Source organism: Phocaeicola paurosaccharolyticus JCM 15092 (assembly GCF_000613805.1).
Lineage (GTDB): Bacteria > Bacteroidota > Bacteroidia > Bacteroidales > Bacteroidaceae > Phocaeicola > Phocaeicola paurosaccharolyticus.
In genome coordinates this window covers 1-102,105 of record NZ_BAJR01000009.1, presented here as the reverse complement: position 1 = coordinate 102,105, position 102,105 = coordinate 1, and the positions used below count along the sequence as shown (strand labels likewise).

Here is a 102,105-nt window from a genome sequence, read left to right as displayed (position 1 = left end):
TTCTTATATTTCTGATAGAATGTTGGCTCCTGATTTATGATTACAGAATTATTAGGAAGAGAATCAACTTTTATATTTAGTTGTGACATTCTTTTTGAATCAAAACTATATTCATTTGAAATAAAATGTATTGCCTTCTTATAGCGAGTTTTATCTGTCAAGTAGTTTAAAGCTAAATCAGCTATATCTCTACCAACATTTCTATATTTTGGCATATATCCACCGACTGCCCATGAGCCGAAAGAGTTCGACGAAAGAGAAAAAGTAGGAACTGTAGGGTTTACATCACAAAACATAGATGAAGTATTCTTTAGCACATAGTTTTCAGTACGGTCAATCCTCCATGTTCCAACAAGAACGCAGTCCTCTTTTCCAAGAGGACGAATTTTTTCACTTACATCTAGGAAAGATAGTTTTCTTCCATCAATATAATACACATTCACTCCATTGTATGTATTCATAAATCTACGCAATGAAGATTGCATAACTACTCCTCCAAATGAGTTATCAGAAAGAAAATATATATTTTTTGTTTCGGGATAGAGATCCTTTATAAGACACAGATTTTTTCTTATTCTATAATCATAGACAAAACCTCCAATTATATTAAAGTCATGGAAATCGTCAATAACATCCTTATTTTCAGGATTCCACTCCTTTGTATCAAAAGGTATTGAATCGGGAAGCATGACAGTCTTTGAGCTTACCATACCGCATATTACAGGTATATTCTTTACAAATGAACTCTCTTGAGAAAGAAAAGCCGCCCAAGACTCTTGTCCTAACAGAATAATAATTGATGGAGTTTTCTCTTTGTATTTCGAGAGTATATCTCTCATCCTGTTTTTCCAAAGATGCAGCTCTGACAAGTTTTGGACGTTCATACTCTCCACTAATACAGATAGTTTTCCATCTCTTTTCTTGTATTCATCAACAAACGTTGATATATTTTCTGCAGTCGAACGGGTATCAGGGTTATATGAAGTTATAATTAAAATAGACCCGTAGTCTACCTCAGTAGCATTTATTTTGTGTGAACAGAAAAACAAAGAAATTAATAGTATAATTTCATATTTTATTAGAAGAGAAAATCTATTCATTTATTTAAAATGTTATTCATTTTTTATTACAAATATAATATTTTATATTATTTAGCCAACTTATTAATGCCTTTTTTGTTTACTATAATAAAGAAATAGATATATCATGTCATACATAGATTATTATAAAGTCTTGGGAGTTGAGAAGAATGCTACTCAAGATGATATTAAAAAAGCATACAGAAAGTTAGCTAGAAAGTATCATCCGGACCTTAATCCAAACGATTCTTCTGCAAAGGATAAGTTCCAAAGCATCAATGAAGCTAATGAGGTATTAAGTAATCCGGAGAAAAGGAAAAAGTATGATGAATATGGAGAGAACTGGAAACATGCTGAAGAATTTGAGAAACAGAAACAAAAGCATAGTGAAGGAGGATTCCATTCTGGAGAAGATGGCTCATATTGGTATTCTTCAAATGACACTCACGAATTTAATGGAGATAGTTTCGGTGGTGAAGGAGGTTTTTCCGACTTCTTCGAGAGTCTATTTGGGCAGAAATCAAATACAAAAGGGGGAAGAGGCAGAGAGTTTAGAGGTCAAGATTATAATGCAGAACTAAATCTATCACTTATTGAGGCCTCAAAGACTCATAAGCAGATCATAAATATCAACGGAAAAAATGTGAGAATAACGGTGCCTGCAGGAATAGCTAACGGACAGACAATAAAGTTGAAGGGATTTGGTGCTCCAGGATTCAATGGAGGGCCTAGTGGTGACCTCTACATAAAATTTGTTATTGCTGATGACAATATATTCAAGAGAATGGGGAATGATATTTATGTAAAGGCAACAATAGATTTATATACTGCTGTTTTGGGTGGAGAAACAACGATAGATACAATGAGTGGGAAAGTAAAACTAAAAGTTAAGTCAGGAACTCAAAACGAATCTAAGGTAAGACTTAAAGGAAAAGGATTCCCTATATATAAACAAGACAATCAATTTGGAGATCTAATAGTCACCTATAATGTTCTTATCCCCGAAAATCTTACTGATAAACAGAAAGATCTATTTAAACAGATTAAAGAGAGCAGATAAATCGCAAACAATACTTGATCGTTTTATTGATTTGAAAAAAATGTATAGTATGGATACAGAATTAATTATCATAAAAGATTATTGTGATAGATGCCATGTTGACCCACAATTTATCTTTGAGTTAGAAAATGACGGTTTGATAACCGTGCATGAAGTAAATGAAGAGAGATACATATCGTCAGATCAACTCTCGGAACTTGAATGTTACCTACATCTTTATTATGATTTGGAGATTAATATCAATGGTATTGATGCAATACGTCACATGCTCAATCGAATTGAATCTATGCAGAAAGAGATATTATTTTTGAAAAACCAGCTCTCTTTTTTTAGCAGATAGCATATTATAGATAATAATCTTCCATTTTTAAGTATAAATAAATCTTTTATTCCTTAAGGAACGGAATTATATTATAGTTTTTATGTAATTTTGCGCCGTATTTACAATATTTAAAATGGATGTATATAATTTAATTGCCGAGACTCTACATCTGCAAGCTCATCAGGTAAAGAACACAATAGCTTTACTTAACGAAGGAGCGACAATACCATTTATCAGCAGATATAGAAAAGAAAGAACTGGTAATCTTGATGAGACTCTTATTGAAGAGATTAAAAATCAGAATGATAAATTCATCCAATTAGATAAAAGAAAAGAGGCAATCACAGCCTCTCTTGTCAGCCAAGGCAAATTCACTGATGAAATGAAGCAGAAAATAGCATCTTGCCCATCTTTGAATGAGTTGGAAGACATATATCTGCCTTTTCGTCCTAAAAGAACCACTAAAGCTGAAATAGCCAAGAAAAAAGGCTTATCCCCTCTCGCTGCAACTATTCTTCTTCAAAGAGATAACAAAATAGAACTTACTGCCAGCAAATTCATTAATAAAGAGGTTGAGAGTATTGATGAAGCACTTAAAGGTGCTAGAGATATCATTGCAGAGGTTATTAATGAAGATGATAAAATCAGAGCAAAAGTAAGAACAATATTTGCTAGAAAGGCAACAATCACTTCAAAAGTGATAAAGGGCAAAGAAGAGGAGGCCATTAAATACAAAGATTATTTTGACTGCTCGCAACAATTGGGAAAATGTTCTTCACACAGATTACTTGCCATGCGCAGAGGTGAGAGTGAAGGTTTCCTCAGAGTTTCTATATCATGTGATGAAGAGGAGGCTTTGAATACAATAGAGAGAATGTACATACATACTAAAAATGAGTGTGCACGTCAGTTGGAGCTTTCAATAAAAGATTCATATAAAAGATTACTTAAGCCGTCCATCGAAAATGAGTTTGCTATATCAAGCAAACAGAATGCCGATATAGAGGCCATAAAAATATTTTCAAAGAATCTTCAACAACTTCTCCTTTCTCCACCACTGGGACAGAAAATCGTAATGGGTATAGACCCAGGATACAGAACTGGTTGCAAAGTAGTCTGTCTAAACAGAGAAGGCGATTTTATAGTTAATACGACAATATATCCACACCCTCCACAAGATAGTATAGATGAGGCTAAACAAATAATATTATCTCTATGCCAAAAGTATAAAATAGAGATAATAGTCATAGGTAATGGTACAGCGGGAAGAGAAACAGAGCAATTTGTAAGATCTATTGGTCTTCCTATAGAGATAGAAATTTATAATATATCCGAAGACGGTGCTTCAGTCTATTCTGCATCAAAAAGTGCTAGAGAAGAGTTTCCAGACTTTGATGTTACCGTGCGTGGTGCAATAAGTATAGCAAGAAGAGCGCAAGATCCTCTTGCTGAACTTGTAAAAATTGACCCAAAATCGATTGGTGTAGGACAATATCAACATGATGTGGATCAGAATTTACTAAAAGAGTCACTTGACCAGACAGTTGAAAACTGTGTAAACAAGATCGGAGTAAATCTAAATACTGCAAGCAAGCACCTGCTGATGTATGTTTCAGGACTCGGAGAGACACTGGCTAAAAACATAGTTGATTACCGCTCTGAGAACGGACCATTTAAATATAGAAAGGAACTTCTTAAAGTTGCAAGAATGGGTAACAAAACATTTGAGCAATGTGCCGGTTTCCTTAGAATAACCGATTCTACAAATCCTCTCGATTGCACCGGCATACACCCTGAATCTTATGATGTTGTTGAGAAAATTGCAAAGGACATAAAATGTGACATTAAAGATATAATCAATAATAAAGAGATAATTTCAAAAATAGATATTAACAGATATGTATCCGACAAAGTTGGTATTCCAACCCTGAAAGATATTATAGATGAACTTGAGAAACCAGGTAGAGACCCTAGAATCCAGAAAATGACTATAAACATTGAGAATAGCATTTCTGATATTCAACAATTATATACCGGTATGGAACTAAACGGAATAGTTACTAACATAACAGACTTTGGCTGTTTTGTGGATATCGGTATAAAAGAAAAAGGGTTGGTTCATATATCACAGATAACAGACAAATTCATTAAAGACCCTCATAGCATCGTATCAATAAATCAAAGAGTAAGCGTTAAGGTTATGGATGTGGATATACAACGTAAACGAATACAGCTTACCATGAAAGGGGTAAATCAAAAATAATTATGAGAGAGAAAATATATTGGTTCGTTTTTTTTAAGAAGAGTGTACTTGTAAAGCACAATGAAAAAGGAGGAGAAATACCATTTGATGATAAAACTCCTATTGGCAATGAAGAGAATTTACACATTCTTGATATAGCCACATACTATGGTAAACAGTGCAAAGCATATTTTATAGATGAAGAGGATGTTAAAGAGTTGCCAGATGGATGTGAGTTTATTGACTTGCGTGCATCTTATGATATACTTCCACTTCAGGAGTATAAACTTGCTGGAAGAGCATGGCAGATTCTTTTTTGGGATGTTAACACCAGATTCTGTCCTCATTGCGGTGTAAAGACAATACAGATTTCGAATATTGGAAAGAAATGCCTTGAATGTAATCAGGAATTCTATCCTAATATATCACCGGCTATTATTGTAAGAATTCATAAAGGAGATTCAATACTATTGATAAGAGCTAAGAACTTCCGCGGCACATTCAATGGTTTGGTTGCCGGTTTTGTAGAACCAGGAGAATCACTTGAAGAGACTGTTGAAAGAGAAGTGATGGAAGAGACAGGACTTAAAATTAATAATATAAAATATTTTGGAAGTCAGTCATGGCCATATCCAAGCGGCATCATGATAGGCTTTATTGCAGACTATGTATCTGGTGAGATAAAGATACAGGAATACGAATTAACCTCAGCAGGATTCTTTACTAAAGATAATCTACCTGAGATACCAAGGAAACTGAGTATTGCAAGAAAACTGATTGATGCTTGGCTTCAAGAAAAATAATATTCTCTCTATAATGAATAAAATGAATAAGACAATAATTAATCTATATCACCTTGTGCTACCATATTTGCATAAGGTAGGAATGAAGATAAAAAGCATATATAAAGCATATATAGCATTATATAAAAGATCAAAATGGTATAATAAAATTGCTATTATAGCTGGAACTGGAGTAGCATCACTGATAGTATTGCTCTTTTTAATAGACATAAACTTTCTGTTCCTTTTCGGAAAGTCCCCAAGTATGTTTAATATCAAGGACCCTATGCAAAGCATAGCTTCCGAAATATATAGCTCCGATGGGAAATTGATAGGTAAATACTACTCAGAGAACAGATCTCCTGTTGAATATGATGAGATATCTCCTATCCTTATAAATACATTAGTCTGCACTGAAGATGAACGATTCTACGAACACTTTGGTATAGATTTTAAGGGACTATTCTCAGCTGCAAAAGATTACGTTGTACATGGTGACGCACGTGGTGCAAGCACTATAACACAGCAGTTAGTAAAGAATCTATTTAAAGTGAGATCTCAATACTCAACTGGATTGTTAGGAAAGATTCCTGGAATTAAGCTTCTTATAATGAAAAGTAAGGAGTGGGTGACCGCCGTAAAGATTGAGAGCCTTTATAGTAAAGAGGATATTCTTACTATGTACTTTAATACTGTAGATTTTGGCAGCAACACCTATGGTATCAAAACAGCATGCAACAAATACTTCAATACCACTCCTAAAAAGATTACTGTTGGACAAGCAGCTGTATTGGTAGGTCTATTGAAAGCTACAACTTATTATAACCCTATAATAAATCCACAAAATAGTCTTAATAGAAGAAATATTGTCTTAGGTAAGCTTAAGGAACATAACATAATAAGCAACGATCAATATACCCAAGAGTGCAAAAAACCGATAGTGCTTAGCTCTAAGATTGAAAATAACTACCAAGGCTCTGCCCTATATTTCAGAGATGCAGTAGCTAACTATCTGAAGGAATGGTGTAAAGAGAACAACTACGATATTTATACAGATGGTCTCAAAATATACACTACCATTGATAGCCGTATGCAGAAGTATGCAGAGGAAGCAGTAGAGAAACAGATGCAACAGGTACAGAGAAATTTCAAAAACCATTGGGGTAAAGATGAACCTTGGCGAGATAAGCAAGGAAAAGTTATTCCAAACTTCATTGAAGATCTCTCAACCCGCACTTCAGCATACAGATATCTTAAGAAAAAGTATTCTAACGACCAGGATTCTATCACTTATTATCTTAATAAGCCTCATAGATGTCAAGTATTCGACTATAAACTTGGAATGAAAGATACAACATTCAGTACTATGGACTCAATAAGATATATGGTACATTTCATGCATTGTGGATTCGTTGCAATAGAGCCACAGAATGGTGAGGTAAGAGCCTGGGTAGGTGATATAAATTATGATTCATGGAAATATGATAAAGTTCTCTCAAAAAGACAACCAGGTTCAACATTCAAACTCTTCGTGTATTCCGAAGCAATGAATCAAGGTATGTCTCCTTGCGATACACGAGTGGATGAAAACATACCATGGGAAGTTATGGATAAGGGAGAGAAGAAGATGTGGAATCCACACAATGCAAATGGAGGATGCACTTACGACACTATGTCACTTAGAGTTGCTTTCGCTCAATCTGTAAACACTATTGCAGCTAATCTGGCTCACGAAGTAGGTATAGAGAATATAATTCATACAGCACACTCTATGGGTATAAAGACCAAGTTGGTTAATGCACCTTCTCTCAGTCTAGGAGCTTCAGATGTATCACTTCTTGAGCTGGTTTCATCATATGGAACTGTAATGAACGACGGAATTGCCATTGACCCTATCCTAGTAACAAAAATTGAGGATAAAGATGGTAATGTAATATATACCTCAAAACAGAATAAAAAAGAGGCACTGCCTTACGAAAGTGCATTCCTTATGCAACAGCTGCTTAGAGGAGGACTTACTGAGAGAGGTGGAACATCTCAAGCCTTGTGGAGTTTCGACCTATTCAATTCAGGTACTGAGTTTGGAGGAAAGACAGGTACCTCTTCAAACCACTCTGATGCATGGTTTGTGGGAGTCACACCTAATCTTGTTGCAGGTGCATGGGTAGGTGGAGAATATAGAAGTATCCACTTCAGAAGCGGACAGCTTGGACAAGGTAGCAGAACTGCTCTTCCTATATTTGGCTATTTCATGGAAAAAGTTCTTGCAGACAAGAAATTTAAGAAGTACCATACTAAATTTAGTAAGCCTAACCACAAATTGAGTAGAAGTTATGAATGTAGCACCTATATTCCACATGCAAGTGATTCTGATTCAATCTCTGTTGAGCCAATAGACACATTGTTAGACATTGTAGAAGAAAAAGTAGAATAATTTTCACGTTTATTTTTATGGAATGGCTATATAGTGTCTTCATCGAGCATTCACCGATTCAGGCAGTAATAATCCTATCACTAATAATTGCTATTGGATTGGGATTGGCTAAAATACACTTATGGGGTATTTCACTTGGTGTAACTTTTGTATTTTTTACCGGAATATTAGCAGGTCATATAGGATTATCAATTAATCCCGATATGCTTATGTATGCCGAGAGTTTCGGCCTCGTACTCTTTGTATATGAACTTGGACTTCAGGTTGGCCCTGGATTTCTGAGTTCATTCAGGAAGGGCGGAGTTAAACTAAATATGCTTGGCCTCTCACTTATCCTTCTAGGCACGGCAATGGCAGTATTATTAAGCAAAATCGCAGGCGTACCTATGGATAATATGGTTGGAATCCTATGTGGTGCAACAACAAATACACCTGCGCTTGGTGCTTCTCAACAAGCGCTTTCACAAATAGGAATACCATCCAATGGAGCTGCTCTTGGTTGTGCTGTGACATACCCTTTAGGAGTTGTAGGAGTTATTATCGCTATACTCTTTATGAGGAAGTTTTTTGTAAAGCAGGAAAATATAGAACAAGAGAACCCGGATAATGACAACCAGACTTTCATAGCTACATTTACTGTACAGAATCCTGGTATCTTCGATAAAAACATAAAGGAGATAGCACAGCTATGCTATCCTAAGTTTGTTATATCAAGACTTTGGAGAGATAACAGAGTCACCATTCCTACGTTCGATAAAGTTCTAAAAGAGAATGATAAGGTTTTAGTAATTACAACCGAAAAGGATGTACCTGCACTTACCATATTATTTGGAAAGCTAGAGAAGGAAGATTGGAACAATAATGATATAGACTGGAATGCAATAGATAGTCAACTTATTTCAAAACATATCATAATTAGCCGCCCAGAGATTAATGGTAAGAAACTTGGTTCACTTAGGCTGCGTAATAATTATGGAATAAACATAAGTCGTGTTCTTAGAAGTGGAGTTCAACTATTAGCCACTCCTGAACTTGTACTACAGTTTGGCGACAGGCTCACAGTTGTAGGCGAAAAAGAAGCAATAGAAAAGGTTGAGAAAATTGTAGGTAATGCGGTCAAAACATTGAAGACACCAAATCTAGGAGCCATATTTATTGGGATAGTTTAGGACTTATACTTGGTTCAATACCTATAAGCATTCCAAGCATAAGTACACCAGTGAAGCTTGGACTAGCAGGTGGACCAATTGTAGTTGGTATTCTCATTGGCTGTTTTGGACCACGTTTCCATTTGGTCACATATACAACAAGAAGTGCAAATTTGATGCTAAGAGGAATAGGGCTCTCATTATATCTAGCATGTCTGGGACTTGATTCCGGTGTTCATTTCTTTGATACTATTATGCGCCCTGAAGGTTTGCTGTGGATAGGATTGGGATTTGTGCTTACATTCATCCCTGTAGTTATAATAGGAGTAATCTCTCTTAAATTCTTTAAGCTGGATTATGGACGAATTTGTGGAATGCTGTGCGGTGGTATGGCAAATCCAATGGCATTAAACTATGCCAACGACACGATACCGGGAGACAATCCTTCTGTAAGCTATGCTACAGTCTACCCGTTGGCTATGTTCAGTAGAGTAATAATTGCACAACTTATAGTACTACTATTCTTATAAGTTGTGCAATATTATATTTTCTAAATGATGATCTTATTAGTGAAGGAGTCTGGGAAAATAACTGAAGGGGTAAATGTCTTTGCCTCTTCAAAATCCATCAATGCATATGACATTATAATTACTATATCTCCCACTTGAACCTTTCTAGCTGCAGCACCATTGAGACAGACAGCTCCTGAACCCCTCTCACCTTTTATTATATAGGTCTCGAAGCGTTCACCATTATTGTTATCCACAATAGCTACCTTCTCACCAGCAATCATATTAGCCGCATCCATCAAGTCTTCATCAATAGTGATGCTACCCATATAATTCAGATTAGCTTCGGTAACCTTTGCACAATGTATTTTTGATTTCAATACCTCTACCATCATAATCTTATCCTCTATATTTGATGTTATCTATCAATCTTACACTACCGCAAAATACAGTTATGCAACCAACAATATAACTGCTGTTCTGCCATTCCTCTAGACTCTGAAGAGTATTACCATCAACAATCTCAAAATATTCTAATTTCAATCCGTCAACTGCTGCTATAGAGCTCTCAACAAACCCTTTAGTCTCACGCAATGTATGAGTTTTAGAATAGTCAACCGATTCAAAAAGAGTCTTTGAAATATTTAGAGCCGTTTTTCTCTCTTCCGCAGAGAGTAAAGCATTACGGCTGCTCAATGCTAACCCATCCATCTCTCTTATTATCGGACAACCAACAATTTCAAGTTTAAAGCCCATTTTACGTACCATTTCACGTATAATGGCCAATTGTTGGAAATCCTTTTCACCAAAATATGCCTTATCCGGATCAGCAATCATAAATAACTTACTTACCACCTGACAAACTCCATTAAAATGTCCGGGACGAAAGATACCCTCCATCACAGTGTCTAGTGGTGGAAAACTGAACTGACGTTTGTCCTCTTCAGGATACATTTCATCAACAGAAGGAGAAAAAACTATATCTGCTCCCTCTCTTTCTAGTAGTTCACAATCGGCTTCAAGAGTACGTGGGTATTTTTTCAAGTCGTTTTTATCATTGAACTGAGTAGGATTAACAAAAACTGAAACCACTACGATATCATTCTCAGCAGCAGCTTTTCTAACTAGAGAAGCATGCCCCTGATGAAGAGCTCCCATTGTTGGGACAAGAGCAATTTTCTTTCCTTCCAAGCGATGTGTAGCTAGTACACTCTTTAACTCGTTAATGTTATTAAATACTTTCATCTAATAATTGTATTTATGCTTTGAATTAAAACGAGTGCAAAGTAAACTATAATTTATGAGAGAAAAAAGAGAATATGGAAATTGCGAAAATACAAATCAGATAAAAAGAAAGAAAAATCAATATATGGCGATAAAGAATGTAATCTTTTTAACTTTTAACAAATATCTCATCTAGTTAACAGTTAGTAGGGAATTAATAAACGAATAATCTTGTCACGCGCATCTTTTTTTTATACCTTTGCAAAATGATTATGAGCAATTATAAAGAAATGAAGGTAAACAAAGTTTTATTTATTACACAGGAAATCACTCCTTACGTTTCAGAATCAGAAATGTCAAACACTGGCAGATATCTTCCTCAAGGTATACAGGAAAGAGGAAGAGAAATCAGAACTTTTATGCCTAAGTGGGGAAATGTAAATGAACGCAGAAATCAATTACACGAAGTCATCCGCCTTTCGGGTATGAACTTGATTATTGATGATACTGATCATCCATTGATAATTAAGGTTGCTTCTATTCAATCTGCGAGAATGCAGGTATATTTTATTGACAACGACGATTATTTCCAGCACCGACAGATTCTAACTGATGAAAACGGTGAGGAATATAATGACAATGAGGAGAGAGCAATATTTTATGCACGTGGTGTCCTTGAAACTGTAAAGAAACTTCGTTGGTGCCCAGATGTGATACATTGCCAAGGTTGGATGAGTGCATTTGTGCCTTTGTTTATAAAGAAAGCATATAAAGAGGAACCTTCATTCAGAAGTTCTAAAGTTATTTTTTCTGCTTTTGATGATGAATTCAAGCAAAACTTCCAAGACAATCTAAGTGATAAATTACTTTTAAAGGGTATTGAAAAGAGTGACATAGATAATGTTATTTCTGCTCCATACTCTCATGAAGCAATATATAAACTTGCAATTGAATATTCAGACGGAGTAATTCAGAACAGCGAAAAAATTAATCCTAATCTTATTGAATTTGCGAAAAGCAAAAATATACCATTCTTAGAATATCAGTCATCAGAGAATTATATGGATGCCGTTAATAACTTCTACGAAGAAGTTTGGGCAAATAGTCAAGAATAATCCAATTCCTATAAAAATGATAAGATTCAAATTCTTAAGCATACTTTTCGTCATGGCTCTATTATACAGCTGTGATGATACTACTCCTGGCATAGGTACATCAACAATACCTGAAGAAGATCACATTTTGTCTGACACAGCAAGCTACGAAATAACTACAAAATCTATTCTTGTTGATTCTGTATATGCACGTACAAGAACTGCCTACTTAGGTCGATATACAGACCCTGTTTTTGGAGAATTTAATGCTGATTTCATGGCTCAGTTTACATGTACAGACAACTTTGAGTTCCCAGAGACAATGCAAAATGTGAATAAATTGGATCTTTTTGTTCAATATACGGGATTCTACGGAGATTCTCTTGCTGCAATGAAGATGCAGATTGATACTCTAAACAGGGTTATTCCTGAAGAAGCAAAATCTAACTTCTATACATCTATAGACCCTTCTAAGTATTATAATAAAAATGCAAGTCCTATAGCTTCAGTTACATATTCTGCAGGTGGTGCCTCAGTAGATACTATTTTTACTAGCGGAACTACTAAAGTTTATAACCAGACTGTCAAGTTGCCTCTCTCTTTAGGTAAATTCATGCAGGATAAATATAAAGAGAACAAGAACAATTACAAAGATGCTTCACAGTTTATAAAGAATGTACTTAAAGGTTTTTATATTCATTGTGCCAGCGGTGATGGTTCTGTTATATATATCGACAACCTTGTTTTACAAATCTCTTTCAATTATCTTATTGAAAGTTCAACTGGAAAAGTTGACTCATTGGTTACCGGTATCTCTCGTTTTGCAGCAACAAAAGAGGTTATTCAAGTAAATCACTTCCAAAACTCATCAACATTGAAAGATTTGGCAAACGATAATAATTCAACTTATATCAAAACTCCTGCAGGTATAGTTACAGAAGCTATACTACCAATGGATAAAATTGAGCTAAGTCACTCTAAAGATACATTGAACTCTGCATCTGTTTCGTTTACTAAATATAACAGCGACGATTTGAATGCTAAGTATCCTATGGGTACTCCACAGTATCTTTTGATGATTAGGAAGAGTGATCTATATTCATTCTTCGAGAACAGCAAACTGCCTGACAGTAAAACCTCTTTTCTTACTACATTAGGAACAACTGCTGCAACTAAGAATCAATATACTTACTCAAATATTGCACGTCTAATCACTCATTGTTTAGCTGAGAAGAAAGCAGGATTGAAAAGTAATCCAAATTGGGTAAATGACAACCCTGATTGGAATAAAGTTGTATTAGTTCCTGTAAATGTTGAATATGACAGTAGCTCTACCAACCTTCAGTTATTAAAGTAACCAACTCACTTGGCATGCAAAGCATCAAATTGGTCGGTGGAAAAGACAAGCTTAAGATGAAACTTATCTATACTAAATTTTAAGATATAACAATAAACAACTAAAAGCCTGATAGTAATTATACTATTAGGCTTTTTTGTCTTATATAAATGAATAATCCAGAACCTGCTCTATACAATTTAGACCATATCTCCTAGTTGAATAAAGGAAATATTAAAAGTCTAAATGGTAATAAGAGAGAGTCTTAATTGAAACTGAGTTAGTAGTAAAATAAAATGGGAATGCATAATAAATGCATTCCCATAAATATATAGATATTATGAATATCAGATTCCTAAAGACTTACGTACTTCTTCAACCTTTTCTTCAGCTTCAGCATTAACTGCATTATAGCATTTTGGACATTCCATCTTACCCTTTATCTCCATATAGAATTTAATCTTAGGCTCAGTACCCGATGGGCGAACAGAAATCTTAGTGCCATCCTCAGTATACCACTGAAGAACATTTGAAGCTTCCGGCATATCAATATCAACTACATTGCCCTTGTCGTCTTTCTGTTTAAGAGTCTCATAGTCTTTTGTTATAATAACTTTAGATCCACCAATCTCTTTTGGAGTATTTGTACGGAAGTTTTCCATCATAGCCTTGATCTCTTCTGCTCCGCTCTTACCAGGACGTACTACGTTAACTGTTGTCTCTTTAGAGAAACCATATTGTACATATATATCCATGAGAACATCGAAGAGTGTCTTACCTTGGTCTTTAGCCCAAGCACAGATCTCAGCAAGAAGAGTACATGCAGAAACAGCATCTTTATCACGTACAAAGTCCTCAGCCAAGAAACCATAACTCTCTTCACCACCACCTATATATTGTTTCACACCTTCGCTAAGACGAATTTCACGTGCAATCCATTTAAATCCGGTGTAGCAATCACGCATCTCAATATTGTTATCGTCAGCAACAATCTTGATAAGTTCTGTAGTAACGATAGTCTTAACTATAAACTCCTTACCTGTCATCTTACCCATAGCCTTACGGTTGGTGATGATATAGTAAAGGAATAGAAGACATGTCTGATTACCATTGATAAGTACCCATTCACCTTTATCATTCTTGCAAGCCATACCTACACGGTCTGCATCAGGATCACTGGCCATAACGATATCGCCATCAATCTTTTTAGCAAGGTTAATAGCCATAGAGAGAGCTTCAGCATTTTCAGGGTTAGGAGAAACTACTGTTGGGAAATCTCCGCTTTTAACCATCTGTTCAGGAACACATGTCACATTCTCAAATCCAAGCTGCTTGAGTGCTCTTGGAATAAGCATCATACCTGTTCCATGGATAGGTGTATAAACAATCTTGAGATCTTTCTGACGTTTGATAACCTCCGGATCAATAGAGATTGACATGATCTTATCTAGATACTCTTTGTCGATCTTCTCACCAATTATTTCAATGAGATTTTTATTTCCATTGAAGTTTATATCTGCAGCAGAGCTTACATTGTTAACCTCATCAATAATACCTTTGTCATGTGGGGCAAGCACTTGTGCACCATCATCCCAGTAAGCTTTATATCCATTATACTCTTTAGGGTTATGTGAAGCGGTAAGTATTATACCACTCTGACAACCTAATGTACGGATAGCAAAAGACATCTCAGGAGTTGGACGCATATCTTCAAAAAGATATACCTTTATGCCATTAGCAGAGAAAATATCTGCTGATATTTCTGCAAAGAGACGACTATTATTTCTACAGTCATGGCCTACTACTACAGATATCTCTTTTCTATCACTGAAACATTTTTTCAAATAGTTTGCCAATCCCTGAGTAGCAGCGCCCACTGTGTAAATATTCATACGATTACTGCCAACTCCCATAATACCTCTCAATCCACCTGTACCAAATTCCAAGTCTTTATAGAAGGCCTCTATCAACTCTGTCTTGTCAGGGTTAGAGATTAATCTATTAATCTCAGCCTGAGTTTCTTTATCATATGCAGGAGAAAGCCATTTTTTTGCTTTTTCCGTAACCTGCTCTATAAGTTCTTTATTTTCCATAGAAAAAAATGTTGTTACTTATTATGTATATAACAAAAATATAGGATTTGTTTAATAAATCCTATACTTTTTATAGTTTATTCAATTCTAATTAATCACCTTATACCTATCTCCAGTGGCTTTTACCAATTCCTTAAGGAATTCCTCAGGATATCCAGGACGAATAAGTGGTGCACAATTTCCTGTCGCAGGGTGCATAATCGTACCATCGGCATTAGTCTTCTTTACAACACCATCATTATATTTTACAATAAGGAATTCTCCTAATTTCTTCCAAGTATCTACCGACATCTGAGAAGTCATACAACTATAATTAGTAAGGAAGTCAATAGCCTTTACAGGATCTTTTTCATAAAGAGAAAGAGCTGTTGTCTCAATACCATTCTGTGAATCAGCAAAGTTATCCTCAAGTTTCTTTTGAACTTCCTTCATATCACCAACCATAAGGCTATAACGAGGACGTATCATATCAGCTACCCAGTTATATATCCAGAAAGCAGAGTTCCAAGAGAACGTAACGCAATCAGCACTCTTATCATTATAACAATCTGCTACTTTTGTTGATGAGCAATATATAGGTGAGAATACAGTCATATTTGCATCATCATTTCCAAACCATAATACTCCACCAACAGGATCAGGCATAAATGAACGCATCTGAGCTACAAAAGTGAAAGCTGTCTGCTGAGTTGAGATTGGCCGCTCATTAAAGTACTCTTCTCCATCAACTTTAAATGAAAGTGGTGAAAGTCTGTATGGCATTTTGAAAGGACCTGCGCCTAAATCATTTGTTATATCAAGTGGAGTACCTTCATAGTGATCTCTCATAGCTTTCTGAATATCATGAACAGAGAGTTTCTTATCTATCTTGATATATAAAGGCATTGGCTCCTTAGTCTTACCCTGAGCATATGAAAGATACTTATCTCCTATCTCTTTATTGAACATATTAAAGAATGCCCATACCCTCGCCTCACAGTAACGTGCTCCACCGAAATCCAGAGGATTATAAGCATCAGCAAAACTGAACTCGTTATTAAGACCATTGAAATATCCCTTTTCTCTAGCAAAAGATATCACATCAGGTGAATAGAGACAGTTATCTTTATCGTTCATATCAAACTTATGAATGCGACTCTGGTTAGCATGTGCAGAGATGCAGTCATCAGGTATTCTTACAGCCACCCAAACAGCACCTTTAACTCCAGGACCTTTACCTATCATATCCATAATCCAAACCTCATTAGGATCGGCTATTGTAAAAGATTCCCCTTCACTGTAATAACCATATTCCTTTACCAGGTCAGTCATTATGCTTATTGCCTCTTTAGCTGTACGAGAACGCTGAAGTGCAACATATATAAGACTTCCATAATCCATTATAGCTGTAGAATCTACAAGTTCCTCTCTACCGCCGAATGTTGTTTCTCCAATAGTAACCTGGTACTGATTCATATTTCCAACTACATTGTATGTATTTGGTGCCTCTTTTATACTACCCAAGAACTTACCACTATCCCAATCATGTATTTCTCTCATACTTCCTTTAGGGTGTGTCGCAGCAGGGAAATGATATAACTCCCCAAACATACCATACGAGTCTGCCGAGTAGGATACAATGACAGATCCATCAACAGATGCATTTTTCCCTACTATCAGATTGGTACATGCTATTGCCTGTGAGAAACCGGCAACTAAAACAGCCAATAAAAACATTATCCTTTTTCCCATTGATAATTAGATGTCAATTTAATTATTAAAATATATATTTTTCTCTTACTATGTTTCCACAATTATCTTCCACAAAGACCTCCATGTTATGAGCATTACCTCTAACCAATGACAAAGGGTATTTCATAACCAATCTATTGTTTTTCAAACTATATGCAAAGATGTAAAATTTACCATCTATAAAGACTTTATAATTCTTTATTCCTGTCTCATTATCATATATCTTGAACTGTATATTTCCAGACTTCCAAAGTTTCTTTGACAATGGCAAAATTCTTGGAGCAATAGTATCTACAGCAATCGTGTATGTACCTAAATCTCTTATATTTGCCTTAATCCATCCGTCTTCAAACTTACTACCACCAATATAGTTCTTTCTTTTTCCTACGACTGAAGCAATATAGTATTTATTTGTATCTTTTACAGGTCTGTTCTTTAAACCTAACATCAATGTACAATAAGTATGTAAAGGTATAGGTTCATCATTTATCTGGTATATGTTTGCCAAATATGATGAGTCTTTACTAACCTTGTAGTTTAACTCTACATCATCATAAAGCACACCTTTTGGAATAGCAAGTTCAAATCCGGGCTCCTGAATTACATTTGCCCTGTTCCAATATAGCATTTTTCCTTTTGGTATAAATGGGTCAATATTACTTTTCTTACCTATTACAGTAAAGCTATATTGGTTCTTGTTACCATGAGCATCAGTTATCTGATACATAAATTGATAATTTCTCTCCTCATTTATCTCAACGATACCTCTATCATCATGGGATTCAACAAACCTCAATGGATTTCCAGGAAGAGAGAATGATCTAATAATCCATCTTCTATTTCGTTTAAGTTCACTGAAGTCAGTATATCCGTTTATCCTTCTGTTCTCATCCGACAAGACTCCGTTCATTTGACTACCAAAAATCTGTTTACCATCAAGGAATAGTTTTATCTGATATATGCCATAATGGTTATTGGTATTGTTCATATAGTCAAATGCCTTAATACCGATTCCAATTTTTCCCCATGCTGTGATAGGTCTGGATAGTGCATTCATTGGAATAATCTTCTTCTCTTGAGATCCATTTACAACACCAGTACCCTTCTCCGGGTAAATAGCTATAAGTTGTGCTACCGGAGCACGTTTATCTGCTATTATATCTTTATAGAAAATAAGTGGGTTGACATACTCATTTGTCTGGCTGTTTCTTATTTCGAAATGTAGGTGTGGCCCGAATGACATTCCTTCATTACCACTTGACGCGATGAAATCTCCAGCTTTGAATTTAATGAAGTTGGGTTCAAATTTCAAGTCTACAGCAAATGTCTCATGTCTCAACTGATAATCTTTAATCACCTTCTCAACAGCAGATGAGAAGTTCTTTATGTGACCATATACTGAAGTATATCCGTTGTAATGAGTTATGAATAGTGCATTGCCATAGCCTCCTGCCATAACAAGAACCCTACTTACATATCCGTCAGCGATACAGTAAACAGGTTTCCCAACGACTCCGCCTGTCTTAATATCAAAACCACCATGAAAATGGTTTCCTCTGAGTTCTCCGAAATTTGCACTTAATAATAGAGGGAATTTAAAAGGCGAAATAAATGAATCCTTGGTAATGGTCTGTGCTTTTATTGTGAAAGAACTAAATAGTAATGTTATAATAGTGGCTAATTTACAAATATTCATCTTCTTACATTTTATCAACTATCGATATATCAATCATCATATAAAATATGAATATACCTATGAATCTCTTTTTCTACAAAAATACAAAATATAATCTTTATTCATCAATTATACCGAGATCAAAGATAAACTTTATGATAAAAAAAGTTTTCTATAACAATCGTTTTAAAAATCTTATTTGTTTCTTTACAATAACCAATAACAATTAAATCTTAATATTATGATAATAGGAATACCAAAAGAGATAAAAAGCAATGAGAACAGAATCTCATTGACTCCTGCCGGGGCAAAGGAATTAGTCAGCAGAGGACATATTGTTTATGTTCAGCACAATGCCGGAATAAACAGCGGCTTTACAGATAAAAACTACATAGATTCAGGAGCTTTAATACTATCATGCATAGAGGATATCTATAATAGTTCTGAAATGATAGTTAAGGTTAAGGAGCCTATTGAGGAAGAGCATTCTCTGATCAAAGAGAATCAGATTGTCTTTACATATTTCCATTTTGCTAGTGATGAAGAGCTAACAAAAGCAATGTTGAAATCTAAAGCAATATGTATTGCCTACGAGACAGTGAAAGATAGAAGTGGACAGTTACCACTTCTAGTCCCTATGAGCGAAGTAGCCGGAAAGATGTCCGTTCAAGAGGGAGCACGCTTTCTGGAAAGGCCACAAGGAGGAAAAGGAAAGCTTCTTGGTGGTGTACCAGGCGTATTGCCTGCTAAAGTGCTGGTACTAGGGGGAGGTATTGTTGGTACTAACGCAGCTCTAACAGCAGCAGGGACAGGAGCCGATGTAACAATATGTGATATATCATTAAATAGACTAAGAGAACTATCTGAATTTCTACCTAAGAATGTGAACACACTGTACTCTTCAAGAAGTAATATAGAGAATGAGTTAAAAAAAACTGACCTAGTAATTGGAGCTGTACTGATTCCCGGTGCAAAAGCTCCACATATTGTAACACATGATATGCTTTCATTAATGGAGAAAGGTTCAGTTCTTGTTGACGTTGCTATCGACCAAGGCGGAGCATTTGAAACATCACATCCAACTACTCATGATGATCCAATATTTATTGTTGATGGTATTGTACACTATTGTGTGGCTAACATACCGGGAGCAGTTCCTACTACATCAACTTTGGCACTTACCAATGCCACATTATCTTATGTGATAAAGTTGGCTGATAACGGATGGCAAAAAGCCTGTCAAGAAGATCAAGGATTAAATGAAGGATTGAACATCATAGCAGGCAAGATAGTATATCCAGCACTAAAGTTGCAGTATAAGAACTTATAGAACTATTTAGAGGTCGCTCTTACAACCTTTATGCTGAGTTCATAAAGTAGATATATTGGCATAGCAACCATCAATAATGTGAAAATATCGCTTGTCGGCGTAATAATCGCTGCAACAATCAAAATGATTATTATTGCATGACGGCGATATTTATTCATGAATTTTGAATTTAGAAAACCAAGTTTTGCAAATAACCAACAGAGTATAGGTAACTCGAATACTATTCCCATCATCATACTCAACATCATAAGTGTGTCCATATATGATGTTAGTGTTATTAAATTCTCTACTTCAGGACTTACCTGATAAGTACCAAGAAAGCGGAATGTTAGCGGGAATATCACAAAATAGTTCAGCAGAACTCCTGATATAAAAAGTATATAACCCCAAAATATTATACGCAATGAGTATCTCTTCTCATTATCGTAAAGAGCAGGAGAAACAAATCTGAAAAGCTGATATATGATATATGGAGAACTGACTATCACACCTGCATACAAAGCGGCGTTCATATGTATAAGGAACTGAGAGGCTAGTTGAGTGTTTATTAGCGGAATGTCAAACTTCTCCGGACTAATTGATGTTACACCAAATAGCTCAGCAATTTTATAAAAGAACCTATATGTGATGAAATTACTATCCTTTGGAGCAAGTATAATATCGAAAAGAGGTTTTTTAAAGCAGAAAGCTACAACCATAACTCCAATTACGGCTATTGCTATACGAAAAAGAACACGTCTTAACTCTTCCAGATGGTCCCAAAATGTAAGCTCAGTTTCTGCTTTTGCCACGTTTATTTCTTCTCCTCTTTATTATCTTCTTTCTTATCGGAATTTTTCTCTTCTACTTCAATTCCATTGATTCCATCCTTGAAGCTCTTAACTCCTTTACCAAGGCCTTTCATTAGTTCAGGTATTTTCTTTCCCCCAAAGAGTAACAATACAATAAGAACAATAAATATTAGTTCCGGTCCGCCAAGACCTAAAAGCATTAATGTCATTTCCATAGTGTTAATTATTTACGACAAAGATATACAAACAAAGATATTTATTACAAAAAAGAGACCTCTTTTTCGTAATAAGAAATATTAATAAAATTGCAAAATAAGTTATTGAACTATTTTATATATATTAGCACTATATTTAAAGAGAATATAATATGAAAAGCTTAAAATACTATGTAATACTTTTGTGTACATCATTTGCTTTAAATGGTTTTGCACAGAATAAAAGTTGTACCGGAAGTGAGTATACAACTAATGAACTATTCTACCGCGCTAGTGCTAATGGTTCAAGCATGGATGTTACAGCATCCAAGAAAAAAGCTTTGTCAAATGCCCGTAACACCATCATCACAGATATATTTTCTAAAATTGAGAGTGCAATAGGTAAACAGAAAGGTGATGCGATGTATAAGAAAAAGATGCTTGACCTCTCTATGGCTGCCATAAGACAAGAGGCTGGAAATATCAAAGTAATTTGTGAAAACAGTAACCAAATTAATCAGAAATATGAAAGCAATGTTGTTGTGGAAATAAATAAAGAGAGTGTGATAACAAAAATTATCAATCAGATAACCAGTGATAACACACTCAAGCCTTTATTCGATGTAGATCTGTTCAAGAAAAACTTATGATATAAGGATATATCCAAGGGATAAAAGACTTATTGTAATCCAAAGGAGAACTCCTTGTATAAGTGGCCTAACTCCTACCTTCTTCAACACATCCACAGACAGTGATGCGCCGATAAAAAACATAGTTAGGATAAGCCCTTTTCTTGCTAAAGAAGCTATACCATGACCCACTTGAGTCATGCCATTCATAAAATATGTATTCAGCACTATTGCGATAATGAAATAGAATATAAACCAAGGAATGGCTATCTTCTTACCACCAGACTTAAATATGAGTGCAGTTACAAGTGCCACGGGTATGATCCATAATGCACGCGTAAGCTTTATTGTAGTTGCTACTTTCAATGCCTCTTCACCATATGCTGCACCTGCTCCTACTACAGAACTAGTGTCATGTATTGCTATTGCCGCCCATGTACCAAACTGTTGCTGATCCAATCCAATATAATGCCCAATTATAGGGAAAATAAAGAGAGCTATAGCATTTAGTATAAATATTGTTGCTAAAGCAACAGACATGTCACTCTCTTTAGCCTTAATAATAGGTCCTACTGCTGCTATTGCACTACCTCCGCATATAGCTGTTCCTGAACTTATAAGATATGATGTTTCACGATTTATTTTTAAGAACCTATAACCTATTAGCATACCAATAATTAATGTTCCGGCAACAGATATTATGGTAAATTCCATCCCTTGTCTGCCAGAAGCCAAGGATTCATGAAGATTCATGCCAAATCCAAGACCTACAACACAATACTGAAGTAGATATTTTGAAACTTTCTTATTAAACTTAGGATAAGCTTCACCACAAATCAGTGCAAAAGCAAGTCCAAGAAAGAGAGAAAGAGGTGGAGTCATATAACCTGCGAAAAAAGATAACCAGGGAATATAATCCATGATAAGAAATAGAGTTATAACTGAAATAAGAGTGAAATAGATCTTTTTGTTGTGATTTTGTAGAAAAGTAATTGACATGTTTATCTTGTTTAAATAATTAATCTCTTTGTCGCAGCAAAGGTAATACAAGAGTAGTTACCATACCAATCGTATTTTTTTATCCGCTATAACTTTTGTTTATAATGCATCGCATAATCCATGAAAAGAGAGGGAATGCCACCATCATCTCCATGGAGGCGTACGAAATTGAAATTTCGGTTGAATACACAATCACGTATATCAACAATCCTGAATCTCTCTTGATTCAACTCTCTACGGATAGACCTTACGGACACAATGCTCATACAGTCACTATTCTCGATGTATAGTTTGATGCTCTCCGTACTACCAAGATGCATCACTATATTAAGATCTGATAGCCTGATATTATAATTAGATAATACATTGACAATGACGTCCAAAGTGCCTGAACCTATCTCACGCAAGACCAATGGAATATCCTTAAGTTTATCTACAGAAATTTCTTCAAGATTTTTCCACTTTCCTCCGACTCTCGTTATCAATACCAATTCATCATCCATGAAATATGTATATTTCAGCGCAGGTTGCTTTATGTTGCCCTCAACAATAGCAATATCTATGCTATGTCCCTGAAGCTCCTTCTCTATTGTTGTAGAATTACCACTAGTGAGGTTAAGTGTTATATCAGGAAACCTGTCTACAAAACTTGCTAGCAATGGTGGCAGAACATATTGTGAGATAGTAGTACTAGCACCAACCCTCAATTCACCTACAAAACGATTCTTCAGGAGATTCATCTCATACTCCAACTTACCATAGTCATCAAGAATTTTATCACAATGTTCTAGAAGTAGTTTACCTGAGTCAGTCAACTGAATCTTATTTCCAAGACGTTCAAAAAGTCGCGTATTATATACAGTCTCCAGCTCATGTATATGTTTGGTTATAGCCGGTTGGCTTATGTAAAGCTCTTGAGAAGCCTTGGTAAAGCTTAAGTTACGAGCTACACAGATGAATACTTTTAATCTGAAGTCTGATGACATAATTACTTTAGTTCGTCTGCCCTTATTCCAAGGGATTTCATAAGTGCATAACCCATAGTTTCCCACTTAGCATTAGAAGGAAGAGTAACAGGATTCATTCCAAAGAGAGTAATATTATCTTTACCATCTACTTTTGAAACAACATTACTGAGTTCCTCATCAGATATCTCTTCAGAAGGAATGATTATTGCATTCTTAACATCTGCAGAGTCAAGCACAACCTTCATAGATTCTTTGAACAGTTCATCTCTTGTTACCATGTCCGAAGGTTGGAAACAGAATAGAGAAAACTCTCCCAAATTACTCTTAAATGCCATATTCTCTATTTCGTTCTTCAAAGAAGATGGGTTGAATGATTTTAACTCATCATTTCCCGAGTCATATATAAATATTACCTGAATAGAGTTTTCTTCTGATTTCACATCTGCTTCAAGATATAAACACTCAAGGAATAAAGCTAGATCTGCTTTTGGCAGTTCACGTGAAAGAATACTAGAAAAGTGTCTTCTGAAATCAGAAGCTACATTCTCTATAAACGCAACATCGATTAACAGTAGAGTATCTGTGAATTTAATATTTTCCTTATCCATCGTAATTGATTTTGAGATTCAAAGATATGTATAAATAGCTTGTCATTAAAATTGTGATGTGCCTTTTTGTTATAATACAAGACTTTTTTTCTTGAAATCAAAGAGTTAACATGTCAATTTGTCCACTTATCTCTACTTCAATGGTACATTTAATAAATGGCAGCAAATTTGATGTTTATATTATGTTACGTTTGTGAACAAATACTAGATTGGTATGTTTCACATAAGTAGCCTAGTTAATGATAGAAGGAATAAAAATAAAGAAAATATGGATTTTAACAACTTTACAATTAAATCACAAGAGGCTATTCAGCAAGCAGTGAATATAACCCAAGCTCATGGTGAACAGACCATTGAACCTGTACACTTGCTTGCCGGAGTGCTTAAAGTTGGAGAAAATGTAACCAACTTTGTCTTCCAGAAACTTGGCGTCAATGGAGCGCAGATTGCACTTGTTGTCGACAAACAGATTGAATCATTGCCTAAGGTATCAGGTGGTGAACCTTACCTAAGCCGTGAAAGTAATGATGTACTTCAGAAAGCTAACAAGTTATCAAAGGATATGGGCGATGAGTTTGTTCCTCTTGAGGCTATTCTTTTAGCTATTGTGAAGAGCAATAACACTGCATCAACTATTCTTAAAGATGCAGGGTTGACAGAGAATGAATTGAAATCCGCCATAACAGAATTAAGGAAAGGAGAAAAAGTTACATCTCAATCCAGCGAAGATACATATCAATCGCTGAACAAATATGCAATAAACCTTAATGAAGCTGCAAGAAGCGGAAAGCTTGACCCTGTTATTGGTCGTGATGAAGAGATAAGACGTGTTCTGCAAATTTTAAGTCGTAGAACAAAGAACAACCCTATACTTATAGGAGAACCAGGTACCGGAAAGACTGCTATCGTAGAGGGTCTTGCCCATCGTATCATTCGTGGTGATGTACCTGAGAACCTTAAAGATAAGCAGATATTCTCACTTGATATGGGTGCATTGGTAGCAGGTGCAAAATATAAAGGTGAATTTGAGGAGAGACTTAAGTCTGTTATCAACGAGGTGACTAAATCAGATGGAAACATAATCTTATTCATTGATGAGATTCATACACTGGTAGGTGCAGGTAAAAGTGAAGGTGCAATGGATGCCGCAAATATTCTTAAACCTGCTCTAGCCCGTGGTGAGTTGAAGAGTATAGGTGCAACAACACTTGACGAGTATCAGAAATATTTCGAGAAAGACAAAGCACTTGAGCGTCGTTTCCAAACAGTTATGGTTAGCGAGCCTGATGTGATGAGCACAATCTCAATTCTTCGTGGATTGAAAGAACGTTACGAAAATCATCACCAGGTACGTATCAAGGACGAGGCAATAATAGCAGCTGTTGAATTGAGTAACAGATATATAACTGACCGTTTCCTTCCTGATAAAGCTATTGACTTAATGGATGAGGCAGCAGCAAAACTGAGAATGGAACGTGACTCTGTTCCTGAGAATTTGGATGAGATATCACGTCACATTAAACAGTTGGAAATAGAGCGTGAAGCTATAAAGAGGGAGAAAGATGAATCTAAGCTACAGCAGTTGAGCAAAGAGATTGCTGAACTTAAAGAGCAAGAGTATTCCTACAAAGCAAAATGGGAAAGCGAAAAAAATCTTGTAAATAAGATACAAAGCAATAAAAAAGAGATCGAAAACCTTAAGTTTGAGGCCGAGAAGGCTGAACGTGAGGGTGATTATGGCAAGGTTGCCGAAATTAGGTATGGTAAACTCCAGGCACTTGAGCAAGAGATTAAAGATGTACAGGAAAAACTAAAACAGATGCAAGGTGACTCAGCTATGATCAAAGAAGAGGTGGTAGCAGAGGATATTGCAGATGTAGTCTCTAAATGGACTGGAATACCTGTAAACAAGATGCTGCAGAGTGAACGTGACAAGCTACTTAACCTTGAGAAAGAGCTTCATCTGAGAGTTGTTGGTCAAGAAGAGGCTATTGAGGCTGTATCTGATGCAATAAGAAGAAGTCGTGCCGGACTTCAGGATCCAAAACGTCCTATAGGCTCATTCATTTTCTTAGGTACAACCGGCGTTGGTAAAACAGAACTTGCAAAAGCTCTTGCCGATTACCTTTTCGACGACGAGACGCTTATGACACGTATAGATATGAGTGAGTATCAGGAGAAGTTCTCTGTATCAAGATTGATCGGAGCGCCTCCGGGATATGTTGGATATGATGAAGGTGGTCAACTTACCGAGGCTGTAAGACGTAAACCATATTCCGTTGTACTATTCGACGAGATCGAGAAGGCACATCCTGATGTGTTCAACATCTTGCTTCAAGTGTTGGATGACGGACGTCTTACTGACAACAAAGGTAGAGTAGTAAACTTCAAGAATACCATAATAATCATGACATCTAACCTTGGAAGTTCATATATACAACAGCAGTTCGAGAATATGAACGATAGCAATAAAGAGATTGTCATTGCGGATACAAGAAAAGAGGTTATGGATATGCTTAAAAAGACTATACGTCCTGAGTTTCTGAACCGTATTGATGATATAATAATGTTCTTACCGCTTTCAAAAGAGCAAATAGAAGAGATTGTAAATATTCAGATAGGCTCAATAAAGAAAATGCTTGAAAAGAATGGAGTCAAGTTGCAACTCACCGACTCTGCAACAGAGTTCTTGGCAAATATGGGATATAATCCTGAATTTGGAGCCCGTCCTGTGAAAAGAGCTATACAGCGTTATTTACTCAACGACCTCTCAAAGAAATTATTGGCCAATGAGGTTGAAAAGGATAAAACTATTATTGTTGAACATGGAGCCGATGGATTGGTATTCAGAAACTGATAGTGTTACATTATAAGCAAAAAAGGAGAGATGATAAAATCATCTCTCCTTTTTTGTATCTATTACACCAATCCCGACAGTACATAACACCATCAAAGTTGGAGAATTTTTATTATAAGAAATTATTCTGCTTCATTAGCTTCACTTTCTGCTTCAGCTTCAGCTACAGAAAAATCAGAAATTCCATTTTCAATAAGAAGGTTATACCACAAAAGAAGTTTCTTTATATCGCTTGCATGTACTCTATCACGATCGAAATTAGGAAGAACTTCACCAAAGTAATCAAACAACTCAGAATTTGATGCTTTCTTATAGTTAATAGTTGCAGCAGCACCATTCTCTTTATTCTTAACCGATTCAAGAACATCACTTAGCGCTACCTCCTCAGCATCAGTATACATAGCTATATCGCCTAAAGATATCACTTTCTCACTTGCATATACAGGAATTCTTTTCTTAGCTACATCTATAGTCTCTACAATAAGCATATTCTTACCTTGAGAAATAAGATTATATAATCCAGGTTTACCTGATATTGATAAAATTGTTTTCAACATATTGTTCTATTTTATATTTCTAATTGAGGCAGCAAAAGTACTATTACACCTTTAAACTCCCAAATTATTACTCTCTAAATTCTTTTAATAATTGCTCAATAACCTTTTTTACTTGAAGAATCAGCTCAACATCTCCACTATTATCAATTACATAGTGAGATAAATGTCTCTTTTTTTCATCATCCATCTGAGCAGAAATACGTGCTTTAATCTCATCTCGACTAGCATTATCTCTTGCCATTGCTCTCTCAATTCTCAACTCTAATGGAGCATAAACCATCACTACTCTATCTACATACTTATCAAATCCTGATTCAAATAGAATAGCAGACTCCATACCAATAATATTACTATAGTAATGTTCTTTACTCCACTTAAGAAAATCCATATATACATAAGGATGTATGATGGAATTAACAAGAAGTCTATTACAATCCGAAGAAAAGATAAAATCTGCAAGTAGTTTCTTGTTTAAAATGCCACCTTTATAGCACTCATCTCCCAATATATCAATAAGTCTATCTTTTATTTCAATACTTGATGATACGATCTTTTTAGAGTTCTCATCAGCATTGTATATCGGTACATCAAAAGACTCAAAGATCGAAGAAACATACGATTTACCGCTACCTATGCCTCCAGTTATCGCAATTTTAATCATTCTTCAATAAGATAATCTACTTTAGTAGGATTTAAAGTTATATGTTTTACAAACGAAGGGTATGATTTCAATACTATGGTACATTTATCATCCTTACTATTTGCCAAATCTTCATAGTTCACGCAGATAAAGAAATCATCAGGAGTGACATTCTTAAAGTTCTTGAGTCCGATTTGGAAATTCACCTTTACTTTTGATGGAAATGTACGCAAGGTCTTCCCTACCGGAAAATTAACACCTTGAATAGGAACATCCAGACTCTTCTCTGAATATATATCAACAGCCAATCTTAACTTTACTTTAGACGGTATAAATTTAGCACCATTTACCTTTGCCAAGTCAACCTCTATATTTTTGGTTTCTCCAATATTCTCCATGTATATCGGTGTTGTATATGCAACATTTATTTTATCCAAAATCTGAGATGGTGCATATACACTCACTGAATCAGGGTTGTATACAATATTAGATATGTAGTAACTCCTTTTGGGAGTTATATCACCTTTTATCTGTACCGGAATTTTCTTTGATTTACCTAGTGTATATATAAAATCAAACTTTTCCGGTTTTATAGATAAAAGCTTGGTTGACTGGTTAAGCTGATAAGTTATGATTTTGTTGAATCTCTCTGTTAATATTTCAACTTTATTCTTTTCATTATACAGGTCCATGAAGTTGATTTCTACAGGAGAAATTGTTTTACCAAGGAAGTAGTTTATAAGAATTGTTCCTTTGTCTCTCAAAACAACTTTCAAATCACTAGGTATCTCAGATGTTATCAATGCATTCTTTGGAACATTTGTAACCTTTACTGGTATAGCGACCTCTGCCTCATATACGTCATTCAGAGTCTGTAATAGCCAGAATAGAGAAGCTACAAAAATAAAAAACAAGAAAATCAGGAAATCTCTATTGACTTTCATCAATAGAAACGACCTGATTATTCTAGATATCTTTAAATAATTAATAATATCCTTCCGTTTAGCGGACATCTTTTATTTTTTATTTTGCTGCTGGTTTGCTGCATCAGCAAATATAGAGTTTTTATCAATCTTAATTCTAACACTAGGAGCTATTTCCAAAGTAACAGTATTATCATCTAGATCTTTAATCTTTCCATAAATACCACCTGCAGTAATAACATCCTGCCCTATTTCAAGGCTCTTGCGGAAGTTTGCTATTGCTTTTTGTTTCTTATTCTGTGGACGTATCATGAAGAAATACATAATAGCAAAAATTGCTACCATCATTATCAGGAAAGTGTAATCACCACCTGCTGCGCCTTGCTGTAAGAATACGAATGATAAATTCATGATTTAATTTTTTTTAGTTAGTATTATAGTATTAACAAAGTTATCAATTTTTCGTTAACTTATTATCTTTTTTTAATTGATTAACTATTCCGTCAAGAGTACCATTAATAAAACCGCCACTCTTGCCTGTGCTATATAGCTTAGCAATCTCTACATATTCATTCAAAGAGACATTGATAGGAATATTTGGGAAACTCAAGATCTCAGCTAATGCGATCTGCATGATAAGCATGTCCATAAATGCAATTCTGTCAATATCCCAGTTTCTTGTTCCTTCTGCAACAAGATGACGATAGTAATCAGCATTCAAAACAGCACGTCTGAAAAGACGGCTTGCAAACTCCTTATCTTCTTCGTCTTTAAATTCAGGAAGTAACTCTTGTTTACCGCCTTTCTTCTCCTCAAATCTCTTTATAGTTTTTAGAACAAATGTATCAACTATCTCTTTGTCATCGTTCCAATACAAACTTTGATCCTCAAGTACCTGATCTAAGTCTGCATCTGTAAAGATAATCTTTTTGTACAGTTTTCTCCAAAGATCTTTATCGTCTTCATATGAAGATAAATCGCTCTCCATATACTCTTTGTAGATATCACTATTCTCTATCTTTTCAAACAGTTGTTTGATATATTCAGGTTCATTATCCCAGGTCTTCTTTTGATTATTAACAAAATCAAGTAGTTGTTTATTCTCAGAGAGCTGAGCTATGAACTTATTGTTTACAAATTTACTATTCGGGTTTAAGTCGTCTTGTGTTGGAGATAACCTGTTTTTTGCTGAAGCCTGTTTTTTGCCAGCATATTTTGTCACCTCAACCATAAGTAATAAAAGGTAATTGTAAAGGTCATAAGCCTTAGCTAGGCTGTAGAACAACTCCTTTTCTGCAGTTTCAAGGTTTTTTCCTCCATTCTGATAATATGCATATATTATCTGAACGACCTTGAGACGGATAAGAACTCTATTAATCATAATTCAAAATAAAATTATTTTAGGAAATGCAAAATTAGGTATTTCAATTGACTCCTCACAATATAATTACATTTTTTAATTGAAAAACTACCATAAGTACGATTAATTTTTTGCTTTACCGAAGTTTCTGAAATATTTTTTTGTCAATTTAAAAAAAATGACCAAATTTGGCTTCCGTTACTTAATGAAAATTGATATGGAAGATAATAAAAAGAAAAACACAGTTGAAAATGACAAGGAGATAGTTTTTTCAAAAGCTGTTAAAGCAGGCAAACGAATCTATTACTTAGATGTCAAGAAGAACAGAAAAGATGAAATGTTCCTTGCTATAACAGAGAGCAAAAAAGTCGTTTCAGGAGAAGGTGATGATTCATTGGTTAGTTTTGAGAAACATAAAATATTTCTTTACAAAGAAGACTTCGAAAAGTTCATGGGAGGACTTCAACAAGCTATACAATTTATTGCAGATGAACAAGGTCCTATAGCATCTAACTACAGTTGCGAAAATGAGGCAAATGAAGAATGTTGCGTTGAAAAAGAGGAGAAAGGAGCAATAAAGATTGATATAGACTTCTAAATATTAATCAAATAGAGTTTCAAAAAACATAATTTACTTTGATTTTATAAAATAAAGAGCTATTTTTGCACCGCTTTTCAGGCATCGTGTGATAATACCACATCGTGTGATGGCGAATTAGGCAACAAGAATTATACTTAATTTAGAGTAACACAAATTTTATTAAAAATGAAATCAATTGAAATTAAAGGTACTGTAAGAACAGACCTAGGCAAAAAAGCCACTCAAGAACTTCGTAAAAACAACTCTGTACCTTGCGTTGTTTATGGTGTAGAAAAAGACGAAAAAGGTTTACCTGTTGCAACTCATTTCAGCGTACCAGCAGATGGCCTTCGTAACTTGGTTTACACTCCTCACATATATGTGGTAAATCTTGATATCGATGGTAAAGTTGTTAATGTTATCCTTAAAGATATTCAGTTCCACCCAGTAAAAGACACTATCCTTCACGTTGACTTCTATCAAATCGATGAGTCTAAACCTATCGTTATGGAAGTTCCAGTACAGTTGGAAGGTCTTGCAGAAGGTGTTCGTGCCGGTGGTAAATTGGCTCTTCAGCTTCGAAAACTAAAAGTTAAAGCTCTTTACAATACAATTCCAGAACGTCTTAAAGTTGATGTTACACCACTTGGTCTTGGTAAGACTATTAAAGTAGGTGAACTTCACTATGATGGATTAGAATTGATGAATGCTAAAGCAGCTGTAGTTTGTGCTGTTAAGTTGACTCGTGCAGCTCGCGGTGCTCAAGCTAACTCATAATTTTTAAAATTTTATCCTCTCAATGAAATATTTGATTGTAGGATTGGGGAATATAGGTGATGAATACCGAAAAACCCGTCACAACATAGGATTTATGGTATTGGACGCTTTTGCTAAGGCGTCCAATATTGTTTTTGCAGATGGACGTTATGGAGCTACCTCTAACCTGTCTGTTAAAGGCAGACAGCTTATTCTTCTTAAGCCTTCTACATACATGAACCTTAGCGGTAATGCCGTAAGATATTGGATGCAGAAAGAGAATATTCCATTGGAAAATGTTCTCATTATAGTGGATGATCTCTCTCTACCATTTGGTACATTAAGATTGAAAGGAAAAGGAAGTGATGCCGGACATAACGGACTAAAGCATATTGCAGCTACCCTAGGAACACAAAACTATGCCAGACTGAAATTTGGTATAGGTAATGAGTTCCCCAAAGGGGGACAGATAGACTTTGTCCTAGGTCATTTTGATGAGAAAGACATGGAGACAATGGATGAACGCCTTCAATTAGCAGGAGAGATTGTAAAGAGTTTCTGCCTTGCTGGTATAGACATTACAATGAACCAATATAATAAGAGATAATGGCTGAAGCAAGAATAGATAAATGGCTTTGGGCTTCTCGTATCTTCAAGACGCGCACTATTGCAGCTGAAGCATGCAAAAAAGGAAGAATTTCTATTAACGGAGCTCAGACTAAACCAGCAAGAATGATTAAGGCCGGCGATGTTATACAAGTAAAAAAGCCACCTATTATTTATTCATTCAAGGTATTACAACCTATAGAAAAGCGCGTAGGAGCAAAACTGGTAAATGATATCTTGGAGAATGTAACTACTCCGGACCAATACGAACTGATGGAGATGAATAAGATAAGCGGTTTTGTTAACAGAGCTCGTGGCACTGGACGTCCTACCAAAAAAGATAGACGAAACATGGACGATTTCGCTTCTCCTGAATTCAATTCAGATGATGATTTCGACTTCGACTTTGATTTTGATAATGAGTAACGAAAAAGCACCATATTTCATGGTGCTTTTCTGTTTCTGCATATAATTAAAGATTCTCCTTAATAGCCTTAATCATCTCTTCGTACTCCTGATTGCTTAGATATACTTTTCCAGGATTCATCTGAAAGACTGAACCATAGTCAGGACCATCAACATATTTTGGAGCCAAGTGGAAGTGAAGATGTGATAGTTTGTCACTATATGCTCCATAGTTTATCTTTTCGGGATGGAAAACTTTATCCATAGCCCTTGTCACTCTTGTAACATCATCCATAAAGGCATCTCTTTTCTCTGCAGAGAGTTCAAACAGGTCGTTAACATGTTCATCATATGCTACTAAACATCTACCTCTATAGGTTTGCTCTTTAAACAAGAATACTCTGGATACAGATAGGTGTGCTATCTCAATCATCAAATTGTTTAATGCCTCATTGTTCTGACAATAAAGACAATCTTTTGGGTCTGTTTTCATAATATTTATTTAGTTATTATATCAGATATTTTCTTTAAGTTTTCCTTTTCTCCAACCAACCATATCATATCGCCCTGTTTAATAGGTGTATCTGTTGACGGGACTATCAATTCTCCATTCCCTTTCTCAATACCAACTACAAGACAATTATATTTATCACGGAAACCTATTTCTCGTATGCTATGGTTAATCATATATGAGTTATGTTCAACAGGCAGCTGGTTCAACATAATTTCGCTCTTCTCTATCTCGGAATAGTCAACATCCAAACATGCTTTATCTGCTCTCTTGGTAAACTCATCTATCTGAACATCGGTACCGATAATCTGCAGGTTATCGTTAGGGAAGATTACTGTTTCTCCACCCGGAATATTAATCCTATGATTGCCTCTGATTATTGATATCACATGAACACCTAGCTTACGACCTATATTAAGATGGGCAAGAGTCTTACCGACCCAAGAAGAATCTGCTGATACAGTATAATTACTTATATGTAAATCATGCGACAGAAGAGTATCTGCATATTTGGGCCTCTTCTTTCCTGAGAACTCAGCCTCAATATCCCTTAACCTTAGGTTCTTTATAAAGACTCTCTCCATATAGATAGATTGTTTCTTCAGCCATCTAGAAAACATCATTACCAAGACAAGCATAATGGCAATTCCAATAGTTATTGTTATTGATGCTCTATACTTAATATTTATCACAAAAAGAACAAATAAAATATCTATCACAAATCTTAATAAAATTGTAGATATAAGAGGAGCACGATTACGTCGGTTATTTTTCCATAAAGCACGAAACTCTATCGAATGATTCTTCTTCATGACAATAGCACGAAGGAAAGGTGCTATGAGTATTAAAGTGATAAAAGTTCCAATGAAATTCGACCATCCCACAGAGAGAAAATGTTCAAGCAAATGGAAAAGGAACTTCTTAGATAACAATATAACTGCAATTGAAAGAATAGAATAAATGGATACTATCTTAATGATGTCTACAATTAGATATTTCCAATAGTTACTGCGAGTTATATTTGAATATTCAGAGGCATATCCATTTACCATCCATTCCAAACGGGAAGGGAGACGCCTCTCTACATAGGAATATATAGGTGTTGATAAACGAATCATATATGGGGTAAGGAACGTCGTTATAACTGAGACTGCAACCACTATAGGATATAGGAAATTGCTTGTAACATTAAGGCTTACACCAAGAGAAGCGATAATGAATGCAAACTCTCCTATCTGCATAAGACTGAAACCACACTGAATTGATGTTTTTAAAGGTTGTCCAGAGAGCAAAACGCCACCTGTTCCAAATATTGCCTGTCCAAATATTATTGCAAGAGTAATTATGACAATTGGTCCAATATATTCAGTAATCATGGAAAAGTCAACCATCATACCAACTGATACGAAAAATATGGCACCAAATAGATCCTTCACCGGAGCAACAAGTTTCTCAATCTTCTCGGCCTCTACAGTCTCAGCTAGGATGGATCCCATAATAAAAGCACCGAAAGCGGCTGAAAAACCTACATTTGTTGCAAAGACAGCCATTCCAAAGCATAAGGCTAGAGAAATAATAAGCAACATCTCATTGGTAATAAACTTTTTAGCACGACGCAACAAAATGGGGATTATATAGATGCCGACAACAAACCATAGTACAAGGAAGAAAACCAACTTAGCCATGCTAAACATAAGTTCTGTACCCTCAAAGTTCTGACTAACAGCAACAGTACTCAACAAAACCAATAGAATAATAGCAACTATATCTTCCAGTATAAGTATACTTAGCACGATACCTGCAAACTTCTTTTTGAGTAACCCTAGATCTTCAAATGCTTTATAGATAATTGTTGTAGAAGACATAGCGAGCATACCACCTAGATAGATACAGTCCATACGCTTCCAACCAAACGATAATCCTACAACTAGACCTATACATATCATACAAAATATAATTGTAGAAGCGGATATTATGGCTGTACCTCCAACTTTCAATATTTTTTTTATGCTAAATTCCAATCCCAATGCAAAAAGTAGGAAGATAACTCCTATTTCTGACCATGTATGGATACTGGCTGTATCTATAACACTGGGTGTAAAATTTATATTTGGGCTTGCAAGAAAACCAGCCACGATATAACCAAGTACCAATGGCTGTTTGAGTTTTTTGAATATGACAGTAGTTATAGCTGCACAAAGCAATATCAAGCTAAGATCACTTATCAAAGGTGGTAAAGTCGTCATAATCTCTAGATTGTTTTACAAAAGTAACAATTGTAGATAAGAAGGTTTCTAATTTTTCGAATATATTTATAAAAAACGCCACTATATTTTACTATAGCGGCGCTCTATATATGATAATTGTAAATCAAAGATTCTATTTTATCCTCTATTTCCTAAAAGGAGCCTTAACGACTTTAGCTTTCAGTTTTCTTCCTCTTACATCTATAAATATCTCGCTATCAACCTTTGATAACTCATATTTAACATAACCCATGCCGATGCCAATCTTTAAAATAGGAGACATTGTACCACTTGTTACTTCTCCAATATTTTCTCCATTAGCATCCAAAATAGGATAATGCTCTCTAGGAATACCACGGTCAATCATCTCGAAGGCTACCAACTTTTTGGAAACGCCATTCTTCTTTTGAGCCTCTATAATGTCACGTGCTATAAAGTTTTTACCGTCAACAAATTTAGTAATCCATCCCAAGCCTGCCTCTATAGGAGAAGTTGTATCGCTAAGGTCGTTACCGTAGAGACAATAGCCCATCTCTAATCTCAATGTATCACGTGCTCCAAGACCAATAGGCTTGATACCCTCCGGCTTTCCTTCTTCAAAGATTGCATTCCATATCTTCATCGCATCAGAAGGATAAAAATAGAGTTCAAAACCTCCAGCACCGGTATATCCTGTATTAGATATTATAACACTTTTACAGCCTGCAAACTCACCAGTCTTAAATGAATAATATGGAATGTCAGATAGCTTCACATCAGTAAGCCTTTGCAGCACATCAATAGCCTTTGGCCCTTGAATTGCAAGTTGTGCCATATTGTCTGAAGCATTTTCCAACTCAGCACCTACCTCATTATGTGAAACACACCAGTTCCAATCCTTATCAATATTTGCAGCATTAACAACAAGCATGTACTTTTGAGGTTCGTAATGGTAAACCAGAAGGTCATCTACAATACCTCCTTTATCATTAGTAAAGCAGGTATATTGAGCTTTACCAAGTTGTAATATTGATGCATCATTAGAAGTTAATCTCTGAATGAAATCCAGGGCATTAGGCCCCTTCACCCAAAACTCTCCCATATGTGAAACATCAAATACTCCCACTCCATTGCAAACAGTAATATGCTCATCAATTATTCCGGAATATTCAATAGGCATATTGTATCCTGCAAAACTGTGCATCTTTGCCCCAAGGGCTACATGCGTTTCTGTAAAAGGTGTACTCTTCATATCTAATATTTTAAGGTCAGTAATATTATCGGTTTGCAGTCTCTTCTACAATCTTTATAATGACATTCATTGCCTTCTCCATAGATTGTACTGGAACAAATTCAAACTTGCCGTGGAAATTAATACCACCTGCAAAGATGTTTGGACAAGGAAGACCTTTAAAAGAGAGTTGAGCCCCATCTGTTCCACCGCGAATTGGCTTAACTTTAGGTTCTACTCCTGCATCCTTCATAGCCTTGTAAGCAATATCAATAATATGCTTTACAGGCTCAACTTTCTCACGCATATTGTAATACTGATCCTTCAGCTCAATTTTTACGGTTCCGTTACCATATTTAGCGTTAATCTTTTCAACCCAAGTAAGCATATTCTCCTTACGTTTTTCGAATATCTTAATGTCATGATCACGGATAATATATGATATTGCTGTCTTTTCTACACTGCCCTCTACAGATATTAGATGATAAAAACCCTCATAACCTTCTGTAGTCTCCGGAGTCTCATTTTTCGGTAACATTGTGATGAACTCGTTAGCTACAAGCAGAGAGTTTAGCATCTTATCTTTTGCATATCCCGGGTGAACATTACATCCGGAGAATGTCAATTTTGCAGATGCAGCATTGAAGTTTTCATATTCCAACTCTCCCACTTCACCACCATCCATAGTATATGCCCATTGGCAACCAAACTTATTAACATCAAAGAGATGAGCTCCCATGCCAATTTCTTCGTCAGGATTGAAACCTATTCTTATCTTTCCGTGCTTAATTTCAGGATGATTTTTAAGATATACCATAGCTGATACTATTTCAGCTATTCCAGCCTTATCATCAGCACCAAGAAGAGTCTTACCATCGGTTACTATCAGATCTTCACCTTTATGATTCAACAAATCAGGGAATTGACGTGGTGAAAGAACAATATTATCTTCTTTAGAAAGCACAATATCTCCACCGTCATAGTTATAAACTATGCGAGGATTAACATTTTCTCCACTCATATCAGGACTTGTATCTAGATGAGCTATGAATCCAATAACAGGAACCTCAATATCGACATTAGCAGGTAAAGTAGCAAAAAGATACCCATTCTCATCAAGCGTAATATCTTCCAATCCTATGTTTTCAAGCTCTTCTTTAAGATACTTGGCAAATACCATCTGTTTCTGTGTACTTGGACAAATACCTGAATCCTCATCCGATTGTGTATCGAAACTAACATATTTCAAAAATCTTTCTATCAAGTCCATTTATGTATAATTTTAGTATTTTAATAATGCAGTAAAATTAAAAAATAATCCATTTATTATGTAATTAATGATAGACATTTTGTCTCTATTCTGACTTAAATATCTGCTTCAACTTACATTTTATCTATATATCTCAAGCTTTCAGTGTAAGACAAACTGAAATACTTAATTATTGGCATAGTAGAAATTAAAGTATACAAGAGTAATAAAGACTCTACTCTGAAAAAATAAATATAGTATCAAATAAACAATTATAAAACATAAGTAGTGAAAATTAAAATATAAGCTTGGGATATTAATCCTAAGCCTTAGGATAATAAAATATAAGCTTAGGATAATAAAATTATATTTTCGTACATTTGAAGATAAGAGAAAAACAGATAGATTTATAGATAATATATTTTTTTGAGTTTAAACCAAACAATGTTATCAAGTTGTTTGTTTTATTATATCTAAACCACAATAATATAAATATATGGAAATAGTAAAAGTTATCGGTAGGGAAATCCTTGATTCACGTGGCAATCCCACAATTGAGGTAGATGTCTTCACAGAAGCAGGCGTTATGGGTAGAGCTTCCGTACCATCGGGAGCCTCAACAGGAGTAAATGAAGCTCTTGAACTTCGTGACGGCGACAAATCTAGATATGGAGGTAAAGGTGTATTGACTGCTGTTGATAATGTAAACAAAATTATTGCTCCTGCTATTACTGGTATGGATGTTTTAGAGCAGAGAGCTATTGATGATAAGATGCTTGCACTTGACGGCACACCAACAAAATCAAAACTTGGTGCAAATGCTATTCTAGGCGTTTCACTTGCTGTAGCAAAAGCTGCTGCTCTTGAATTGGATATTCCTCTTTATCGCTATATTGGCGGAACAAATACATTTGTTCTTCCGGTACCAATGATGAACATCATTAATGGTGGTTCACATTCAGACGCTCCTATTGCTTTTCAAGAATTTATGATTAGACCCGTTGGAGCAAAGAGTTTCCGTGAAGGATTAAGAATGGGTGCTGAGGTATTCCATGCTTTAAAAGGTGTACTAAAAAAACGTGGGTTAAGTACTGCTGTAGGTGATGAAGGTGGATTTGCTCCAGTTCTTGATGGAACTGAAGATGCTCTCAAATCTATTCTAGCTGCTATAGTTGCAGCCGGATATGAGCCGCTTAAAGATATAACTATAGCTTTGGATTGTGCATCATCTGAGTTTTATGAGGATGGCGTTTACGATTATACTAAATTTGAAGGAGATAAGGGTGTAAAACGTACTCCGGCTGAGCAGATAGATTATCTTGAGAAACTGACAACAGAGTTCCCTATAGACTCTATTGAGGATGGTATGGCTGAGAATGACTGGGAAGGTTGGAGACTGCTGACAGAAAGACTCGGTGACAAGGTACAGTTGGTTGGTGATGACCTCTTTGTAACAAATGTAAAATTCTTAGAAAAGGGAATAGCAAAAGGTTGTGCTAACTCAATCCTTATTAAGGTAAATCAGATTGGTTCTTTGTCAGAGACACTTGATGCTATAATGATGGCACAGAGAAATGGATACACTACAATTACCTCTCATCGTTCCGGAGAAACTGAGGATGCTACCATTGCAGACATTGCTGTAGCTACCAACAGTGGACAAATCAAGACAGGTTCTTTGAGCAGAAGTGACAGAATGGCTAAATACAACCAGCTTCTTAGAATTGAAGAGGAGTTGGGAAATAACTGCCAATATGGTTATAAAAAGATAAAAAAAGAGTATTAAAATAGTTTCTCTGTCTACGTTATGTAGATATAAACGTTTATACTTAATAAGACAAAATCCTTGCTGATAATTCAGCAAGGATTTTTATTTGATATTTTAATGTTTGGGATAACCCAACAATACTTAATCGAGATAGAGAAGAAATCAGTCCCAGATATTTAGGCTGTTTTTTCTTGCCTCATCCAAAGAGACTGTCCCTACACTGTTTTTCTTACCTGTCTTACGAAGTTCTTCATAATCTTGTTCCAAACGATTTACAAACTCATCCTTCTGAGATGGATTCAACAATTTAGATGCTACCAAAGAGTTCTGTGAAGCATCTTTCAGATGAACAACCGGTGCACCATACACTGGGGCAATCTTTAATGCAGTATGTAGTTTTGAAGTTGTTGCCCCTCCAATCATCACAGGAATATTAAGACCCTGGTTCTGAAGTTCCATAGCCACATGCACCATCTCATCAAGTGAAGGAGTTATCAATCCACTAAGTCCTATTATATCAACGTTTTCTCTTTTTGCCACTTCAACAATTTTCTCTGCCGGCACCATGACACCAAGGTCTATTATATCGTACCCGTTACAAGCCATAACCACAGAAACAATGTTCTTTCCAATATCATGCACATCGCCTTTAACTGTGGCAAGAAGTACCTTACCAGCACTCTTTACTTTGCCGGATCCGCTTTTTTCGATATATGGTTGCAGTATCTCCACTGCCTTTTTCATTGTCCTAGCACTCTTCACAACCTGAGGTAAGAACATTTTTCCTGAGCCAAAGAGTTCTCCTACCTTATTCATTCCACCCATAAGCGGACCTTCAATAATATCTACAGCTTTACTATATTCTCTCAATGCCTCATCCAAGTCCTTCTGAAGATAATCTATTATACCCTTCATCAGAGCATACTTCAATCTATCTTCAACAGAAGCACCTTCTCTCCATGCATCTTTGGCAACTTTATCAGCGCCATTAGCACCAGTTTCTTTATTTCTGAGTTCTTCTGCAATCTCAATAAGTCGTTCAGATGCATCCTTTCTTCTGTTCAAAACAACATCCTCAATTCTCTCAAGAATATCGGCAGGAATATCGTCATAAATTATTGATGTAGCAGGGTTGACAATTCCCATATCCATGCCTTTTGCTATAGCATGATAAAGGAATACAGCATGCATGGCCTCACGTATATAGTTGTTTCCGCGGAAAGAGAAAGAGAGATTACTTACACCTCCACTGATATGTGCTCCCGGTAAGTTATTCTTTATCCAATCTGTAGCATTTATAAAGTCGACTGCATAGTTATCATGTTCCTCTATACCGGTTGCAACAGCAAGTACATTTGGGTCAAAAATTATATCGTTAGGATTAAAGCCCACCTTATTCACAAGAAGAGTGTATGCCCTTTTACAAACATCAATCTTTCTTTGGTAAGTATCAGCCTGTCCCTTCTCATCGAAAGCCATAACAACGACTGCTGCTCCCATGCGCTTTATAAATTCAGCATGTTCAATGAACTTCTCCTCTCCCTCTTTTAGAGATATCGAGTTTACTATAGATTTTCCTTGAAGTACCTTAAGTCCGGCACAGATGACATCCCATTTTGAGGAATCAATCATTATGGGCACCTTAGCGATATCAGGTTCCGACATAATAAGATTAAGGAATGTGACCATCTCCTCTTTTGTCTCAAGAAGGCCATCATCCATATTCACATCTATAACCAAAGCTCCATCTTCAACCTGCGCTCTTGCAATCTGCAATGCCTCATCATATTTCTTCTCATTTATAAGGCGTAGGAATTTGCGAGAACCCGCTACATTACAGCGCTCCCCAACATTTACGAAATTAATCTCAGGACTCTTCTCAAAAAGTTCCAATCCGGAAAGTCTGAGATTATTATTGACCTTACCTTTTACATGAGGTAACTTATCTTTTATAATATCTGAATAGAGTTCAATATACTTTTCTGTTGTACCGCAACAGCCACCTATAATATTTACTAGCCCCTCGTCGACATATTCAGCTACCTGTTCAGCCATCTCCTCAGGAGTCTGGTCATACTGCCCCAATGAATTAGGTAAGCCGGCATTTGGATGTGCAGAAATATAATATGAAGATTTATTTGAAAGAGTCTCTAAAAAAGGTTTCAACTGTTTTGCTCCAAAAGAGCAGTTCAATCCGATTGAAAAGATATTGACGTGCTGCATAGAAGCCATAAATGCTTCAAGAGTCTGTCCGGAAAGTGTTCTTCCCGCTATATCTGATACAGTAACAGAGATCATTATTGGCACTTCCCTTCCACTCTGTTTCATTGCTTCATGAGCTGCGTAAACGGCAGCTTTAGCATTTAGTGTATCAAAAATAGTCTCTATTAAAAGCGCATCAACTCCACCATCAATAAGTGCTACCATCTGCTCCTTATACGCATCAGACAGTTCATCGAAAGTCAATGAGCGAAAAGCCGGATTGTTTACATCAGGGCTCATTGAAAGAGTCTTGTTTGTTGGCCCTACCGATCCTGCAACGAAACGAGGTTTATCAGGATTCATTGCAGTAAACTTATCAGCACATTGGCGAGCTATCATTGCAGCTTCAAGGTTTATCAGTCTACAATACCTTTCAACATGATAATCAGCCATAGAAACTCTCTGTGCATTGAAAGTATTTGTTTCAATGATATCAGCACCTGCATTAAGGTACTTTGTATGAATCTCTTTTATAACATCAGGACGTGTCAAAGAAAGAATATCATTATTACCTTTCATCAATCCAGGGATATCTGCAAATTGAGTACCTCTAAAATCTTCTTCTCTTAGATTGTAACTCTGTATCATAGTCCCCATGGCTCCATCAAGTATGAGGATTCTCTCTTGTATTGTCTGTTGTAACGATTTCATCTCTTCAAATATACTATGGTTAAAACGATATATGAGTTTTACCTCTTAAACATTCTGTCCATTTCACGTCTATCATCTTTTTCTCTGATAGACTGACGTTTGTCATACTCTTTCTTACCTTTGGCAAGAGCAATAACTATCTTAGCCAAGCCCTTATCATTTATAAACAGCCTTACCGGAACTATAGTGAAGCCCGGATTTTTACCGGCCTCCTCAAGTTTCCTTAGTTCTTTTTTTTCAAGAAGTAATTTACGTTCACGTCTAGCTACATGATTATTGTATGAACCATAGAAGTACTCTGTGATATGCATATTCTTAACCCATAGCTCATGGTTTGCAAAATAGCAATATGTATCCACAAGACTAGCCTTTCCAAGGCGTATGGATTTTATTTCTGTACCTGTTAGAACAATGCCTGCAGTAAATGTATCTATAAATTCATAGTCAAAAGAGGCACGTTTGTTTTTTATGTTTATTGCAGAAGGTTTCATTAGTTTAATACTTCGGATAACTTATTGAATATCCATCCTATCAGTTCGGGACTAAAAATAATTATTGCTGATGCCATCAGCGTATAATGAGTTAATTTTTCACGTTCAACATTCATTAGTGAACGAGCACCTTCAAAAGCCACAAACAGTACATATATCTGTAGAAGCCAGAAGAGTAATTTAACTTTTATAATGCCGGATATAATATGTAGAACAAAAATAACAGACATAGAATACCCAACAAACTTAGAAGATAGCTCAAATTGCGGACCTCTTTTAAGGAATTTCTGACCTAACATATCAACAAGATATGATGCAAGAAAAAAACCTCCGAAAAGAGAAATTGCTACAGCACAGCAACCAATCATGGCATCGCGTACAATATCTACCTCAGCATTATTTTGTATTAACACTCCTATGAAAAAAGATAGGGCACAAAGGCCAATCATAGGATATACAAAATCTGACATCGCATTATTATGACTATCCTCCTCTTTTATCTTGCTCCAAGCCTTTTGTGGTGATGATAAAAGAGCAACAACAATATTGAACAAATTCTTGTAATTCAAAGCGCAAAAAAATATTAATTATTAAGTTATGCAAAGGTATAAAAAAATCCTCATGCCGTTATAGCATGAGGATTAATTATATATTATCAAAAAGATATTATCTCTGTGAAGCCTTATACTTTGTTGTTCTTATTACCGGTGCATCTTTTCCATAAACTTTAGCCGATAATTTAATGACAATTGTATCATTTTTTGGCTGTAATTTATTGTATAAAGTATAGAAATCAGGCTTGTCAAAAGGCATAGAATAGCTTATCACTTGAGGAGTTGTAACATAATATTCACCATTCTCAATATTACGCGATTGCTGCATAGTTAAAAAAAGAGTATCCAACTTAGCATCTGTTGCGAATACATTAAATTGATAAGCATTAATTTTACTTGTAGCCGAGTAATAATATGTAAATGGTACATTTAAATATCCATAAGCAGCCCAAAGTTTAGAATTAACATCTGCAATACCATAATTACCACTTATTGTATCAGGTCTTGTTGTCATTGGTTGATAAATAAGGGAAGAACTAACAGCTACAGATGATATCTTAAAACTCTTCTTATCTGGAGAATACACTTCTCCTGTACTTAGTTTAAACCCACCAACAAAACGTTTCAAATAAGTTCCATCTTTTAATAGTATACTTGATAAAACAGATATGTTCTCAGGAATAAAGGTTACTCCGCCATCAGTTATAAAATAGTAAGCTCCTAATCCATCTGACTTTAAAGTGACTTCTGCAAAAGCATCGTAACCATCATTGTTACTATCGTTCAGACATGAACTAAATGATAGAACAGATATTAAAGCAGCAAATATGACTGCAAATTTGATATTTCTCATTTTATTAATTTATAAATTTTAGGTTTGACAAATTTAAATAAAAAAACACGTGTAAAGATATAAAAAGCAAATCTATTGCAAATTCTTTCAATGAATGAATGCAAAATAGCTACGAATACTGCACTAAAAGCATTTATTTAACTTTTATTTATATTGTGAAAGTAAATTTTGAAGCGAGTATATCCATCCGAGTAGGTATGAAGTGAGAATGTACAATTATGTTTTTTCAATACATCCCTAATAAATATAAGTCCTATTCCCTGACCATTAGGTTTAGTAGAGAAAAAGGGCGTAAACAGCTTTTCTTCAACTTCTTTACTTATTCCATAGCCATTATCTGCTATTTCCAGCATAACAGGATTATTGGTTGTTTTAATAATAATGTCGCCACTCTGTCCTATACTTTCATTGGCATTTTTTATTATGTTTACCAATACTTGTTCAAAGAGAGAGATATCTATATCCACAATAGGGTCTTCGTCACACAATTCAAGTTTTATATTAATATCACTGCTGGCGCTTACTCTTTCCATAAATGTCTTACATGATATGACAACCATTTCTAGAGACAGTCATAGTCACATAATTTTATGCTGTAGAATATAGAAATGGAGTATTTTTATAAATAAATGGACTGATTTGCTATTTATTTCTCTAAGCACAAATTTAATTGAATTTAAATCACTAATTTTGTAGTTGAAAATATAAAAATGAAGGTTTATGGAAAAAATAAATCGCATCAAGGTAGTATTGGTCGAGAAAGATAAGACCAATAAATGGCTGGCAGAACAGCTGGGTAAAGACTATTCGACGGTCTCAAAATGGTGTACAAATACCACCCAACCTAATCTTGAAACACTCATCCAGATAGCAAAAGTTTTGGGTGTAGAAGTTCAAGAATTGTTGGTAAAACAACCTGTTGACAAGTGATTAATACCATATTGTTCATTTAAATAAAAAGAATGCAGAAAGGCTGCATCGTTAGTTTGTTACTTTGCAACTAATAAAAATTATATGGCGACAAAGAAAACATATAGACTATTTGAGGATATCAGTGATGTTGATGTCTCTGAAACGGATATCTGGGAGTATGACCCTGAAATCCTCAATCATCTATTGATAGACCATACCATGTCTGCAAAAGTTCGAAAAGAATCTAATGACATGACTAAGTTCGCGAATATCTTTTGGGCGACCAATGACTATTCTGAACGAAATGACGGCTATCAATATGATGATCAGATTATGCCTGAACGAATAGTGGGGTTGAATGGACGTGTTGTCATGCCACGAGTTTTGAAAGACAAGCAATTGCAAGATGCACGCGTAAAAGATAAGGCTGAAGTTTTCACTCCTTCTTGGGTGTGTAACGCACAAAACAACCTAATTGATAATGCTTGGTTTGGACGTGAAAATGTATTCAATGCGGAATTTATAGATGCCAATGGTTTTCATTCTTGGACTCCTACTGATGGAAAGATTGTTTTTCCTGAAGAAGATAAGCAAAAAACATGGAAAAAATATGTTTCGGAAAACCGTATGGAGATAACGTGCGGTGAGGCACCCTATTTAGTGAGCCGTTACGATACTACCACCGGCATATATATACCTATAGGTCGTCGTGTGGGCTTGCTAGACCGTAAATTGCGTGTAGTAAGTGAGAATACGGAAACACCAGGAGAATGGTTGAAGATGGCTCGTAAAGCCTATGAACATACTTATGGCTATGAGTGGCAAGGTGACAATTTGTTGTTGGCACGTGAAGCTCTTCTTTATACTTTCATTGAACATTACATTGAGAAATTCAACGAGAGAGATGCTGATGGCAAAATCATCGTAAAAGAGATTCCTGAAAAGAAGTCTATCATCGGCATAGCACGCATTATTTCGTGGAATCTTTGGCAGATGGATGGAATCAAAATGGTCGTTCCTGATTCTTGTGATAAAGTCTATTCTGTTGGCCTTTTTGGGGATGTCGAAAAGCAGGAATGTCAAGCTTGTAAAAAAGGAGAAAGTATAGGTCACATCGGCGTTCACTGTCTTATTCGTGATTGGAATTTGACAAAGGTTCAAGCTGAAAAGAATGGTTGGAAACCTCAAAACGGTGAAGATCCCAAATCAAGCCCTTGGCAAAAAATTCGTTTTTCCACTTTACTTAACGGTAAGCAAGTAGAAACTGAAAATGAAGAATTAGAAGAATCTTAAAAATATATAGTCCTATGAAATACAAAATTACCCAATCAAGGCTTCTGTATGTCATGAGTATTGACGACAGAAAGCATAAAGGACTTTTAAAGGTCGGAGAAGTATTCGTTGACAACGAAATCGCTGACAGTAACGACAAGCAGCTTTATAATAATGCCATTCGAGAGATTCTTGATAGCCGTTCTTATATGCATGGCGTAGGCAATTATCGTTTGGAATATGTGGAATGTACCACATACGAGCAGAACACCAAATGCTACAAAGCCGACGATGTTCACCGCACTTTACGAAAGATGGAAGTACCATCTAAAATGTTAGGCAAAATAAAAGGAAATGAAGTTGACATCTGGTTTGCATGCTTCATTGATGAAGTGAAAGAGGCCATCAAAAAGATTAAGAACGGACGTGGAGCAGGACATGGAGATATAAAGTTTCGTCCTGAACAAGAACAAGCAATCGATGATACCGTTTCTTATTTCAGCAAACAATTTAAAGATAAAGATAAAGGCAAGGACTTCCTTTGGAATGCCAAGATGCGTTTCGGAAAGACACTTAGTGGACTGGAGGTTGCTAAGCGTATGGATTATAAATCAACGCTTATCATTACCCACCGTCCGGTAGTGGATGAAGGCTGGCACGATGACTTTAATAAAATATTCGGCAACGATTCAAGATATACATACGCCACCCGCATGAGTGACGATGAAGCCGAAGGAGGCGATTTCTATCACATAACCAGATCGGTTGATAATGGAAACAAACGTTTGGTATTCTTCGTCAGTATGCAGTATCTTCGACTTTCTCAGTTTGTTGACGGTAAGGAGAAAAACTTCGACCCATTGAAAAAAACCATTATGATGTATGATTGGGACTTCGTAATGGTTGATGAAGCACATGAAGGGATTGAGGCAACAGCTGGAGTTCGTGTTATGGATAAGCTACGAAAGGATAATACTCGTATCCTTTCTCTATCAGGAACTCCGTTCAATCTTCTCGATAAATATGAGGAAAGCGAAATCTACACTTGGGACTATGTGATGGAACAAAAGGCTAAACAGGAATGGGACGACAAACATTTTGGCGACCCTAACCCATACGCCGACCTTCCCCGTATGCAAATTCTCACTTTTACTTTTCCTAAGATGCTTCGTGATGCAGCTATCAAGAATAATGAGTTTTTCAGATTTCACGAGTTCTTTCGTGTTTGGACTGAAGACGATATAGCAAAACGTCAACTACAAATAGATAAAGAAACTAATGCGCTTAAAAAAGTGCAACTACAAGCTCAACTTGCAGAGGTGCATGTAGGTAAATTTGTTCTTGAAGGAGCTGTCAAGCTATTTCTCGATAAACTTATCCATAAATCTGACACAAGTCAATATCCATTCTCTACAAAAGAATTTCGTGATAAATTCCGCCATACCTTTTGGATCCTTCCAGGCGTGAAGGAAGCTGCCGCACTTGAGCAGTTACTTTTGTTACATCCGGTCTTTGGAGTAGAAAAGGGACAGTTTAAGATTATCAATGCTGCCGGTGACGGTAATATTGAAGATAAAGACGGTAGTGCATTGTCTGAAGTTCTTGATAATATACGCGGCAATAAAGAAAAGAATATATCTGCAAAGGCGCGAACAATAACACTTTCATGCGGCAAACTTACCACCGGCGTTTCTGTACCCGAATGGACAGCTGTGCTCTGTATGAAAGGCTCGGAGAATACTCCGGCCGCCAACTATATGCAGACCATCTTCCGTGTTCAAACCCATGCCATTCTTAATGGGCGTCAAAAGTCCGACTGTTATGTGTTCGACTTTGCTCCCGACCGTGCACTTACAGCCGTGGCAGAAACTTCAAAGATGGCTGTATATGCTCAAACAGAACGCGGCAAAGGGCAACTGAAACTATCGCAGGCAAAAGAAGAGGAACATTTGGAAGCTTTCATCAAACTTTGTCCTGTTCTGTCTATGGACGAGGGCGAGATGGGCAGAAACTTCACGGCTAATCAGATATTCGAGAAACTCAGCAATGTATATATTGAGCGAGCTGTGCGCAGTGGATATGCCGATAATAGTTTGTATAATCCTGAACAGTTGATGAATCTTACTCCTGAACAAGAAAAAGCTCTTGGCGATGTGCACGACCTTTTAGGAAGCTTGCCAAACAATTTTAAACCCGAGAAGATTAACATCAATAACAATGGTATTGGCAACACAGATGGTGCCGACCAAATGAAATACATCTATTATCTTACAGCCAATAATGTTGTTCCCGATCGTCCAACAAAGGCGGAAGAAATGGATGAAAATGGTTGCCCTACCACACATGATGACGAATGGAGTGACGTGATGTCTTTACCTACTGCATTGTTTAGATACCTTTATGTGTCAAGCAGCAAGTTAATAGATAATGAATGGACAGATTTCTCTAATCCCGTACTATGGAAAGAATATACTGATGCAAAAAGAGATGATAACGATGCCAAAAAGCAACGTGACGAGGAGAATAAAGAGAAGAGAGCACGTATGTCTGTGCTTCGTGGCGTGTCTATCCGTATTCCTCTATTGGTTTATGGTGCAGAAATCAATGACGATGCAGGCGAAGAGATTACAATAGACAACTTTGCAAGTGAAGAAATCGTAGACCAGGCTTCATGGGATGAATTTATGCCTAAAGGTTTTACCAAAGAGACTTTCAATATCCTAAAGGATTGTTTCGACCGTTCAATCTTTACAGGTGCAGCTAAGCGTATTCGTGCTATGGTGAAAGAGGCTGACAATCTTAGTACAGAAGACCGTATAGACAAGATTGCTACCATTTTCTCCTACTTTCATAATCCTGATAAAGAAACCGTTCTAACTCCTTGGAGAGTGGTCAATATGCAATTGAGCGATACATTGGGCGGTTGGTGTTTCTACAACGAGCAGTTCGATGCCATCAACACCATAGAGAATGAGTATCAAGAAAATATTAAGTTCCCACGATTCGTTGACCGTGGCAATGTTACTAAGGATGTATTCACCGATTACAATTCACGAATACTAGAAATAAACTCTAAAACAGGCCTTTACCCTCTCTACATGGCATATTCCTTATTCAAGGAAGCAAAAGAACCAGCTTATCGTGAATTTAAGTTGACGGGGGAGCGAGGGAGAAATTCTGATGCTACACAATACAACAGACAAGCCGGAAATGACCTTGAGATTTGGAAAGATGTTTTGCAGGACAATATATTTGTGGTGTGTCGTACTAAAATGGCTGTCAGCATCACTAAACGCACATTGGCGGGATTCCGTAATGACATTCGCATGAATGTGAAATGTTACGAACGTGAGGTGTCTGTCAATGACCTTGTGAGTGCTAATATAATAAAGACTAATGATGAACTAGTAACCAAGAACAATAAAACCTATTTCTATGAGGAAAAAGAGAGTTTGACATGTGATATGATTAATGTACTTCGTGCCAAACCAAATTTTTTTAATGAAGATGTTGTACACGGCTTTAACTTCTGGCGTGTGTATAATGCTATTCCAAAATCAAATAATGAAGATATTAATAATATGAAATTTAAAGCAATTGTAGGGAATCCACCTTATCAATTAATGGGTGCCTCTGGTGGTAATAATGACGCACCAATATATCAACATTTCTTTAATGCAGCTAAGGAAATTACTAATAGTTACGTTTCTTTTATTATACCATCAAGATGGTTTGCTGCTGGACGAGATAATTTATTAGGCGATTTCCGAAAATATATGCTTTCGCAAGAACATGTTAGACATCTTACAGCTTTTGTAAATAGTAAAAATTTATTTCCAACTGTAGAGATAAAAGGAGGTATATGTTATTTTCTTGTAGATGTCAATTATAAAGGAATTTGTCATTATGCATTAATAAATGAGAATGATAAGGAAGAACATGACCTTTCTCTTGGCAGTTTTAATATAATGATTAGAAGTCCCAGAATGGCACCTATAGTTAAGCATATTTGGGATAAGGCCAATAAACTAGAACTAGGAAATATGTCTGCATTAATTTCGAATGATACACCTTTTGGTATTCCATCAAATCCACATTCTAGTAAAAAGAATCCATATAATGTTAGCCCATTTCAAACCTCAGAATTTAATCTTCCTCTATATATTAAAAATAAGAAAAGAGAAATTGAATATGTTCGTCGTTCTGACATACGCAAAAACATTCAAGATATTGATCGAATAAAGGTTTTAATGCCTGGAGCAGCTGGTACTGGCCAAGATTCTATGATTTTAGGTAAACCATGGTTGGCTAAATCTCCTTCTGTTTGTACTCAGACGTTCATATATGCAGGTTTTGATTCAGAACTAGAAGCTAAAAATTACACATCTTACTATAAAACAAAGTTTTATCGTGCATTGGTTTCTGCAATTAAAATAACACAGTCAGCAGCAAATGATGTTTATCAATTTGTTCCAGCTTTAAACTTTAAAGAAACTTGGGATGATAATAAACTCAATAAGTTATTTGAATTAAAGGCTGATGAGATTGAATATATCAATAGTCACATCTCTAATTGGAATGAGAATATAGAAGAAATAGAAGATTAATCAATATGTCTAAGAAAGATTTTACATCAATACCAGTTAAACTTTGCAAAGTCTATACATTTATCAGCCTTGGAGCTTGCAATAGTTTATGTAATATAAGTTAATGAAAGCTCTTTATTATCAGCCTTCTCTAAATTATAAATAAAGAAGAAAATAAAAAAAGGAATAAATCAAAGCATGAACGAACAGCCATACACAAAAGAGCAGCTTCACACAGCCTTGCATGAGTATCTACTTTCTAAAAAGGAAGAAAGTGGAGCCACAGCCATCTTGCAAGAGTTGGAGAACGAAATACCTGGCATGTTACAAGAATATTTTGGCGCAGAGCTTAATAATATATATGAGCTTAATGACGAAGCAACTATTGTATCTTATCAGAAAAAGATAAAGCTACATCCCATACTAAGAAATGTGGAGATGCACATGGAGCCTCGTTACACTGAAGCATTGAAATGGTATCGTCTGTTCATCAAAAAAATATCATCAGCAACCACTCCTTTCTTGGTCCCTGGAGAAGAAGATTTAGCAAATTACAAAGTCACAGAATCAAAGATACCATATCCTAAAATTGTCATTAAGACCATCTATCTGGAAGGTGAAGCCGGAGAAGCACAACCAAAAGAAATACGCATCAGAAACAAAAAATTACGTGAAGCCTGCATTGATTACTTCAAGTTTCAACATAATGGTTGCATCGTATGTGAGTGTTGTGGTTTTGATTTTTCTCGTGCATTTGATATTCCGGATGAATATATAGAAGTGCATCATCGCTACCCATTCTCCCAAACAGAAGGAGAACACGAAGTGGATGCTATTCAAGATTTAGTTCCACTCTGTGCCAATTGCCACAGGATGATTCATCATCTTGCGCCAGGTAAAGGCACATGTGTAGATTTTGAAAAACTGAAAGAAAAATATAGAGGTGTAAATTATAAAACAATAAAGAAGTAAGCCTATGAATTTATCACCTTATACAGATGCCGACAACATACTACTTGGATGTTTACAAACTAAAGTAAATAGTCTAAGGAAAAATATCTGCAATGGCAGGCCCTACGTATGGAAACTCAGACTCTCATTAGGTGACTTCTGCACACTGGAATCTGCCATACAGAATAGCATGTCTTCTCACAACAATGACTACCATCATTTGCTGTCAGAAGATTTTGCCGTTATTATAGTAATCTATCTTGCCGAATGGTATAAACGGTTTTATAACGGTTCTGACACGATGGACGAGAATAAGGTGTTGAGCCTGACTTCCAAAGAATTAGAGAGAATATATGACTTGGCTGGAATAGACAAAAATACATTTGTATATAATGCCTCAAAGAACCCTGACAAAACATCATATAGGTGGCTGGAATCGCTACAAGTGTTGGGCGGTTTGGCTGTAAATGCTGAATTGAAAAGAGATCAGACCGATGCACTACTGCCTCAATTATGCAAGATATTTCATGGCGAGGAATTGGAACTTGACGACATTAAAGACCGTAATCGTGCCGTAGCTTTTCAAGAATCCATATTACGTCAACATAGTCTGTATGACTATCTTGATTGTATTCTTGACAAAGCTAAAGAGCCTCCATTTGCACCTTCGGATATAAGGGATGAAAGCACTATGATTCCCGAACTCATCAAACGTATTGAAAATGCAGACAGACAAGCCAAAAGAGATAAGTTCGATTTTGAATGGATTATAGCATATACCGCCAAAAGTAACCAAATGGTAAGAATGCTTCGTGTGAGACTGAAACCGGAGATTATTGGCGGTGGCAGAAAACAATATATCGGCTATGACCGTCTGCGTCAGCCTGAATGGGGCGTGGAACATCCTGAAGAGGTGGGCCGTATAGAGCTATTCCTTCGATTCAAAGAGGGTAATCATTATATAAGGGAAGAGGGTAAATGGGATGACCCTATCTTTAAATATGATAATACAGGCTGCGAGAGAACGGGATTCCTTTCAGTAAATAAAATGGATGAAAACACCTTCACTAATGTGCCTGCGAACCGTTTCGATAAAGTAGAAATGGTGATGAAGTATGGTGATAAAGCAAAGATAGTTCAAACGCTTGAAGTGCCCGACTACATGCAAGTTTACTCCATTCCAAAGAGCTGCAACAAGTTTACAAGCCGCCGGAACTCTCAGACCGCTACAGTGGTTATTTTTTCGTCTGATTACCATTTGGCTGATGACTATAAGGATATACCAGTAGTATATGCTCATTATCGCAATGGCGAACAAATCAGCGAAGAGTATTGCTGGTGTCCCATTAACGATAAGGTAGTGATTGCCGATTATAACGGCAAGGAGATTTTGCCTCCGTTCTTTAATCGCAATGGACTTTATCAGGTGGTAACTCGTAAATATCTCAAGACCATAAAGTATCGAGACAACGTTTTTGTACTCTATCAATATATAGATGCCGATATGGACGAAGAAGAATACACGTGTGAGAATATCCCGGTTCTTTTCGGCCGTAATGGTTTGAAAGTTCTCCATTTCGATTCGGGTCAATCAAAAGAAGGTTCGCCTGTGAATGACTATGATCTGGAATGGATGAAAGAGAACAAGTATGTGGATTGGAAAACGGAAGAACCATCGCAAGGAGCTATCCGACTGAGAGTAACTGTGAAAGGTATTGTTTTTAAACCAAGAGTTTACTATGTTCCATTCGCACCGGCAGATACAGAAGAAGCTCCAATATGGCGTGACTTCGAGTATATGCGCATCCGTACCTCGCTAGAGGGTGTAGAGGATATTCAAGACTCTTTCGTGAAACAGAAGGGAAACAAGGAATCATCTACCAAACAGTTGACAATAGGGAATGAAGATTCAAAGATACTAATAGATGTTTATCGTCCGATTATACTTCGGGAGTTGTCACAAAAGAAAGACAACAGCGAAGATAGTCAGATTGTAGAATTTGCAGGAAAGAATGATGCCATACATATACCTCTTATCAACTGTGAGCAGTTCTCATTGCGAGACTTCTCTGAAAACGGAGTTCGTGAGTATCAGATTAACTGCAAAAACACAGTTTACTATAATTTCATGACCATTGATCGTATAGGACTGAACATATCTTCATATACACAAGAGGAATCCATATCAAGACTCACACCTGAGATTCCACTGGACTACTTGAAAATATATATCACCAAGGCCATGGACAGTAAGGTGACAAATCTTTATGCATGGAACTATAAGGATGATCCAAAAGCAGTTGACTGCTCCAATGAACTGAAAGAAGCTGGTATCGTGTATCAAAGTCTGAAGGACAATAATTTTCCAAGACATTATGCCTGTCCAACCTTCAAGACAGATGATGACGATGATTGGTGGGACGATGATGATGCCAACAGCAAAGATGAAATTTATGTTTTGAAATGCTTTGAGACCATTTCAGAACATAAAACTTATTTCTTTTTGTTCGAGCCTATGCTCAAAACCATATCATCAAGAAATCAGATAAAAGATATAATTCTGCCTCTGATTGTGAAGCGGAATTACGAACTGACTGATAAAGATGTGAAAAATCTATATCGGTTTGCCATCCAATTTCATTTCGACTGGATGCTATTACCTAGAGACCTATGGAATGATCAGATTGAGCAATTTACAAAGGTGGGGGAACAAAGGGCATTGCTGAAAGATGCAATAATCAGATTTTTCAGAACGACACCTAAATGTACGGATGAAAGAGAAGCGGCATGTCTGAAAGAGTTCCTTTCAATATACTGGACGTTTAATTCCTATCCAAACGAACTTGACAATGTAGCCAAAGCAGCATTGAATTTAATAAAGGACAACCCTGATGCACTTACAAGGTTCAATAGCCTTAAAGATTTCCTAATTCCGTATGATGAATGCAGGTATAAATATAGCGAAATGTGCAAAGCTATAACAAGTGAAACAGATAACGAATGATCGAAATATGAAGCAGAAGTTAGATTTGCAGAGTTATATAAAAATAACCGCACGGCAGTAGAGAAATCACTATCGGCCATGTGGTGTGGTGAAGCAAGAAACGAAGCCCAAAAAGGATATATCGAGCAACTGAAAGGACTGATTCCTGAAGTGTTCGCACCTAAGGATGCGATGCCTTTGGTGCAATGTATGAACAGTTATGAGAGCGTATATCCGGAACATCAGGCTGAAGCTGAAGAAATGCTGGGTGAACTGTGGAAGAAGACATTGCCTAAGGATAAATACTATGCGCCCTATGAACATCAATATCAATGTTGGAAAACCTTATTGAAGGACAAAACGCCCGATGGAAAATATAAAAGCATAGTAGTTTCCACTGGAACAGGTTCAGGTAAGACGGAGTGCTTTATGCTTCCGTTGGTACAGGACTTGATAGACAACTACGTGCAAGAAGAGGTTCAAGCAATCTTCCTCTATCCACTAAATGCTTTGATGGAAGACCAAAAGAAACGTATGCAGCAACTATTGGCAGGAACTGAATTGAAGTTCGCTGTCTATAATGCGATATGCCACAAACAGTGCCTTCACCAGAAAGTAAAGCATATAAGAAAGTGATGCGTAAAGTAGATGCCATTCGTGGTATCACTCGCGATGAAGAAGGAACTGTTATTGAAGAGAAATACCCCAATATCATAGCTACTCGTGAAGAGTTACGCCAACATCCTGCCAATATTCTTTTGACAAACCCGACTATGTTGGAGTATGTACTTCTGAGAGATAAGGATAAAAAACTGATTCGCGAAAAGAAACCTAACGAAAAAGGTACTCTACGATGGATAGCTCTTGATGAGACCCACACCTATACTGGTGCAGGTGCTACAGAGATTGCTATGCTCATAAGAAGAGTGCTGATGGCTTATGGTGTGACCACTGATGATGTTCGCTTTGCTACCTCTTCAGCCACCATCGGTAAACAAGGTGATGAAAAATCAAAGAACGAACTTTGCCATTTTATAGCTGATATTGCAGGATTACAGCTTAATCAAGTCACTTATGTAGATGGTAACAGAAAGGGTATCGAACAAATCCCACACGATGAATTTGAGTCTTATTGGAATCGGCTTATCAAGGAAAATAAGGATGGATACCTTAAATTGGATGAACTTATCACCGATGGAGAAACCATAGAGGACAAGCTTAATATTCTCGACATTATGTGTCAAAAGGCAGAGGACGAGAATCTGGCAGACCTTCGTGTAAAGGTGCATTACTTCTATAGAGTGCCTAATCATGGATTGTTCATAGATCTTTCTGATTCTCATTATAAAGAAGACGGTAGTTTTCGTATTTATACTGAAAATAAGTCGGAAACCAGTGAAGAATACAAAGCACCGCTACTAGAAATGAGCCGCTGCAAACATTGCGGAGAATATGTGGCTATTGCCGAAGAAGTGAAACTTAATGATGGCATAGCATACCAACCTATCACTATGGATGATAGTGACATGTTCGACCTAGACAATACAGAAAACACAGGTAAAACCTACTATATATTTGGTACATCAAATAAAGACACAGAATTTGACAATAATGTACCCTATACCATCAAAGGTAACAGGATGTTGAACGTAACGGCAGGAAACCCGGCTGCCAAAGGTTGGCACGTAATAGCCAATGCACAATGCCAATGCCCTTACTGTGGAACAAAGTTGACAAAGCAAAGTAAACAGGATGAAGATAATCCTGATGCTGTTCAACTTGATGAACAAGACAATAGAAAATTGCAGAAATTCCGTTTGGCTCCTGATTTTATTTCAAGACTGATAGCTCCGTCAACACTTGATTTGATGACAGAAGCGAAACCTAAAGATGAGAACAAAAGTTGTTTGCACAAAGGACAGCAGTTTATCAGTTTCGTAGATAGCCGCCAGTTGGCTGCTCGCTCCACAATCAAGCAAAATCTTGAAGAAGAACGCTTGTGGGTATACTGCACCATTTTCCATGAGTTGAGCCGTATGGCTTCAACAGGAAGTACGACTAAGGAGGAAGCTCTAAAGTATTATGAGGATATTTATGAGAATACCAACCGCAAAGACCCTAAGCATAAGGATGCGGAAAATAAACTCGATATACTTGAATCGGATGACCAGACAGCCATCAATGTGATTCTTGTAGATATGAAGCCAAAGTCTTTCCTGAGCTGGCAAAATATCCAGGATATACTCTATAATGATAATTTGGCCGACATATTCTGCCAACAGTTTGCGGAACGTTCTGAACTTAGTCCTGAACTTGATGAAGATGGCAATATCTTACCCGAGACTAAACGAAAATATATTCTTGCCATCATGGTGGAATATCTATCCAAACGACCATTGACTGCTGCGGCACCGGAAACAATGGGATTGTTTACCTCTTATTATGAAGATTTGCAGGAAGTACTTTCATCTGAGCTACCTGAAGAGGTTAAAAGGTTTAACGGAAATTTATCTTCCGAAAACCAAATTACAAAAAAAGATTGGTACGCATTGATACAAACGTTTCTTGACTTTACGGTTCGCTCAAACCAATCAGTCTTTTTAAAGATGTATGATGATGATGTGCTGGATATATTCGATTCAGTACGTTTCGCTACACAAAAAGAGCGTCGTCGTCCGGTTCATAAGCCTGAGATTAAAGATAAGGGCGCAAACCGTTCACGTATAATACGCTTAATTGCTAAACTTGTGGCGAATGATAAGCATATCAGTATTCAAAATGCTATCAGCAGCTACAAGAACGATATTCAATTGGTTATTGATTGCATGTGGAATGAATTAACGATCCACTACTGCTTACTGGAACATAGTACTCAATATGATGAAGAGCTGCACTGCCATGTAAAAGATAAAGACGAAGTTATTGATGATGTTCATTTTACTCCATATCGTTTGAATCTTGCAAAATTAGGGTTCAAGCTTTATGAAGATGTTTACTTATGTGATGCAAATACTGGCGTTGATGTGCATCACGTAGAATGGCTACAACCTATGGAGATTACTTTCCATGGTTATTCTCCTTTTACAATTGGTGGAGAAACTGTTCCTTTGAAAGAAGAATTGCACGAAAAATGGGCATGCTATCCTTATCATATTCATAGTAATCATCCCAACCCTACACACGAAGAGATTGAAGAATGGGCAAAAAAGAATAGAAAACTGCTTTGGGAACATGACATTTGGGGAAAGGACGGCACATGGGCAGACCGATTGTTACAGATTCATCAATTCCCACAATATTTCATTCAAGCTGAACATACAGCTCAAGTGGATAAAACCATAAGTAGACAAGTACAAGATGACTTTAAAGATCATTTGATAAATATACTTGCCTGTTCCACTACCATGGAGATGGGCGTCGATCTTGGTGACTTGGAATTGGTGATGATGACCTCAGTGCCACCTATGCCGTCAAACTATAAACAGAGAGCCGGACGTAGTGGACGACGAGGACAGGTACGCAGTGCTTGTGTCACGCTGTGTGGTTCTGATGCTGTGGGTATAAGAACACTGTTGAACCCGATGGAAAATGTTATTCTTCGCCAAACAAACACTCCTACTGTTGATCTACAAAGTGCTCAGGTCATTCAACGTCATGTCAACTCTTTTCTCATTAGAGAGTTTGGCGTATTCGGTATGACAGGTGGAAGTGTTACTGGTCAGGTGCTTAGTTATTATACTAATTATGAGCTTGTTCCGGATGGCGACAAAAGTATTCATTTCAAAATCAAGAAAAAGATAGACCATGCACCGGTAAGTCCTTTGGATGGTTTGGGAGATGAAACAGGAACTCCTTATGAAGAGTTTAACAATAAGTGTGGTGAGACTCTGAGCAATGAATTAAGACGCAAACTGAGAATATTGCTATCCGGCACTATCTTCAGTAGTCGCACTGCTCAATATGTGATTCAGAAAGCACGAAAAATGAATGAAGACTGCTATGCCGAGCTAGAACTTCGCATACAGGATTATGCCGAACCATATAGAAAGGCAAAGAGCGTGAAGCAACAAGGATTCTTCGAAATGAAATTCATTGAACCACTTGCAGCCCGATTGTTGTCTTATTGGGCAACTCATCGTTTCACACCAAATGCAAATATGCCAGTGAATGTGATAGAGTTTGACATTAATTCTACATCACAAAAGGGATATACACTTGTTACAACTTCAAATCCCTCTTATCCTCTGCGTACAGCCTTATCACAATATGCTCCAGGTAATCCGATTGCTCGTGATGGTATGGTGAAGATTGTAAGAGGTATCAGATATACAAATTTTTTCAAGCCTGAAGTGACTTTCAAGAAGCTTTATTTTAACCGTGAACAGGTTGTCATTGATACGAAAGACGAATTGGACAGCTTGGAGAAATGGAGAGTAAGCGCACAGACCGAACTCGACCTACTTCAACCAGCTGAGTTTATACCTGATATGAATGAATCTGCAAGTAGAATTCTTGACCAAAACGTTTATACGAGGGTAAGTGCACAATTGATTGGTGCTGATGAATGGAAACAAGACAAAATAGAGCCGCACCTATTCGATACTAGAAGCAGCCGTGAGAGTGGATATGGACAAATTCTGTACTACAATGAAGGTACTGGGTTTGGTTATTGTCATTGCACGAAATGCGGAAAAACTGTTTTGGAAAGTTGGCCGGCAGCATCTTCAAGTGACCCGGAGAAGCTACCTACGGAAATGAATAATATTTCATCGAAAGATTCGGAAAAAGAGGATTTTCATTTTTCTCTCATCAGAAAAGGTAAAAAGCCCAATCGCTGTATAGGATGCAATAGTACAGACTATATAAAACGTAATATAGTATTAGGTAATACCATACAAACAGACTATACAGAGATAAGAATACGCCATTTCAAGAAGAACTGGATAAATACAAGAAATGAAGAGGAAAATCTTCTGATTACTCTTGGTCTGTTATTTGCTAGATCTTTATCCGAGGAACTAAACGTGGAACGTACCGATTTGGACTTCACAATTACTCCCAATGGTCATATATGTATCTTTGATGCCAATCCAGGTGGCTCCGGCTATTCAAATCAATTGGTAGCAATGGACTTAATGAAGGCAGTCATTGAACGTTCTACATCCATTATTGAGACCGCCGAAAGGACTGGAAACAAGGAGGCTTTAATTGATAGATTTACCCTCTATTATATAAACAACATAGACGTTCAAGCAGCAAAAGACTGGATTATTGAGGAAAGGTCAGCTCGTAAAGTTATACCTGAAAACATCGAAAAAGTATTTGGTAATAATGTGACGGAAACATCACTTATTCAGATGCAAAAAACATTTGCCTTGTCGCAAGACGAAAAGGTGCTGTTTGTGGATGATGACTATGATCACTGGGAATATGATAATACTAATCACTGTTGGAAAAATCAGTTTTTCAATAACTTTGCTTCGCACGGACAAGAGACATCCTTCTGTGTGGCAAGGTGCAGCAATATACCTTTGAAAGAACCAGCCCTTAATGCTATACGAATGATTAAAGGTTGGGCTAAAGAAGTGTTGCAAATCAAAAATCCGTTTGCAGAAAACAACCTTTATCCGTTGGCTTACTTCGACGGACGACTCTATCTAACCAACAATCCGAACCATATCACCATGAATGATAGATGGGGAAATGGTACAATCTACTATATACGCACGAATAATATTGCAGCTACGGCTGATTTTATCAATACAGAGGTGGAAGAAAGTCATACAAAGATTTTCACGTTGAAGGATAGTGATCCAAAGATTATCAAAACATCTGAGCTGGGAGAACTAATATATAAACGTTCAAGCAATATATTCGATACATTCATTGCCCATTGTAAAGTCAATGAAGGCTCTGTTATCAAGGTTGCCTACCAAGATGAGCACATGAAGAGTATATTGGCCATCATGACCAGTTTGCAAACAATTCGCTATATCGTCAAGATGATAGGAAGTCCATTCTCGCTTGAATTTAATATCGAACGTTATGCCATTGATAATGCGAAGCGTGACACACTCGGCGGCAATCAGCCATCTTCAAAAGATCGTGATGAGTGGCTAGAAAACATGGCTATAGCATGTATGGATGACCTGAATAGCGAGGGACTTTCGGGTAGTCTTGTTCCTGTAGAGTCCAAGCCGAAGCATACACTGACGCACTGGCGAGTATTATCGTTTGAATGTGCAGGAAAGAAACTATCTATTTATCCTGATGGAGGGTTCATGAACGGATGGTATATCTATAATAAACCTGGAGAATATAAAGTGTATGATTTGGCTGAAATCATGTATGATACAGAGGTCAATCTGGTAAGGAATGATGAAATTAAATTTGATGTAACTATAGAAGATATTGACTAAGATATGAAGAATTTTGTTGCTGACAATGCAGATACATTGCATCGTTAGCAATGATTTTTACATGTAAACTATAAATAAGACCAATTATGCCAACAAATAAAAATGCTCAAATCCGTTACCAGGCACTTGATAAGTGCTTGGGCAATTGGGGCCGCAAATACTATATTGAAGATCTAATCGAAGCTTGTAACGAAGCTTTATACATCTATAATGGTCCTTCCAGTAAAGGTGAAGGTGTAAAAAAACGTCAGGTTCAAGAAGATCTGAAATTCATTGAGAGCGAAGAAGGCTATCGTATGTTGATTGACGCCATTCAAGATGGTCATAAGAAATACTATCGTTATCACAAACGCAATGATTCCATAAAAGAGCAACCTATAAATCAAGAAGAAATCAATCTTATTCATGATGCACTTACTCTATTGAAGCGTTTTGAAGGTGTTCCTCAATTTGAGTGGTTGGAAGATGTGGAGAATCACCTTTATTCTACAAGTCAGCTTGGTGAAAGTGCTAAATCTGTAGTTAGTTTTCAAAACAATCCATATCTGAAAGGTATGAACAATTTCTACAAGCCTCTATTTGATGCCATTGCAAACAAACGTGTGATAGAATTGAAATACCAACCATTTGGAAAGGACGAACGAACTATCATTGTAAGTCCATATCACTTGAAACAATATAATAATCGTTGGTTCCTGATAGCCAAACGGTCTGATATGGATGAATATCTATCGAATTATGCAATTGATAGAATTATATCAGTAAAAGAAAATTCAAAGCCTTTTGAGCCATTAGATGATGATTTTGATTTTGATGATTATTTTGGTGATGTTGTTGGAGTGTCTGTAACGAATAATCCAGTAGAAAACATTGTACTACATGTGAATGAGAAAGCTCTTGGCTACATCATGACCAAGCCATTGCATGAATCCCAATCTTCTAAACTTGTTAAAGTTGATGATAAGCATTGGGAAATAACTCTTAAAGTGAAAGACAATTATGAGCTGCATTCACTGCTTCGTTCTTATGGCGACCAAATCGAAGTAATAAAACCTGAGCATCTAAGGACAGAAATGAAGAGATTGGCGGAAGAATTAACCAATATGTATAGAAAAGATAAATAGTCGGGTAACTATCCTGCCTTTGTGAATTATACTATATGAGAAGAGTGTAGAAAGACTGCACTCTTCTTTTTTTATTTGCATCATCATAACGACAACAAGATACAATGATGAAAACAAAAATGATAAAGACAGAGATATTGGAGAGAAGGTTTAAGAAGCTTCATACTATGACAGAATTTGCACGTGACAGTTGTAAAGCAATAGTTCTGCATGCGGATAGACTGGCTAATCTTATGCCCACAGAAGAACAAAAGAGTGCACATAAGAATATGATTATCTCTATCAATGAGTGGTGTGATAATCTGGATATTCTGGATTCTACCATGAAGGCAACAGAAACCATGTACTATAAACATCTTTCTGCTGACGGAATGAATTGTGAGGTAATAGAATCTATCCCTGTATGTCCAAAGGGATATATGCCAAATACATTTCAAATGACTGAGGCTTTTTATAGAGTAGGCTATTATGCAATAGAAGGAGACCCTTTTAAGATATCTGAAAGAGAATACACAACCGCTGACATTATGAAAGACATTCAAGAATTGAATACTAATGTAGTTCTTTGCCTTAAAGCTCTGATAAATGCTTCATATAATGGTATTTGGGAATCTACAGGCTTACTCGTAAACAGATTATACGATTTTGAGCCTAATGTTTATATCTACAAACTGCTTAAAAGTTATAATGTGGATATGGAAGAGGAGATTTTATGAATCAGAAAACGCAATAGTAGAATAATTTTTCTCAATTATGCAGAAAGGCTGCATTGTCGGCTTTTTGATTTGCATCATTATAGTATTTATAACCTTTGGTTTAATATTCACATAAATAAAAATAGAGTATGAAAAAAATTAAAATGGTTTTGATTACATTATTCAGTGTTATCACATTCTGCTTCTCATCATGTAGTGATGATAATGTCGCTGTTACAAGCATAACATTAAACAAAAGCACTATTACTTTAAAGAAAGGTAGTTCGGAAACTCTTCTAGCTACAATCCAGCCAGAAGACGCAACAAACAAAAACTATGTATGGAAATCAAGTGACCAAACAGTTGCTTCTGTATCAAGCCAAGGTGTTGTTACTGCACTAAAAGCAGGCACTGCCACTATTTCAGTAACTACGGAAGAGGGCACATTTTCTGCCTCATGTAAAGTTGATGTTATAGTTGATGTATCTAGTTTACAATTGTCTTTGACTCAAATATCAATCATTAAAGGTACTGTAAAAAAAATAGATGCAAACATTCTGCCAGAAGATGCTACAAACAAGAATGTTATATGGAAAAGTTCTGATGAATCAGTAGCTTCTGTTGATGTTGATGGAAATGTAAAAGCTCTTAAAGTCGGTAATGCAACAATCACAGCTATCACAGAAGATCAAGGTATTGAAGCCAAATGCGATGTTAAGGTTTCCTCATCCGAAGACATAAAGTATAACCCTTATGGCGATTCTGAAAATTGGTAATTAAAAATAAGAAAACATGAAAAAAAGAATTATAAATATATTAGCTGGCTTGCTCATAATAGCAACATCCTATAGTTTGTATAGTTGCAATCAAGAAAATATAGATGAGAATACCTCTTCACAATATGAAGATTTAGTCTTCAAGGTCAGTATTAATAATACATCTGCTAATAGCCGTGCAGCATCAGACAATAAACAATCGTGGGTTAAAGGCGATCAGATTTATGCCTCTATTGATGCGTCCAGCAGTAATATTTGTTTGATAGAATTTAATGGTGAAGATTGGGATGTAAAAAAATTAACAGAACAGGTATCTTTCTCAAATTCCGGCAAAATTAATGCTGTGCATGCTGATAAGCTATCTTATATAGAAGGTAAAGTAACTACTTTTGGTGACATTATATACACTACTGCAGGCACATATAAAAAAGAAGACAATATTGTTTTAATAAATCTTGATCTGAATAACAGACCATTATCAAAAATTAGGATTAAGGGTGTTCCTGATGGTTTCTATCTTGATGGTATAAAAGAATTTACGGAATTAGATATTTCGAATATGAGTTGGAGTGAATCTAACTCCAAAGGACAGCTGTGTTCTGAATTAGAAAACGAAAATGATTATACCTATTATGGATTAATTAAAAATGATAACAACAATACTACAATTAAACTAATAAATGGTAAGGGTGCATATTATCAAAAGAGTTTCAATAAGTCTCTTGAAATAGGCAAATCTATCATAATTGATGGCCCATTGATAAATAATGAATGGATAGCAGAAATACCTTTAGAGGGAATATCTGCAAATAATCAAACAATATTAATAATGGGCGAAACAAGATCTATAAATGATTTCATTACTTATAATCCAAGCAATGCAACTAATAAAAAAGTTAATATTTCATCTTCCGATGAAAGTATTGTAGAAGTTGATAAGGATGGTAATATACAAGGTGTTACTATTGGAGATGCTGTTCTTATTGTAACTTCTGAAGATGGAAATTATAAGTGTGATGTAAACGTCAGTGTAAAGGATATTACATCATTTATATCTGTTGAGATGACTGGGACTTCATTCGTAATTACAGGTGGAGGAGCTTATTATGGGAGAGAATATACTATTAAGAATTCAGGCGATTATAATGTCTATTTAACAGAAATAGGAACAAGTAACTTTACTGATATTAATAAAACTTTAGATGCACATAGCAGTCTAATAAAATCTTTATACTTTAATTTTAATGTATATCCTACTGTAACTGTAAGATTTACATATAACGGAAAAGCGTATGAGATACATAATTGATTTATAATATCACATGAATAAAGGAAATAAAAATAAAGATATGAAGAAATTATTAATGTGTTTGACGCTGATTTGTTCAGCTTGTATGGTATCAAATGCTCAGAATACTTCTGGCAAATGTTATCGGGGTTTTGTTGATGCCGGCTATGATGTAGCATAGGTGATTATGACTTTGGTCGTTTCGTGATTAACACAACTCACGGCTATCAGTTCAACCCATACATCTTCCTTGGTGCAGGTACAGGTTTGCACTTTATGCCGAAGTATGAAACTAAAAACATGGATATACCATTGGATATTAGAGAAAGTAAAGTCGATATTCCTGTCTATGCGAATGCCCATGTAAACTTCACAAAAGGCAAGATAGCTCCATTCGTAGATGGGAAAGCAGGAACTTTCGTCACCAATAATGGCGGTATGTTTTGGAATATCTCTGCTGGATGCAGAATAGCCACCAACGAAAAACAAGCTGTAAATATTGCCATTGGTTACGCATCAGAAAAGCTAGAGTTTGAGACATTCAATAAATTTAATAGCTCACATGATATGAGCTACACTCGCAAGCCAAGAGCATTGGATACAGAATGCGTAACAATAAGGGTTGGGTATGAATTTTAATCATTAACTTATAAATATCAATCTTATGAGAAACTTTATCAAGTTGGCATCTTTGCCATCAATCAAAAAACAATTATTTGTAATCCCTTTCATGGGTTTGCTCCTATCTTCTTGCGGAATGATGCAAAATTATATGGCATCTTATTCAGTAGGTCTTTCATCCGTTGAAAGTCCTGCAAATGCAAAGCAACAGTTTGGAGAAACAAAAGTAGTTGACTTTAAGGATGGAGAGGTTAACAAATATCGCTATGAGGACGACTATATAGAGATAGTGTGGTTCGTTAGCTCTAAACAGTTTAATTTTGAACTAAAGAATAAGACTACCCATTCAATGAAAATAAATTGGGATGATATAAGTTTTGTTGATATTAATGGAAAAACAGGACGTGTAATGCATTCAGGTGTAAAATATACAGACCGTAATAATAGTCAGCCGTCAAGTACCATTCCTAGAGGTGCTAGTCTATCCGATATCCTTTTGCCTACCGATAACGTATCTTTCATTTCAGGACAATATGGAGGTTGGAGTGAATCTAACCTTATTCCATCATTCTATAAGACTCAGGAATTATTGAATGCAGGTGCGCCAAGTTTTGTTGGTAAGAAAATGACAATCCTTATGCCTATTATAATTGAGAGCGTTCAGAATGACTATACGTTTGAGTTTAATGTGGACGAATGGATTAACAATAAGAAGAAATAATAAGAATATGAAGAAATTTTTATTCATGGCATTTTTCCCAATGATGATGCTAATGATTACATTGACATCTTGTTCAAAAGACGATTATAGCCCATTAGACGGTTTTGACTATCCTGCTGAAACTTTATATGGTACGTGGAAAATAATAAAGGTTGGTGGTATATCATGGCCATACAAAACAACTACGGCAACATTCAATTCCGATGGAAGTTATTCCGGAAAAGGATATTTTGGTAATGGTAATGGGACATACACAGCCAAAGGAAAAACAATTAACTGCTATGTAAGTGGAAAGTTGTATTGCACTTATGAAGTTCAATCTCTATCAGGAACGACAGCTGTTTTGAAAATGGCTTCAGATGACAATAGTTCTACAAGCTTGACATTGACTTGTGAAAAGCAATAATATGACACAGAAAGGGACATGAGGAGATAATCTTAATGTCCCTTTTTTATTGATTCTCAAAAACAAAATGCTCATAACTATACCAAAATGATTCTTGATAACAAAATCATTAAGATGGTAGCTTTATCGCAAGATAATTAGTGTATAGCACCATTATATAAGCGGAATTTGCTATTTTTGTAGTCAATTAATCGTAAAATATGAGACCAACAAATCGCTTAAAAATTGTACTTTAAAAGTTACGAGAATAACATTACAGAGTAGCCAACTCTTTAACGCTATTTCTCTCGTGACACACTTGATGATACAAAGGTATAGGGTCGTTATACAGCCTTTTTGCGTAGCCAAAATTATTTTAGATTTTTCTTGAAAATAATGAGATTCTCTTTGCAATTATTATAGTTCTATGCATCGTGACGGATCAAAACCATTACTATATTCCCCATAGGATACATAACCCATCTGATTACAGATTAGCTGGGTATTGCCTATTTGTCCATTGATATTTGAATGACTGTGGCCAAAAATCCAAGCATCAATTCTACTCTCTGAAATATAGTCGCCCAATTCTGTTGCAAAGGCTGACGTAAGACTATCTCCTTTGTAATAAGGGGCGACAACCTCATAAGAAGGTAGATGGTGCGTGACCACAACAATCTTTGCTGCATTGCTTTTGGTAATAGCTTGCTTGATGAATGATAGACATTTATCGTGTTCCAAATTAAAATCGTCTGTTGTGAACCGTCTCTCGTTATATCTGATTTGACGAAAGTCGTTCATACCTCGTGCTACAAAATATTCATCTTCCGGTCGAATATGTGACCAGAGTGTAGATAGTATGAAATCAGTATCATCTATTTGTACTACTTTATTCTGATAGTATCCTGCATTGGAAAGTCTCAACATTTGTATTATATCTCTTTATAGCTATTGTATCGGATTCCTGAGCAATATCTAACTGGTCACGTTGATTGTTGAACTGTTCGACAAGGATAAACAAATTCTGATTAAACTCCATACTCTCCTTTTTTAACTTGCTTTGAGTGACCTCTCTATTACTCTGGGCAACTTTAACTTTACCGCGACGTTTACCCCAATCAAGGATTGGTAATTTCACCCCCACCTCTATTACGCTATTATCCTTCAGGCCTCTATATGATTCATTAATTACCGAACCTTTGCCTGTAAGACCTACTTGTGCGTACATAGTTATCTGCCTTAGATCACCTTTTGCTTTAGCCACTTCATAATCTGCTTCCAGTTGTCTCCTCTGTATGTTAAGTGCAAAAGAATTATTAGATATAGCCTTATCGAGAACATCATTATATGAAAGTTTCATTGCAGGAATTGTATCAGGCAAAACTGGTTCCAACTCCTGATTATCATCTAATGAGAGAAATGTCCTCAATTTAAACATCACACTCTTATAATTACTCTGATTATCTGTAAGTGATGACTTAGCATTAAGCACATTTAGCTTCAGCTGAAGGAGATCATTCTCACTTATCTGTCCCATCTTTCTCTTTGCCTTAGCCACTTCATAAAGTTTGTTGGCATTAGCAAGATTCTGTTCACTGATATTTACGTTCGCCTTTGCCAATAGCAAATCGAAAAAGATATTAATAGTATTAATTGTCACATTTTCAGTAGCAGATAGAAAGGCAGCCTTTGCCTCTTTATATCTCACAGGTTCAATTCTTCTGTTCCATTTAATTTTATTTACGCCGAATATCGGTTGATTTAAAGTCAGTGCTACAGGTATTGACATATAGTTGCTTCTCTTATTACCATCAAGTTGTTTAAGATATTCAAGAGATGTATTCAAAGATAGAGAACCTCCTGTAAGCCATATATTTTGATCTATGCTCAATTCACCATCAATCTGGAGATTGTTTTCTTTATTAAAGAGATACGAACCATCATCTTGAGGATATAGGCTATATCTGTTTTTGTAATTAGGCAAAGTAGCATTTAGATTCATCTCAGGCAAAAGATCTGCCTTATAAGTACGAAATTCCCAATATGCCCTTTTCAACTCGTTAAGAGCGACAGCTGCATCCACACTCTGAACTCTTGCCAAAGTGATTGCCTCATCAAGTGTGATTGCTCTTTTACCTAAAGGTTGAGCAAACATAGAGGTTGATGCCATAACAACTCCTAAAAGTAATATAAATTGTTTTTTCATAATCTTTATATTTATTCTTCATGTAAAGCCTCTGCTGGTTTTATCTTCATCGCTCGATATGCAGGGAAGAAAATGCCCAGTATAATCATTAACATAATCAATGCAAATGCTGAAACAAAACATATAATGAAGCGCAAAAACGAAATATCTATAAGAGTATTTATTGTCAAATCACTATGCATTATATTCAAAGATATCACCAATGCCGGCAAGGCTGCTATGATAAGAAGCAGCATCGACTCACATATGTAATAGGTAAATATCCCATTTTTCGAAGAGCCCAATGCCATGCGCAATGCAATCTCACTTCGGCGTTTACGAGTACGGAACCAGAAGGTACCAAGCATGCCGAGGAAGACATTAAAAATAAAGAAACCAATCATGGCATATGTTGAGTTTAAATAGTTTACCGTTCCCTCTTCAATATCGTAAGCCTCTTTCATATCTTCATAAGAGTTTATCTCATAAAGATGAAATGGTCCTATGGCAAGTTTTGCAGGCATCTCTTTAAGAAATTTCTCCTTGAAGCTTGGTATTGCATCCGGATTTACCCTAATTGCTATATGATTCCAAAATTTAATATTCGAAGAGATAGGCAAATAGATAAATGGCTCATATTTAGAGTAATCATTTAGTTTATGTTCAGATAGAACTGCCATAACTTTATAGTTGGTATAAGGCCTGTCACTTCCCAAATAGTATGGATTAAAGCATGTCTTACCTACAGCATCTTTATTTCTGAAAAGTGAATCACTTAGTGTCTTACTCATAAGCGCAGGAAGAGGATACTCTCCACTCTTCCAAAGTGATTCATCTATTTTCCCATCAATTTCTTTTAGACGAAACACTTTAAAGTAGTCAGCATTAACATATCGTATATAGCAGTCTACAACATGAGTTGAATCTGAATGAGGAGAGTATCCTTCAAACATATTATCATTTGTATAAGGTACACAACCTTGATAGTAGCACTCACTCTCCACACCTGGAAAAGATCCTATAAGCTTATATATCTGATCCATGTATTCAGTTGAATGGCTCATCATTACTGAATCTTGCATAGCCTTAGGTTCACAGACTACAGTAATATCAAATACATTTTCTGTATCAAAACCTTTAGGCTTAATGGCACTACACTCATAATTGTATATAATATCAATCCCATACCACAAAAGGACAATCACCAACATCATTTCGATGAATATCCAAAGGTTTGATTTTCTTTGGTTCCAAATCTGTTTTAATAAACTCTTTATCATAATCATTCCCCCTTTAATGTAGATGCAATGTCACGTTTCATTAATAACCAAGCCGGTAATAGAACAGATAACAGATTAAAAACAATACAAACTACGAATATTGCCAAAAAGAGAATTGGACGGAGTAATATACCATCTCCAAAGGTTATCCCCGATATATCGACTTCACCACTTCCCAATAACCAGGCTCTGCAGAAACATATTATGATACATGAAATAATATATCCAAAAATGCCTCCTATCAGTGTAGAAATAAGATTCTCTGAAAACAATTTAGTCATTAGTGACACATTCGAGGCACCATACGCCTTCCTAACAGCTATTTCCGATTCTCTTTTCTGCATCTGAGCATGAGTCATTCCTGAAATATTAATTGCAGGCACAATTAGAAGCATAAGAATAAGAGCTGAATAAACCAAAGAAGCATTTATATCTTTACCCCGGAAGAAAGTATAATCTATGTGTCCGAATAGTCTATTTATTTTCAATTCATATTTAGATCCTAAATTATTCACAACTTTTTCCCTTCGGTAAATTTCCTCCTTGACCTTTTCTCTGTCTGCTCCATCTTTAAATTTTAAAACACCAAAATACATTCCGGCTAGTCCATCTCTCCTACTCATCTGATTATCCTCATTTTGTGTAGAGAATGGAATAAATGCATCAGCATATGCAGTCTGAAATATAGAGTTAACATCATCTATAACCCCAACTATCCTTGCAGGAAAAAAGTTGATATTAAAATCTTTGCCGACTACATCTGTAGTTCCATACAGAAACATGGCAAGTTTACGCGTTACAACACATACCCAACGTTTAGAATCATACTCCTCTTGCGTAAAAAATCTTCCACTTATAAACTTATATTCGAAAAAGCTAAACCAATTGGACGCAACAGGACGGACGAAATAGCTAAATGTCTTATTAGAATTTGGCAATCCACATAATGATTTTGATGTTTTGGAATACCATGTGACCTCTTCAATTCCATCTATGTTATCAGTCAATAAATTAAAAGCCTTTCTTCCAAGTCCGGTCTCACTTACGTCAGAATGATCAGTTTTAATATATGTGGTTGCCATATCAGTATAAAGATATCTACTTCTATCTTTCTCGGGAGCGATATCGGATATGCGGAAATCATACATCATTATAACTACCATTACGAAGGCAATTGTAACAGCTGTTCCAACTATATTAATTATTGAATAGAGCCGGTCTTGCCTGATAAGGTTATATGTCTGTATAAAAATATTTTTCATAATAGTTATTATTCTTCATGTAGAGCAACTGCTGGATCTATCTTCATAGCTTTGCGTGCAGGAATTGAGATACCAATAATCATCATCAAAGCAATCAGAATACATGATGAAATTAAGGAAAATGAAAAACGTACTATCTCAAATGTCTCTCCATTGTAATTTTCAGTTATATCTGCATGTGCTAGATTATAGTCTACAATTATGGCAGGTATAGTGGCCAACAGCAATATTATAATTCCTTCAGATAAGAGCCGCATATAGACACTCTTGTTTGTCCCGCCGAAGGATTTCATAAGAGCAATTTCTCCACGTCTCTGTTGAGTACGGAACCAGAAAGTCCCCAAAAGTCCCAAGAAAATGTTAAGAAGAAGGAACCCCATTCCCCAAATAAATAGCTTGAAATGATTCCAATCTTTTGATATATGGTTTGCTCTAATATCATCAAAGGATTTCACATTCGATATATACATATTTCCTATATTATATCTCTTCTGACTCTCTTTTAAGAGTGTATTAGCAAAATCTTTGTCATACTCAGGTCGTACTCTTACACAAAGTTCCAAGCCCATCCATCTGTCTTTTGGGGCAAGAGCCTTAAGAATACTTGGAGTTAATGATACCTCTATAAAATCACTATATTTTATAGGTACTAATGCTCCTGCTAAATAGTGAGTATTGACTGTATCACCACCATATATAACCTTCTTACCCACAATATTTTTAGCTCCTCCCTTTATCTTATCCTTGAATATATTGTTTGTGACAAGCAGATTATTGCCTTCAAACTTAGACGCCAATTGCTCTGGTGTTTCTCCATTTATACCTGTGTATCTAAATACCTTAATAAAACCTGGAGTTATTACACGGTTTAGTATCCAACCTTCCGCATATATAGTATCATACTTAAAAAAGGTAGAGCTATTACTTCCATTATATGGATAGGAATTATTTCCAAGTCCAACAGCTTCAATAGCCGGATTATGCTCTAATCTATCACACAACTCATTTATATGAATTGAAGGATTTGTATCTTTTGGATTATATAAATCGGACTTATCTGTGAGTTGACCTAATTCGACTAGATAGCAATTAGATATGTCAAAACCTTTTGGCTCATTATATACAGTCATCTTAACATACATATAATCAACTATATACCACATTACTACACTTACTAGAAAAAGTTCGATAAAAAGCCATAGATTTGGCTTCCATTCATTTTTTATCTGTTTAAATAATTTTTTATTCATAATGCTCTCTATTTACATAATTTTACCCCCTAAAGAGTTGACTATATTTGAGCGTGAGGCTCTCCAAGCAGGTATTCCACAGCTAAGTATATTAAGTACAAAGCAGAAAAGAATAGCATAAATGAATATCTTAGGTTGGAACAGCATAGAAAAGTCAATCTGTGTTTCTGTTAGGGACGGATTCCATTTAACTTGGAAAAATTCAGATGCCATTGTGTTTGCAAATATTAAACTTAAGATCAATCCTATTATTCCTGCTATCAATGTAATTATCATGTTCTCGATTATAATTTGATTTAATAGTTGCATATGAGTACTACCAAAAGCTCTTCTAACCCCTACTTCAATCATTCTCTGGCGAAGTCGGCTATGTGTCATACTCGCCAGATTTATGGCTGGAACAATAAGTAATATTACATATATTGTAATTTCAATCTTTCTCGCTTTATTTACATCAGGTTCAAGATTAGCACCAATAACCTGGTTTTCAGTCTCCTGATCATACGGACGACTTCTAGGTATTATATGGAAACCTGTAGGTTCCAAGCTTTTATTGTATCCATCAAGTCTCTTATTATACTCTTTTCTAATATCATCAAAGTCATCTCTATCTTTAGCTAAAATTGTAGCACTGAAAGCACCCATTATTCCACTATTATCATGGTAAGTAGCTGTAGGAGATATAGTTCCAATAGGTACCCATATCTCAGAAAATCCTTTTTCAGCAAGAATGCTCACATTCTTTACTACTCCAACAACCTTGCATGATGAATAATTTATAAGCATATTTTTTCCTATAACTCCTTTAGAAGTTCCAAAAATAGAGCGTGCTGTTGACTCAGTTATTACAGCTAGAGGTATATGCGACTCAACCTCCTCTTTATTATATGGTTTCCCATCTAAAAATGTATAATCGAATACCTTAAAATATTCAGCATCTGTCTCACGCATCTCCAAATTAACAAGATTCTGTCCGGGAATAGATGCCACTACTGTACTAGGGAAAATGGTATATGCTGTTACACATTCAGGTGTCTTAAGAGATTTATATATTTCATTAATTGATTTTAAACTCATAGGTCCATTACTGGATGACATGCTATCATCTCCCCAATCCTTATTTCCAATGCTAATGCATGATCCATGAAGAAATCTATCTCGATTTGATTCAGGAGAGAAAGATAAAATACCGATGTTATTAATCATAACCACAAGCATAATAAGAAATATAGCAAGAGAAGTACCCATAATATTTATTGAACTTATTAGTGGGTGCTGCTTTAATTGTCCTATTGCTTGGATAAAATATTGTTTAATCATAAGATTTTCAATTATATAGTATCATTCCACCCTTCTTCCATCAAAGAATCTGATTGTTCTATCAGTCTGCTTTGCCTGAGATTCATTATGAGTCACCATAACTATTGTTCTTCCATCCTCTTTATTAAGCTTATGAAGAAGCTCCATAACCTCTGCTCCCATCTTTGAGTCCAAGTTACCGGTAGGTTCATCGGCTAGGATAATCTCAGGGTTACCTACTATAGCACGAGCTACTGCTACACGCTGACACTGACCTCCTGAGAGTTGAGAAGGCATATGTCGAGTGCGGTGGCTCAATCCTACTCTATCAAGAACCTCTTTAGCCAACTTAGTACGTTCAGATGAAGAGATCTTTCTATATAATAAAGGCACCTCAACATTATCTATCACGTTCAAGGAGTTGATTAGATGAAAAGACTGGAATACAAAACCTAATGTTTTATTTCTAAATTTTGCCATCTCCCTATCGTTGAAATCCTTTATATTATTACCACAAATTTCTATAGTACCCGATGTAGGAGTATCAAGCAAGCCCATTATGTTTAACATCGTAGATTTTCCACATCCAGAAGGTCCCATTATACTAATAAACTCTCCCTTCTCTACTTCAAGGTTAACATTTTCTAGAGCTAAAGTCTCTATCTCATTTGTACGGTACACCTTATTAATACCTTTTAGTGAAATTATTTCCATCTCCTGTATTTTTAATTATTTATTATTTATCTGATTTGAAGTTTATTCTATTTTATTTTCAAAGAATTCTTATTCTTAAATTCCGACATATCGCTTACGACTACATTATCTCCTGGCTTAAGTCCACTTACTACCTCGACATACTCAAAGTTACTGTCGCCAAGCTCAACCTCTCTTTTTACGATCTTATTCTCTCCATCCAATACAAATAGTTGATACGAACCTCTGCCTGTATAATATGAACCGTTAGCTACTCTGGTAACACCCTCCTTAACAGCATTCATTACGTAGACATCTGTCTTCAAGCCTGAACGTAGAGATGAGTTGCTGTCGTCATTTAGTTTCACTATAAATGAGATAACACCATTCTTACTTAGCGGAGTAACACTGTTTATTACACCCTCAAGTTTCTTGCTTCCCATCTTTACTATAGCTTTTCCGCCTGCTGATACTCTATCACCATAGCTATCTGCAATTTCAGCTTCAACCCTGAAATGACTTAAATCAGACACTATTGCCACTTGGCTACCTTCCGAAATTTGTGCTCCTACCTGGTTGTTTATATATGTGAGTATACCATTTCTTGGTGATAGAACCTTAGCATCATCCAGTAAGCGTTTCATCTCTGATATGCTCTTCTGTGAAATATTCAGCTCAAGCTCCTTTACCTTTAGATCGGCAGCTTTTACTTTTTTCTCATTCACATACTGTTGCTTCAATTGCTCTAGTTCAAGTTTTCCGGTATTGTAAGCCAACTCTGCCTGATGTACTTTGTCAGTAGTCCCCGACCCAAGACTATCAAGATATTTCTCATTTTTTAATTCTACAGCCATACGGTTCAGTCTCATCTCTGAGACCTTTATTTTCATAGCTAAGTCATTAAGATATGTCTGGTTATTCATTTTTAGTTGTTCCAACTGGTATCTTTTCATATTACCTTCATCAACCATTTTCTGATAATCAGTCTGAGTACTTTGAAGGTCTAGTTTTAAAATAGGAGTACCAATTTCAACGCTGTCACCTCCTCGTTTATACACCTCAAGTATCCTTGTATTTATTGGGGAATTAATAATCTCTTCCATAGAAGGTTCAACCTTTCCAGATGCACTGACACTAATCTCAATAGTCCCTTTGTCAACCTTAGATATTACTAGGTCTTTCTTGTACACAGAACTATGCAAACTTGATATAAGAGCAATAATTCCTATAAAAATAGCTAGAGCAATAGACCCATATTTTATTATGACTCTTATTCTACGCTTTCTTTGCACTTCCTTTGGTATTTCTATATCCATATATTTATATGTATTATTAGTTATTTCTTATATCATATATGGCAACGAGCGTGCCAAACAGATAAATTACTAATTGACAGATATATACAAAAAAACAGAGTGTCCGTTTCCGAACACCCTGTACGATATTTTAAAATTAAGGAGTTATCTCATCCTTATTATTGTTCCTGCTGCCGGAGTAGCATCATCCTCTGACATTTTATTCAGTTTATATAGATTCTTCAATTTTATACCGAATCTCTGAGATATAGAATGCATAGAATCACCTCCTCGTACAACATATACTATATTGTCTTTAGAAGCACGACTGTTTTTCTTCTCTAAATAGATTATATCACCTTCAGAAGGTACATAACCTTTATATAAGTCATTGTATTTACGAAGTTTACGTTCGCTAATATCAAATTCTTCGCTTATTTTCTTTAACGTATCACCATTTCTAGCTATGATATATAGCAAATCATTTGATATATATGGCTGATGAGTTTCAATATTATTTTTAGCCCATTTTATTTCACTCTTTGTATCATATTTGTCCAGACCATAAAGTTCAATAATATTAATAAGGCGATATGCATATTGTGGATCTGTAGCATACCCGGCTTTTTTCAATCCATGAGCCCACCCTTTATAGTCTGTTATATTAAGTTGAAACAGAGCTGAATATCTTGGTTTGAAACGAAGGAATTTAGAATGATCTTCGTATGACTCCCTAACATGCGAATAAGCACGAAAACACTCATTTGGTGCGTCATCAGTTTGACTTACACTGCGTCCGTCCCAATCGCCACCACATTTAATACCGAAATGGTTGTTTGATTTAACAGACAGTCCACTTTTTCCAGCACCTGATTCCAAGAGACCTTGAGCAAGAGTTATACTTGCAGGAATCTTATATCTATTCATCTGTTCAATAGCCAAAGATTTATACTGCGTTATATACTCTTCATAATTTCTATTACGTGACTGAGAGAAAACGCTTAGCGGTAAAATTAAATATATGAAAATAAATGAAAGCAATATCGATATCTTATTCATTCTGTTATTCTGTTAATGGTTTCTTTTCCAAAAGTACAAAAAAATCATCAGTACAATCATTCCGACTATACTGATGACTTTTCCAAAAAATAAGTTATCACAATTTTACCTTAATTTGCCTATTGAAGATTATCATTTAATACATCATTTTTTATCGTTAACATCTATTTTTACGTTTCTTTCTCTATCCCTATTTCTATCAGCACCCATTTTCATTTTTCCATCAGGTCTCATAAATTTACCCTCTTTCATCTTTCCATCTCTCATTTTACCATTCTTCATATTACCATTCATTGGGGCAATCATTTTTTGAGCTTGTGCAGGAGTCAGGAATTTTGAGAACTCATTATAATATTTCTCTTTTAAATCAATCATTTTACGTTGATGAGCAAAACCTTCTCTTGTCATCTTATCTCTTTGAGCATCATCAATTTTCCCTTTTATCTCAGCTTTCTGAGGACGTAGCTCCTGAATTTCGTTGAGGTAATTCTTATAAACAGATGCAAATTTAGCGCTTTGTGAATCATTGAGCATCAATTTTGAGGACATCCGTTTAGTCATAATTTCTATTCTCTCTTCTTTTGTTGGTCTATCTTTCTTTACTTTATCATTATCTTGAGCGAACAGAGTAATACTAGAAGCAAACACTGCTAATAGTAGCAAAACAAATCCTTTTTTCATAATTTCCTTTTTTTATTGTTTATACTAATAATCCGGATATATCAATTAGAAGGATGTAAAAACAAAAGGTTTAATTTGATAGCTTATTTTTACTTTTATTAAAAACTTGTAGTACTATTTTTCGAAAGTAAGCCCAATACTCCTTACTCTCCGCTCGAAATCTTCTCTATTACCATTAGCATTATTTTTCACACGTGCCCTATAATTATAAATGGTATTTACTGAGTAGTGAAGAAAATCTGCAATTTTGGAACTATCATCAATTCCAAGGCGTATTAGTGCAAAAATACGCAACTCAGTTGTAAGTATATTAACATCAGTAAGAGTTATCTTCGAATCTTCTTTCAATAGAGCATTGAACTCCTCAACAAAATTTGGAAAAAGATGAAGGAAAGCATCATCAAAATTAGAATATAGTTCAGTCAACTCCTTCTCTCTGAAATCAAGAGATTTGGTGAGCTGAAAAAGTTGCTCCATCTCATTATTCTTCATTTTCTTATTTACCTGTTTTCTAAAACCATCCAGCTTGTCTATATAAATAGAGCATAAGCTGAGGAAACGACCAATATACTCCTCCTTAACTCTATTTGACTCATTAAGCCGGCTATTTGAATGTGACAGTTTCTCGTTAACGACTGATAAATCGTGATTGCTCTTATCAAGATTATCGTTTACTGTACTTAGCTCATCATTCAACTCTTTAAGTTGATTATTGATAATTTTCATCTGGTTCCTTGCCATTGACAATTTCTTTCTTTGGTGATTGACATAGAAAACACCAATCAGCAGAAGAACAGATAAGACACTGATAACAATAACAAATGTTCTTAGTTTCTCATTTCTCTCTTTTATTGAAGTCTGATATTTATTATCTATCATTGACAAAATAGGCGAAGCTAACCAACTTCTTACTCTTGCATTAAAGACAGTAGTTTCATTCCATGATAACTTGATATACTTGTACGACCTATCCAAGTCACCATCTTTATTCAGTAAATCTGCTAGGTTCCATAAAGAAGCGTGGTCCATAACTGAGTTGCGAATATCACTTATAGCTGAAAGGGCAAGCCAACATTTCACACTATCCAACTGATTCATACTTCTGAAAATCTGTGAGCGGTAGTATGATACAATAGCATATTCGTGAGTACCATAAGTGACTTTTTTCAGACGTTCATCATTCACCTTTAGAGCCTCTTCAAGTCTATTCTCATTTACAAGCTGTGTCTCCTTTTTCAAAAGATAATCTTCACTAGATGGATCTACAGTATAAAAGACTGAATCTCTATATGCATTAGCCTTATCAGCATAAAAGGCTCTTAAATGATTTAATTGTGTATAATATGATAGCTCACCATATACATGGTTAAATGCTATATAGTAGTTCCCTAAATCCTCTTTTTTTAAATTCCTTTTGTTTATACTTCTTAGAATATCTAATGATTCAGTATACATTCCTGCTGTAGAACATTGAAAAGCAAGCAGAGATTTACAATTATCAGAAAGATCTTTCCTATTTATCTTATCAGCATAATCAATACATTTCTCTATATATGTCAAGGCTGAATCATTGATGAATGATTTGTACTCCTTAAATATTTTAAAAGAGATATTATATTTTTCTTTACCATCCTCAACCTCTTCAAGCATTTTCTTAAGAGTAGAAATCTTATTTTCATGTTCAGTTACATAAATACTTGAACTGTTTATCTCTTTATCAAGACACTTATAGAGAGAGTCTAAGTTTACAGATTGTGCAGTAAAAATGGCACAAAATGAGATAAGCAATGATAGGAGTATTTTTTTCATATGATTAGATTATAGTGAAAAATAATGCTTTTTATTTATAACGCAAAAAAGAAAAAGACTTTTTGATAAAGTCCTTTTCTTTTACATCTACCTTAAATATTGAAAAAACATCAGATTATCGCTTCAGTTCAAAGTTTATCTTACCTATAATATTATCAGAAGAGTTACCAATCAGAGCTGTAAATTTCCCTGGTTCAGCAATCCACTGACCTTTTGTATCATCATAAAAGCTAAGTTCCTTCTTACCTATTGTGAATGTAACTTTTTCAGATTCACCAGGCTCCAAGAAGACTTTCTTAAATCCTTTCAGTTCTTTAATAGGACGTGGAAGAGAAGATTTTTCATCACTTACATATAGCTGAACAACCTCCGCTCCGGATACTTTTCCTATATTCTTCACATCAACAGTAAAAGTGATAACATCATCAGAAGTCATACTTTTTGTACTCTGAGAAAAACCAGTCATTGAGAATGATGTATAACTCAATCCATGCCCGAATGCAAATTGAGGTTTTGTTTTATTCTTATCTGCCCATCTGTATCCGACAAAAATACCCTCATTGTACTTCTGATCATAAATATCTTCATTTTCTCTTTTTACACCTGGATATTGACCAAGTTTATGTGCTCCCACATCCTCAAGTGATTTAGGAAAAGTGAACGGTAGTTTACCAGATGGATTAACAGCACCAGTAAGTACGTTAGCTATTGCATTTCCTGCTTCTGTCCCAAGATACCACACCTGAAGTATTGAAGAGACCTTATCAACCCAAGGCATCGCTATTGCATTTCCTGAAATATTAACTACAATAATATTCTTATTACATTTTGCCAATGCATCAATAAGTTTATTCTGAGCATATGGTAATTCTAATGAAGTTCTGTCAGAGTCTTCACAGTCTTGATTTTTACTTTTATTTAATCCTCCAACGAATATAACATATTCAGCATCTTTTGCTACTGAGACAGCCTCATTAATAAGCTCTTGTTCACTTCTTGAATCATTAAGATCCTGACCTGATTTAACTCCATTATATTCACCTCCAGGATCACCTACATAGCCTCTTGCATATACCACTTTTGCTTTATCTCCAATCTTTTTGATAATACCATCAAGTGGAGAAATTTCATATTTCACTTTCAGTGAAGAGCTACCTCCACCTACAGTCATCATCTTAAGTGCATTCTCACCTATAACTGCAATCTTCTTATTTGTAGATAAATTAAGAGGTAAAATATTACCACTATTTTTAAGAAGCACTATACCCTCTTCACCTATTTTTCTTGCAGCATCACTATGTTCCTGAGAACAAAGAGTTCCGTATGGACGATTTCTATTCATTGATGTTCGGAAAATCAATCTCAAGACTCTTCTTACTTTATCATCAAGTTCCTTTGTACCAACCTCTCCACTCTTAATCATTTTCAGATAAGGGAAAGCCATATAGTAGTTATCATAAGCATTGGATGTACCATTAGACAATCCATTTGTCCAAGAGCCAAACTCCATATCAAGTCCATTAGTTATAGCCTCTTTTGTATTATGAGTTCCTCCCCAGTCAGATACAACTACTCCATCGAATCCCCACTCTTTCTTAAGAATATTATTGAGAAGATATTCATTATGGCAGCAATGTTGGTTCTTGTATAAGTTATATGAACCATTATTGCCCAAGCTTTTCCTTCTGTAACAGCAGCGTTGAATGCCGGAAGATAAATCTCCCTCAATGTTCTATCATCTATTATCACATTTGTAGTATGACGATTTACCTCCTGATTGTTAAGAGCATAATGTTTTACACATGCTGCAACACCATTGCTTTGTACTCCTTGAATGTAAGGTACTACCATCTTAGATGCCAGATAAGGGTCCTCACCCATATATTCAAAATTTCTTCCATTCAAAGGAGTACGATAAATATTAACGCCTGGTCCTAGAAGAACTGCCTTGTTTCTATATCTTGCCTCTTCACCAATGCTCTTACCATAGAGGTAAGAAACATCACTGTTCCAAGTAGCAGCAAGACATGTAAGTGCCGGGAAAGCTGTACATGAATCATTTGTCCATCCAGCTTGGTCCCACTCATCCCAAAGAACTTCTGGACGTATTCCATGAGGTCCGTCAGTCATCCATACATCTGGAATTCCCAAACGTTGTACTCCAGGAGATGAAAATTTAGATTGTGCATGGATCATCTTTATCTTCTCCTCCAGAGTCATTCTGTTAAGAGCATCTTCAACTTTTTTTTCTATAGGCTGCGAATCATCTAGATATGCAGCAATATTCATCTGAGCAAAAGTCTGATTTGCAAATAGAAACAGGCCAAGACAAATATTAATAACCTTCGATTTGTTCATGTTTTAATTAGTTATTGTCAGTGTTTATATTAAGTGATTTGATATAGCTATCTTGTACTAAGCAGTTCTCAAATCTTGAGTTTTCAATAAACTTTTTCAAGAGCTCTTTAGTTACACCCTGGTCAGGACGCGCATCCCTTATATCTTTGAAGGTAATCCTTGCTTTCTCGGAGTAATCTATAATAGATTGCCATCCTTCAGGTCTTTTTATAGCCATGAAACATGAGTTGTCCACTTTTTTGTATGGCCAAAATGTATAACCTATATTATTATCTCTCATAACCTTGCAAAAATCAGCTTGCCATTGATCTGTATTATGTCCAATCTCTCCCATATACATAGGAAGATTTACCTTATCACGGAAATCAATAATCTGTTGTATTGCCGCTTTTGTAGCCTCACCACCATATCTATGACAAGTATACATGATATTGTTATCATAATTCCAGTCTGAAAATGGTTTAAAATTCCCATTCCATTGAGCACCTCCAAGAAGAATTATGTGTCTTTTATCTTTTCTTCTGATAGCTTGAACAGCACGCTTTTGAAGAAGTTCTAATTTGGCATTCATCTCATCCATATTTGAGAAATATGGTGCTATAGGCTCATTTATGAGTTCATAACCTAAAATTACCGGCTCATTTTTATAGTGTTCAGCTATCTTCTCCCATATATCACAAAACTTTTTCTGGCTAGTTTCACTCTCGAATAGCCATGGATAACCATAACTGTCATCTATATTATCACCAGTCTGACCACCAGGAGCATCATGCATATCGAGTATGAGGTATATATTATATTTCCTACACCATTCTACTACTTTATCTACAATTTTGAATCCATCCTGTTGAGAGGTTAATCCCATATAATCTTCATCTGTAAAAAGTTTATAATGGAATGGCAATCTTATTGTATTTGACCCTGTCGATGCTATGAACTCAATATCTTTCTCTGTTATATAATTTTCCTTAAACTCCTTCCAAAATTTTGCGGCATCATCAGGACCAATAAGCTCACAAAGCATCTGGTTTATCTTCCAAGGCGCATTAGTCTTCTGAAAACCGAACATATAACCTTCAGGATTAAGCCAGTTTCCCAAATTAGTACCTAGAATTAAGTGTTTAGATCCATCCTCTTTAACTATATTTTGTTCTGACACTCTCAAAAAAGAGACTATTCTATTTTGAGCATTTTTTATTGTTGCATAAGAATATGTACCTATTGAAACACATAAAAGCAACAGAAGTAATATTTTTTTCATACCTATTAATTTTTCTGATATACACGAACATAGTCTATCTCATATGTCGTAGGAAGAGCTGTTTCATCAACTCCTTGTGCTCCTCCCCAATCGCCACCCCAAGCAAGATTTAGTTTTAGATAAAAAAGAGTATTAAATGGCCATGTATTTTTATCACCTTTGTTATCATTATTGAAAGTGAAATGGCATTTTCCATCGACGAATCCTTTTATATAGCTCTCTGTCCACTCCAGAGCATAGATATGAAAGTCGTCTGAACAATCTGCAATATACTGTTCGCCTGTTTTCTGAGTACCTATAGAGTGATAATATGATTTACAATGTATTGATGAACTAACGTATCCCGGTCTGTATCCTACCTCTTCCATAATATCAATCTCTCCATCATCTGGCCAAGCATTGAAATTTACCGGCATCATCCAAAAAGCCGGCCATGTACCTTTTCCTTTTGGTAATTTGAGCCTTGCCTCAAAATATCCATATTTCCAGCTTTTATTGGTATTCATTCTAACAGACAACACCTTATCCTGAACCTTTTTTGCTATTATTTTTAATGATCCATTTTTTACTATTGCACAAGTGTCGGTACCTTGAAAACCAGCTACATAATTTTGTATCTCATGGTTTCCCCAACCTCCATCACCTTTTTCATACCACCATTCTGAACTAGGTAGAGAGGGCTTGCCACCAGCAGCAGCCTCTTGATTGAATTCGTCATTCCAAACAAGACTATATCCCTGAGGTACATAGCTTACTAGAACTCCCTTAGCTTGAGAAAAATGAAACTCTTTTATACAATCATTACCCACGTAAAACTTAAGTAATCCCGTTCTAACTTTATCATCAAGATTCCTCTGTGTCTTAATTTTTATAGCAGACTCACCAGTATATCCTCTGTCAGCAGAGAGTGTATACCACTCCTGATTATCAGACTTTATATTCCATGGATGAGTTGACTTAATCACTATAGTTTTCTCACCACCTCCAGAATCTGCAACAAAATTATCTTGAGTAACCTCAATACTTACTTTTTTTCATCTGGTAACTCATCATTTGAACTTGAGCATGATACACAGATAAAAAGAGGTAATGTCCACCAAAAAGCCATAACTTATTTTTTTAAGTAAGAGGTAGTTATTTAAACTACCTCTTATTACATGTTTATATTAATTTATTCGCTAAATGAGAAATCATCGAAGAAGAATATTCCAGGAACATTATGGCCTTCACCGCCGAACTGTATTACTATCTTATCATAGTCTGTTCGATCTTTCACAGTGCTGAAGTCAAATTCCAATTCTATCCACTTATCTGTAGGCAGATCACCCTTAACAACCTCTGTCTGTGTCTGCCAAGCATTTCCACCATTATCATTATTCTGAAGTTTAACTGCAACCTGTTTCTTAAGTTTATCAACAGAATAGTCATTGTAAGATGGAATAAAGACCTTAATTCTTACCTTATTCAGAGTTGAAAGATCAAATTTATAGCCTGATACAGTATATGATACATTAGAGTATAATTCTGTACTCTTCTCGTAGAGATAGACTCTCTTAGAACTGTTAAGAGCTAAAGGTGCAGGATTAGAATAAATAGAGTCTAGTTTACCCATACTCTCTCTCTTAAAATCAATCTTCAACTTTTCTGCCTCAAAATTTTCAGCTAAAGCCACAGCTTTCATAGGAACAATAGGTTTGACATTCTTCTCCTTTGGAACAAATCTGTACCACCAACCATTGCCTGGTTCAACTGTACTAACAACCTTAAGATACATCTCATCATCTGTGAGTTTAAGAATCTGATATGTTGAAGTACCGGTATAATGTCCGAAGAATCCACCATCGCTTATAGTAATAGTTTTGTTTACCTCATCAAGAGTATAAGTATATGATGTTTTAGGTGTATACTCTACATCAAAGTCACCGGCTCCCGGCACAATAGCAGTACCTCCAAGAGCATCTTTACCTGCTGAATTTGTATATACATATCCATTGTTTTTCCATATCATCTTAACACCTACCTGTATAAAAGTGAACTCCTGGGTATACATGCTTGATTGCAATTTTCCATCAGCAGGACATGACCACCAAGATGGAGTACTTCCGTCAGCAGGTCCAACGCCGAAGTGACCGGCTACATATTGATCAAACACCCATGTCTTACCATTAAGATTTGCAGCTCCACCGGTTAGTGCATTGTACATAGGAGTATCAAGAAGTGACATATCATCATTGGTAATAGATATTACTTTTGTTATTGTAGTTGATCCTCCAGTAGTATAAAGAGTCATAGAGATAGTATAATCACCCTTGAAAGGGAATGATGCAGTTACATTATCACCTTTACCCTTACCACCATTACCAAAATCCCAAGTAGCTACACCATTAAGAGATGATTCATTCTTTAAAGCTACCACATTAGGTTTCTCTGCCGATGGTGTGAAAGTAAAGTCCAACTGACTAGCCAGAGGTAATTGCCCTAAAGCATTGTCATCATTATCTTGTGGATCACATGAAGTCATGACAAAAACACCCATGAGTATCATGACAAGTGATTTAAATATATTTTTCATCATTGTATAGTATTTACAATTGGTTAATACTCATTCTGTTTTAACTCAAACTCTGTTCCTTTAGTCTTCTCAATTTCACTCAATGGAATAGGAATAAATCTATTTTTATCACTATAAGTACGGACAGAATTGTGTGCAGCATCGTTTTCTGTCAATACGGTAGCAGCATCACCCCATCTAACTAGATCATAGAAACGCATTCCCTCACCAAGAAACTCTTTATGACGTTCTGCCTTAATATTGACAGCAGTTGCAGGAATTGAGTTAGGTGCACCAAATGCTCTCTCTCTTATCTGATCAAGACACTCCTGAGCGCTAACACCTTGTTGTTCTGCTACACCATTAATCTTTACAAGCTCAACATAGTTGAGAAGAGTCTCTGCATATCTGAATATACGGACGTTGTTACAGTAATTCAAGTCAACATCTCCAGGAGGAGGGTTGTATCCAACACGGGCTGCATATTTTTTCAGGAAAAGACCTGTATCTTGGAAACGTTTACCATAAGTAGCCTCACGCCAATCATTAATAGAACCGTCACGACGCTTATCACCATCTTCATACATATTGTAAGCAGCCATACGTACTGGACCAAAACCCCAACCACCTTTAAAAATATCGTTAGGATCTTTTAGTTCATTTGGAGAGATGAAAGCTGGCAAGTTTGTTCCATATCCACCCCAGCCACTTGACCAAGTTTTACCTTCAGGCATCTGATTGCTTTCAAATATTGATTCACTGCAAAATTCATTCTCATCAACCCAGATAGCATTAAAATCTTTCATTAGTTTAAAGTTGCCACTCTTTATGATTGTAGCCATATCATTCGCAACTTCTGCATATTTTGCTTCATCTTTTTGATACATTACGACTCTGGCTTTTAACATCAAAGCAGCAGCTCTAGAAACACGTCCTCTACTGGTACCGTCATTTGTATTCATTGCTAAGGCACCATCCTGACATGCTATTTCAAGATCAGCAAGAATTTTTGTATAAATCTCGTCTGCACTGAGCTGTTTTGCCATATATGGATCCTTTAGAGGCTCTTCAAAATATGGTATGTTTCCAAAGAACTTCCACAACAAATGCAAATAATATGCTCTTAGAAAATGAGCCTCAGCATTATATTGAGTTTTCTTGGCATCAAGCACACCTACAGCATTATTACATGCTATGATGACATTGTTGCAGCGTGCAAGACCAGTAAAATAGATACTCCAAAGACCACCAAGACTTTCAGATGGGCTGATCTTGAATTGAGAGAGTGAATAAAGTGCTGATTGGTCACCGGCATCACCACCACCCTTATATATATCATCAGAACGAAGGTCAGACATTAATAGTATGCTATTATAGTTATTGTTTGCATAACTGTCGAACAAGAGGATCTGGTATGCAGAGCCTAAACTTGAAAGTATAGCTCCTTCAGTAGCTTCTGCACCAGCTTCAGGCTTCTCAGTAGGACCTGCAGTAAGAAAATCATCTCCGCAGGATGTCAATGTGATCAAAGATGATACCATCAACGAAGCGGCATATATAATATATTTTTTCATATTCTATTATTTTTAAGGATTTTAGAAGTTATGTTTGCACCAACAGATATTGTTCTTGATTGAGGATAGATGCCCTTATCAACTCCAATAGTTGTATATCCACCTGAAGCTAGCTCAGGTTCAAATCCATCATATTTTGTAAATGTCAACAGGTTCTCAGCAGATACATAAACTCTTAATTTCTGAATAGAAGCTTTCATTGTTAGATAAGCAGGTAGAGTATAACCAAGTTGAGCTGTCTTAAGACGTAGATAAGAACCATCTTTGATATAGATATCTGAAGCTCTCCAGTTCTTGTTTGGATTTGCACTTGTCATTCTTGGAATCTTATTAGATGTACCCTCACCGATCCAACGATCCATAACCCATGCAGGACGATTCATTGCCGGTATATCACCTCTTTGTGCAAAATCAAATATATCATTTCCTAAAGTACCTTGGAAGAATAGATTCAAATCAAATCCCTTCCAATCAGCTCCAAGTGTTAAACCAAATGTCCAGTCAGGCATACCTTTACCAATTTTGGTACGGTCATCATCATTTACTACTCCATTATTGTTTGTATCTACAAATTTAACATCACCAGGTTGTGCGTCTGGTTGCATCTTTTGACCTTTATCATTAACATATGCATCTATTTCAGCCTGATTCTGGAATAATCCGTCTGTCTTCATTCCATAGAAATATGGCCAAACTTCACCATTCTTTGCATGAACGTAATCTCCAACACCTGAAGCTCCTCCATTTTCATAGTTTGTCTCACCTGATGCATTTCCTAAATTGATAAGTTTATTTTTCAGATAAGAAGCATTAGCAGAGATACTATATTGGAAATCGTTTATAGAATTCTTCCATCCTGCTTCTAACTCAATACCCCAGTTCTTCATCTTACCAAGATTACTCATTGGAGCACTCTGTCCAACATAACTTGGAATAGGCTGATCCATCAACATACCATTTGTTTTCTTATCGAAGTAGTCAATACCAAAGCTAAGTCTGTCTCTGAAGAAACGAGCATCAAGACCAAGGTCAATTTGTTCCGACTCTTCCCACTTGATATTTGCATTTGCCAATGCTGATGGAGATGAGCCATATTGCATTTCACCACTTTTCGCACCATCAGCTACACTATAACCTCCACCGAAATAGTAGTTCTGACCACCATCCATAAGAGCTGTGTAACGGAAGTTACCTATGTTTTCATTACCATTCTTACCCCAGCTAAAGCGAAGTTTCAAACTGTTGAACCAATCAGGACGAGCATCTTGTAAGAATGGTTCATTTAATACATTCCATCCTGCAGAAACAGCTGGGAATGTAGCCCATTTATGATCTGGACCGAAACGTGAAGATCCATCACGACGTACAGTAAGCTGTAACATATAACGCTCTGCATAGTTATAATTGATACGACCGAAATATGAAGCCAATGCAGTAAAGTTATAACCACCTGTACCACCCCATACTCTCTCGTCATCACGAGTACCAACAGCTGAATTAATATTTGCTTTAGTTGGATCAGTCTCTAGAAGGCTATAATCATTACCTCCAAGATTACGATATGTATATTTCTGTGCTGACTGACCAAGAACAACTGTGAAATTGTGTTCGCCTAGACTCTTATTATATGTAAGCAAGTTCTCAACCTGCCATTTGAATCCTCTGTTCATCTCACTCTGTACCCAGCTCTGCTCATTCTTTTTCATAGAGCACATATAATATTCAAAGCCATATCCATCTGCACCCCAGAAAGCTAGGTCTGCTCCATAGCTGCTCTTAAATGTCAATCCAGGGAGAATATCAAGTTCAGCATAGAATGAACCAACGAACTTGTCTTCATTATTTTTTGTCAAAGTTGGAGCATATAGTTGTGCTACCGGATTAGCAAGCTCCTGATATCCAGATGGAGGGAGAGAGAATACACCACCTCTACCATCAGTCACAGCTGTAGGAAATGCTTTAAGAATAGCATCACCTTCCTCTTGAGAAGCATAAACAGGAACTAAAGGTGAAAAAGTTACAGCAGAACCAAGAATAGATCCATATTCTGTGTTTGTCTCAACACCTGTAGAAGTAATCCTTGAATAACCTATGTTCACTCCTACCTTTAACTTATTAAGGAATTTTCTTGAAGTATCTTCAAAGATTGTGTGGGTTGAGTTAGAACGTAAACTCCAACGTTTGTAGTTAGACTTGCCATGATTACCTCCCACAATACCTTCTTGATCAAAATATCCTAAAGAGAGGAAATATTGGTTCTTATCATTACCACCATTTATACTAACCTGATGTTGCTGAATAGGTGCATCATAGTTAAAAACTTGATCTTGCCAATCAGTACCTTTACCGGCTTGTGCAACTTGTTCTTGAGAATAACGAGGAGAATTACCATCATTAATGTCCATCTCATTCATTATAGTCATATACTCTGTTGCATTAAGTACAGCTTTTTTCTTCCATGGATTCTGCCATCCATAACTAAAATCATAGTTTATGGTTGTTTTGCCGCTAACACCTGTCTTTGTTGTAACAAGTACAACTCCATTTGCTGCTCTAGCACCATAGATTGCAGCAGAAGCAGCATCTTTCAAAATCTCTACAGATGCAATATCAACAGGATTAAGGTAACCAATGCCACCATCAACAGGCATACCATCAACTATATATAAAGGTTCAGAATTGTTTACTGTACCGATACCACGAATCCTTACCTTTGAGTCAGAACCTGGCTGGCCGGAACTTTGTGTTATCTGAACACCTGAAACCTTTCCTTTCAGAGCGTCCTCTACACGAGATGGCTTAGCTGAGTTTAGTTCTTCAGCAGTAACTTTACTTATGGCTGCAGTTACTACACTTTTTTTCTGAACACCATAACCAACAACTACAACTTCATCAAGAGTTTTTGTATCCTCTTTAAGAATAATAGTAATGTTTGTATCAGTTACCTTGACATCTTGTGATTGATAACCGATGTAAGAGATAATTAGTGTCTTTCCTAATGCGACGTTCAAATCAAATTTGCCATCAATATCAGTAATGGTACCATTCTGAGTACCCTTTTCCAATACGGAGGCTCCAATGATTGGCTCATTAGATGAATCGACTACTTTGCCAATGACCATTTTATTTTGGGCTGACAATGTTACTGGAAATAATACTAGTAACATTATTAATAATAAGCCCGAATAAATAAATTTGGTAACCTTGTTCTTTTTCATAAATCATTCGTTTAATAGGTTAACTATATATTTACTTTTTTGCCACTTCTTTATTGAGGCAAAACAAATATATTAATGAAAATGTGAATAAAATCAAACATATAATAAGTAAGTGGATTATTATTAATCCTTATATTAATTATATCGTTGATTATAAACATATTATAACGTTATGATTTGTTATAAAAAGTGGATGTAATATAGATAATATTAATAATGAAAGAGTATCAAAAAGACAAAAATAAGCAACAATAATTGTATAAAACACACTAATAAATATGTCTTTTTCATACTATTTTATCTATAAAGATGTATTCATTTTTATGGCTTACTAAGTAACTTTGGCGATTAAACAATTCCTATTTCCCCTTTATAATAATATTATCTTTTTTCATGCAAAGTAAAAAGAGGATCAACTTTTCTGATCATTCAGAAAACGAATCACGATAAACTGTTCAACCGATCATGATTCATCACTCAACCGATCATGATTCATTGCTAAACCGATCATGATTGATTTATTAACCGATCATGACATATTTTGCGACACAGCTATATTAACTGAGCCATTTTTATAATTGCAAGCATAATCTCTTATATATAAAAAAGGCTTCCTTGCAACATATTGTTGCAAAGAAGCCTTAGCGACATTTACTACTTACTAAACTTAAACTGATTAATCTTCTATCTTAACTGCGGTTCCGCAGGCTGTTACCATAAGCATACTACCGCTTGATCCTATTGTTTCATAATCTAAATCCACACCAATAACTGCATTAGCACCTAAAGACATTGCTTTCTGTTCCATTTCACGTATTGCAGTATCCTTTGCTTCACGTAAGACTTCCTCGTAAGCGGCAGAACGTCCACCTACAATGTCACGAATACGAGCAAACAGGTCTCTAAACATATTTGCACCAATTATTGTTTCACCGGAAACTATGCCATAATATCTCTCGATTCTTTTACCTTCAATAGAGGGTGTTGTTGTTACAATCATATTATTTATGTTTATTATATTAGTTAGACGCAAGTAATAGAATAAAAGTTGCAGGATTATTTATAAAAAATGAAAAAAAATAATCACTCTTGCTACAATTGAAAAAATATAGAGAAAGTTGTAATCAACTTATAATATATCATCAAGTAGCAAGAGTGATTAAATCATAGCGAACTCAATTATCAAGTTACGCTGTTACAGAGATATCTGTTTATTTGTTAGGTGTCTCCCATATTTTAGTTTCAGAACATTTTATTTTCATATTCTGGTCTCCGCAAGCTATACGGAAATCACCTTTTTCAAGTATCCATTTACCATCATAGCCAACAAATGCAAGATCACTACCTTTCAGTTTCAGACTTACACTCTTTGTCTCTCCAGGTTTAAGAGATATCTTATCAAAGTTACGAAGACGTTTATTATCAGGAGTGCTGCTTGCTACCAAATCGCTAGTAAACAGAAGTACGCTCTCTTTACCCTCTACTTTACCATTGTTTGTCACATCTACAGTGAAGGTGATTTCGTCATCTGCTTTGAAAATACTCTTGTCAGCCTTAAGATTACTATATTTATATGTATTATAACTCAATCCATAACCAAATGGCCACTGAACATCCATAATAGCATCGTAGTTATAGTTTCCATCCATCTGTCCAATATTTTCACATGGTTTATAATCATAAGTAGCAAGTGAATTAATTAGTCTAGGATATGTAAATGGCAGACGTGCGCTGAAGTTTGCATCTCCAGCTAAAAGATTTGCTAAAGCATCAGCTCCATAATTACCAGGAAGAAGTATATCTACAACTGCCTTAGCCAGAGGTTCAATTTGATTTATTAGTCTAGGACGACCTTCATTTAGAATAAGAACAATAGGTTTACCAGTTTTAGCCAAAGCTTTAACAAGATTAATCTGATTTTCAGAGAGAGTAAGGTCTGTTAGATTTCCAGGAGTCTCACAGTATGAGTTCTCTCCTATACATGCAACTATTACGTCAACATTTTTAGCTGCATCAACAGCTTTCTGAATATCTAGAACATTCTCTTCCCACCACAAGCTCTTAGGCTCACTCTTATAAGTTACACCTGCTTCATAAACAATGTTATCTTTACCATATTTGTTAGATAATGCCTCATATATAGTATTATAATCACCAGCAAATTCATCTACCTTATCACCTTGCCATGTATACGACCAACCACCGTTAAGACAGCGCATAGAATTAGCATTTGGTCCAGTAAGAAGAATTTTCTTTCCTTTCTTAATTGGCAAAATATTATCATGATTCTTTAGAAGAACCTCTGACTCTTCAGCAGCTTGAATAGCAAAAGCAGCCGATTCAGCAGAAGCGAACTTATCATACTTCTTTATATTCCAATATGGATTTTCAAAAAGTCCAAGACGGAATTTTAGTCTTAAAATACGTGCAACAGCATCATCAATTCTTGACATTGGAACTTCACCTTCCTGTACCAATGCTTTCAGATCATCACAGAAAGATAATTCATAAGGTACCATTGACATATCAATACCTGCATTGATAGCTATTTTTATTGCCTCTTTTTTTGTCTCAGCAATATGGTCTCTTACACATAAGTTATTTATATCAGCCCAGTCTGTAACAATCATACCATCCCAATTAAGATCTTCTTTTACCCATTTAGTAAGAAGTTCTTTATTTGCATGGAAAGGAAGACCATTATCCACTCCCGAATTAACCATCAATGAGAGAGCACCTGCCTTTATACAAGCTAGGAATGGAGCAAAATATTTTTCACGCATATCTGAACGTGATATAGAAGATGGAGTTCTATCTTTTCCTGTTACAGGAACACCATAACCCATAAAGTGCTTTATACATGCAGCTACATTGTTAGGTCCGATATTGTTTGGATTCTCTCCTTGGAAACCTTTGAGAGAGGCTACTGCCATCTCCTGATTAATATATGTATCTTCGCCATAGCTCTCCCACATTCTTGACCAACGTGGATCACGTCCAAGGTCCATTACAGGAGCATAAGTCCAAGGTATGCATCCGGCTTTTGTCTCATAAGCAGATATTTCAGAAGATTTCTTCATCAAATCACGATTAAGAGCAGCACCCATATTAATTCCTTGTGGAAAGAATGTACCACCTACTGTGTATGTTGTTCCATGAATCTGGTCAACACCATAGATACATGGAATACCCATAGTCTTCATCGATTTTTTCTGAAGACGAGTTATCAGATCAGCCCACATCTCTTTTGTCTGAGCCTTACTGAATGGCACATTAAGAATAGATCCTACCTTATATTGTCCAATGACTTTGTCGATAAGCTTATCACTTATCTTTGGATTCTTTGGGTCTGAAAAATCTGAGATAACATCTACAGTTATTTCACACATCTGACCTATCTTCTCATCAAGAGTCATTTTTGATAGAAGTTTCTCTATTTTTGATTCTATAACAGGATCTGATGGAATTGCTGGTGGCGCTTGTTGTGCGCATAAAGAGAATATGGAGCCCGTGTACATAATTGTAGATAATAATAATTTTTTCATGGTAATTAGTAATATTATTTTAACGTTTTAATAGATTGTTGGCAAATATAAAAAATATAGAGTTTTAAATTCAATATGATTTTATCATAAATGTATACTTTTAAAACTTAGAATGAGAAACAAACTTAACAAGAATAATTGAAATATAAAACTTCAGTAATACTCATATTTTTGTTATATAATAAGAAAAATATTAAATTTGCTAAATTGATAAAGTAAATTATTATGAAAAAGATAAAATTAGAAATCGATATAGAGTCATGTAAATACGCAGAACTGCAGCAGGATGATAAGAAGCTAGTTGATGAAGCTTGCGAAGCAACAAAAAATAGTTACGCTCCCTATTCAAAATTCTCTGTTGGTGCTGCAGCACTTCTAAAGAATGGTATAATAATTAAAGGTAACAATCAGGAAAATGCAGCATACCCTTCAGGTATTTGTGCTGAACGTACCACTATATTCTATGCTAACGCACAGTATCCTGAGCAACCTGTAGTAACGCTGGCTATTGCTGCTAGGAATGAAGATGGATTCCTTGACTCTCCGATACCTCCTTGTGGAGCTTGCCGTCAGGTATTACTCGAGACTGAAAAGAGATTTGGAAAAGCTATGAGAGTTATTCTTTACAGTAATGATGATATATATATTGTAAAAAGTGTAAAAGATCTTCTGCCTCTCTCTTTTGATGAATCATTCCTGAAATAATATTTTAGCTGTTTATCTCTTCATATTCTAACCATAATAGAAAATGAAGAGATACAATATTAAACACTAATACTATATATAATGAGATTTGAAAAAATACCTTTACTCAAGGTAGCAGCAGTGTTGAACATACTCTTGGCTGTTGGTCATATTATCTGTATTCCCTGGCTGGATGAAGCCTTCAAATTATATGGGATAGACAACCTTATGAATCAGATTTCTTTATCTTATGGGGAATACATACCCTATATTATTACAATAATTATAGCAGTATGCTTTGCTTTATGCGCCTATATGCCTTATCAGCCGACGGTGTGATAAGGAAACTACCTCTTCTATGGCTAGCCATATTCACTATTGCTTCCATTTTTCTCTTGCGAGGGACAGTAGGCTCTTTTTCCATGATAAAAAGCGGGCTTTTTACTATGGCTAACATAACCTCTGCTATAATAGCAGAAATAATCGGATTTCTCTATCTTATTGGTGGAATCCAAAAAATGAATAAAAAATAATATACAATGAACCCAGAACAGATATATCCAAGAAAAGGAAAAAACAACACCGAAAGTGTATATCTTAAATCAGTTATCACTGACCCAAGTATAATTGTTGGCGATTTCACTTTCTATAATGATTTTGTGAATGATCCAAGAGATTTTGAAAAGAACAATGTGCTTTATCACTATCCTCTTTGCAATAATGAACGTTTGGTTATAGGAAAATATTGCTCTATAGCTTGTGGAGCCAAGTTCATGTTTACAGGTGGAAATCATACTATGAAATCCATATCAACATATCCCTTCCCAATATTCCCCGACGAATGGGGACTTGATGAATGGAAATGCGGCCAGGCTTGGGACAATCATGGAGATATAATCATCGGGAATGACGTATGGATTGGTTACGAGGCAGTTATAATGCAGGGAGTAACCATAGGTGATGGCGCAATAATAGGAACACGTGCTCTTGTGACAAAGGATGTTCCTCCTTATACAATAGTAGGTGGCTCACCGGCAAAAGTCATACGCAAACGTTTTGATGATGAAACAATTAAAAAGTTGCTTGAGATAAAATGGTGGAATTGGCCGTCAGACAAGGTTAAAGACAACTTACAGAACATTATGAATGGTGTGATATCAGAGTAAAACGATAAAATACAATCAAGACTTGTCACAAAGTTTATTTTTACTTGATTTTAACTATTCAACAAATAGGGAAATAAAAAATGGAGATTGATAAATTTATCAATCTCCATTAATATTTATGTTGTCTTATTATACTCTTAATCTGTGTACATTCTAGATCTCATCTCTTTTATATGATCGGAAGTAATATATTCATCATATTCCATCATCTTATCAATGATGCCATTTGGAGTTAGCTCTATTATACGGTTGGCTACAGTCTCAATGAACTCGTGGTCATGTGAAGAGAATAGTACATTGCCTTTATATAACTTCAAATTATTATTGAATGCCTGAATAGATTCAAGGTCAAGGTGGTTAGTTGGTGTATCAAGGATCAAACAGTTAGCATTTTTCAACTGCATACGAGCAATCATACATCTCATCTTCTCACCTCCCGAAAGTACATTTGCCTTTTTCAATACCTCTTCACCCGAGAACAACATACGTCCAAGGAATCCTTTCATTTCAACTTCATTACCTTGACCAAATTGGCTCAGCCAATCTACAAGGTTAAGTTCGTTTTCAAAGAATTCAGTATTATCTACAGGAAGATATGCAGTAGTGATAGTTACACCCCAGTTGTAATGACCGGCATCAGCTTTTCTGTTACCGTTAATAATCTCAAACAGTGCAGTCATAGCACGTGGGTCATGGCTAAGGAATACTATCTTATCACCCTTCTCAACATTGAAGTTCACATCATTGAACAATACCGTTCCATCATCAGTAACAGCTCTCAAGCCTGATACTTCAAGAATCTGATTACCTGGTTCACGTTCAGGAGTAAAGATAATACCCGGATACTTTCTTGATGATGGACGAATCTCATCAACATTAAGTTTCTCAAGCATCTTCTTACGGCTAGTTGTCTGCTTACTCTTGGCAACATTGGCGCTGAATCGGCGAATGAACTCCTCGAGTTCTTTCTTCTTCTCCTCAGCCTTTGCCTTCTGATTCTGCTGCTGACGTAATGCCAACTGGCTTGACTCATACCAGAATGAGTAGTTACCTGCAAACATATTTACCTTACCGAAGTCAATATCTACAGTGTGAGTACATACTGAGTCAAGGAAGTGACGGTCATGGCTCACAACAAGTACTGTATGTTCAAAATTAGAGAGATACTCTTCAAGCCATGTTACAGTATCCATATCCAAGTCATTGGTAGGCTCATCAAGAAGAAGATTGTCAGGATTTCCATAAAGGGCTTGAGCTAGCATTACGCGTACTTTCTCTTTACCACTAAGATCTCCTACATTCATATAATGCTTGTTCTCTTTTATTCCAAGTCCGCTAAGAAGCATAGCTGCATCACTTTCAGCATTCCATCCGTTAAGTTCAGCAAACTTCTCTTCAAGTTCAGACACTTTAATGCCATCTTCGTCAGTAAAGTCTGCCTTCGCATAAAGTACTTCACGCTCTTTCATTATATTCCATAATACAGTGTGTCCCATAAGAACTGTATCCATTACAGAATATTCATCCCACTTAAAGTGGTCCTGACTCAGAACAGAAAGACGTTCACCTGGGCCTAACATGATAGAGCCTTTTGTCGGATCTAATTCTCCCGATATAGCTTTCAAGAATGTTGATTTACCGGCACCATTAGCACCGATAATACCATAGATATTGCCACTAGTAAACTTCAAGTTAACATCATTGTACAATACCCTTTTACCAAATTGAATGGCTAAATTTGAAACTGTAATCATTTAAAATATCTAATTAATTATTTTTTCAGGCTGCAAAGGTAGCTATTTTAATTCATAAAATATGCCAGTGTGACATATTTTGCCTACTTTTGCAAAATCTTTAGTCCACCTAAACAACTCGGCATGAATTTTGCTAGCTGTTTATTAACACCAAAAAAGGTGACTAATCATTAACAATAAAAAACTATAAGAATAATATGAGCTCTAAAGAGAATAGTACAATTGATGACGAAAAAATCAAAGAGAGTGCAGATACTGTAGATAACGCTAATTCTGCAAGTGATAACTCAGCAAAAGAGCATGTATCAGATGAGAATAATGATAGAGAGCTTACTCCTGAGGAGAAACTTAGCAAGGAGTTGGAAGATTCTAAGAAAGAGTTGGAAGATCAGATGGATAAATATCTTCGTCTCTCTGCCGAATTCGATAATTTCAGAAAAAGAACTATTAAGGAGAAAGCAGAGATCATTAAGAATGGCTCTGAAAAAACTATTACAGCTATCCTTCCTGTTCTGGATGACTTTGAACGTGCTCTTAAAAATCTCGCACCATCAGAAGAGGCTAAACCTCTTTTTGAAGGAATAGAATTAATATTTGATAAATTCCTTAAGACTCTTAAGCAACTGGGTCTTGAAAAGATAGATACTGAAGGTCAGCCTTTCGATACAGACTACCACGAAGCAATAGCTATGGTGCCTGCTCCTGAAGAAGATAATAAAGGAAAGATACTAGACTGTGTTCAGACAGGTTATAAACTTAATGATAAGGTAATTCGTCACTCTAAGGTTGTAGTGGCACAATAATATTCTATAAGAAGCATGGCAAAAAGAGACTATTACGAAGTACTGGGCGTTGAGAAAACAGCTACTGTCGATCAAATAAAAAAAGCATATAGAAAGAAAGCTATCCAATATCATCCTGATAAGAACCCTGGAGATAAAGAAGCTGAAGAGAAGTTTAAAGAGGCTGCTGAAGCTTATGATGTATTAAGTAACCAGGATAAACGTGCTAGATACGATCAATTCGGGCATGCAGGAATGGGAGGAGCTGCAAGCGGAAACTATGGAGGCGGAGGATTCGGACAGGGAATGTCTATGGACGATATTTTCTCTATGTTCGGTGATATATTCGGAGGTCATAGCGGAGGTTTTGGAGGATTTGGATTTGGCGGTAACAGCGCGTCACAGAAACGTAAATTCAGAGGCTCAGATCTTAGAGTGAAAGTAAAACTTAATCTTAAAGAGGTTTCTACCGGCGTAGAAAAGAAGTTTAAGTTAAAAAAATATGTTCAGTGTAACCATTGTCATGGAACAGGTGCAGAGGGTAATGATGGCAGTGAGACATGTCCTACTTGTCATGGTACCGGTAGCATTACAAGAACTCAGCAGAGCATTTTCGGTATGGTACAGTCGCAGTCTGTATGTCCACAATGTCATGGTGAGGGAAAGATTATTAAGAACAAATGTAAAGTCTGCTCAGGTGAAGGTATAGTTTATGGAGAAGAGGTTGTAGAGGTAAAAATACCAGCGGGAGTAGCAGAAGGAATGCAAATGTCCGTTAACGGGAAAGGTAATGCGGGAAAACATAATGGCATTCCTGGTGACTTGCTCGTTGTTATTGAAGAAGAACAGCATCCTGAATTGATACGCGATGAGAATGATGTAATATACAACCTGCTGCTTAACGTTCCTACAGCTGCCTTAGGTGGTGAAGTTGAGATACCTACTATCGACGGTAAGGTTAAGTTCAAGATCGAACCTGGAACTCAGCCTGGTAAAGTTCTTCGATTAAGAGGCAAAGGACTTCCTAATGTTAACAGCTACGGACAGAGCTCTGGTACAGGTGACCTTCTTGTCAATGTTAGTGTCTATATTCCTGAGAAACTGACAAAGGAGGAGAAGAACATTATGGAGACACTTGATGCTTCTGATAACTTCAAACCAAATTCGAGCGTTAAAGAGAAGATATTCAAGAAATTCAGAAATTTCTTTGATTAACTTTCTGTAACTTTACATACTATAGATAATTGTTGTCATTTTGAACGTTTTCATTTTCCTAAATATGGTTTGTGATAACGATCAAAATGACAATCTATTTAGATAATATAATTTTTACAATTATGAACTACGAAGAGACATTAGATTATCTGTTTACCAGTGCACCACTTTTCCAAAATATAGGGAAAGAAGCTTATAAGGAGGGACTTTACACCACCAATAAACTTGATACTTTTTTTGGACATCCTCATCGTAGTTTCAAGACAATACATGTTGCCGGCACTAACGGCAAAGGTTCTTGTTCACATACCATTGCAGCAATACTTCAGAAGGCTGGATATAAGACAGGCCTCTTTACATCACCACACCTTGTAGACTTCCGCGAAAGAATAAGGTAGATGGCAAACCCATATCAAAAGAGTATGTGGTCGATTTCGTAGAAAGATACAGAGATACATTTGAACCAATGCATCCCTCTTTTTTCGAACTTACAACCGCTATGGCATTCAACTATTTCAAACAAAAAAGAGTTGATGTAGCTGTAATTGAAGTTGGACTCGGAGGGCGATTAGACTGCACAAACATCATCACTCCCGATCTATCTGTAATAACAAATATAAGTTTTGACCATATACAGTTTCTTGGTGATACTCTCGCAAAAATAGCCTATGAAAAGGCAGGAATCATGAAAGAGGGTATTCCTGTTGTCATTGGAGAAACTACTTCCGAGACAAAAGAGGTCTTCATCACTCATGCAAACTTAGTAAAGTCACCAATCATATTTGCAGAGGAAGAAAAAAGGGTTATCTCGGCAGATATAGATAACAGTGGAAAAAGAGTTTATCAGACAAAAGAGTTGGGCACAGTTATCGGAGAACTAGGGGGATTGTGTCAATTAAAGAACACAAACACCATACTATCTGCCATTGCAGTTCTGCAGAAGAAAGATTACAAATTGTCTGAAGAAGATATAAAATTCGGATTTGCTAACGTTTGCGAACTGACCGGTCTTATGGGAAGATGGCAGAAAATAGGTGACAATCCAAAAATTATATGCGACACAGGACATAACATTGGTGGAATATCGTATATAGTTGAACAGCTTAAGCACGAAAAATACGATAACTTACATATCGTTATCGGTATGGTAAACGATAAGGATATAAGAGGGGTACTTAACATTTTGCCAAAAGATGCTAAATACTATTTCACAAAAGCGAGTGTCAAAAGAGCACTACACGAGACTGAAATAAAAAAGTTGGCTGAACAGGCAGGGCTACATGGAAACAGCTACAGTGATGTCCACACGGCACTTAATGCAGCAAAAGAAGCAGCAAAAGAGACGGATATGATATACATTGGAGGAAGTAGTTTTATCGTTGCAGATTTATTAAAAATTCACGACTAGGGGCTCTTTCTTTTTAATCTTTTGTTTGTTATTACCGAAGAAAATCTTTTTATTTGCATATTAATAAAAACCCAAATAAAAAGATTTTCAATATCATGATAAACACATCAAACCCAGATGAGAATTTATGCGGCTTGAAAAGAGCCGATTTTCAGAAAGAAATTAACGGAAAATATACTGATCTTTTTGTTCTTAGAAACAAAAATAAAATGGAGTTAGCTTGTACTAACTATGGTGGTGCCCTCTTAGCAATAATGGCTCCTGATAAAAATGGCAAATTTGCCAATGTGGTACAAGGACATGATACTATTGATAA

77 protein-coding genes and 6 pseudogenes are annotated in these 102,105 nt (G+C 35.9%); 36 read left to right on the top strand and 47 right to left on the bottom strand.

Translation table 11 applies throughout. From position 1 onward, the window contains the following. Positions 1–1,100 (bottom strand): annotated as a pseudogene (locus JCM15092_RS06100) (two-component sensor histidine kinase); the annotation flags it as partial. A 106-nt stretch (positions 1,101–1,206) separates the two neighbouring features. On the opposite strand from JCM15092_RS06100, the gene JCM15092_RS06095 reads away from it, so the two are divergent. The 6 genes and pseudogenes from JCM15092_RS06095 to JCM15092_RS15185 all read left to right on the top strand — a co-directional run bounded on the left by JCM15092_RS06095 (position 1,207) and on the right by JCM15092_RS15185 (position 9,597). Then, on the top strand, positions 1,207–2,139 hold the full coding sequence (locus tag JCM15092_RS06095; protein ID WP_024993885.1) for a DnaJ C-terminal domain-containing protein: 933 nt from the start codon (positions 1,207–1,209) through the stop codon (positions 2,137–2,139). 49 nt (positions 2,140–2,188) lie between these two features. Next, positions 2,189–2,479: a chaperone modulator CbpM gene (locus JCM15092_RS06090; protein ID WP_024993884.1), complete on the top strand. Its 291-nt coding sequence runs from the start codon at positions 2,189–2,191 to the stop codon at positions 2,477–2,479. A 115-nt stretch (positions 2,480–2,594) separates the two neighbouring features. Beyond that, the gene (locus tag JCM15092_RS06085; protein ID WP_024993883.1) at positions 2,595–4,724 is read left to right on the top strand and encodes a Tex family protein; all 2,130 of its coding nucleotides are present in this window, start codon (positions 2,595–2,597) and stop codon (positions 4,722–4,724) included. Positions 4,725–4,726: 2 nt separating this feature from the next. Continuing rightward, on the top strand, positions 4,727–5,506 hold the full coding sequence (gene nudC, locus JCM15092_RS06080) for an NAD(+) diphosphatase (RefSeq protein ID WP_024993882.1): 780 nt from the start codon (positions 4,727–4,729) through the stop codon (positions 5,504–5,506). Between the two features lie 22 nt (positions 5,507–5,528). Further along, positions 5,529–7,919: a transglycosylase domain-containing protein gene (locus tag JCM15092_RS06075; RefSeq protein ID WP_024993881.1), complete on the top strand. Its 2,391-nt coding sequence runs from the start codon at positions 5,529–5,531 to the stop codon at positions 7,917–7,919. Between the two features lie 17 nt (positions 7,920–7,936). After that, positions 7,937–9,597, top strand: a pseudogene (locus JCM15092_RS15185) (putative transporter). Positions 9,598–9,617: 20 nt separating this feature from the next. On the opposite strand, the gene panD reads toward JCM15092_RS15185, so the two are convergent. Together panD and panC are read right to left on the bottom strand one after the other, a co-directional pair. Then, positions 9,618–9,971: an aspartate 1-decarboxylase gene (gene panD, locus JCM15092_RS06065; protein ID WP_024993880.1), complete on the bottom strand. Its 354-nt coding sequence runs from the start codon at positions 9,969–9,971 to the stop codon at positions 9,618–9,620. A 4-nt stretch (positions 9,972–9,975) separates the two neighbouring features. Next, positions 9,976–10,821, bottom strand: coding sequence for a pantoate--beta-alanine ligase (gene panC, locus JCM15092_RS06060; RefSeq protein ID WP_024993879.1), 846 nt, complete (start codon positions 10,819–10,821; stop codon positions 9,976–9,978). A gap of 269 nt (positions 10,822–11,090) precedes the next feature. On the opposite strand from panC, the gene JCM15092_RS06055 reads away from it, so the two are divergent. Together JCM15092_RS06055 and JCM15092_RS15180 are read left to right on the top strand one after the other, a co-directional pair. After that, positions 11,091–11,915 (top strand): glycogen/starch synthase, encoded by an 825-nt coding sequence (locus JCM15092_RS06055; RefSeq protein WP_024993878.1) that lies wholly within the window; start codon positions 11,091–11,093, stop codon positions 11,913–11,915. Positions 11,916–11,931: 16 nt separating this feature from the next. After that, positions 11,932–13,251, top strand: a complete 1,320-nt coding sequence (locus JCM15092_RS15180; RefSeq protein WP_235782287.1) for a DUF4270 domain-containing protein — start codon at positions 11,932–11,934, stop codon at positions 13,249–13,251. A gap of 326 nt (positions 13,252–13,577) precedes the next feature. Here JCM15092_RS15180 and JCM15092_RS06045 read toward each other — a convergent pair whose 3' ends face one another. The 3 genes from JCM15092_RS06045 to JCM15092_RS06035 form a co-directional block, all read right to left on the bottom strand. Next, positions 13,578–15,323 (bottom strand): phospho-sugar mutase, encoded by a 1,746-nt coding sequence (locus JCM15092_RS06045; RefSeq protein ID WP_024993877.1) that lies wholly within the window; start codon positions 15,321–15,323, stop codon positions 13,578–13,580. 87 nt (positions 15,324–15,410) lie between these two features. Further along, positions 15,411–17,054: a C69 family dipeptidase gene (locus tag JCM15092_RS06040; RefSeq protein WP_024993876.1), complete on the bottom strand. Its 1,644-nt coding sequence runs from the start codon at positions 17,052–17,054 to the stop codon at positions 15,411–15,413. Positions 17,055–17,079: 25 nt separating this feature from the next. Then, positions 17,080–18,750 carry a M23 family metallopeptidase gene (locus JCM15092_RS06035; protein WP_034541634.1) on the bottom strand — a complete coding sequence of 557 codons (1,671 nt, stop codon included), beginning with the start codon at positions 18,748–18,750 and terminating at the stop codon, positions 17,080–17,082. A 220-nt stretch (positions 18,751–18,970) separates the two neighbouring features. Between JCM15092_RS06035 and ald the strand changes: the two genes are divergently transcribed. Beyond that, positions 18,971–20,059, top strand: coding sequence for an alanine dehydrogenase (gene ald / locus JCM15092_RS06030; protein ID WP_024993874.1), 1,089 nt, complete (start codon positions 18,971–18,973; stop codon positions 20,057–20,059). Between the two features lie 2 nt (positions 20,060–20,061). Here the strand turns inward: ald and tatC are convergent, their stop codons facing one another. Next, on the bottom strand, positions 20,062–20,850 hold the full coding sequence (gene tatC, locus JCM15092_RS06025; RefSeq protein WP_024993873.1) for a twin-arginine translocase subunit TatC: 789 nt from the start codon (positions 20,848–20,850) through the stop codon (positions 20,062–20,064). 2 nt (positions 20,851–20,852) lie between these two features. After that, entirely contained in the window at positions 20,853–21,065 is a 213-nt protein-coding gene (locus JCM15092_RS06020) for a Sec-independent protein translocase subunit TatA/TatB (RefSeq protein WP_024993872.1), read from the bottom strand. Positions 21,066–21,217: 152 nt separating this feature from the next. On the opposite strand from JCM15092_RS06020, the gene JCM15092_RS06015 reads away from it, so the two are divergent. After that, positions 21,218–21,694 carry a hypothetical protein gene (locus tag JCM15092_RS06015; RefSeq protein WP_024993871.1) on the top strand — a complete coding sequence of 159 codons (477 nt, stop codon included), beginning with the start codon at positions 21,218–21,220 and terminating at the stop codon, positions 21,692–21,694. Here JCM15092_RS06015 and JCM15092_RS06010 read toward each other — a convergent pair. The 3 genes from JCM15092_RS06010 to JCM15092_RS06000 form a co-directional block, all read right to left on the bottom strand. Next, a complete protein-coding gene (locus JCM15092_RS06010) occupies positions 21,689–22,672 on the bottom strand; it encodes a YeiH family protein (protein ID WP_034541617.1) in 984 nt (327 codons plus the stop codon). The genes JCM15092_RS06015 and JCM15092_RS06010 overlap by 6 nt on opposite strands. A gap of 86 nt (positions 22,673–22,758) precedes the next feature. Continuing rightward, positions 22,759–23,658 carry a LysR substrate-binding domain-containing protein gene (locus tag JCM15092_RS06005; protein ID WP_024993869.1) on the bottom strand — a complete coding sequence of 300 codons (900 nt, stop codon included), beginning with the start codon at positions 23,656–23,658 and terminating at the stop codon, positions 22,759–22,761. A gap of 2 nt (positions 23,659–23,660) precedes the next feature. Beyond that, entirely contained in the window at positions 23,661–24,248 is a 588-nt protein-coding gene (locus JCM15092_RS06000) for a DUF6621 family protein (protein WP_024993868.1), read from the bottom strand. Between the two features lie 268 nt (positions 24,249–24,516). On the opposite strand from JCM15092_RS06000, the gene clpB reads away from it, so the two are divergent. Continuing rightward, entirely contained in the window at positions 24,517–27,105 is a 2,589-nt protein-coding gene (clpB, locus tag JCM15092_RS05995) for an ATP-dependent chaperone ClpB (RefSeq protein ID WP_024993867.1), read from the top strand. Positions 27,106–27,227: 122 nt separating this feature from the next. Here the strand turns inward: clpB and JCM15092_RS05990 are convergent, their stop codons facing one another. The 5 genes from JCM15092_RS05990 to nusB form a co-directional block, all read right to left on the bottom strand. Then, a complete protein-coding gene (locus JCM15092_RS05990) occupies positions 27,228–27,662 on the bottom strand; it encodes a DUF5606 family protein (protein WP_024993866.1) in 435 nt (144 codons plus the stop codon). Positions 27,663–27,729: 67 nt separating this feature from the next. Continuing rightward, the gene (gene coaE, locus JCM15092_RS05985; RefSeq protein WP_024993865.1) at positions 27,730–28,323 is read right to left on the bottom strand and encodes a dephospho-CoA kinase; all 594 of its coding nucleotides are present in this window, start codon (positions 28,321–28,323) and stop codon (positions 27,730–27,732) included. Beyond that, complete coding sequence (locus JCM15092_RS05980) at positions 28,320–29,246, bottom strand: CdaR family protein (RefSeq protein ID WP_334166514.1); 927 nt, start codon at positions 29,244–29,246, stop codon at positions 28,320–28,322. Before JCM15092_RS05980 ends, coaE begins: the two co-directional genes overlap by 4 nt. Positions 29,247–29,318: 72 nt before the next feature. Continuing rightward, entirely contained in the window at positions 29,319–29,636 is a 318-nt protein-coding gene (gene yajC / locus JCM15092_RS05975) for a preprotein translocase subunit YajC (RefSeq protein ID WP_024993863.1), read from the bottom strand. Between the two features lie 43 nt (positions 29,637–29,679). After that, positions 29,680–30,606, bottom strand: a complete 927-nt coding sequence (nusB, locus tag JCM15092_RS05970; protein ID WP_024993862.1) for a transcription antitermination factor NusB — start codon at positions 30,604–30,606, stop codon at positions 29,680–29,682. A gap of 196 nt (positions 30,607–30,802) precedes the next feature. Here nusB and JCM15092_RS05965 point away from each other — a divergent pair, with 196 nt between their 5' ends. From JCM15092_RS05965 to JCM15092_RS05950, 4 genes are all read left to right on the top strand, one after another. Then, a complete protein-coding gene (locus JCM15092_RS05965; RefSeq protein ID WP_024993861.1) occupies positions 30,803–31,183 on the top strand; it encodes a PUR family DNA/RNA-binding protein in 381 nt (126 codons plus the stop codon). Between the two features lie 168 nt (positions 31,184–31,351). Continuing rightward, complete coding sequence (locus tag JCM15092_RS05960) at positions 31,352–31,942, top strand: 50S ribosomal protein L25/general stress protein Ctc (RefSeq protein ID WP_024993860.1); 591 nt, start codon at positions 31,352–31,354, stop codon at positions 31,940–31,942. Between the two features lie 22 nt (positions 31,943–31,964). After that, positions 31,965–32,528 carry an aminoacyl-tRNA hydrolase gene (pth, locus tag JCM15092_RS05955; protein ID WP_024993859.1) on the top strand — a complete coding sequence of 188 codons (564 nt, stop codon included), beginning with the start codon at positions 31,965–31,967 and terminating at the stop codon, positions 32,526–32,528. After that, positions 32,528–32,953 carry an RNA-binding S4 domain-containing protein gene (locus JCM15092_RS05950; protein WP_024993858.1) on the top strand — a complete coding sequence of 142 codons (426 nt, stop codon included), beginning with the start codon at positions 32,528–32,530 and terminating at the stop codon, positions 32,951–32,953. Before pth ends, JCM15092_RS05950 begins: the two co-directional genes overlap by 1 nt. Before the next feature lie 46 nt (positions 32,954–32,999). On the opposite strand, the gene JCM15092_RS05945 is transcribed toward JCM15092_RS05950, so the two are convergent. The 4 genes from JCM15092_RS05945 to pepT form a co-directional block, all read right to left on the bottom strand. Further along, positions 33,000–33,425, bottom strand: a complete 426-nt coding sequence (locus JCM15092_RS05945; RefSeq protein WP_024993857.1) for an HIT family protein — start codon at positions 33,423–33,425, stop codon at positions 33,000–33,002. Positions 33,426–33,430: 5 nt separating this feature from the next. After that, complete coding sequence (locus JCM15092_RS05940) at positions 33,431–35,689, bottom strand: cation:proton antiporter (protein ID WP_024993856.1); 2,259 nt, start codon at positions 35,687–35,689, stop codon at positions 33,431–33,433. Positions 35,690–35,834: 145 nt separating this feature from the next. Continuing rightward, positions 35,835–36,920: a glycine cleavage system aminomethyltransferase GcvT gene (gene gcvT, locus JCM15092_RS05935; protein ID WP_024993855.1), complete on the bottom strand. Its 1,086-nt coding sequence runs from the start codon at positions 36,918–36,920 to the stop codon at positions 35,835–35,837. Positions 36,921–36,945: 25 nt separating this feature from the next. Further along, positions 36,946–38,169 carry a peptidase T gene (gene pepT / locus JCM15092_RS05930; RefSeq protein WP_024993854.1) on the bottom strand — a complete coding sequence of 408 codons (1,224 nt, stop codon included), beginning with the start codon at positions 38,167–38,169 and terminating at the stop codon, positions 36,946–36,948. 475 nt (positions 38,170–38,644) lie between these two features. Here pepT and eno point away from each other — a divergent pair, with 475 nt between their 5' ends. Further along, positions 38,645–39,934 carry a phosphopyruvate hydratase gene (gene eno, locus JCM15092_RS05925; RefSeq protein ID WP_024993853.1) on the top strand — a complete coding sequence of 430 codons (1,290 nt, stop codon included), beginning with the start codon at positions 38,645–38,647 and terminating at the stop codon, positions 39,932–39,934. Positions 39,935–40,078: 144 nt separating this feature from the next. On the opposite strand, the gene metH is transcribed toward eno, so the two are convergent. The 5 genes and pseudogenes from metH to JCM15092_RS05900 all read right to left on the bottom strand — a co-directional run. Beyond that, positions 40,079–42,829, bottom strand: a complete 2,751-nt coding sequence (gene metH / locus JCM15092_RS05920) for a methionine synthase (RefSeq protein WP_024993852.1) — start codon at positions 42,827–42,829, stop codon at positions 40,079–40,081. A 38-nt stretch (positions 42,830–42,867) separates the two neighbouring features. Further along, positions 42,868–43,320: an SsrA-binding protein gene (gene smpB, locus JCM15092_RS05915; RefSeq protein ID WP_024993851.1), complete on the bottom strand. Its 453-nt coding sequence runs from the start codon at positions 43,318–43,320 to the stop codon at positions 42,868–42,870. Beyond that, entirely contained in the window at positions 43,320–43,889 is a 570-nt protein-coding gene (locus tag JCM15092_RS05910; protein ID WP_024993850.1) for a Yip1 family protein, read from the bottom strand. The genes smpB and JCM15092_RS05910 overlap by 1 nt, the downstream gene beginning before the upstream one ends. A 97-nt stretch (positions 43,890–43,986) precedes the next feature. Continuing rightward, complete coding sequence (locus tag JCM15092_RS05905; RefSeq protein ID WP_024993849.1) at positions 43,987–44,727, bottom strand: hypothetical protein; 741 nt, start codon at positions 44,725–44,727, stop codon at positions 43,987–43,989. Between the two features lie 137 nt (positions 44,728–44,864). Then, a pseudogene (locus tag JCM15092_RS05900) lies at positions 44,865–45,293 on the bottom strand (ATP-binding protein); the annotation flags it as partial. Positions 45,294–45,447: 154 nt separating this feature from the next. Here JCM15092_RS05900 and JCM15092_RS05895 point away from each other — a divergent pair. The 14 genes from JCM15092_RS05895 (at position 45,448) to JCM15092_RS05825 (ending at position 67,481) form a co-directional block, all read left to right on the top strand. Next, positions 45,448–45,657, top strand: coding sequence for a helix-turn-helix transcriptional regulator (locus tag JCM15092_RS05895; RefSeq protein WP_024993847.1), 210 nt, complete (start codon positions 45,448–45,450; stop codon positions 45,655–45,657). A gap of 84 nt (positions 45,658–45,741) precedes the next feature. Then, positions 45,742–46,932 (top strand): hypothetical protein, encoded by a 1,191-nt coding sequence (locus tag JCM15092_RS05890; RefSeq protein WP_024993846.1) that lies wholly within the window; start codon positions 45,742–45,744, stop codon positions 46,930–46,932. Between the two features lie 14 nt (positions 46,933–46,946). After that, positions 46,947–51,518: an Eco57I restriction-modification methylase domain-containing protein gene (locus tag JCM15092_RS05885; RefSeq protein WP_084488475.1), complete on the top strand. Its 4,572-nt coding sequence runs from the start codon at positions 46,947–46,949 to the stop codon at positions 51,516–51,518. Between the two features lie 177 nt (positions 51,519–51,695). After that, positions 51,696–52,469 (top strand): HNH endonuclease, encoded by a 774-nt coding sequence (locus JCM15092_RS16535; RefSeq protein WP_024993844.1) that lies wholly within the window; start codon positions 51,696–51,698, stop codon positions 52,467–52,469. Between the two features lie 4 nt (positions 52,470–52,473). Then, positions 52,474–55,452 carry a hypothetical protein gene (locus tag JCM15092_RS05875; RefSeq protein WP_148296605.1) on the top strand — a complete coding sequence of 993 codons (2,979 nt, stop codon included), beginning with the start codon at positions 52,474–52,476 and terminating at the stop codon, positions 55,450–55,452. Positions 55,453–55,530: 78 nt separating this feature from the next. Next, entirely contained in the window at positions 55,531–56,067 is a 537-nt protein-coding gene (locus JCM15092_RS05870) for a DEAD/DEAH box helicase (protein ID WP_024993842.1), read from the top strand. Beyond that, complete coding sequence (locus JCM15092_RS05865; RefSeq protein ID WP_084488473.1) at positions 56,019–61,850, top strand: helicase-related protein; 5,832 nt, start codon at positions 56,019–56,021, stop codon at positions 61,848–61,850. The genes JCM15092_RS05870 and JCM15092_RS05865 overlap by 49 nt, the downstream gene beginning before the upstream one ends. 86 nt (positions 61,851–61,936) lie before the next feature. Then, entirely contained in the window at positions 61,937–62,974 is a 1,038-nt protein-coding gene (locus tag JCM15092_RS05860) for a helix-turn-helix transcriptional regulator (RefSeq protein WP_024993840.1), read from the top strand. A 104-nt stretch (positions 62,975–63,078) separates the two neighbouring features. Continuing rightward, positions 63,079–63,690 carry a hypothetical protein gene (locus JCM15092_RS05855; RefSeq protein WP_024993839.1) on the top strand — a complete coding sequence of 204 codons (612 nt, stop codon included), beginning with the start codon at positions 63,079–63,081 and terminating at the stop codon, positions 63,688–63,690. A gap of 128 nt (positions 63,691–63,818) precedes the next feature. Next, a complete protein-coding gene (locus tag JCM15092_RS16530) occupies positions 63,819–64,445 on the top strand; it encodes an Ig-like domain-containing protein (RefSeq protein WP_024993838.1) in 627 nt (208 codons plus the stop codon). A gap of 16 nt (positions 64,446–64,461) precedes the next feature. Further along, complete coding sequence (locus tag JCM15092_RS05845; RefSeq protein WP_024993837.1) at positions 64,462–65,754, top strand: Ig-like domain-containing protein; 1,293 nt, start codon at positions 64,462–64,464, stop codon at positions 65,752–65,754. 183 nt (positions 65,755–65,937) lie between these two features. After that, entirely contained in the window at positions 65,938–66,372 is a 435-nt protein-coding gene (locus JCM15092_RS15165; protein ID WP_034541611.1) for a hypothetical protein, read from the top strand. A 25-nt stretch (positions 66,373–66,397) separates the two neighbouring features. After that, on the top strand, positions 66,398–67,075 hold the full coding sequence (locus tag JCM15092_RS05830; protein WP_034541609.1) for a hypothetical protein: 678 nt from the start codon (positions 66,398–66,400) through the stop codon (positions 67,073–67,075). A gap of 7 nt (positions 67,076–67,082) precedes the next feature. Further along, entirely contained in the window at positions 67,083–67,481 is a 399-nt protein-coding gene (locus JCM15092_RS05825) for an META domain-containing protein (RefSeq protein WP_024993834.1), read from the top strand. A 396-nt stretch (positions 67,482–67,877) separates the two neighbouring features. Here the strand turns inward: JCM15092_RS05825 and JCM15092_RS05820 are convergent, their stop codons facing one another. The 20 genes and pseudogenes from JCM15092_RS05820 to JCM15092_RS05730 all read right to left on the bottom strand — a co-directional run bounded on the left by JCM15092_RS05820 (position 67,878) and on the right by JCM15092_RS05730 (position 94,780). Next, positions 67,878–68,387 carry a metallophosphoesterase gene (locus JCM15092_RS05820; protein WP_024993833.1) on the bottom strand — a complete coding sequence of 170 codons (510 nt, stop codon included), beginning with the start codon at positions 68,385–68,387 and terminating at the stop codon, positions 67,878–67,880. After that, positions 68,350–69,666, bottom strand: a complete 1,317-nt coding sequence (locus JCM15092_RS05815; RefSeq protein WP_024993832.1) for a TolC family protein — start codon at positions 69,664–69,666, stop codon at positions 68,350–68,352. The genes JCM15092_RS05820 and JCM15092_RS05815 overlap by 38 nt, the downstream gene beginning before the upstream one ends. Before the next feature lie 11 nt (positions 69,667–69,677). Further along, positions 69,678–70,925 carry an ABC transporter permease gene (locus tag JCM15092_RS05810; protein ID WP_024993831.1) on the bottom strand — a complete coding sequence of 416 codons (1,248 nt, stop codon included), beginning with the start codon at positions 70,923–70,925 and terminating at the stop codon, positions 69,678–69,680. Between the two features lie 2 nt (positions 70,926–70,927). Further along, the gene (locus JCM15092_RS05805; protein ID WP_024993830.1) at positions 70,928–72,187 is read right to left on the bottom strand and encodes an ABC transporter permease; all 1,260 of its coding nucleotides are present in this window, start codon (positions 72,185–72,187) and stop codon (positions 70,928–70,930) included. Between the two features lie 8 nt (positions 72,188–72,195). Beyond that, entirely contained in the window at positions 72,196–73,437 is a 1,242-nt protein-coding gene (locus tag JCM15092_RS05800; RefSeq protein WP_024993829.1) for an ABC transporter permease, read from the bottom strand. A 12-nt stretch (positions 73,438–73,449) separates the two neighbouring features. Then, positions 73,450–74,757 carry an ABC transporter permease gene (locus tag JCM15092_RS05795; protein ID WP_024993828.1) on the bottom strand — a complete coding sequence of 436 codons (1,308 nt, stop codon included), beginning with the start codon at positions 74,755–74,757 and terminating at the stop codon, positions 73,450–73,452. Between the two features lie 21 nt (positions 74,758–74,778). Beyond that, positions 74,779–75,450, bottom strand: coding sequence for an ABC transporter ATP-binding protein (locus tag JCM15092_RS05790; RefSeq protein ID WP_439645900.1), 672 nt, complete (start codon positions 75,448–75,450; stop codon positions 74,779–74,781). Between the two features lie 47 nt (positions 75,451–75,497). Then, positions 75,498–76,745: an efflux RND transporter periplasmic adaptor subunit gene (locus tag JCM15092_RS05785; protein ID WP_024993826.1), complete on the bottom strand. Its 1,248-nt coding sequence runs from the start codon at positions 76,743–76,745 to the stop codon at positions 75,498–75,500. 144 nt (positions 76,746–76,889) lie between these two features. Then, positions 76,890–77,783 (bottom strand): glucosaminidase domain-containing protein, encoded by an 894-nt coding sequence (locus JCM15092_RS05780; RefSeq protein ID WP_024993825.1) that lies wholly within the window; start codon positions 77,781–77,783, stop codon positions 76,890–76,892. A 144-nt stretch (positions 77,784–77,927) separates the two neighbouring features. After that, positions 77,928–78,464, bottom strand: coding sequence for a DUF4890 domain-containing protein (locus JCM15092_RS15160; RefSeq protein WP_024993824.1), 537 nt, complete (start codon positions 78,462–78,464; stop codon positions 77,928–77,930). Between the two features lie 114 nt (positions 78,465–78,578). After that, entirely contained in the window at positions 78,579–80,273 is a 1,695-nt protein-coding gene (locus tag JCM15092_RS05770; RefSeq protein WP_024993823.1) for a SusR-related protein, read from the bottom strand. A gap of 115 nt (positions 80,274–80,388) precedes the next feature. Continuing rightward, the gene (locus JCM15092_RS17995) at positions 80,389–80,709 is read right to left on the bottom strand and encodes a fibronectin type III-like domain-contianing protein (protein WP_439645901.1); all 321 of its coding nucleotides are present in this window, start codon (positions 80,707–80,709) and stop codon (positions 80,389–80,391) included. A gap of 162 nt (positions 80,710–80,871) precedes the next feature. Continuing rightward, positions 80,872–82,403: pseudogene (locus JCM15092_RS15155) on the bottom strand (glycoside hydrolase family 3 C-terminal domain-containing protein); the annotation flags it as partial. A 235-nt stretch (positions 82,404–82,638) separates the two neighbouring features. Then, on the bottom strand, positions 82,639–83,892 hold the full coding sequence (locus JCM15092_RS05760) for a glycoside hydrolase family 5 protein (RefSeq protein ID WP_024993822.1): 1,254 nt from the start codon (positions 83,890–83,892) through the stop codon (positions 82,639–82,641). A gap of 5 nt (positions 83,893–83,897) precedes the next feature. Continuing rightward, the gene (locus JCM15092_RS15150; RefSeq protein ID WP_051532490.1) at positions 83,898–84,857 is read right to left on the bottom strand and encodes a family 16 glycosylhydrolase; all 960 of its coding nucleotides are present in this window, start codon (positions 84,855–84,857) and stop codon (positions 83,898–83,900) included. A 206-nt stretch (positions 84,858–85,063) separates the two neighbouring features. Next, entirely contained in the window at positions 85,064–86,467 is a 1,404-nt protein-coding gene (locus JCM15092_RS05750; protein WP_084488469.1) for a PKD domain-containing protein, read from the bottom strand. A gap of 20 nt (positions 86,468–86,487) precedes the next feature. Beyond that, positions 86,488–88,017 (bottom strand): RagB/SusD family nutrient uptake outer membrane protein, encoded by a 1,530-nt coding sequence (locus tag JCM15092_RS05745; RefSeq protein ID WP_024993820.1) that lies wholly within the window; start codon positions 88,015–88,017, stop codon positions 86,488–86,490. Further along, entirely contained in the window at positions 88,014–91,235 is a 3,222-nt protein-coding gene (locus JCM15092_RS05740) for a SusC/RagA family TonB-linked outer membrane protein (RefSeq protein ID WP_024993819.1), read from the bottom strand. The genes JCM15092_RS05745 and JCM15092_RS05740 overlap by 4 nt, the downstream gene beginning before the upstream one ends. A 676-nt stretch (positions 91,236–91,911) precedes the next feature. Beyond that, the gene (locus JCM15092_RS05735) at positions 91,912–92,235 is read right to left on the bottom strand and encodes a heavy metal-binding domain-containing protein (RefSeq protein WP_024993818.1); all 324 of its coding nucleotides are present in this window, start codon (positions 92,233–92,235) and stop codon (positions 91,912–91,914) included. Positions 92,236–92,446: 211 nt separating this feature from the next. Next, positions 92,447–94,780 carry a glycoside hydrolase family 3 N-terminal domain-containing protein gene (locus JCM15092_RS05730; protein ID WP_024993817.1) on the bottom strand — a complete coding sequence of 778 codons (2,334 nt, stop codon included), beginning with the start codon at positions 94,778–94,780 and terminating at the stop codon, positions 92,447–92,449. Positions 94,781–95,005: 225 nt separating this feature from the next. On the opposite strand from JCM15092_RS05730, the gene cdd reads away from it, so the two are divergent. Then, entirely contained in the window at positions 95,006–95,485 is a 480-nt protein-coding gene (gene cdd / locus JCM15092_RS05725) for a cytidine deaminase (protein ID WP_024993816.1), read from the top strand. A 262-nt stretch (positions 95,486–95,747) separates the two neighbouring features. Here the strand turns inward: cdd and JCM15092_RS17195 are convergent, their stop codons facing one another. Beyond that, positions 95,748–95,888: a hypothetical protein gene (locus JCM15092_RS17195; RefSeq protein ID WP_204367509.1), complete on the bottom strand. Its 141-nt coding sequence runs from the start codon at positions 95,886–95,888 to the stop codon at positions 95,748–95,750. A 115-nt stretch (positions 95,889–96,003) separates the two neighbouring features. Here JCM15092_RS17195 and JCM15092_RS05715 point away from each other — a divergent pair, with 115 nt between their 5' ends. Beyond that, positions 96,004–96,630: a CatB-related O-acetyltransferase gene (locus JCM15092_RS05715; RefSeq protein WP_024993814.1), complete on the top strand. Its 627-nt coding sequence runs from the start codon at positions 96,004–96,006 to the stop codon at positions 96,628–96,630. Positions 96,631–96,767: 137 nt separating this feature from the next. On the opposite strand, the gene JCM15092_RS05710 is transcribed toward JCM15092_RS05715, so the two are convergent. After that, positions 96,768–98,384, bottom strand: a complete 1,617-nt coding sequence (locus tag JCM15092_RS05710) for an ABC-F family ATP-binding cassette domain-containing protein (protein WP_024993813.1) — start codon at positions 98,382–98,384, stop codon at positions 96,768–96,770. Positions 98,385–98,581: 197 nt separating this feature from the next. On the opposite strand from JCM15092_RS05710, the gene grpE reads away from it, so the two are divergent. The 4 genes and pseudogenes from grpE to JCM15092_RS15140 all read left to right on the top strand — a co-directional run. After that, on the top strand, positions 98,582–99,187 hold the full coding sequence (grpE, locus tag JCM15092_RS05705; RefSeq protein WP_024993812.1) for a nucleotide exchange factor GrpE: 606 nt from the start codon (positions 98,582–98,584) through the stop codon (positions 99,185–99,187). A gap of 15 nt (positions 99,188–99,202) precedes the next feature. After that, positions 99,203–100,381, top strand: a complete 1,179-nt coding sequence (gene dnaJ, locus JCM15092_RS05700; RefSeq protein ID WP_024993811.1) for a molecular chaperone DnaJ — start codon at positions 99,203–99,205, stop codon at positions 100,379–100,381. A 122-nt stretch (positions 100,382–100,503) separates the two neighbouring features. Continuing rightward, a pseudogene (locus tag JCM15092_RS15145) lies at positions 100,504–101,789 on the top strand (bifunctional folylpolyglutamate synthase/dihydrofolate synthase). A 95-nt stretch (positions 101,790–101,884) separates the two neighbouring features. Next, a pseudogene (locus JCM15092_RS15140) lies at positions 101,885–102,105 on the top strand (galactose-1-epimerase); the annotation flags it as partial.

What these genes read in the sequence shown, in the direction of transcription:
- JCM15092_RS06095 (WP_024993885.1), top strand. Translation starts at nt 1,207, where the DNA reads ATGTCATACATAGATTATTATAAAGTCTTGGGAGTTGAGAAGAATGCT.
- JCM15092_RS06090 (WP_024993884.1), top strand. Translation starts at nt 2,189, where the DNA reads ATGGATACAGAATTAATTATCATAAAAGATTATTGTGATAGATGCCAT.
- JCM15092_RS06085 (WP_024993883.1), top strand. Translation starts at nt 2,595, where the DNA reads ATGGATGTATATAATTTAATTGCCGAGACTCTACATCTGCAAGCTCAT.
- nudC (WP_024993882.1), top strand. Translation starts at nt 4,727, where the DNA reads ATGAGAGAGAAAATATATTGGTTCGTTTTTTTTAAGAAGAGTGTACTT.
- JCM15092_RS06075 (WP_024993881.1), top strand. Translation starts at nt 5,529, where the DNA reads ATGAATAAGACAATAATTAATCTATATCACCTTGTGCTACCATATTTG.
- panD (WP_024993880.1), bottom strand. Translation starts at nt 9,971, where the DNA reads ATGATGGTAGAGGTATTGAAATCAAAAATACATTGTGCAAAGGTTACC.
- panC (WP_024993879.1), bottom strand. Translation starts at nt 10,821, where the DNA reads ATGAAAGTATTTAATAACATTAACGAGTTAAAGAGTGTACTAGCTACA.
- JCM15092_RS06055 (WP_024993878.1), top strand. Translation starts at nt 11,091, where the DNA reads ATGAAGGTAAACAAAGTTTTATTTATTACACAGGAAATCACTCCTTAC.
- JCM15092_RS15180 (WP_235782287.1), top strand. Translation starts at nt 11,932, where the DNA reads ATGATAAGATTCAAATTCTTAAGCATACTTTTCGTCATGGCTCTATTA.
- JCM15092_RS06045 (WP_024993877.1), bottom strand. Translation starts at nt 15,323, where the DNA reads ATGGAAAATAAAGAACTTATAGAGCAGGTTACGGAAAAAGCAAAAAAA.
- JCM15092_RS06040 (WP_024993876.1), bottom strand. Translation starts at nt 17,054, where the DNA reads ATGGGAAAAAGGATAATGTTTTTATTGGCTGTTTTAGTTGCCGGTTTC.
- JCM15092_RS06035 (WP_034541634.1), bottom strand. Translation starts at nt 18,750, where the DNA reads ATGAATATTTGTAAATTAGCCACTATTATAACATTACTATTTAGTTCT.
- ald (WP_024993874.1), top strand. Translation starts at nt 18,971, where the DNA reads ATGATAATAGGAATACCAAAAGAGATAAAAAGCAATGAGAACAGAATC.
- JCM15092_RS06020 (WP_024993872.1), bottom strand. Translation starts at nt 21,065, where the DNA reads ATGGAAATGACATTAATGCTTTTAGGTCTTGGCGGACCGGAACTAATA.
- JCM15092_RS06015 (WP_024993871.1), top strand. Translation starts at nt 21,218, where the DNA reads ATGAAAAGCTTAAAATACTATGTAATACTTTTGTGTACATCATTTGCT.
- JCM15092_RS06010 (WP_034541617.1), bottom strand. Translation starts at nt 22,672, where the DNA reads ATGTCAATTACTTTTCTACAAAATCACAACAAAAAGATCTATTTCACT.
- JCM15092_RS06005 (WP_024993869.1), bottom strand. Translation starts at nt 23,658, where the DNA reads ATGTCATCAGACTTCAGATTAAAAGTATTCATCTGTGTAGCTCGTAAC.
- JCM15092_RS06000 (WP_024993868.1), bottom strand. Translation starts at nt 24,248, where the DNA reads ATGGATAAGGAAAATATTAAATTCACAGATACTCTACTGTTAATCGAT.
- clpB (WP_024993867.1), top strand. Translation starts at nt 24,517, where the DNA reads ATGGATTTTAACAACTTTACAATTAAATCACAAGAGGCTATTCAGCAA.
- JCM15092_RS05990 (WP_024993866.1), bottom strand. Translation starts at nt 27,662, where the DNA reads ATGTTGAAAACAATTTTATCAATATCAGGTAAACCTGGATTATATAAT.
- coaE (WP_024993865.1), bottom strand. Translation starts at nt 28,323, where the DNA reads ATGATTAAAATTGCGATAACTGGAGGCATAGGTAGCGGTAAATCGTAT.
- JCM15092_RS05980 (WP_334166514.1), bottom strand. Translation starts at nt 29,246, where the DNA reads ATGAAAGTCAATAGAGATTTCCTGATTTTCTTGTTTTTTATTTTTGTA.
- yajC (WP_024993863.1), bottom strand. Translation starts at nt 29,636, where the DNA reads ATGAATTTATCATTCGTATTCTTACAGCAAGGCGCAGCAGGTGGTGAT.
- nusB (WP_024993862.1), bottom strand. Translation starts at nt 30,606, where the DNA reads ATGATTAATAGAGTTCTTATCCGTCTCAAGGTCGTTCAGATAATATAT.
- JCM15092_RS05965 (WP_024993861.1), top strand. Translation starts at nt 30,803, where the DNA reads ATGGAAGATAATAAAAAGAAAAACACAGTTGAAAATGACAAGGAGATA.
- JCM15092_RS05960 (WP_024993860.1), top strand. Translation starts at nt 31,352, where the DNA reads ATGAAATCAATTGAAATTAAAGGTACTGTAAGAACAGACCTAGGCAAA.
- pth (WP_024993859.1), top strand. Translation starts at nt 31,965, where the DNA reads ATGAAATATTTGATTGTAGGATTGGGGAATATAGGTGATGAATACCGA.
- JCM15092_RS05950 (WP_024993858.1), top strand. Translation starts at nt 32,528, where the DNA reads ATGGCTGAAGCAAGAATAGATAAATGGCTTTGGGCTTCTCGTATCTTC.
- JCM15092_RS05945 (WP_024993857.1), bottom strand. Translation starts at nt 33,425, where the DNA reads ATGAAAACAGACCCAAAAGATTGTCTTTATTGTCAGAACAATGAGGCA.
- JCM15092_RS05940 (WP_024993856.1), bottom strand. Translation starts at nt 35,689, where the DNA reads ATGACGACTTTACCACCTTTGATAAGTGATCTTAGCTTGATATTGCTT.
- gcvT (WP_024993855.1), bottom strand. Translation starts at nt 36,920, where the DNA reads ATGAAGAGTACACCTTTTACAGAAACGCATGTAGCCCTTGGGGCAAAG.
- pepT (WP_024993854.1), bottom strand. Translation starts at nt 38,169, where the DNA reads ATGGACTTGATAGAAAGATTTTTGAAATATGTTAGTTTCGATACACAA.
- eno (WP_024993853.1), top strand. Translation starts at nt 38,645, where the DNA reads ATGGAAATAGTAAAAGTTATCGGTAGGGAAATCCTTGATTCACGTGGC.
- metH (WP_024993852.1), bottom strand. Translation starts at nt 42,829, where the DNA reads ATGAAATCGTTACAACAGACAATACAAGAGAGAATCCTCATACTTGAT.
- smpB (WP_024993851.1), bottom strand. Translation starts at nt 43,320, where the DNA reads ATGAAACCTTCTGCAATAAACATAAAAAACAAACGTGCCTCTTTTGAC.
- JCM15092_RS05905 (WP_024993849.1), bottom strand. Translation starts at nt 44,727, where the DNA reads ATGAGAAATATCAAATTTGCAGTCATATTTGCTGCTTTAATATCTGTT.
- JCM15092_RS05895 (WP_024993847.1), top strand. Translation starts at nt 45,448, where the DNA reads ATGGAAAAAATAAATCGCATCAAGGTAGTATTGGTCGAGAAAGATAAG.
- JCM15092_RS05890 (WP_024993846.1), top strand. Translation starts at nt 45,742, where the DNA reads ATGGCGACAAAGAAAACATATAGACTATTTGAGGATATCAGTGATGTT.
- JCM15092_RS05885 (WP_084488475.1), top strand. Translation starts at nt 46,947, where the DNA reads ATGAAATACAAAATTACCCAATCAAGGCTTCTGTATGTCATGAGTATT.
- JCM15092_RS16535 (WP_024993844.1), top strand. Translation starts at nt 51,696, where the DNA reads ATGAACGAACAGCCATACACAAAAGAGCAGCTTCACACAGCCTTGCAT.
- JCM15092_RS05875 (WP_148296605.1), top strand. Translation starts at nt 52,474, where the DNA reads ATGAATTTATCACCTTATACAGATGCCGACAACATACTACTTGGATGT.
- JCM15092_RS05870 (WP_024993842.1), top strand. Translation starts at nt 55,531, where the DNA reads ATGTGGTGTGGTGAAGCAAGAAACGAAGCCCAAAAAGGATATATCGAG.
- JCM15092_RS05865 (WP_084488473.1), top strand. Translation starts at nt 56,019, where the DNA reads ATGCCACAAACAGTGCCTTCACCAGAAAGTAAAGCATATAAGAAAGTG.
- JCM15092_RS05860 (WP_024993840.1), top strand. Translation starts at nt 61,937, where the DNA reads ATGCCAACAAATAAAAATGCTCAAATCCGTTACCAGGCACTTGATAAG.
- JCM15092_RS05855 (WP_024993839.1), top strand. Translation starts at nt 63,079, where the DNA reads ATGATGAAAACAAAAATGATAAAGACAGAGATATTGGAGAGAAGGTTT.
- JCM15092_RS16530 (WP_024993838.1), top strand. Translation starts at nt 63,819, where the DNA reads ATGAAAAAAATTAAAATGGTTTTGATTACATTATTCAGTGTTATCACA.
- JCM15092_RS05845 (WP_024993837.1), top strand. Translation starts at nt 64,462, where the DNA reads ATGAAAAAAAGAATTATAAATATATTAGCTGGCTTGCTCATAATAGCA.
- JCM15092_RS05830 (WP_034541609.1), top strand. Translation starts at nt 66,398, where the DNA reads ATGAGAAACTTTATCAAGTTGGCATCTTTGCCATCAATCAAAAAACAA.
- JCM15092_RS05825 (WP_024993834.1), top strand. Translation starts at nt 67,083, where the DNA reads ATGAAGAAATTTTTATTCATGGCATTTTTCCCAATGATGATGCTAATG.
- JCM15092_RS05820 (WP_024993833.1), bottom strand. Translation starts at nt 68,387, where the DNA reads ATGTTGAGACTTTCCAATGCAGGATACTATCAGAATAAAGTAGTACAA.
- JCM15092_RS05815 (WP_024993832.1), bottom strand. Translation starts at nt 69,666, where the DNA reads ATGAAAAAACAATTTATATTACTTTTAGGAGTTGTTATGGCATCAACC.
- JCM15092_RS05810 (WP_024993831.1), bottom strand. Translation starts at nt 70,925, where the DNA reads ATGATAAAGAGTTTATTAAAACAGATTTGGAACCAAAGAAAATCAAAC.
- JCM15092_RS05805 (WP_024993830.1), bottom strand. Translation starts at nt 72,187, where the DNA reads ATGAAAAATATTTTTATACAGACATATAACCTTATCAGGCAAGACCGG.
- JCM15092_RS05800 (WP_024993829.1), bottom strand. Translation starts at nt 73,437, where the DNA reads ATGAATAAAAAATTATTTAAACAGATAAAAAATGAATGGAAGCCAAAT.
- JCM15092_RS05795 (WP_024993828.1), bottom strand. Translation starts at nt 74,757, where the DNA reads ATGATTAAACAATATTTTATCCAAGCAATAGGACAATTAAAGCAGCAC.
- JCM15092_RS05790 (WP_439645900.1), bottom strand. Translation starts at nt 75,450, where the DNA reads ATGGAAATAATTTCACTAAAAGGTATTAATAAGGTGTACCGTACAAAT.
- JCM15092_RS05785 (WP_024993826.1), bottom strand. Translation starts at nt 76,745, where the DNA reads ATGGATATAGAAATACCAAAGGAAGTGCAAAGAAAGCGTAGAATAAGA.
- JCM15092_RS05780 (WP_024993825.1), bottom strand. Translation starts at nt 77,783, where the DNA reads ATGAATAAGATATCGATATTGCTTTCATTTATTTTCATATATTTAATT.
- JCM15092_RS15160 (WP_024993824.1), bottom strand. Translation starts at nt 78,464, where the DNA reads ATGAAAAAAGGATTTGTTTTGCTACTATTAGCAGTGTTTGCTTCTAGT.
- JCM15092_RS05770 (WP_024993823.1), bottom strand. Translation starts at nt 80,273, where the DNA reads ATGAAAAAAATACTCCTATCATTGCTTATCTCATTTTGTGCCATTTTT.
- JCM15092_RS17995 (WP_439645901.1), bottom strand. Translation starts at nt 80,709, where the DNA reads ATGACTTCTGATGATGTTATCACTTTTACTGTTGATGTGAAGAATATA.
- JCM15092_RS05760 (WP_024993822.1), bottom strand. Translation starts at nt 83,892, where the DNA reads ATGAAAAAAATATTACTTCTGTTGCTTTTATGTGTTTCAATAGGTACA.
- JCM15092_RS05750 (WP_084488469.1), bottom strand. Translation starts at nt 86,467, where the DNA reads ATGATGAAAAATATATTTAAATCACTTGTCATGATACTCATGGGTGTT.
- JCM15092_RS05745 (WP_024993820.1), bottom strand. Translation starts at nt 88,017, where the DNA reads ATGAAAAAATATATTATATATGCCGCTTCGTTGATGGTATCATCTTTG.
- JCM15092_RS05740 (WP_024993819.1), bottom strand. Translation starts at nt 91,235, where the DNA reads ATGAAAAAGAACAAGGTTACCAAATTTATTTATTCGGGCTTATTATTA.
- JCM15092_RS05735 (WP_024993818.1), bottom strand. Translation starts at nt 92,235, where the DNA reads ATGATTGTAACAACAACACCCTCTATTGAAGGTAAAAGAATCGAGAGA.
- JCM15092_RS05730 (WP_024993817.1), bottom strand. Translation starts at nt 94,780, where the DNA reads ATGAAAAAATTATTATTATCTACAATTATGTACACGGGCTCCATATTC.
- cdd (WP_024993816.1), top strand. Translation starts at nt 95,006, where the DNA reads ATGAAAAAGATAAAATTAGAAATCGATATAGAGTCATGTAAATACGCA.
- JCM15092_RS17195 (WP_204367509.1), bottom strand. Translation starts at nt 95,888, where the DNA reads ATGGAAAAAGAGCCTACTGTCCCTCGCAAGAGAAAAATGGAAGCAATA.
- JCM15092_RS05715 (WP_024993814.1), top strand. Translation starts at nt 96,004, where the DNA reads ATGAACCCAGAACAGATATATCCAAGAAAAGGAAAAAACAACACCGAA.
- JCM15092_RS05710 (WP_024993813.1), bottom strand. Translation starts at nt 98,384, where the DNA reads ATGATTACAGTTTCAAATTTAGCCATTCAATTTGGTAAAAGGGTATTG.
- grpE (WP_024993812.1), top strand. Translation starts at nt 98,582, where the DNA reads ATGAGCTCTAAAGAGAATAGTACAATTGATGACGAAAAAATCAAAGAG.
- dnaJ (WP_024993811.1), top strand. Translation starts at nt 99,203, where the DNA reads ATGGCAAAAAGAGACTATTACGAAGTACTGGGCGTTGAGAAAACAGCT.